Raw genomic sequence first — 80,911 nt, 5'->3', positions numbered from 1 at the left:
GCGGCGCATTGGCGTATGGGCGAGCCAGGTGCTGACGATGTCGTTCGATGGGGCGGGTCGCAGGCAGAGCCAGCTCCTACAAAAGCGAGGCGGTGTGCGGTGTCGGAAGCGCGGCGGTGCGCAGGGTGTGGCAGCTTTTCTGTAGGAGCAGGCTCTGCCTGCGATGACCGGGCTGGGCGCGGCTCAGCCGCCCAGCCCACCGTAGATCTTCAGGTCCGCTCTGGTGTCGATCAGGTTGGTGCGGCTCGTTGGCGTATGAGCGAGCCAGGTGCTGATGATGTCGTTCGATGGGGCGGGTCGCAGGCAGAGCCAGCTCCTACAAAAGCGAGGCGGTGTGCGGTGCGGGACGCGCAGGTCGCTTCTTAGTAGGAGCCTGCTCCTACAAAGGCGCAGCGGTGTGCGTAGAAGCGCGGCGGTGCAGGTGTGGCCGCTTTTCTGTAGGAGCAGGCTCTGCCTGCGATGGCGGGGCTGGGCGCGGCTCAGCCGCCCAGCCCGCCGACGATCTTCAGCCCGCTCTGTCCGTTGCCCTGTCGCTGTACCTGGATCTGCACCGGGATGCGCTCGTGCATTTCCGCCACGTGGGAGATCACGGCGACCTTGCGGCCCTGTGCCTGCAGCGAGTCCAGCGCGTCCATGGCGATCTGCAGCGACTCCGGATCAAGGCTGCCGAACCCTTCATCGATGAACAGCGACTCGATCTTCAGCTTGCTCGACGCCATCGAGGCCAGGCCCAACGCCAGCGCCAGAGACACTAGAAAGGTTTCGCCGCCCGACAGCGAATGCACCGAACGCAGCTCGTCGCCCATTTCCGTGTCCATGACCAGCAACCCCAGTGGGCTGCCGCCGCGCTTGAGCCGATAGCGGCGAGCCAGCTGGCGCAACTGCACGTTGGCGTGCTGCACCAGCAGGTCGAGGTTGTAGGCCTGGGCGATCTTGCGGAAGGCGCCGCCGTCGCTGGAGCCGATCAGCGCGGCGATACGGCCCCAGCGCTGATTCTCGGCCGTGGCGTCGGCGATCTGCTCGAGCAGCGCCTGGCTTTGGTTACGACGCCGATCATCGTCGAGCAGCGCGGCGCGGGTTTCGGTGCTGCGCTGTTCGGCGCGCTCGCAACTGGTTTGCTGGCTGCTGAGTTGGGCGTCCAGCGTGGCGGCGTCTGGTGGGGTCGGCTGCCCCGCCTGATGGGTCTTGAGCCGCTGCTCGCAGCCGTCCAGCCGCTCGCGGCCACGGGCAAGCTGTTCGGTATTGGCGCGCAGCCGCTCGCGCGCTTCGGTGAGCAGCGTGTCGTCCAGCTGCAGGAGCTGCTCGAGCGTCGTATCGTCCAGGTCAGGGTGCGCGGCACGCCAGGTCGCGAGTTCCTCGCTGAGCGCACTGCGTTCGGCCAGCAATTCGTCGCGGCGCTGGCTGCAGTTGTGCTGTTCGCCGGAGAGTCGGGTCAGTTCGACCCGTGCCGCGTTCAGCTGCTGGTCGACCTCGGCTTGTCTCTGCCGAGCAGTCTGGATTGCGCTGTCGAGGTGCTGTTGCCAAGCCTGGGCGCTGGGCTGCCCACCTAGACTATCGCTAAGCGCCTGGCGGCAAGCTTGCTCGCGGCTTTGCAGCTCAGCGAGCCGGTCGGCGCAGGCCTTGCATTGCTCCAGGCGATGCTGCTGTTGCAACTGCTCACGCTCCAGTGCGGCCTGGCGCTGCTGCTGCTCCTCGGCCAATGCCGTCTGCTGTTCGACTTGCTGGCGCCGCGCTTCAACCTGGCCGTCCAGCTGCATGAAGGTCTCGGCCGGTTTTTCGCGCCAACGTTCGAGCATGCCCTTGGGCAACAGCCCGGCGAATTCGGCCAGCTCTTCCTCGAGCCGCGCGTCGTCGCGGGCGATGGCGTCGCGCTGTGCCGCGAGCGTTTGCGTGGCTTGGACGCAGGTGTCGCGTGCGCTCTGCCAGGCGCTTTGCAGCGTTTCGGTCTGCTGTTGCAGCGCCAGCAGCTCGCGCTGGCGGCGGTGAGCGCCGGCACTATCGGACCTGAGTGAGGCCAGGCGGCTGTCGAGCCAGCTTTGTCGTTCGGCTTCTGCCTGGTCGAGCAGCTCGGCGTAGCCGGGCAGGTCCGCCAGTTGCGCCTCGAGCTTGGCCAGGTCGTCGGTAATTTCTGCCTGCCGTTGCCCGTTCTGCTTGATGCCGGTGGTTAGCGCGATGTGCTGATCGCGCAGGGCTTGCAGCTTTTCGTCCTGGGCGTTGAGTTGCCGTTGCGCTTGCTCGACCTCACGCTCGTCCTGTTGATCGAGGGCGGCGAGCAGTGCATCGCGATCGTGCCAGGGGTGCTCAGTACTGCCGCAGACGCTACAGGGTTCGCCGGCTACCAGCGCGGCTCTTAGGGCTTCAACGTTGGCGCTACGGGCGAGGCGCTGTCGCTCCAGCAACGCCTGCACCACTTTCAAGGCTTTTTCCGCGTCGTCGCGTTCTGTGCGCGCCAGCTTGCCTGCCTCGGTGAGTTGTTCCAGCTCCTTCTGCTGACGGCTCTGTTCGCTCTGTAGCGCGCGCTGTTGGGCGACCCACTGCAGCTGACGGGACCAGAGTTCGCGCAGGTTTTCGAATGCACGCTCGGCGTCGCGAAGGGCTTCGAGGTTCGTCGTCAGTTGCGCCAGTTGCTCGCCGAGGCTGGTGTCGCCTCCGATATGTTTTTGCAGCGCGTCCAGCGCCGCTTTGGCACTGCTTTGCGCCGTTTCGGCGGTCTTGGCAGCGGCTTCCAGGGCGGGCAGTTCCTGACGGCCTTGCTGCAGACGGGCGGCGATCTGTACGGCCTGTTGCAGGCGCGGGCGGTAGCCGCTCCAGGCTGTGCACAGCGGTTGCAGTTCGGCGCTGGTGGCGAGCTGCTCGGTCAGGCTGGCGAGCTGTTGGGCGGCCCGTTGCTGATGTTGGCGTAGCTGAGTGAGGGTGTGTTCGCCTGTTTTGCGCGCGGTTTCGGTCTGTTCGGCTTGCCCTTGTGCGTCGTGCAGGTCGGTGCGCAGGTGGCTGAGGCGTTCCTCTTCCCGGCGCGCGGCAGCCAGTCGCGGTTCGGCTGCTTTCAGGCCCTGTTCCGCGGTTTTCAGCGCCTCGGTGGCGGTTTGGCAAGCCTGCTCCAGCGTTGCCAGACGTTGCTGGACGGCGGCGTGGTCCTGCGCGTGACGGGCGAGCGTTGCCTCGACCTTTGTCAGCAACGGCGCCAGGTCGCGCTCGCGGATAAATCGATGGCGCTGCGGTGCCAGCTGCTCGAACAGCCCGAGGATGCGTCGGGCGTCGGCCAGATTTTCCTGCTCTTCCTCGGCTTCGGCGAGTTGCCGCTGGGCGGCGTCACGCTCTTGTTGCAGGCGCGCCAGATCCTGCATCCACTGGCGCTGTTGTTTGAGCGCGTCGAGTCCTTGCTGCAGATTTTTCAGCTCGGCTTGTTGTTCCTGAAGCTGTGCTTCAAGCGCCTGGCGCGCCTCGGCGTCCATCGGCTGCACGCCGCCGGCCTGTTGCTGCAAGGTGGCAAGCGCCTCGCGTGCGCGTTTGGCCGCTTCGAACGCGGCCTGGCCCAGGCGGCTGTAGAGGCCGGTGTCGGTGAGCTTTTCCAGCAGGGTGCCGCGGTCGTTGTCGTCGGCCTTGAGAAAGGCGGAAAACTCGCTCTGCGCCAGCAGCACGGCCCGGGTGAACTGCGCCAGGGTAAGGCCGAGCTTGGCTTCGAGCAGCTCCTTGAATTCGCGCTTCTTGCCGCTGGCCAGCAACTGTTCGCGGTCCAGGTCGAGCAGGCTCTGGCTGCTGGCCTGCAATTTGCCGTCGATCTTTTCCCGGGCGCGCTTGACCTCCCAGCGGGCGCGATAGCGGTGGCCGTCGACGCCGATGAAATCCACTTCGGCATAGCCACTGGCGCAGCCGCGTCGCAGCAGGTTGCGCTCATCGCCGCTGCCGATCTCGTCCTTGCCGTCCGGGACCTTGCTCAGCAGCGAAGCGCCGTCGAGCCGTGGTGTGCTGCCGAACAACGCCAGACACAAGGCATCGAGGATGGTGCTCTTGCCGGCGCCGGTAGGCCCGGTGATGGCGAACAGGCCGGCGCTGGCCAGCGGCTCGGCGGTGAAATCGATGACCTGCTCTCCGGCCAGCGAGGCGAGGTTCTTCAGGCGGATGGCGAGGATCTTCATCGCGCGTCTCCTTCGCCAGCGAGCTCGACGCCGCGCAGCAGGCTGGCGAAGTCGTCCAGCGCCCGGTCGTCGGGCGGGTTGCCGAACTGTTCTTCCCAGGCACGGGCGAAGAGCTCTTGCGGGCTGATCTGGTCGAGGCCGAGCAACACTTCGGAGTCGGCCTCGCCACGACGGCCGGTATATTCGCTGGCGATGCGTACCAGCCGGCAGGCCTTGCCGGCGAGGGCCGTTTCGATGCGCTGACGCAGGTCGGGCAGCGGCTCCTCGAGCTGCACCCGTACTTCCAGCCACGGCAGGTTCTCGGCGAACAGACCCAGCGGCGGCAAGGCTTCAAGCTGGCTCATCACCTCGGCCAGCGGCGCGCGGCCGATACGGATCATCTCCACCGCGCGAGGCACGGGCAGCGGCTCGACGCTGGCGAGCTGGTCGCCGTCGAAATCCACCAGCAGGACCTGATGCGGGTAATTGATCTCGCCAAAGGACAGCGGCAGCGGTGAGCCGCTGTAACGGATGCGCGCCTGCCCGGCGACTTTCTGCGGCTTGTGCAGGTGGCCGAGGGCAACGTAGGCGATGGGCTCCGGGAACAGACTGGCCGGCAGCGCCTCGGCATCGCCGATGACGATGTTGCGCTCCGAGTCTTCCGATACCGCACCGCCAGCCATATGCGCGTGGCTCATGGCGACCAATGCCTGGCCGGGCTGGCGCTGGGCTTCGGCAGCGGCGATCAGGTGCTGGTGAACGTGGCGGATGCCGAGCATGTAGTCATCTCCGGCCTCACCGCCGGTGACTTCCGCCGGGCGCAGGAAGGGTAGGGCGAGGCACCATCCCGCGACGTGGCCCTTGGCGTCGTGCAGCGGCACCAATAGGCGGTCATGGTCGAGCTGGTTCTCGGCGATCCAGCTGATGCGGCCGATGGCATGGGCATTGAGGCGCCGCATCAGCGGCCCGGGCAATTCGATGCGCCCGCCGGAATCGTGGTTGCCGGCGATCATCACGATGTCCAGCTGCGGCAGTTTTTCGTGGGCGTGGACGATGAAATCGTAGAGCCGCTCCTGGGCTTTCAGGGGCGGATTGACGGTGTCGAAGATGTCGCCGGCGATGAGCAGGGCGTCGGGCTGGTGCTGGACGAGCTGGTCAAGCAGCCAGGCGAGGAACTGGGCGTGTTCGTAGTCGCGGTCCTGGCCGTGGAGGGTCTGGCCGAGGTGCCAGTCGGAGGTGTGGATCAGGCGCATACGCACGGCCTTTTTACGGTGGATTGGCGGTTAAGCGCGATTGGAGTCAGCCGTCCAGACGCAACGGTCTCGCAAAGCTCCTGGGTGGTTTTTTGTAGGAGCGAGCTTGCTCGCGAAGGCGTTTGGCATGGGACGCGTGGGGTACGGCCTGTTGCTGAGGTTTGCTGTTGCATTGGTTTCGCCCTGCTGGGCGAGTCCCTTTTGGCAGTCGCCGGATGGCCGGCCCCGCCCAAAGGAACCAAAAGGTCTTGCCCCTGCATTCGGGTCTCGCTGCGCTCGACTTCCCTCGTTCCATCGCTGCTCCGAGGGTCGCCGCGTAAGGGCCATCCATGGCCCTTCACGGCTCTCGCGGCATCCATGCCGCTCGCCCCTCTGCGCATCGATTCCATTCGGCCTTCTGAAAGGGGCGGTTCGGTGGTGTCTGATGGGCCGTGCAGCGAAGCGGTTGTGCGAGTTTCGGGCGATCGTAGGGTGGGTAACGCGAAGCTTACCCACCGATTTTCGAAGGCTAGGTTCGAGACCAATCGCGGCGTCGATTGCGGTGGAAAATGCTTCGCAGTTTTCCACCCTACGAAGCCTGTCGAAGATTGAAGCGCTTTGTTGCTGTCGCTGTTTAAAAACTCCCAGACGACTCGGTCCCGAGTCCCCTTCAGGAGGCCGAGCGTAGGCGTTGCGTAGGGGGTCGCGAGGCATGGATGCCGAGCGAGGAGCGATGGGACATGGATGTCCCTTCGCGACGACCCCCGGAGCAGCGCCGGAGGGAGGGAAGTTTTGCGCAGCAAAACCCGGATGTAGGGGTGGCCTTCTTTTTGGTTACTTTTTCTTGGCCACACAAGAAAAAGTGACGCGCCGTGCAAGGCGCAACCTGCCGCCCGGGCTGAGGAAAGCGCAGCGTCGCACGCACAGGTCTGCGCCTGCACCTGATCGCGAACAAGTTCGCTCCCACGAAAAGCGATACGAGTCGCCACCCCCATCAATACAACCACCCCTTCAATCCCTGCAGATTCCTCACCTGAATCTGCTGCGCCGCCGCATTCGCCAGCACCGTATTCGGATCGATCTGATACCGCTGCAACACGTACTGCACCAGGGCGCCACGGGTCGCGATGCGCAGCTCGCCATCCTGCATCCCGTAATCGGTTGCGATGATCGCCTTCTGCTCGGCGTTCAAGCGCACATCCGGCTCGATCACCACCTCCACCGGCGTGTTCCAGGCCTCGTCCTGTTCGGCCCGGTTCTCGCTTTCATCCATCAGGTCCGGCTCGCCGCGAAAGCGGCTCAGTACGAAGTCGCGGTAACCGCGGTTCTTCTCGCAATAGGCACGCACGTGCCAGCGTGTGCCGGTGAAGACCAGCGTGTGCGGCGCCATCACCCGGATCTCGACGTCAGGATGGGCGAGGGAGACGTACTCGGTTTCCAGCCGCAATCCCTCTCGACAGGCTTTCAGAATCGGCCGCAACACCTCGGGGCGGATGCTGCGGTCGGGCATGTGCAGCACTTCGGTGTGCGCATAGGCCAGCGCCAGCCCTTCGATGTGCGGGGCGCGGTCGCGGTTCTGGTCCAGCAGGTGCAGGTAAGCGCTGGCACTGCCATCGATGAACAGCGGCTCGAAGTCCTTGCTCGGCTTGTAACCCTTCAAATGACGGTCATATGTAAGGTTATTCGGCGCGTGCTCGTTCAGGTAGGTGTTGATGTCCTTCGACGCCTGCTGGCGGCTGATGCCGAAACTCTGCATCAAATGGCCAGTGGTCAGGCGGCCTTCCCACCAGGCGATCGTCTCGATCAGGCGGTAGCGCAGGGCCAGATCCCAGCGAATCTGACTGATCGATTGTGTGCGTTTCATGCGCGCCTCATGTGCTGGAAAACTTTACACGCCACTATCGGCTAGCTCGACGTGTCGTGCAAAGCTACATATATTCCAGGTGTGCATCAAGCGAGCCGAACGAGGACGATGAGACCATGAGCCTGTTATCGAACGTGCTGCTGTTTTCCGCCACCGCCGTTGCCGGCATGGGTGTGCTGGCCTGGCTGGCCTACGGCGCCAACGACCGGGAGTGATTGGGGCGGGGCGTTGCGCTTTACAGTTTTTTGTCGATGGGCGGTCATCCGATGAGTGGTTCGGAATCTCCGAGTGCCTAGCCGGGTCTTTGTTGCAGACTCAGTGCATGAGGCGTTCATGAAAACCTTGTCCCGTTACCTGGCCGAGAACTTCCCGGCAGATTACAAAACTCGCGTAGAGCCCCAGGACGATGGCTACCTGGTGGTCCGCGTCGGCTATCCCATCAACGGTACCGAAGCCATTCGAACCGTCTCCGGACGGCAGGTGCAGAATGGCTTGCTGGTGGAAACCATGCTGGACGACATGCGCAGAGAACTGGCGCGCCCGCAATAGATTGCGCCATCGCTGCTTTTCCGATTCGCTCGATCATCACCCACGACGCGTGGGCGCAGGCAAATGAACGCTTGCCCGTAGACCGCCGAGCGGACTTTGTTCAAGTGTCAGCCGGCCATTCCAGGCGGCGAGGATATCCCGCACGATGCCAAGCCCCAGGCCGTGCCCGTCGGCGCGTTCGTCGAGGCGGATGCCCCGCGCCAACACAGCTTCGCGTTGATCTTCCGGTATGCCCGGTCCGTCGTCTTCAACCTGAATAAGATAGCCGCCGGGCGTCGGTTCGATACGCAACAGCACCTCTGAGCGGGCGAACTTGCAGGCGTTGTCCAGCAGATTGCCGAGCAGCTCGAGCATGTCTTCTCGATCCCAGGGGAGGCGGCACTGCTCATGAGCATGCCAATGCAGCTTCAGGCCGCGACGGTGGATCATGTGCAGCGTCTCGAACAACGGCGCGAGTTCTTCGGCGCAGTCGAAATAGGCGCCGGGCAACACGTCGCCGGCCAACCGTGCGCGCCCCAGTTCACGGGCGACGCGTTGCTGGATCTGCTCCAGCTGCTCTGCAAGCCCCGCCTGCAACTGTGGATGAGCCTGCAGCTCTTGGTGACGGATGAGGCTGCCGAGCACCGCCAGCGGTGTCTTCAGCGCATGTCCGAGATTGCCCAGCGCATGGCGCGAGCGCTTGAGGGTGTCATCGGTGTGGGCCAACAGGTGGTTGATCTGCTCGACCAGGGGTTGCAGCTCGAGTGGTGCCTGGATATCCAGTTGCTGGCGCTCGCCCTGCTGCAGTTGCGCGATCTGCTGGCGCGCGCGCTCCAGAGGGCGCATAGCGAGCTTGACGGCATAGCGTTGCAACAACAGCCCTATTGCGAGGGCCGCGCCCACCAGGCCCAGGCCGCCCAGGCGAACCTGGGCGAAGCTGTCAAGAATGGGCGTGTAATCGCGCGCCACGCTGATGACGATCAGCTGCCCATCGCGATGGTATTCGGCGCGATAGATCAACAGTCGCTGCCCCTGTGGCCCATCTACCAGATCGTTCGCCAGGCCGTTGACGTTCGGCCACGTGGGTTCTGCGTCCCAGAGCGAGCGCGAGCGCCAGCTGCGCGTCGGTAGTTCGATGCGGAAATAATGGCCGGAGAAGGCGCGCTGGTAACGCGGGTTGAGCCGGGTCGAATCGAGCTTGAAGCCCTCCGTGCCCCGCACCATGGCGATTAGCAGGCCTTCGGTTTCTTCCCGCAGGTCCTCGGCCAGGTTGCGGCGCAGCCCGGTCTCGAACAGCCACAGGCTGGTCTGCACCAGCAGCAAGCCGATCAACAGCAGGGCGGAAACCAGTCCGACGCTGAGGCTGCGCTGGATCGACTTCAAAGGGCGCCGCCGAAGCGGTAGCCCTGGCCGCGGCGGGTTTCGATCAGCTCGCGGCCGAGCTTGCCGCGCAGGCGATTGACGTGCACTTCGATGACGTTCGAATCGCGCTCGGTTTCGCCGTCGTAGAGATGTTCGGTCAGCTGCGTCTTCGACAGGAATTGCCCGGGATGCAACATGAAGTAGCGCAGCAGCCGGAATTCGCCGGCGGTCAGCTCGATGTCCTGGCCGTCCTTGCGGCACCGCTGGCAGGCTTCGTCCAGCGCCACCCCGCCGGCTTCCAGCAACGGCTGGTTGGCGATGCCGTGGGCGCGGCGCAGCAAGGCCTGGATTCGCAAAAGCAGCTCTTCCGGGTGGAAGGGTTTGGTCAGGTAATCATCAGCGCCGGCTTTCAGGCCTTCGATTCGCTCCGCCCAGGAGTCGCGGGCCGTGAGGATCAGCACCGGTGTCGCGACGCCACGCGCGCGCCAGGCCTGCAACACCTCCAGCCCCGGCTTGCCTGGCAGGCCGAGGTCGAGAACGATCAGGTCATAAGGCTCGCTACCGCCCTGGTAGTCGGCATCGCGGCCATCGGCCAGCCAGTCGACGGCATAGCCCTGGCGGGTCAGGCTGTCGGTCAGTTCGTCAGCCAGCGGGACGTTATCTTCGACCAGTAGCAGGCGCATCAGTCTTCTTCGTCTTTTAGGATGCGACCGTCGCGCGCGTCCAGTTCCAGTTCGCGCGCAACGCCGTCGGCGGTGAGCAGTTCGATTTCATAGATGTAGCGGTCATCCTCTTCTTCCAGCTCCGCTTCCAGCAGCCGTGCGCCGGGATGGCGTTCGAGCGCCTCGTGCAGCAGGGTTTCCAGCGGCCGGATCAGACCGTCGCGGCGCAAGCGCAGGGCCTCGTCCTGATCCAGGTCGCGGCTCGCCGCCGGCATGGCAGCGAGCAGCAGGGCCAATGGAAGGGTGAAAAGAATGGCGGGTCGCATCAATCGTCCTGGTGGTCCTTGAGCACTTCGCCGGTCTTGGCGTCGAGCTCCATGTCCCATTGCACACCTTTGTCGTCGCGCAATTCAACCTGATAGATGTGGCGGCCGTATTCCTCTTCCAGTTCGGTCTCTTCGACCTTGGCACCGGGATGCTTGGCCAGCGCGGCCTCGTTCAGCTTCTCGAACGATTGGATTGTGCCTGCGTCGCGCAGTTTCAAGGCTTCGTCCGGGCCAAGGTCGCGGGCCATGGCGAGGTTCGCACCCAGGGTCAGGGTGGCGGCGGTGATCAGGGTAGTCAGGGTTTTCATAGTGATTTCCTCAGTGGGTTTCGACGATTCACAGGCTACCGATCCTGGCTTACACGAAACTGAACCTGGCGCGTCGGCCTGCCGGCAGCAAAGGTCGCAGTCGCGTTGTCCAATACAGCGCACGTCCACCTGCTGCCAGGAGGTCCGTCATGAAAACCCAACACCGTCTCGCGCTCGGCCTGTTGCTCTGTGCCCAACTTGCAACAGCGCAGGATCTGCTCAAGCCGACGGCGCCGGCTGATGCACCGGATATCGACGGGGGGCCTGCTACGGAGCTGGTGTCCGAACCCGTCATGCGTGCCGAGGGCAGGATCGAAGCGCTGGACCGCGAACAGGGCGTGGTGACCATCGCCCACGGGCCGGTCCCTGCGCTGAAGTGGCCGGCCTCGAGCATGGATTTCCAGGCCCGGCGCGAGCAGCTCGAAGGCCTGGCGGTAGGGGATGAGGTGCGGATCGGCTTTCAGAGCGAAGGCGACAAGGCGGCGCTCGTGTCGATCGACAAGCGCTGAGTCGGTTTCGCTACAGCTCCCCTCGTCCCGCCAGAATCCGTATGCGATCGGCCGTGCGGCAGGCGATCGCCTGGATGGTCAGCGAGGGGTTGACCCCGCCGGAGGTGGGGAACACCGAACCGTCGCAGATCCACAGGTTGGGGATGTCCCAACTGCGGCAATCGGCATCGACCACGCTGGTCGCCGGGTCGCTGCCCATGCGGGCTGTGCCCATCAGATGCGCGGTGCCGTCGGTTTCGTTCCAGATGTTGCGCGCGCCCATGCCGTCGAGGCCGCGGCGCATGAAGTCGATGGCGTGGTCGACCAGGCGCTGGTCGTTGTCGCACAGCGACCAGGTCACGCGGGCGATCGGCAGGCCGTATTGATCCTTTTCCTCAGCCAGGGTGACGCGATTGCAAGATTGCGGCTGGGTTTCGCCGACGATCTTCAGGCCCACCTGGTGGTTGTACTTCTGCATCTCGTCGATCAGCGCCTGGCCCCACAACCCATGATTACCGGTCTGGGTCGCGGCCCAGGCTGCCGGTAACGGGCCCTGGCTCATGAAGGCGTAGCCGCCGTGGAAATCCTTGCCGCGGTCCTCGTAGTTCCAGTGCTCGCACACCGCCAGCGACGGCGGGCCCTTGTACCAGCGGATCTCCTCGTCGACCTCGCCCCAGACCGCCTGATTGGTGTGCGCCATCAGGTGCGTGCCGACCAGCCCGGAGCTGTTGGCGAGCCCGTCCGGGTAGCGGGCGCTGGCCGAATTGAGCAACAAGCGCGGCGTTTCGATGGCGTAACCGGCGACCACCACATGGCGTGCGCGCTGGAAGCGCCACCCGCCGTCGCGGTGATAGTGCACACCGGTCGCGAGACCGTCGTCGCCCGTTTCGATGCGGCCGACCATGGCCAGATCACGAATCTCCGCGCCGGCGGCCAGCGCCCGCGGGATCCAGGTGTTGAGCACGCTCTGCTTGGCGTTGGTCGAGCAACCGGTGACGCAGAAGCCGCGGTAGACGCAGGGTGGTGCGTTATCCCGCGGTGCCGAAAGGGTGGCCAGCGGCGTTGGCGACCAGGCCACGCCCATGGCTTCGCAGGCCTTGGCCAGCGCCAGGCCGGAGGCGTTCACCTCGTGCTGTCGATAGGGGTAGCGGGGGCGATTCGGCCCCCAGGGGTAGCGCACCGGGCCGGATATCTTCAGCGCGTGCTCGACTTCCTCGTAATAGCGCCACATCTCCTGCCAGTCGAGCGGCCAGTCGAAGCCGTAACCCAGCAGCGAGCGCGCCCTGAACCACTCTGGGCGCATGCGCAGCGAGACCATGGCGAAGTGCACCGTGCTGCCACCGACCGCCTTGCCGCTGTTGTTGGTGCCGAGCTTGAGCGGGTTGTTGCCGTCGCACAGGCGCTCGTCGGTCCAGAAGAGTTTTTCCTGGTGCGCTTCGTCCGAAGCGAACTCCTCCAGCGGTCGCCACCAGGCACCGGCGTCGAAGGCGACCACCGAGAAGCCGGCTTCGGCCAGCTTGCAGGCCAGCGTCCCGCCGCCGGCACCGGTGCCGACGATGGCGAAATCCACCGGTTCGTTTTCCGGGTACTCGCGCATCGGTACCCAGCCGCCGCGGTGGAACACGTCCGGCGCACGGCCGTTGACCCCGCGCGGGTGGTGCAGCGCGTCGAGCAGGCGATCAGCGGACATGGCGGTTCAGCTCCCGGGCACGGGCTTCGTTGCCGGCATGGGCTTCGGCGGCTTCCCAGCTGTCGCGGCTGTCTTCGGCCAGGCGCACATAGCCGCGCGGGCTGGCCGGGCCACCGAAGCCGAGTTCGTTCCACGCCGTCGGATGGCTGTAATAGGCCGTGCTGATGTCATGTACCAGACGGTGGCTGAAGAAGGCCGCGGCGGGCATGTCCTGCCAGGCGTCGCTCTTCAGCTCGCCGCGCTGCATGGCACTGATCAGCGCGTCCTGCGCCTGCGGCGGCAGGTCGGCGAAGGGGCGCCGATGGCGTTGGTGCGCTTCGCTGTCGAGCGCGTCCAGGCCGAGAGTCCAGGCCTGCTGCAACGGTGGCAGCCGGGCGTCGCGGTAGCCGTCACCACGGTTGTCGCCGACTTTCATCTGCACCAGCGCAGCGACCGGTACGGGTGGTCGATCGGTCGGTTGCGGCACGATGCGCGCGCATAGCGCCTGCAAGGTGCGCAGTTGGGTTGGGCTGAAGAATGCGGCCTCGCGCGGCACGGCCAGCCGACGGTCCACGACCTGCCGGCTCGGTTCGTTCCACGAAGGCCCCTGGCGTTTGCGCAGCACGTCGTAGTCGGGGTAACGCTTGCTCATCATTTCCACCATCGGTATTGCGCCAGTTCTTTTTCCTCATCCAGTAGCGAATGGGCCGCCAGCCCGGCCAGCGCCAGGCCGGTGAAACTCGGCGGGGCGGGCAGCGGCGGGCCGGCCTGCAGGTTCTGGCGCCAGTTGCGCCAGCCGCCGTTGTTGCGGGCGATACCCAGGGCATGGAAGCCCGCGCCGGCGAACCCCATGAACGCGGTGAAGCGCAGCACCAGGCGCGACAGCCAGCGCAGCCGTTGGCGCCGTGGGCTGGCCAGCGCGCTGGCCGCCAGCAGGCCGGCGGCGAGCGGTGGCGCGGTGACGGGCAGGTACATGGCCGGGTTCTGGAAGGAGCCACGAAAGTGCAGCAGGCCAGCCTCGGCGCTGGTGCCCAGTAGCCCGCCGGCGGCCATCAGCGCGACCGACCGGTCTGCCGGCAGGCCGAACACACGTGGCTCGCGATCGCCGCTGGCGTTGCGCAGGCGTTCGGCGTAATAGCCGAGCAGGCCGGACAGCACCAGCGCCGACGGCGCGCCGAGCGGTGCGGCGTAGAACAGGTTGCTCCAGCCCAGGCCGCCAGGCCGCTTGCTGACGTTGTAGAGGTGAAACCCGGTGCCCACCAGGCCCGTCAGCCCGGCGATCAGGTAGATCGGATCACGTACCTTGTGCGCTACGGCCTTGCGGTCCTGCTGGCCGTGCCCGCTGGCCAGCAATGACAGCGTCGAGACGACCAGCGGCGTGTACATGGCGCGGTTCTGGAAGTCGCCGCGGTAGTGCTCCAGCGCGCTGTCCAGCGCCACCGAGGTGGCCAGCAGGCCGGCGCCACGGTTCAGCGAGCGCGCCGCATCGACCATGGTGCCGGCGCTGGGGCTGAACAGCAGGCCGCGGCCGCGCTTTTCGTGGCGTTGCCAGGTCAGGGCGGCGAGGCCGAGCGCAGTCGTCGTGCCGGCGGCCAATAGCCTGAGCTGGATGCGTGAAACCATAGGTCCTCCGTTAACAGGCCATGAACTCCACCTGCGTTGGCAATCGCTCGTTGAGGCCAGGTTCGCCGCGCCTGCCTCGCTTGCGGTGCGCGACAGCCTGTCAGATCGCGTAGCGGCGGGCGTCCGCCTCGCGCAGCCGCAGGCCATGCCCAGCGCGCGTGAGGTCCGGCGTCACCGCGCCGTTTTTCAACTGCGGCGCGCCGTCGAACAGTAGGGCCTCCAACCGAACGTGATCGTGAAACCATTCCTGATGGCGAAAACGCGGCGCCGCACAGCAGGCGTGCAGGTGCAGGGCCGGTGCGCAGTGCGCCGAAAGATCAAGGTGAAACGCCTCGCACAGCGCCGCAGCCTGGAGGAAGCCGGTCACACCGCCACAACGGGTGAGATCGGCCTGCAACACGTCTACCGCGCGGTGCTCGACGAACCGGCGAAAGTCATCCGGCGTATAGGCGTATTCGCCCGCGGCCACGTCCATCGGCTGACCGCTGGCGCCGATGGCATCGCGTACCTGACGCAACCCCGGCAGATCGTCGGAACTGACCGGTTCTTCGAACCAGCCCACGCGCTGCTCGGCAATCTGGTGGGCAAAGGCGATGGCGCTGCGTGGCGTGTGCGCGCCGTTGGCGTCGATGAACAGCCCGGCCGCCTCTCCGATGGCGTCACGGGCGGCCCGCACCCGTTCGGCATCGCGCGGCGCATCGGCGCCGACCTTCATCTTCACCCAGCGGCAACCGTCTTCCTGGACCCAGCGGCCGAGCTGTTCGCGCAGGCGCGCATCGTCATAGCTGGTGAAGCCGCCACTGCCGTAGACGGCGACAGGCTCGCGATGCATGCCGAGCAGCTGCGCCAACGGCAGGCCGAGCAAGCGCGCCTTGAGGTCCCAGAGGGCGCAATCAACGGCCGAAATCGCACAGGCCGCCAGCCCCGAGCGGCCGAGATTGCGCACGCTGGCCCAGAGCCGCGCGTTGGTTTGGCCGATGGCGAACGCGTCCGCCTCGATGAGCAGATCGCGAAAATGCTCCTCGATCAGCCGCACCAGCGAGGCGTCGGCATAGGTGTAGCCGAGGCCCGTCTGGTCGCCGGCATCCAGCTCGACGACGACCAGCGTGGTGGCCTCCCAGGCAAAGGTGCCGTCCGCTTCGGGCGCATCGGTCGGGACGCGATAGGCCGCCACCCGCAGCGCCCGGATGGCGGCATCGGGACGATTGCTCATTCCTTGTCTTTGCCCTTGTGCCCCGGCAGGACCTTGCTCAGCACCTGCTTGGCCGATTGCTTGATGATCCCGCCCTGGTCCGGGTCGCCATGCAGCAGGGCCGACGCGTAGGCCTTGGCCTGTTCCAGCTTGATGTGCGGCGGCAGCGGTGGAACGTCGGGGTCGGTCTTGAACTCGAGCACCACCGGTCGGCCCGCGGCGAAGGCCTCGTCCCAGGCGGCCGCGACCTTATCTTCACGGTCGACGTAAATGCCCTTCAGCCCGATGGATTCGGCAAAGCGGTGATAGGGCACGTTGGGAATATCCTGCGAGGCCGCGAACTTCGGATCGCCCTCCATCACCCGCTGTTCCCAGGTGACCTGGTTGAGGTCCTCGTTGTTGAAGACGCAGCAGATCCACTGCGGGTTCTGCCACTCCTGCCAGTACTTGGCGACGGTGATCAGCTCGGCCATGTTGTTCATCTGCATGGCGCCATCGCCCACCAGCGCCACGACCGGGCGATCCGGGTGGGAGAACTTGGCGGCGATGGCGTAGGGCACAGCGGCGCCCATCGAGGCCAGCCCACCGGACAGCGAGCCCATCATGCCGCGGCGCATCTTCACGTCGCGGGCGTACCAGTTGGCGCAGGAGCCGGAGTCGCTGGTGACGATGGTGTTCTCCGGCAGGCGGGGCGACAGCTCGAACGCCACACGCTGCGGGTTGATCGGATGGGCCTCGACCATGGCGCGCTTTTCCAGCACCTGCTCCCAGTCCATGCGCCACTCTTCGATCTGCCGGCGCCATTTGCGCTCGGTTTTTTCCTGCAGCAGGGGCAGCAGCGCGCGCAGGGTTTCGGCTGAGTCGCCCTGCAGGTTCACCTCCATTGGGTAGCGGATGCTGAGCATGTCGGCCTTGAGGTCGATCTGCACGCCGCGCGCCTGGCCTTCTTCGGGGAGGAATTCGGAGTAGGGGAAGCCCGATCCAATCATCAGCAGCGTGTCGCACTCGGTCATCAGCTTGTAGCTCGGCTCGGTGCCGAGCAGGCCGATGGAGCCGGTGACCCAGGGCAGGTCGTCCGGCACCGCGGCCTTGCCGAGCAGCGCCTTGGCGACGCCGGCGCCGAGTTTCTCGGCCACGGCGATCACTTCATCGGTGGCATTCAGCGCGCCGGCGCCCACCAGGATGGCGACCTTCTTGCCGGCGTTGAGTACCTCGGCAGCGCGTTGCAGGTCCGCTTCGTAGGGCATCACCTTCGGCCGCGTGTAGCCGATGCCGGAGTGCACCGCGCCGTGCGAGCGCGGCGGCTCGCTGTATTCGGCTTCCTGGATGTCGCTGGGCAGGATCAGCGTTGCCACTTTGCGTTCGCCCACCGCGGTGCGGATCGCCCGGTCGATCAGATGACGGACCTGCGCCGGCGCGCTGGCCTGCTCGACGAAGGCGCCGGACACGTCCTTGTACAGCGCCGGCAGGTCGATCTCCTGCTGATAGTGGCTGCCCAATGCGGTCCGCGATTTCTGCCCGGTGATGGCGAGCACCGGCATGTGGTCCAGGCGCGCGTCGTAGAGGCCGGTGATCAGGTGCGCCGCACCAGGCCCCGACGTGGCGATACAGACGCCGAGGCCGCCGCTGAATTTGGCGTCGGCCGAGGCCATGAACGCGGCCATTTCCTCGTGCCGGGCCTGGATGAAGCGGATCTTCTCGTTGGCGCGGTTGAGCGCACCGAATACCCCGTTGATGCCATCACCGGGATAGCCGTAGATGCGGCGCACGCCCCATTGGTAGAGGCGTTCGATTACGTAGTCACCCACTGTCATAGCCATGGAAACCTCGCTTGACCTGATGGACCATTCAGGCAGAGGGAGGGCTCGGAGACGTTCGCACGCAACGCTGACTTCACGCGCAATGCAAGCGGCCTTCGCGCAGCCCCGCAATGCCTGCTCTTCTGGTCTGGACCGGATGAGGGGGGCGAGGGTTTCTGAGTTATTACAAAAAGTGACGAGCGTAGAGGAGGCCGGATCGCGCTTCGCCTGTCCGGGCGCGGGGCGAGCCCGGCGACGCGCTCGGGTATCATGGGCGGCCCGTTCCACCAGTGCGATGCCCCGATGAGCCTTCCCGATGCCCGCAGTACGCTGCACCTGCCCCCAGGCGACTGGTCGACCGTGCTGGATTGTCTCTGCGCGCACTTCCCGGCCATTGATCGCGCCACCTGGCTGGACCGCTTCGCCCGGGGCCGCGTATTGAACGCCGAAGGCTTGCCGCTTGCGGCCGATCACCCTTACCAGGCCGGCTTGAAGGTGCACTACTTTCGCGAGGTCCCGGCGGAGAAGCCGATTCCGTTCGACGCGCAGGTACTGCACCTCGACGAGCACCTGCTGGTGGCGGACAAGCCGCACTTTCTGCCCGTGATGCCGGCTGGCGAGTACGTCAACGAGACCCTCCTGGCGCGCCTGAGCAAGCAGGTGGGCAATCCCGATCTGGTGCCGATTCACCGCATCGACCGGCTCACCGCCGGGCTGGTGCTGTTCTCCACCACACCCGCGAGCCGCGGCCGTTATCAGGCGCTGTTCCGCGAGCGCCGCATCGACAAGGTCTACGAGGCGATCTGCCCCGCATTGCCCGATCTGCCATTCCCGCGCACCGAGCGGCTGCACATGATCGACGGCGAGCCGTTCTTCCTCATGAAGCAGGGTGACGGCGAACCCAACAGCGAGACCCGCATCGAGGTGCTCGAACGCCGCGGCGAGCTCTGGCGCTATGCGCTCTATCCGGTCACCGGGCGCAAGCATCAACTGCGCCTGCAGATGGCCACGCTTGGCGCGGGGATCTGCAACGACCCCTTCTACCCCGAGCTGATCGAGCGGGCACGGCGTGACCAGGACGACTACGCCAAGCCCCTCAAGCTGCTGGCGCGCGCCCTGCAATTCGACGACCCGCTGACCGGCGAGCGGCGGCGTTTCGAAAGCCGGCTGCAGCTGGATTGGTAGGGCGGTACGAATAGTCTTGGGGCTTCGGTCAGTCGAGCCCACCATCATCCACGTTGGCGCCCCGCTGACCGGCACCAGCGGCGTTTCGAAAGTCGTTTACAGCTGGCTTGGTGACGCGGCCGTCCCGACCACAGTGGCTCGTCGCCGGGGAGCGGGTTCAGAGGTCTACCACGCCCACTGTCATGCCGCCGCAGACGTACAGCGTCTGGCCGGTGACGAAACCGCTGCGTTCGTCGAGCAGGTAGGCGACGGCATGGGCGACGTCGTCGGCGGTTCCGATACGTTTGACGGGCACCGAGTCGATGATTTTCTGGGTGCGGGGCGCGCCGGGTGGGTTGGCGCGGTCGAACAGTTCCGTGCGGATCGGGCCGGGGCCGACCGCGTTGGCGGTGATGCCATGGGCGCCCAGTTCCAGCGCCCAGACGCGGGTCATGCCGATCAGGGCGGCCTTGCTGGCCGCATAGGCGGTGCGCAGTTCCTTGCCCAGTGCGGCCCGCGAGGCCATGTTGACGATGCGACCGAAGCCGACTGCCTGCATGCCGGGGAGCAGCGCCTGCATGCACTGCATGGCGCAGCGCAGATTGAGCGCCATGACCCGGTCGAGTTCGGCGAGCGTCTGCGCCTCGGCCGTGGCCGGGCAGACCATGCCGACATTGTTGACCAGACGGGTGATCGGGCCACCCGCCAAGGCTTCGCGCAGCGCCTCGGCGGTGGCCTCCGGGTCGGACAGGTCGGCGTGAATGCCACTGCCTTCACGGTCGATGACGATGGGGTCGTAACCCTCTTCGCGGCAGCGTTCGACGGTGGCGGCACCAATGCCGGCGGCACCGCCCGTGATCAGGACTCTAGGTAGGCTCATAACGATCTCGCAGGGGTCAGACAGTCGCCACAGGCGTCAGGGGTGAACCGACAGCGCCGGGCAGCCGCAGCGGCGGGGCGGTGAGGAAGAAGCGATAGCGGTCCTGGCGACGCAGATAAGCCGCCAGCGGGCCGAGGTGCCAGAGCTCACCCAGGTGAACGCCGAGCTTGAACAGGCAATGCTGGTGCAGCGGCAAGGCGGCGCAACAGGCGTTGCCGCCTGCGGCCGGATAAGCCTCGACGGCATAGTTGTCCGCCGCAATGGCCGCCAGTTCGCTGTCGGTGATCCACTGCAGCAGCTTGTCGTCACGCCCGTCGAGCACTGCGCAGCTGTCGGTCAGGGTCTCAGGATCGGGCTGGCCGGCCATGGCCAGCACCGCGTCGGCGAAGCCGGTATGAAGGCAGACGATGTCGCCGCGTTCGATCTCGACCCGGTCGGCTTCGAGTATGCGCATCAAGGTGTCATAACCCACCAGTGTGCGTGCATCTCCCAGGTGGGCATGCAGATCGATCAGCGCGGCGCGGCCCTGCACGCCGGTTGCAGCCATCCGCTCGATGCCCAGCGCGCCGGCCTGGGATGTGCTCTCGGTGCGCATGTGCTCCTGCACGCCGGCATCGTCCGGGTGCTTCGGACCGCGGATGTGCTCGTCGGCGGCGTAGCCGTTGTAGTACACCGGCTTGGGCACGCCGTTGCCATCCACGTCGAACAGCGCACCCACATGCGCCAGGCTGTCCCACTGGGTCGAGTACTGCAGATGCAGGATCGCCAGGTCGTCGCACAGGACGTCCGGCCGCCCGGCCTGCAGGTTGGCCATGTGGAAATTGAAGTTGACCCCGCCCTGACGCAGCGTGGGTCGCAGCACCGGTGGATGACGATTGGGGTTGAGGGCGCAGCCGCCGGGAAGGTCCAGTGGCAGGCTGAGGCAGAAGGTCTTGCCGTCGCGCACTTCGGCGATGCCCTGGAGCACTTTCTCCGCGGTGATCAGATTCAGCCTGCCGAGCTGGTCATCTTTGCCGTAGTCGCCCCAGTTCGAGCCCTCCGGACGATGCTTCCAGCGTTGGTTGCTCATATACGGCTCCCAGGCGGTCGTGGTTCAGAGAAAGCACTGGCCGGCGAGATAGGCCTTGCGCCAGCGGGTGATGGTGACGCGCTCGAAGAGCTCGACGCGGCTGAACGGGTCGTCGGCGATAAAGCGCTTGGCTTCATCGCGTGTGTCGAGGTCGACCACATACAGGCCGCCGCCCAGGTCACTACCGTCATCGGCGAGCTTGGCGCCGCAGGCGAGCAGCAGTGCCTTGTTCGCCTCGAGAAAGCGCAGGTGCTCATCGCGCGTATCGCGCCGCAGCTGTTGCTGGCCAGGCTTGTCGAAGGTTTCGATCAGGTAGGGCATGCAGACCTCAGTTCTGAGCCAGTGCAGACGGATGCTGGGCCAGCGGGGTGACCTCCAGCGTCATGTAGGGATACAGCGGCAACGCGCTGAGCATCTGATGCAGTTCGTCGTTACTGGCCACATCGAACACGCTGTAGTTGGCGTACTGCCCCACCACGCGCCAGAGATGGCGCCAGGTGCCGTTGCGCTGCAGTTCCTGCGAATAGGCCTTTTCCTTGGCGATAAGCGCGGCGGCGTCGGCGGGGGCGAGGTCGTGGGGGATGTTCACTTGCATATGCACGAGGAAAAGCATTTGGACGGCTCCGGCCGTTGAGCGCCATTCGCTGGCGGGCTTTAGACCGTACGGGGCGCACGCTCGGCTACGCAATCCTCAGGCCTGTGGAGATGTGCGGTAATCGAACGCTTTATCCCCAGCGAGCGGTCGGCGGTCGTTTGATGCACATGCCTCGAGCCCGCACGGCACCGGTCGAGCCATTGACTTATTGTTCGATAATCGAACGATAAGTCGATTATCGAATTGCTAGCATGGGTGCCGTCCGCCTACCGTTGGGCTCCAACTAAAAAGAAGACGGCACCCGGGGGACCACGATGAATGCGTTAGCCAATTTTTTCACGCGCTTAGTCAATCGCTATATGCCTGATCCATTGGTGATCGCCATTGGCCTGACCCTGCTTACGCTGATCCTGGCCGTGCTGGTGGAGGGCGCAAGCCCGCTCGACGCGACCCGCTACTGGGGCGACGGCTTCTGGAACCTGCTGGCGTTCAGCATGCAGATGACGGTCATCTTGTTGGCCGGCTACATCCTGGCCCGTTCCCCCTTTGTCGATGGCCTGCTCGACCGCATCGCCAGCACCGTGCACACGCCGTTCGCCGCCATCGTGGTCGCTACGCTGGTCGGCACCCTCGGCAGTTGGCTGAACTGGGGGTTCGGCCTGGTGATTGGCAGCATCGTGGCGCAAAAGCTGGCGCTCAAGGTGCGGGGCCTGCACTACCCGCTGGTCATCGCCGCCGCGTTTTCCGGTTTCTCGGTCTATGGCATCGGATTGTCCGGCAGTGTGCCCTTGCTCATCGCTACGGAAGGGCATTTTTTGCAGGACCGTATGGGGTTGGTGCCTTTGTCGGAGACCATCTTCAGTGCGCCCTTGCTGATCGCCACCGCGCTGGTGGTGCTGACCCTGCCCCTGTTCAACGCCTGGCTGCACCCGAAGGACGCGAAGAACGTCGTCGAAATCGATCCGGCCACCGTCGCCGTCCCGTTCGAACCGAGCCTGGAGGGCCGGCAAGACGTCTCGCTGGCCGACCGGATGAATCACAGCAAGGTGGTCGGCATCGTCATCGGCTTGCTCGGGATGGTCTACGTTGGGTTGCACTTCGCCGACGGTGGCTCGCTGGATCTGAACACGGTCAACTTCATCTTCCTGTTTCTCGGGATCCTGCTGTTCGCATCGCCGGCGCGCTACCTCGCGGCGCTGGGCGAGGGCGTCAAGATCGTCTCGGGAATCATCGTCCAGTATCCGTTCTACGCCGGGATCATGGGCATCCTGGTCGGGTCTGGGCTGGTCGTCTCCTTCGCGGAGCTGTTCGTGCGGATTTCCACAGCCGAGACCTTGCCGATCTGGTCGTTCGTCAGTGGCGGCCTGATCAACATCCTCGCGCCGTCGGGCGGTGGCCAATGGGCGGTACAAGGGCCGGTCGTCATCGAGGCGGCGCGAGAGCTGAACGCGTCTTTCGCAGCCACGGCGCTGGGCGTGCAGGTCGGCGACCAATGGACCAACATGATCCAGCCGTTCTGGGTGTTGCCGGTCCTTGCCATCTCCAAACTCAAGCTGCGCGACATCATGGGCTACATGGTGCTGATTCTGGGTTATCTGGGGATCATCTTCGGCGGCACCATCTGGGTCTGGGGGTACCTCTCGGCCTGAGGGTCGCCCCTCTCGCCGGCCGCGCATGCGGCCGAGCGGGGGAAGTGTCTGCTGGTTTCTGATCTCGGCTCGACACAGCCATACACCGCACCTTTGCGTCAGGCTCCAGTCGATATCGTTAACGCCCCCAGCCGAAGCGATATCGCCATGCCTGAAGGTCCATCGATCGTCATTCTTCGCGAACAGGCCGACGTCTTTACCGGTCAGGTCATCGAACGTGCCGAAGGCAACTCCAAGCTCGACAAGGCACGATTAGTCGGTCAGTCGGTGCGATCGTTTCGCAGCTGGGGCAAGCACTTCCTGATCGAGCTGGATGACGTCTCCCTGCGCATCCACCTGCTCTTGTTCGGTAGTTACCGGATCAACGAGCGCAAGGAGTCGGCGCCGCGCCTGAGCCTCGGGTTCGCCAATGGCGAGCTGAATTTCTATGGGTGCTCGGTGCAGCCTATCGAAGGGCCGTTGGATGAGGCCTACGACTGGAGCGCGGATGTCATGAGCGATGCCTGGGATAACCGGGCGGCCTTGAAAAAACTACGTGCCCGGCCGCGGCTGCTGGCCTGCGATGCGCTGCTCGACCAGACGCTGTTTTCCGGCTCGGGCAACATCATCAAAAACGAGGTGCTGTTTCGTACGCGCATCCATCCGCTGTCGTTGATTGGCGATTTGCCGGCAGCCAAGCTTCGCGAGCTGACGCGGGAGGTACGCACCTACAGCTTCGAATTTCTCCAGTGGAAGCGCGAGGGCACGCTGAAAGCGCATTGGCTGGCCCACACGAAGACGACATGCCCGCGCTGCAAGGTTCCCTTGGTCAAAGCCAAGTCACTCGGGCGCAGCAAGCGCCGTAGCTTCTATTGCGAGCGCTGCCAGAAGCGCTATGGCGAAAGCGAAAAGGTGACGCTCGAGGCGCCGCTGGACGAGGCGTAGCGGGCGCGGCTTGGTATGCTGCGCCTCAACCGTCCCCTTCGAGCATTGCCCATGCGTACCGCTTTGCTGCTGTCTCTCGCTGGTCTCAGCTGCCTGGCCTTCGCCGGCGAGCCGCTGCTCGAACTGCGGGTCGGTGGTTCCGCGTTGCGCGCCGAATACGCCCGTACTCCCGCCGAGCGCGAGCGCGGCCTGATGGAGCGCACCGAACTGGCGGCCGACCGTGGCATGCTGTTTCGCTTCGACGAAGTGCGCCGCCATTGCCTGTGGATGAAGGACACACCGCTGCCGCTGTCGGCAGCCTTCATGGACGAGCAGGGGCGCATCGTCGACATGATCGATCTGCAGCCGCTGGACCGCACGATCCGCTGTTCGAGCGAACCTGCACGCTATGCCCTCGAAGTGAATCAGGGCTGGTTTCGCCAGCGCGCCTTGAGCGTTGGTGCGCAGGTAACCGGCATCCCGGAGCAGGAATGAACAGCGATCAAACGGCCGTGCGGCCGATCCTTATAGGTGGCAGAGGTAGCCGATGACGGGGCACTTGTTCTATCTCATGGGCCCGTCTGGCGCCGGCAAGGACAGCCTGCTGCTGGCCGCCCGCGAGCCGCTGCAGGCCCGCGGTTGCCGGATCGCGCGGCGCGTCATCACCCGTTCCGCCGAGGCGACCGGCGAGGACGCCCAGCCGGTGAGCACGGCCGAGTTCGAGGAACTACGGCGCAGTGGCGCCTTCGCCCTGGACTGGCAGGCCAACGGGCTGCGTTATGGAATCCCTCGGCAGATCGATGACTGGCTGGCGGCCGGTGAGGATGTGCTGGTCAACGGTTCGCGGGGTTATCTGAGCGAAGCGCGTAAACGCTATCCGCAGCTACAGGCCGTGTTGCTCACGGTGGCGCTGCCGGTGCTGCGCGAGCGCTTGCTGGCGCGCGGGCGCGAGCCGCTGGCCGAGATCGAGGCACGCCTGGCGCGCAACGAGCAGTTTCGCTCGGCGGCGGCGCAGGAGGAGGCGTTGTTGCTGGACAACTCCGGGGCGTTGGAGCACACCGTGCAACGTCTGTTGCAGCTGATCGACGAGGTCCGTGCGCGCGCCTGACCGTCGCCGTTCACGCCAGCATCCATTGCGCTGCCGCTAGTCCAGCGGCAGCTCGGTGGTGCGCTTCACTTCACTCATCGCGATGTGCGAATGCGCTTCCTGCACATGGGGACGTTGCAACAGCTGATCGCGCAGAAAGCGTTCGTAGCTGTCGATGTCCTTGGCCACCACCTTGAGCAGGTAGTCCGATTCGCCGGCCATGGTGTGGCATTCCAGCACTTCGGGATAACCCACCACGGCGCGCTCGAATTCGTCCAGGTTGCTGCGCCCGTGGGCGGACAGCTTGATATTGACGAACACCGTCATGTTCAGCCCGAGCTTCTTGGGATTGAGCAGGGCGACCTTGCGCTCGATCAGCCCCTCTTCCTGCATGCGGTGGATGCGTCGCCAGCACGGCGACTGCGACAGCTCCACCCGCTCTGCCACCTCGGCGGCAGAGAGATCGGCGTTGTGTTGCAGCAGCAGCAAAATCTTGCGATCGATGCTGCTCAGCGGAGTCTGCATGGTTGTTCCTGTTTTGTTGTTGTTTGTGGATGGATCATGCACGCGATGGCGCTTACACCGCAAAAGTAGAAAGAAAATCTCTCTCCGTCACGGCCAGACTCTTATCAACGCGCAACGGTGGGGTGATCCCCCGCCGGTCGCTGGCGTGGGCCGGCTTACCGTGCAGCTGCGCACGACTTTTTAGGCGGGATGTGAAAACCCACATCCCAGACTCCGATAAAAACAAACAGGAGCGCCACATGTCACTGGCCGAGATCCGCCTGGATGACAAGTACCGGCTCGCAACCGGACATCTGTACCTCACCGGCACCCAGGCGCTGACCCGCCTGCCGATGCTGCAGCATCAGCGCGACCAGGCTCAGAACCTGAACACCGGTTGCTTCATCTCCGGCTACCGCGGCTCGCCGCTGGGCATGCTGGACAAGAGCCTCTGGGAAGCGCGCGAGTTCCTCAAGCAGAACGCCATCCATTTCCAGCCGGGCCTCAACGAGGAACTGGCGGCAACGGCGGTCTGGGGCAGCCAGCAGACCAACCTGTTTCCCGGCGCCAAATACGACGGCGTTTTCGCCATGTGGTACGGCAAGGGGCCGGGCGTCGACCGCTCCGGTGACGTCTTCAAACATGGCAACGCGGCCGGCGTTTCGCCCCACGGCGGCGTGCTGCTGCTGGCCGGTGACGACCACGGCTGCAAGTCCTCGACGTTGCCGCACCAGAGCGAGCACGCCTTCATTGCCGCCTCGATCCCGGTACTGAACCCGTCCAACGTCCAGGAAATTCTCGACTACGGCATCATCGGCTGGGAGCTGTCGCGCTATTCCGGCTGCTGGGTGGCGCTCAAGACCATCGCCGAAAACGTCGATTCCTCCGCCGTGGTGGAAGTCGATCCGCTACGCGTCAAGACGCGCATCCCGGAAGACTTTGAACTGCCCGAAGACGGCGTGCACATCCGCTGGCCGGACCCGCCGCTGGCGCAGGAAAAACGCCTCAACCTCTACAAGATCTACGCCGCGCGCGCCTTTGCCCGGGCCAACAACCTCAACCAGGTGATGCTCGACTCGCCGAACCCGCGGCTGGGCATCATCACCACCGGCAAATCCTATCTCGACGTGCGCCAGGCGCTCGATGACCTCGGCCTGGACGAAGCACTGTGCGCCTCGGTCGGCCTGCGGGTGCTCAAGGTCGGCATGAGTTGGCCGCTGGAGCCGGTCTCGGTGCACGAGTTTGCCCAGGGGCTGGACGAGATTCTGGTGGTCGAGGAGAAGCGCAGCATTCTCGAAGACCAGCTCACCGGGCAGCTGTACAACTGGCCGGTCAGCAAGCGGCCACGGGTGGTCGGCGAGTTCGACGAGCATGGCAGCTCCCTGCTACCCAACCTCAGCGAACTGACCCCGGCAATGATCGCCCGCGTCATCGCCAAGCGCCTCGCGCCGATCTACACCAGCGACAGCATCCAGGCGCGCCTGGCCTTCCTGTCCGCGAAGGAAAAGGCCCTGGCCGCGCGCAACTACGACACCGTGCGCACCCCGCACTACTGCTCCGGCTGCCCGCACAACACCTCGACCAAGGTCCCCGAAGGCAGCCGCGCGGCCGCCGGCATCGGCTGTCACTACATGGTGCAGTGGATGGATCGGCGCACCGAGACCTTCACCCAGATGGGCGGGGAGGGCGTGAACTGGATCGGCCAGGCGCCGTTCACCGACACGCCACACATGTTCCAGAACCTCGGCGACGGCACCTATTTCCACTCCGGCAGCCTGGCCGTGCGCGCCGCGGTGGCCGCTGGCGTCAACATCACCTTCAAGATTCTCTACAACGATGCCGTGGCCATGACCGGTGGTCAGCCCATCGATGGCGAGCTGCGCGTCGATCAGCTCAGCCGGCAGATCGCCGACGAAGGCGTCAAGCGCATCGCCCTGGTCAGCGACGAGCCGGACAAGTACCCGACCCGCGACACCTTCGCGCCGATCACCAGCTTCCACCATCGCCGCGACCTGGACGCCGTGCAGCGCGAACTGCGCGAATTCAAGGGCGTGTCGGTGATCATCTACGATCAGACCTGCGCCACCGAGAAGCGCCGTCGGCGCAAGCGCGGCAAGCTGGAAGATCCGGCCAAGCGTGCCTTCATCAACCCGGCGGTGTGCGAGGGTTGCGGCGACTGTGGCGAGAAATCCAACTGCCTGGCCGTGATGCCGCTGGAAACCGAACTGGGGCGCAAGCGCGAGATCGATCAGAACGCCTGCAACAAGGATTTCTCCTGCGTCGAAGGCTTCTGCCCGAGCTTCGTCACCGTACATGGCGGTGGGCTGCGCAAGCCGGAAGCGGTGGGCGCCAGCCTTGATCCGGCGCAGCTGCCAGAGCCGCAGCACCCGACCCTCGAACGCCCGTGGAACGTGCTGATCCCGGGTGTCGGCGGCAGCGGTGTGACCACCCTCGGTGCGCTGCTGGGCATGGCCGCGCACCTGGAAGGCAAGGGCTGCACGGTGCTCGATCAGGCGGGGCTGGCGCAGAAGTTCGGCCCGGTGGTGACGCACATCCGCATCGCCGCCAAGCAGGACGATATCTATGCCGTGCGCATTGCCGCCGGTGAAACTGATCTGCTGCTCGGCTGCGATCTGGTGGTCGCCGCCGGTGACGATTCGCTGACTCGCCTCAATGACCAGATCAGCCATGCGGTGATCAACAGCCACGAATCGGCAACTGCCGAATTCACCCGTAACCCCGATGCCCAGGTGCCGGGCAAGGCCATGCGCGAAGCGCTGGTCGATGCGGTGGGCGCCGAGAAGACCCACTTCATCGACGCCACGCGCCTGGCGACCCGACTGCTGGGCGACAGCATCGCCACCAACCTCTTCCTGCTCGGCTTTGCCTATCAGCAGGGGCTGCTGCCGCTGTCGGCCGAGGCCATCGAGAAGGCCATCACCATCAACGGCGTCTCCACCGAGCTGAATCTGCAGGCCTTCCGCTGGGGCCGCCGTGCGGTACTCGAGCGCGAGGCGGTGGAGAAGCTGGCGCGCCCGGCGGAAATGGCCGAGCCCATCTGCCAGACCCTGGAAGAAATCGTCGACTGGCGTGTGGACTTCCTTACCAAGTACCAGAACGCGGCCTATGCCAAGCGCTACCGCGCCATGGTTGAGCGGGTGCGTGAGGTGGATACGGCCGACGACCTGGCGCTGTCCAAAGCCGTGGCGCGTTACTACTTCAAGCTGCTCGCCTACAAGGACGAGTACGAGGTGGCGCGGCTGTACAGCGAGCCGGAATTCCGCCAGCAGCTCGAAGCGCAGTTCGAAGGTGACTACAAGCTGCAGTTCCACCTGGCCCCGGCCTGGCTGGCCAAGCGCGACAGCGCCACCGGCGAGCCGCGCAAGCGTGAGCTGGGGCCTTGGGTGCTGAACGTCTTCAACGTGCTGGCCAAGCTGAAGTTCCTGCGCGGAACGCCGTTGGACGTGTTCGGCTACGGCCATGACCGGCGCGTCGAGCGCGAATTGATCAGCGAGTACGAGCGCAACCTCGACGAGCTCCTGGCGCAGCTCAAACCGACCAATTACCGCACTGCTGTGGCCATCGCCGCGCTGCCGGAACTGATCCGTGGCTACGGCCCGGTGAAGGAGCGCTCGATCGTCAAGGCGCGCCAGCAGGAGAAGCTGCTCAAAGAGCAGCTCAACCGCGGCGACGAAGTGCAGACCGTGCGGCTGTTCGAGCCGGCGGCGTAGGGCCGGCACGAGCGAGGTAGGAGCAGGCTCTGCCTGCGACCAGGGTGGCGCTGACGCGGTCGCGGGCAGAGCCCGCTCCTACAGCGACTCAGGGTGGACCGGGCGGCGTTTCGCTTCAGCCCACCAGCGAAGTACCAGGGTTTTGGTGGGCTGAAGCCCACCCTACAAATTTGGCCCGCCTGCAAAGGCGCGGCGTCGCCGTAGGGTGGGCTTTAGCCCACCAGACCAGACCCACCAAACAGACACGGGGGCCGGCGGGGCCGGTTCCCGAACCAAACAACAAGAGGAATCCGCAATGTCCGTTTTCACCCATCCTGATTTTGACGGCCACGAACAGGTCGTCTTCTGCCATGACAAGGCATCGGGGCTGCGCGCCATCATCGCCATCCACGACACCACGCTCGGCCCGGCGCTGGGCGGCTGCCGGATGTTCCCTTACGCCAGCGACGACGATGCCGTACGTGACGTGCTGCGTCTGTCGCGCGGTATGACGCTGAAGTCCTCGCTGGCCGGCCTCAAGCTTGGTGGCGGCAAGGCGGTGATCATCGGTGATCCGCACACCGGCAAGAGCCAGGCACTGCTGCACGCCATGGGCGATTTCGTCGACAGCCTTGGCGGGCGCTACATCACGGCGGCGGATTCGGGCACCGGCGAGCCGGAAATGCAAGCCTTCGCCCAGCGCACCCGGCACGTCATCGGCGCCACGCCACGCACCACCCTGGATGGCAGCATCGCCAGCGGCGACCCGTCGCCGTCCACCGCGCTCGGCGTCTTCGTCGGTCTGCGCGAAGCCGTGCGCCAGCGCCTCGGTCGAGATGATCTGACCGGCCTGAAGGTCGCCATCCAGGGCGTCGGCCATGTCGGCATGGGGCTGGCCCGCCACCTCAAGGCGGCCGGTGCCGAGCTGTGGGTCTGCGATATCTTCGATGCCAATGTGCAACAAGCGGTGACTGAGCTTGATGCACACGCGGTGCGCCCGCACGACATCGTCGGCCTGGACGTGGACGTCTTCGCCCCCTGCGCCATGGGCGGCATTCTCAATGCCGAGACCCTGCAGAGCCTGCGGGCGCCGGTAATCGCCGGGGCGGCGAATAACCAGCTGGCGAGCCCGGAGATCGGCGTCGAGCTGCAGCGGCGCAATCACCTCTACGCGCCGGACTACGCGATCAATGCCGGCGGCATCATCGACGTCTACTACCAGCGCATCGGCGGCAGCGCGGCGCAGATCGACGCCCATGTCAAAGGCATCGGCGACACCCTGCGCGAGATCTTCAATCGCGCCGCCGCAAGTGGCGAGCCGACTTCGATCATCGCTGACCGCTTGGCGCTCGAGCGCCTGCGCGCCGGCGAGCACGCTGCACAGCCTAGCCAGCAGCGCCTGCACGCCTAGCGAATTCCCGGGCGGCCTCGTGCCGCCCGGTTTCTATCGGCAGCCAGCCGTACTGCCGAGCCATTGATGGAAGCGACAAGCCAAGCAGCCTGGCATCGCGAACAGGCAGTCGCGCGCTTGCCCTGCGTGCGGTCCCGGTTCCCCAGTGGCGTTTCCGTTGTACAGCCCTGACAAAAACAACAAGCAGGAATCCGCAATGACTGAAAAAAGCAGCCTCGCCGCCGGTACGCTCGGTGGTGCCTCCGTTCGTACTCAGCAAAGCGCGGCGCGTGGCCTCTGGTCCTCGCGCTGGGTGTTCTTTCTCGCCGCCACCGGCTCGGCGGTCGGCCTGGGCAATATCTGGAAATTCCCGTACATCACCGGGCAGAACGGGGGTGGCGCCTTCGTACTGGTCTACCTCGCCTGCATTGTGGCGATCGGCATTCCCTTGCTGATGGCCGAGGTGATGATAGGTCGGCGCGGTCGGCGGAACCCCGACGGCGCGGTCGCACGTCTTGCCCGCGAAGCCGGCGCCAGCAGCCGCTGGCGGGTTGCCGGCTGGTTGGGCGGGCTGACCGGCTTTCTGATTCTGAGCTTCTACCTGGTCGTGGCCGGATGGGCGCTGGCCTACGTACCGGCCAGTTTCGTCGGCAACTTCAACGGTGTCAGCGGCGATGCCAGCGGTGCGATGTTCAGCGTGCTCCTGGCCGATCCGCTGCGGCTGGTCGTCTGTGGCAGCCTGGTCCTGGCAGCCACGATGCTGATCGTCGGCTTCGGGGTACGCGGCGGGCTGGAGCGCTCGCTGCGCTTTCTGATGCCCGGTCTGTTCCTGCTGTTGCTGATACTGGTCGGCTACGCTGCGCTCAACGGCGAATTCGCCCGTGGGGTGGAATTTCTCTTCGTGCCGGACTTCTCCAAGCTGACCGCCACCAGCGTCCTGATCGCGCTGGGCCATGCCTTCTTCACCCTCAGCCTCGGCTGCGGCGCGATGATGGTCTATGGCTCCTACCTGCCCGAAGGCACCTCGATTGCCAAGACGTCGATCCTGGTGGCGCTGGCCGACACGGCGGTGGCACTGCTGGCCGGCTTGGCGATTTTCCCGCTGGTGTTCGGTAATGGGCTGGAGCCCGGTGCGGGACCGGGGCTGATCTTCGTCACCCTGCCGATCGCCTTCGGTCAGATGCCGCTGGGCCAGGTGGTGGGTGGGCTGTTCTTCATCATGCTGGTGATCGCCGCCCTGACTTCGGCGATTTCGCTGAGTGAGCCGAGCATCGCCTGGATGACCGAGCGCTTCGGCATGAGCCGGCTCAAGGCGGTGCTGGTCAGCGGTGCCGTGCTCTGGTTGCTGAGCCTGGGCAGCGTCTTTTCGTTCAATCACTGGTCCGACTACCAGCTGTTCGGCAAGACCTTCTTCGACAGCCTCGACTACCTCACCACCAACTGGCTGATGCCGCTGGGCGGGCTCGCCACGGTGCTGTTCACCGGCTGGGTGATGAAGCGAGAGGCGGTACGCGAAGCGATCGGCATCCACCAGCCGGGGCTGTTCCGTGCGTGGTGGCTGCTGCTGCGGTTTGGTACACCGCTGGCCATCGTGCTGGTGTTTCTCAACCTGAGCGGGGTGATCTGAGCCGAATCGAGGCGCGCTGCGGCAGCTTGCCGCAGTGGCCTGTCAGGTTTCCGTTACACCGTGGTGGCAAAGGGCGGCGAGCGTGCTCGGTTTGGCGGCCTGTAAAGAAAAGCTTCCAGGGCAGGCGGGCCGGGCGGCTCGAGGTTCGTCGAATCCCGCTTGTCGCCGCCGTCCGGCTGGTTTGAGATGGTGCCGCCGGCCCGCGACAGGTAGGGTGCGGCCGACCCTCGTGCAGGTCACTGCATCATCACAGGTCAGAGCAGGGAGTTTCATGAACGACACCGAGATCCAGGCAGCTTCAAGCTCGCCAACGCTCAAGCTCTATGGCTACTGGCGCTCCAGCGCCGCCTACCGGGTGCGCATCGCGCTGAACCTCAAGGGCCTCGCCTTCGAGAATTTGCCGGTGCATCTGGTCAAGGATGGCGGCCAGCAGCATTCGGTCGTTTACAAGACACTCAACCCGCAAGAGCTGGTGCCACTGCTGATCGACGGTCAGGAGCGCATCAGCCAGTCGTTGGCCATCCTCGAATACCTGGAAGAAGTCTTCCCGCTGCCAGCGCTGCTGCCGGACGATCCGGCCGACCGGGCACGGGTGCGATCACTGGCGATGCACATCGCCTGCGATCTCCATCCGCTGAATAACCTGCGGGTCCTGCAGTACCTCAGCGGCCCGCTGGGCGTCGAGGACGAGGCCAAGCAGCAATGGATACAGCACTGGATTGCCACCGGGCTGACCGGTGTCGAGCAGGGGCTGGCCGCGTTCGACGGCAAGCTGTCACTCGGCAGACGGCCGGGGTATCTAGAGGCATGCCTGATCCCGCAGGTATACAATGCGCGCCGTTTTTCCTGTGACCTCAGTGCGTACCCACGCATTTTGCAGATGACCGAGCAGTGCGAAACCCTCGACGCTTTTGCCAAAGCAGCTCCGGAGGTGCAGCCCGACGCTCAATAAAGGTTGATCCGCCTTGCCACTCCGTCGCGTCACGAGCGCGATGGGTTCGATTTCCGTCACAGATAACAACAAACAGGTGACGCATGACCCGTGAAACACCCAAGAACCTCTGGCTTTCCCGCTGGGGCTTTATCCTCGCCGCGACCGGTTCGGCCGTCGGCCTTGGCAATATCTGGAAATTTCCCTACATCACCGGGCAGTATGGCGGTGGTGCCTTCGTGCTGATGTATTTGGCGTGCATCCTGGCCATCGGCATTCCGGTGATGATGACCGAGATCGCCATCGGCCGCCGCGGGCGTGGCAGCCCCATCGATGCCATCGGCCGCGCCGTGCGCGAGAACGGCAGCAGTCCGCTGTGGAAGGGCGTCGGCGCCATGGCCATGGCGGCTGGCTTCCTGATCCTCTGCTTCTACGTGGTGGTGGCCGGTTGGGCCTTCGCCTACACGGTCAAGATGCTCGACGGCTCGCTCGCGGCCAGTTCCGTGGACAGCCTGGCCCAGGTGTTCGAGGCGCACAACGCCAATCCCTGGCAGCTCGGCGGCTGGAGCGTGCTGGTGGCGTTGCTGACCCTGTGGATCGTCGCCAAGGGCGTGCAGCAGGGCATCGAAAGTGCGGTGCGCTGGATGATGCCAGGGCTGGCGGTGATGCTGCTGATCCTGGTCGGTTACGCCTTCACCAGTGGCGGCTTCGACGAGGGCTTCGCCTTCCTGTTCAGCTTCGACACCTCCAAGCTCACCGGTGAAGCCTTGCTGGCCGCGCTCGGCCATGCCTTCTTCACCCTCAGCCTGGCCTCCGGTGCGATTCTCACCTACGGCTCCTACATCCCGGACGGGCAGTCCATCACCCGCACCACCTTCATGGTCGCCATTGCCGACACCGCGGTGGCGCTGCTGGCGGGCCTGGCGATCTTCCCGATCATCTTCGCCAACGGCATGGACCCGACCGCCGGCCCGGGCCTGATCTTCATGAGCCTGCCGCTGGCCTTCCAGCAGATGCCGTTCGGCACGCTGTTCGGTGTGCTGTTCTTCGCCATGGTGTCGATCGCCGCGTTGACCTCGGCCATCTCGATGATCGAGGCGACCGTGGCCTATCTGAACGAAAAGCACGGCATCAGCCGTCTCAAGGCAGCTATCGGCGCCGGTGCGGTACTGCTGGTGATCAGCCTGCTGGCGATGCTCTCGTTCAACCTGATGGCCGGCTGGACGCCGCTGGGCAAGAACTTCTTCGACTGGCTGGATTACCTGACCTCGCGTTGGATGATGCCGCTGGGCGGGATCTTCATCGTCGTGTTCGCCGGCTACGTGCTGCGCAGCGACATCATGCGCGATGAGCTGGGTCTGCCACCGCTGGGCTATGCGCTGTGGCTGTTCATGGTGCGCTACGTCTGCCCGGTGCTGATCACCATGGTCTTCCTGCACGCCCTTGGCTGGCTGGGCTTCGACCCACTGGTGCGCTGGTACTGGATCGCCGGCGCCATCGGCGCGCTGACCATCCTCGGCGAGGGCTTGCGGCCGCGGGTCTGGCCGGCACTGGTGGGCCGCAGCGCCTGAGCGACAACGCCCCACCGGCAGTAACTGACAGAACGGCATTCCAGCAATGGAGTGCCGTTTTTATATGCGCAGGCCGCAGCCGGCTCTTTTCCCGCGAATACATTTTGTTCGGCCGACCGGTGGCTATCTCAAGGTCTATCGCGGCAGGCCGATACAGCGATCAGCACAAGGACGTTCAGCCAGGAAAAGGATCTTCGATTTGACCCAGATCAATACGGACACGCCCATGCCTAGCCGTCTCAAGTTCAGCCATAAGATCCTGCTGGCCGCGTCACTCGTAGTGATCGCGACCTTCGCCCTATTCACGCTCTACAACGATTACCTGCAGCGCAATGCCATCCAGGCCAAGCTCGAGAGCTACCTGGACGAGATGGGTAAAGTCACGGCGCATAACATTCAGAACTGGTTGTCCGGCCGCCTCGTGTTGCTGGAAAACACCGCGCAGACCATCGCGCGTGACAGCTCCGGCGAGGCGGTCGAAGCCTTGGTCAAGCAGCCGGCGCTCAGCTCGACCTTCGCCTTTACCTACCTGGGTCGTAACGATGGCGAGTTCATCGTCTATCCACGCTTCGAACTGCCGGCTGGTTACGATCCGCGTCAGCGCCCCTGGTACAAGGACGCGATTAATGCGGGCAAGACCACGCTGACCGAGCCCTATCAGGATGCGGCCACCAACGAGCTGATCATCACCGCCGCGACCCCGGCCAAGGCCGGCAGCCAGAACCTGGGCGTGGTCGGTGGCGACCTCAGCCTCAAGGTGCTGGTGGACATCATCAATGCGCTGAACTTCGACGGCATGGGCTATGCCTTTCTTGTCAGCGGCGACGGCAAGGTGCTGGTCCATCCGGATCAGAACAAGGTGATGAAAACCCTCGCCGAGCTCTATCCGAAGAACACCCCAGCGTTGACCAGTGGCTTCACCGAGGCCGAGCTCGACGGCCAGCAACGCATCCTCAGCTTCAGCCCGGTTGCCGGCCTGCCGTCGGTGACCTGGTACGTCGGTATCTCAGTTGACAAGGAAAAGGCCTACGCCGCGCTGTCCAGCTTCCGCACCTCGGCCCTGGTGGCTGCGGTGATCGCCGTGGTGTTCATCATGGTGCTGTTGGGCATGCTGATCCGTGTGCTGATGCGTCCGCTGACCGACATGGGCCGCGCCATGGCCAACATCGCCGAAGGCGAGGGCGACCTGACGCGCCGCCTGTCCGTGCAATCGCAGGACGAGTTCGGCGAGCTGGCGAAGGCCTTCAACCGCTTCGTCGAGCGTATCCACGGCTCGATCCGCGAGGTGTCTTCGGCGACCCAGCAGGTCAACGAAGTGGCGCAGCGCGTGGTGGCGGCTTCCAACTCGTCGATGCTCAACTCCGACGAGCAAGCCAGCCGCACCAACAGCGTCGCGGCAGCGATCAACCAGCTCGGCGCCGCTGCCCAGGAAATCGCCCGCAACGCGGCCGATGCCTCGCAGCAAGCCAGCGGTGCCAGCCATCAGGCCGAAGACGGGCGCAAGGTGGTCGAGCAGAACATCCAGGCGATGAAGCAGCTGTCGAGCAACATCAGTGCGTCCTGCCAGCAGATCGAGGCGCTGAACAACCAGACCGTCGGCATCGGCCAGATCCTCGACGTGATCAAGGGCATCTCCGAGCAGACCAACCTGCTGGCGCTCAACGCCGCCATCGAAGCGGCCCGTGCCGGCGAAGCCGGGCGTGGGTTTGCCGTGGTGGCGGACGAAGTGCGTAGCCTGGCGCATCGCACCCAGACCTCGGCGCAGGAAATTCACGGCATGATCGAGAAGCTGCAGGTCGGTGCTCGTGACTCGGTGAGCACCATGACCGAGAGCCAGCGCCAAAGCGAGGCCAGCGTGGGCATCGCCAACCAGGCCGGTGAACGTCTGGGCAGCGTGACCCTGAGCATCGGCGAGATCGACGCGATGAACCAGTCGGTGGCCACCGCTACCGAGGAGCAGACCTCGGTGATCGAGTCGCTGAATATGGACATCATCGAGATCAACACGCTGAACCAGGAGGGCGTCGAGAACCTGCAGTCCACGTTGCGGGCGTGTGGCGATCTGGAGCAGCAGGCGGCGCGGTTGAAGCAGTTGGTGGGGAGTTTTCGGATCTGATCCGGGGTTGATGAAAGAAGGGCGCTTCGGCGCCCTTTTTTATTTTTGACGAGTTTGCATTGCCGTAAGCGTTGGGGACGCTGAGTCCCTGGTGCGAATTTTTGTGCTGCGGGCCCGCGTGGTTAGCCGATTGGTCGGGTTGTTATAGGCATTGGTTTCGCCCTGCTGGGCGAGTCACTTTTTCCAGACGCCGGATGGCCGGCCCCAAAAAAAGTAAGCAAAAACGCTTGCCCCTGCATCCGGCCCCGGCTGCGCCGGGGTTCCCTCGTTCCGGTGACGTTCCAGGGGCCCGCCGCGAAGGGCCATCCCTGGCCCTTCGCGGCTCTCGCGGCATCCATGCCGCTCAACCCCTTCCACGCCACCTGCGCTCGGCCTCCTGAAAGGGGCGATTCGGTGGTGTCTGATGGGCCGTGCAATGACGCGCTTGCAGAGGCCCTCTGTAGGGTGGGTAACGCGAAGCTTACCCACCGAGTTTCTTGCGCGGAGTTCGAGACCAATCGCGGCCTCGATTGCGGTGGAAAATGCTTCGCAGTTTTCCACCCTACGAATCTGTTCAAGAACGTCCAGACGACTCGGTCCCGAGTCCCCTTCAGGAGGCCGAGCGTAGGTGCTGCGCAGGGGGACGCGAGGCATGGATGCCGAGCGAGGAGCGATGGGCCAGGGATGGCCCTTCGCGACGACCCCCGGAGCAGCGCCGGAGGGAGGGAAGTTTTGCGAAGCAAAACCCGGATGCAGGGGTGGCCTTCTTTTTGGTTACTTTTTCTTGGCCACTCAAGAAAAAGTGACTCGCCCAGCAGGGCGAAACCAATGCTCAACTCCACTCGAAAAATGGCTCGGCCATCAAATTTCGAAGACGCCGGCCCCCGGGAGCGCGGATCGAATGGGGGCCACTTAGTAATCGCCTGGGCATCAAGCGTGGCAACCGGCTCCACGGCTTTGACCGCCGCCAATGCCAATTGACCGATTCCCCCCTCCCATGGTCCAGATAAACCAAGGCCCCGCCAATCCCGGGCCACCCGACCACAGGAGACCTTCATGAAAATCCTCATCGTGCTCACCTCCCACGAGAAGCTGGGTGACACCGGCAAACCCACCGGCTTCTGGCTCGAAGAGTTCGCCGCGCCTTACTACGTGTTCAAGGATGCCGGCGCCGAGATCGTCCTGGCTTCGCCCAAGGGTGGGCAGCCGCCGCTGGATCCGAAAAGCGATGCGCCGGATGCCCAGACCGAGATGACCAAACGCTTCAAGAACGATGCCGAGTCCCAGGCCCTGCTGGCCAATACCCGCAAGCTGGATGGGGTATCGGCGGCGGACTTCGATGCGGTGTTCTACCCCGGCGGCCATGGCCCGCTGTGGGACCTGACCGGTAACGCGACGTCCATAGCCCTGATCGAAGCTTTCATCCAGGCGCGCAAGCCGGTAGCGGCGGTATGCCACGCGCCGGCTGCGTTGGTACAGGTGCGCGGCGTGGACGGCGAGTATCTGGTCAAAGGCAAACGCGTCACCGGGTTTACCAACACCGAGGAGGAGGGCGTGCAGCTCACCGAGGTGGTGCCCTTCCTGCTGGAAGACAAGCTCAAGGAGATCGGAGGCGACTACAGCAAGGGGCCGGACTGGGCGTCCTATGTGCAGGTCGATGGCCTGCTGGTCACAGGCCAGAACCCGGCGTCCTCAGAAGAGGCCGCGCGCGAGCTGCTCAAACTGCTGAAAACCGGCTGAGCCTCGCTCAGCTCGCCGGCTCGTTCGGCCATGCCAGGGAACCGGCGTGGCTGCAGGTTTCGAACAGCGGTTTGCTGAACAGATAACCCTGCATCAGGCTGATGCCCAGGTCGCGCAAGGCCTTGCATTCATCCGGCGTTTCGACGCCCTCGGCAATCACCTGAATGCCCAGCTCCGCGCACATACCCACCGTGCCGCGGACAATGGCTTGGCGCGCGTGGCTTTGATCAATGCCGCGAATCAGGTCCATGTCCAATTTGATGAGATCCGGCTGGAAGTCGGCGAGCAGGTTGAGCCCGGCGAAACCGGCACCAAAATCGTCGATGGCGGTGAGAAAGCCGATGCGCTGGTATTCGCGGAACACTTCGGTCAGCCATTTCGCATCGCTGATGCGCTCGCCTTCAACGGTTTCGAAGATGATCTGTTCGACCGGGAAGCCGTGGGCATGCGCAGCTTCCAGCGTCGAGCGGATACACAGCTCCGGACGGTAGATGGCGTTGGGCATGAAGTTGATCGACAACTTGCTCTGCATCTCGAGCTTGGCGGCGGTCTTGATGGCCTTGACCCGGCATGCCTGATCGAAGCGGAAGCGATTGTCTTCGGTTACCTGCGCCAGCACGCTGGGGGCGGGTTCGCCGTTTACACCGCGTACCAGGGCCTCATGGGCAAAGATTTCGCGGTTGGCGATATCCACGATCGGTTGATAGGCGTAGCTGAAGCGAAAGCCGAGGCGCTCGCCACTGGCGCAGCTGGGACAGGCGCCGTGCTCACTGGCCGAATGGCAGGCGTACTGGTGCGGAGCAGGGTTACCGTCGGTGTTGCTATGGGTCATTGGCGCGCTCGTTCGAAACCTGTTGCTGAAAGATAGCGGCTGTCCCGGCTGGCGCTAGAGTCCGTTCGTCACCGGACCCGCAACCACACCGGACAACAAGCGTAATGGTAGGCGAGAAAGCATTTGCGCGTGATGGCTAAATGCTACGACACAGGAGTCGCCCATGGGTTCCGTCATGCCTGGCGTAAAAGCGTGATGCTGCCATGGGGGCGCCCTCAGCGAAGCGTCCGGGCACCGAGCTGATGCCGTTCGCCGCAGGGCGCGTCACCCCAACCTCGGTGCTCGAAGGCGCTGCGTTTGTGGAGGCCCCCGCCCCCGCACTGGAGCTTTTGGCACTGAGCTGATGCCGTCGCCGCGGCTCGCGCCACCGCAACCTCGATGCTCGAATGCACTGCGTTTGTGGGAGGCCCGCCCTCGGGCCGAAGCTCTTTAGGCACGAATTGATGCCGTTCGCTTCCGGTGGACGCTATACGCAAAGGCCGGCCACAGCGGCCGGCCTTTGGGTTTCTAGCGGGTTGAGGATGATCAGCTCGTCACGCGGGCGATGGCGGCCGCCAGTTGATCGAGCCGCGCCGCATCCAGCCCGGCAATGTTGGCCCTACCGCTTTCGACCAGATACACCGAATCCTCACGGCGCAGTCTCAGCACCTGCTCGGCGGTGAGACCGGTGTAGGAAAACATCCCGCGCTGCTGCGCTATATGAGCGAAGCGTTCAGCCAGACCGTGCGGAGCGAGGGCTTCCACCAGCCCCTTGCGCAAACCGGCGATGCGCTCGCGCTTGGCGGCGACTTCCCGCTGCCAGAGCTGGCGCAGCTCGGGGTTGGCCAGAATCGTCGCGACCACCGCAGCACCATGCGAGGGCGGTGTCGACCAGAGGTTGCGCGCCACCGAGGCGAACTGGCTGCGCACGTCGACCAGCGACTCCCCATCGGCGGCGACGACGATCAGCGCACCGGTCCGCTCGCGGTACAGGCCGAAGTTCTTCGAGCAGGAGCTGGTAATCAGCACCTCGGGCAAGGCTTCGACGAACAGGCGCACCGCCCAGGCGTCTTCGTCCAACCCGTCGCCGAAGCCCTGGTAGGCGAAATCGAACAGCGGCAGCAGCTCGCGGCGGCGCACGATGTCCAGCACCTGCCGCCAGTCATCCCGGCTCAGGTCGTAGCCGGTGGGGTTGTGGCAGCAGGCGTGCAGCAACACCACGTCGCCGCTGGGAATCTGCTCCAGCGTGGCAAGCATCGCCGGCACATCCAGCCGGTTCTGCGCATCGACGTAAGGGTAATGCTCGACCTTCAGGCGCGCCGCGGCGAACAGGGTTTCGTGGATCGGCCAGGTCGGGTCGCTGAGCCAGAGGCTGCGACCGGGCAGGCATTTGGCGATGAAGTCGCCTACCAACCGCAGCGCGCCGGTGCCACCGGGTGTCTGGGTGCAGCCGGCGCGGTTGCCAACCAGTGCGGGCGAGCTTTCGCCAAGCACCAATTTCAACAGCTGCTCACCGAACAGCGGATCACCATGGCCGCCGATGTAGCTCTTGGTCTGTTCGCTGTCAATCAGCCGCCGCTCGGCCTGCTTCACCGCCTTGGGGATCGGCGTCAGGCCCAGGGCGTCCTTGTAGACGCCGACCCCCAGGTCCAGCTTGGCCGGGTTCGGGTCAGCGCGATAGGCGTCCAGCAGCCCGAGGATCGGGTCGCCCGGGACGCGTTCCACCTGTGCGAAATGCTTCACTTGCGGCCCTCGGCAGTCTTGGCCACCTCGTCGGTACGCGCAGCCATGATGAAGTCGTTGCGGTGCAGCCCTTTGATCGAGTGGCTCCACCAGGTCACGGTGACCTTGCCCCACTCGGTGAGCAGGCCGGGGTGATGACCTTCGGCTTCGGCGATCTCGCCGACGGCATTGGTAAAGGCCAGGGCATGTTTGAAGTTCTTGAACAGGAAAACCTTTTCCAGCTCCATGTGGCCGTCACGGGTTTCGATGTTCCAGTCCGGAATCTGCCGGATCAGCTCGGCCAGTTCGTCATCGGACACCTTGGGTGCGTCGGCGCGGCAGGCTTCGCAGTGGGCTTGGGTCAGGGCGGTCATGGTCTGGTCCTTGTGGTTAGGGTCATAAGAGTTAAGCAGCGTAGGGTGGACAACGCCGCAGGCTTGTCCACGCGTGAGGCCTGGTCCGCCACGTTGTAAAGAGGCCTCGTCGTGGTCGGTGGTTGAGCCTTCGGCGCGTTCTTCCCGTCAAGTTGGCGGCCGAAACGGACGCGTGGAAAAGGCTTCGCCGTTTTCCACCCTACGCGGCTTTCGGCGGGAACTTCGGCTGGTGTAGGCCCAGCTGCATGGCGGTGCGGACGTGGGCCATGATGTCTTCATGGGCCACGTCGAACAGCCGCTTGAGCTCCGGCAGGACGAAGTACACCGGCTGCAGGATGTCGATGCGATAGGGCGTGCGCATCGCCTCCACCACGTCGAATGCCTGGTGCTCGGGCTCGTCGGACAGGCTGTAGAGCGTTTCCTTGGGCGAGGAGAGGATGCCGCCACCGTAGATGCGCCGTCCGGCGGAGGTTTCCACCAGGCCGAACTCGATGGTCATCCAATACAGCCGCGCCAGGTAGACGCGTTCTTCCTTGGTCGCCTTGAGGCCGAGCTGGCCGTAGGTGTGGGTGAATTCGGCAAACCAGGGGTTGGTCAGCAGCGGGCAGTGGCCGAAGATCTCGTGGAAGATGTCGGGTTCCTGCAGGTAATCCAGCTCTTGCGGCGTACGGATAAAAGTAGCGACCGGAAAGCGCTTGCTGGCCAGCAGTTCGAAAAAGGTCTGAAACGGAATCAGCGCAGGCACCCGGGCGACTTGCCAGCCCGTGGTTGCTTGCAGCACGCGGTTGATCTCGTCCAGCTGGGGGATGCGGTCGTAGGGCAGGTCGAGTTGTTCGATGCCATCCAGGTATTCCTGGCAGGCACGGCCGTCGAGCAGCTTCAGCTGACGTGCGATCAAGGTCTGCCAGACCGCATGTTCTGCGTCCGTGTAGTGGATGTGACCTTGCGCATCCGGCTCGCGGGCAACGTACTGAGTGGTTTTCATCTGACCTCCTGAGCGGGGCGGCCGCCTGAGTCTTTGTTGTTATGGGATGCCTCATCTGAACGCGCGCAGCACGCGCTGGCTAGCGCCTGGGGCCTGCGCAAACGCCGATGGCGCGGCCGAGTTGTAACGAATCCATTACGGTAGCGTCGCTTTGCGAGATATTCGCCTTGCTTGGAGATGTGGCTGTCAAATAATCTTGACGATAATCAACGTCGAACGGCAAAAAATCGGCTCCGCGACGTGGCTCCACCCTAACGAATGGCCTGAAGGCACCTTGCATGCGTATCAAGATTCTCTGCCAGAACCGCGTTGGCATCCTCCGTGACATGCTCGAGCTGCTGGTCGACTACGGCATCAACGTCGCCCGCGGCGAAGTGGGCGGCGAGCACGGCAACGCGGTCTACCTGCATTGCCCGAACCTGATGAACCTGCAGCTGCAGGCGCTGCGGCCGAAGATTGAGGCGCTGCAAGGCGTCTTCGAGGTACGCAAGGTCGGCCTGATGCCCAGCGAGCGGCATTCGCTGGAGCTCAATGCGCTGCTCGGCGCGCTGGAGTTTCCGGTGCTGTCCATCGACATGGCCGGCGCCATCGTGGCGGCCAACCGCGCTGCGGCGCAGCTGCTCGGGGTTCGGGTGGACGAGGTGCCCGGGATGAGCCTGTCGCGCTACGCCGAGGATTTCGACCTGCCGGAGCTGGTGCGAGCGAACAAGGCGCGCATCAATGGCCTGCGCGTCACCATCAAGGGCGATGTATTCCTCGCCGACATCGCCCCATTGCAATCGGAACATGATGACAGCGAGGCCCTGGCCGGTGCCGTGCTCACACTGCACCGTGCCGATCGCGTCGGTGAGCGCATCTACAACGTGCGCAAGCAGGAGCTGCGCGGCTTCGACAGTATTTTCCAGAGCTCCAAAGTGATGGCCGCCGTGGTCCGCGAAGCGCGGCGCATGGCGCCGCTGGATGCGCCGCTGCTGATCGAGGGCGAAACCGGCACCGGCAAGGAGCTGCTGGCGCGCGCCTGTCATCTGTCCAGTCCGCGTGGGCAATCGCCGTTCATGGCGCTCAATTGCGCTGGGCTACCGGAATCCATGGCCGAGACCGAGCTGTTCGGCTACGGCCCTGGTGCCTTTGAAGGGGCACGCCCGGAAGGCAAGCTCGGTCTCCTGGAGCTGACCACCGGTGGCACCCTGTTTCTCGATGGGGTCGGCGAGATGAGCACCCGCTTGCAGGCCAAGCTCGTGCGCTTCCTGCAGGACGGCTGCTTCCGCCGGGTCGGCAGTGACGAGGAGGTGTACCTCGATGTGCGGGTGATCTGCGCCACGCAGCTGGACCTGTCGGAACTCTGCGCCAAGGGCGAGTTTCGCCAGGACCTGTATCACCGCCTCAATGTGCTGTCGTTGCACATCCCACCCTTGCGCGAATGCCTGGACGGGTTGGAGCCGCTGGCGCTGCATTTCGTCGACCAGGCCAGCCGTCAGATCGGTTGCCCGCTGCCGAGCCTGTCCGAGCAGGCGCTGGAGCGGCTGGCGGGCTACCACTGGCCGGGCAACGTGCGGCAGTTGGAAAACACGCTGTTTCAGGCGGTCTCGCTGTGCGATGGCAAGCTGATCAAGCCCGAGCACGTGCGCTTGCCGGACTACGGCACGCCGCGGCCGCTGGGTGATTTTTCGCTGGAGGGCGACCTCGACGAGATCGTTGGCCGCTTCGAAAAAGCGGTGCTCCAGGAACTCTATCAACGCCATCCCAGCAGCCGCCTGCTGGGCAAGCGACTCGGCGTGTCCCATACCACCGTGGCCAATAAGCTGCGGGAGTACGGAATCGGCCGGGACGCGTGAGCAGTGCGCGGCGCGGAAAGCTTCGCGCCGGGGTCGGTGCTCCCACAGGGGGAGCGTGCGATTGCTGGGGGCTGTGTGAGAGCCGCGACCTCGCGGCGAATTGGGGTTGCGAGCTGCGGATGGCGGCGGCCAGAAGTGTCAGTTCGGAATAACCGCTTCGCGCCGGGGTCGGCGCTCCCACAGGGGGAGCGTGCGATTGCTGGGGGCTGTGTGGGAGCCGCGACCTCGCGGCGAATTGGGGTTGCGAGCTGCGGATGGCGGCGGCCAGAAGTGTTGGTTCGGAATAACCGCTTCGCGCCGGGGTCGGCGCTCCCACAGGGGGCGGCGTGCCGGTGCTGGGGTTTGTGTGGGAGCCGCGACCTCGCGGCGAATGGCGGCCTGGTCTGCTGAGAACACTCAGGACACGGCTTGTAACACGGCGTCGATCAGTGCCTGCAGGTCGATGGGCTTGCGCAGATGCAGGGTGAAGCCGGCGTTCTTGGCCTTCTCTACATCGCGCAAGGTGCCGTAGCCGGTCAGGGCGATGCTGGGCGTGTCGGTGTTGGTGGTGCCGCGGCGTATCTCGCTCATCATCGCGTGCCCGTCGACGTCCGGCATGCCGACGTCGGAGACGATGACGTCGAAGCGCATCTGTTCGGCGAGTTCGATACCCCGGGTGCCGCTGTCGGCGATGGTCACCGTGGCGCCCTCGCTCTCGAGTAGTTCGCACAGGGTGTCGAGAATCTCCGGCGAGTCATCGACCAGCAGGATGCGGATGCCCGCCAGGCCGCCCACGTCACTGGCCCTGGCGCTCTCGTTGAGCTCCATTTCGGTCTGCAGATGCATCGGTAGCCAGACACTGAACCGCGCGCCACGGCTGAGCCCCTCAGAGAAGGCTTCGATGCGCCCGCCGTGGGCTTCGACCAACTGCTTGACCAGCGCCAGACCGATACCCAGACCGTGCTTGGAGCGCTGGGCATGCTGCATCTCGGCCTGGCCGAACATGTCGAACACCTTGGGCAGGAAGTCCGCGGAGATTCCTTCCCCGGTGTCGATCACGTCCAGGCGTGCCTGGTCGCCGTCGCGCTCGAGCTGCATACAGATGCGCTCGCCACCTTTGGTGAACTTCCACGCGTTGTTCAGCAGGTTCCAGATGATCTGTTCCAGCCGCGTCGGGTCGGCGTGGACAAAGACCGGCAAGTCCGGCTTGTAGGTGTCGAAGGTCACGCCCTCGGTCTGGGCCAGCGGGCCGAACACCGCTTCGATGCCTTTGAGGACGTCCTGGTAATTGAGCGTGACGAAGTTGAGCTTGAGCTTGCCGGTCCGGATCCGCGACACGTCCATCAGGTCGTCGATGATCCGTGACTGGCTGCGCACCGCGTTCTGGATCGCCTGGGTGGCCTTGTGCAGGCTCGGCGTGTTCTTGGCGGACTGCGAACGGGCGATCAGGTCGGTGTTCAGCTGGATCAGGTTCAGCGGATGCTTGAGCTCGTGCGAGAGCACGGCGAAGAACTGATCCTTCTGCTGGTTGGCCGCCTGGATGCTCTCCAGCTCGCTCTGCTGATCGTTGCTCCGCTGACGGTCCTCGGTGATGTCCCGAGCGATCTTGGCGAACCCGGTGATCCGGCCGTTATTGTCCACCAGCGGGTTGACCAGGCCGCTGAAGAAGCACTGCGTGCCGTCGCGGCGCACATGCCAGCGTTCGTCGGCGGCCTGGCCCTGGTCCAGGGCGCGTTTGCGTTCGGCTTCCGGTACCCCGAGCTGGCGGTCCGCTTCGGTGTAGATCATGCGAATGTCCTGGCCAATCGCTTCGTTTTCGGCATAACCGAAAATGTACTCGGCGCCGCGGTTCCAGGTGGTGATGAAGCCGTCGCAATCCAGCGTGATGATGGCGTAGCCCTTGGTGCTCTGGGCCAACTGCTTCATATGGGCTTGGCCGGCACGCACCTGCTCTTCGGCCCGACGACGGGCGGTGATGTCGATGAAGGTCAGCACGGCCCCCTGGATGCGGTCGTCCAGGGTGCGATAAGGCAGGAAGCGCGCCAGGTACCAGCGGTCGCCGTCGAGGTTGCTGATCTCGCGCTCGACCAGGTTGAGCGCCTCGAACGCCAAGGTGGCGTCCTTGTGCAGCTGCGGGTAGTCGAGGCGGTGGGTGATGTCCGACAGCGCGCGCCCGGCGTCGTTGCCGATCACGTTGAAGATGTCCTGCGCGCGCGGCGTGAACCATTTGATCCGCATGTTCCGATCGACGAACAGGGTGGCGATGTCGGTCGAGGCGATCAGGTTCTGCAGATCGTCATTAATCTTGCTGGTCTCGTCGACCTTGGTCTTGAGCTCGAAGTTGACCGTGGTGAGCTCTTCGTTGATCGACTGCAGTTCTTCCTTGCTGGTTTCCAGCTCCTCGGTGGCCGAGCGCAGCTCTTCGTTGATCGCCTGCAACTCCTCGTTCGAGGCGCGTAGTTCCTCGGTCGAGGTCTCCGAGTGCTCCATCGTGACCTGTAGCCGCTCCTTGGCCTGCTGCAGCTCGGCTTCCAGCTGGGTAAGCACGCTGTCCTTGGTTTTGGCGTGGTCCAGCGCGCTGCTTTCCATGCAGTCTTCGACTTCATCGAAAATCACCAGGATGAATTCACTGCCGGCTTCGTTATCACGGAACGGTCGGACCACCATGTTCACGTAGGCGCTGCGACCGTCACGCTCCAGGCGGACCCGTCGGGCTTCGACGCTCTTGCCAGTGTGGGCCGCCTGGTACAGGGCGGTGCGCAACTCGAGTCGCAACTGCGGATGGACCAGGGCGGTCAGGTTGAGGGAGGGCTCGCCACCGACATAGCGCAGGAAATTTCCGGCTTTGTCGGACATGTGCACGATTTCCGCTTCGTGATTGACGATCACGCTGGGCGGGGCGTACTGCTCGAGCGCACGCTGATGCACCTCGGCGAAGGAGAACTTCCGGTTACGCCTGGGCGGTTGGCCGAGCGGCGCGCGGCTCAGCGCACCGCCGGCCGTCAGCGTCTGGAAGGGACCAGGGGGCGTACGACGCAGGCCAGAGCCCACGCTCTTGGCGCGGTAGATGCGGTTCTTCTTGTCCACCGGTTCGAACAGCTGGCTGCACGCGTCGGCGGTTTCCGAGCTGCCGAGGAACAGGTAGCCGCCGGTTTTGAGCGCGAAGTGGAACATGCGCAGCACTTCGATCTGGATATCCCGGTCGAGGTAGATCATCAGGTTGCGGCAGGAAATCAGGTCGAGCCGGGAAAACGGCGGGTCGCGCAGGATGTCGTGGCGCGCGAAGAGAATACGTTCGCGCAGCTCCTTGTGCAGGCGGAAGTGGTTCTGCTCCCTGACGAAATGCTGGCGCAGACGACCCGGCGGGACGTCGGTGACGATCGCCTCGGGATACAGGCCGGCACGAGCGGTTTCCAGGGCGCGATCGTCGATATCGGTGGCAAACAGCTGCAGATTCGGCTCGGCGGAGGGATCGCACAGGCGGGCATGATCGACCAGCAGCATGGCCAGCGAATAGGCTTCCTCGCCTGTCGAACAAGCGGCGGACCAGACCCGCAGCGACTTGTCCTGCGCCTCGGCCTTCTGTTCGAACAGCGCCGGGATGACGTGGCACTCCAGCGCTTCGAACGCTTCCCGGTCGCGGAAGAAATTGGTCACGCCGATCAGCATGTCCGCCAGCAGTTCCGGTGTTTCTTCGGGGTGTGCCTGCAGATGCTTGACGTAGCTGGGCATGTCGCGGAGCGCATTGACCTGCATGCGCCGCTCGATGCGGCGCAGCACGGTGGCCTGCTTGTAGTGACGGAAATCGTGGCCGGTGCGGCTGCGCAGCGCCGCGAGTATTTCGCGCAATGCCCGCTCGTTGGATTTGGACGGGATGTGAGCCTGCTCGTCGTCCGCTCGGGTCTGATCCGTATCGTCCTGCTCGGTTTGTCCGGGCGGCGGTAGGGGCTCGCGCCGAGCCAGCAGCGCTTCCAGGTTGCGTCCCAGCGCCACCAGGCGACGCGGCATTTGCGCGACCGGTAGCACGATATCGACCATGCCGGTTTCGATGGCGCTGAGCGGCATCGAGTCGTGCTCGGCGTCCTCCGGGCTCTGCGCCAGGGTCACGCCGCCTTGTTCCTTGATGCGCGACAGCCCGACCGAACCATCGGCGCCACTGCCCGACAGCACGATGCCGATGGCGTGGGTATGGTGAACGTCGGCCAAGGTCCGGAAGAACAGGTCGATCGCCACGTGGGCGCCACGCTCGCGTTCGGGCGGCTGCAGGCGCAGGAAGCCGTCGTTCATCGACAGGTCCATCGCCGGCGGAATCACATAGACGTGGTTGCGCTCGATGGGAACAGACTCGGTGACCTGCTGCACCGGCATGCGGGTGACGGCCTGGATGATCCTGTCGACCTTGCTTTCATGCGTGGGCGACAAATGCATGATCACCACGAACGCCATGCCGCAGTCGCTCGGCATGTGCTCGAACAGGGTCCGCAGCGCCTGGATGCCGCCCGCCGAGGCACCGATGCCGACCACGGGAAATTGCAGCGTGCTGCGGGTCAGTGGCAGGTTCTTGGGCGTGGACGGCTCGGCGCTGTTGCTCATCGATTCCTCGTTGTTCTAGGACGTTCCTGCTGATCAGGACGGCAGGCAGCAGCCCAGGCGAGGCCTTTCAACCGTCGAGCCGTGGCACCGGCGCACGGATGATAAAGCTTCGCCGTGGCAATTACTGCGTAAAGCAACAATGGCGGGTCGTCGTGCTCGGGATGTTCAACACTCGATGATGTTGACCGCCAGCCCGCCGCGCGCCGTTTCCTTGTATTTACTCTTCATGTCGGCGCCGGTCTGGCGCATGGTGCGGATCACCTTGTCCAGCGAAATGAAGTGGCTGCCGTCGCCCCGCAGCGCCATTCGTGCCGCGTTGATCGCTTTGACCGCGCCCATCGCATTACGCTCGATGCAGGGCACCTGTACCAGTCCGCCAACCGGGTCGCAGGTCAGTCCCAGGTTGTGTTCCATGCCGATCTCCGCGGCATTCTCGACCTGTTGTGGGGTGCCGCCCAGCACCTCGCAGAGCGCACCCGCGCCCATCGAGCACGCCACGCCAACCTCGCCTTGGCACCCGACCTCGGCGCCGGAGATCGAAGCGTTCTCTTTGTAGAGGATGCCAATCGCCGCGGCCGTGAGCAGAAAGCGCACGACGCCGTCTTCGTTGGCGCCGCGGATGAAGCGAACGTAGTAATGAAGCAGCGCGGGGATGATGCCCGCCGCGCCATTGGTCGGTGCCGTGACCACGCGACCACCGGCGGCATTCTCCTCGTTGACCGCCAAGGCATACAGGTCGACCCAGTCGAGGACGCTGAGCGAGTCGCGCAGGCTGGCTTCGGGGTGCTCGCTGAGCTGACGGTACAGCCCCGCCGCGCGTCGTTGCACTTTGAGCCCACCGGGCATTACGCCTTCGGTGCGGCAACCGGCCTTGACGCACTCCTGCATCACTTGCCAGATCTTCAGCAGGCCGGCGCGGGTCTCGGCGTCAGGGCGCCATACCGCCTCGTTGGCCAGCATCAGTTCGCTGATTGACAGTCCATGCTCGCTGCACAGGGTCAGCAGTTCGCTGGCGCTGCGGAACGGGTAGGGCAGGGGCGTGCGATCCTCGACGATGCGATCACTGCCGGCGGCCTGCTCGTCGACGACGAAACCACCGCCTACCGAATAGTACTCACGGCTGCGCAGTTGCAAGCCGGCAGCGTCGAAGGCACGCAGGATCATGCCGTTGGGGTGGTACGCCAGCGGTTTGCGGATGAACTGCAGGTCGTTGCTGACTTCGAATCGGATGAGCTTTTCGCCCAGCAGACGCAGTTCGTGCGAGGCGCGAATCGCGGCCATGCGCTGGGGAATGCTGCTGGTATCGACTTCCTCCGGCAGCTCGCCTTCGAGTCCGAGGATCACTGCCTTGTCGCTGCCGTGGCCCTTGCCGGTCGCCCCGAGCGAACCATAGAGCTCGACTCTGACGCGCTCGGTAGTCGCGAGCAGCTCGTCATCGCGCAGGCCCTCGGCAAATCGCAGTGCTGCGCGCATCGGCCCCACCGTGTGCGAACTGGACGGCCCGATGCCGATCTTGAACAGGTCGAAAACGCTGAGTGACATGGTGATGCTCCACAATGGTTGGGCTTCTCTAGAGCCTAGACCCGTGCACGCATGTCGGTGCGAATGCGCCTGCCGGCCCCGCGGTCAGCGATTGCGCGCCGAGCCGCCCCAAGGCTTGGCTTCCAGGCTGTTGTGCACCGCGGTGGCGGCCTGGGCGGCCTGGCCGATGGCGACGCTGATCTGCTTCAGGCCAAGGGTCACGTCACCGATCGCATAGACGCCGCGTACCGAGGTCTGCAAGTGATCGTCTACCGGCACGCCGCCACACTCGTCGCAGGGCACACCGAGCTGAACCGCGAGATCGGAGCGAAAGCGTGCGCCGAGGTTGGGGTAGATGATGTCGAAGTGGTGCCGATCGCCGCTGCAGGTCAGCAGCTCGATGCCGGTCTCGCAAGGGTGCAACGATTCGACACGGTCACCGATGAGCTGGATGCCGTAGTGCTCGGCCAGCGCGATGGCCTGGTCACAGGCATCCGGCTCGCCGTGCACCACCACCGTCACGCGATCGCTGAAGGTACGCAGGAACACCGCATGGCCGATGGCGTTTTCCGCTTCGCCATACACCGCGACGTTATCGCCATCGACCTCGTAGCCGTCGCAGATCGCACACAAGCGTACCTTGCCCTCGCTGATCGCCTGCTCGACATCCGGCATGTCCGGCAAGGTGTCCTCGATGCCGGTGGCGAGGATGATGCGGCGGGCGATGCAGGTTCGCTCGCCATAGCGCACGCTGAACCCCTCGGCATGTGGCTCGATCTGCTCCACCCGACCTTGCTCGAGCCGGGCGCCATAGCCGCTGGCCTGGTCGCGCAACCGGGCCAGCAGGTCGTTGCCGTTGATGCCGGGTGGAAACCCCGGATAGTTACGCGAGCGCGGTATCCATGAGGCGCGGCTGCAACCGGCGTCGACTACCAGGCAGCTGCGATGGAAGCGGCCAAGATAAAGCGCAGCGGTCAGGCCGGCGGGGCCGCCGCCGACGATCAGGCAGTCGACCGGAACGGAATGCGCAGATGACGGGTGAGAATTCATGGCATCGGTCAGTGGTGTGTGTTGCCAATAGAAATGGCGCGCCGCGTGAAGTTCTATTCGTCCGATCAACGCGGTGTGCCGTTTTTGCGAGCTGGTTGGACTTCTCGCGCTTGTGTCGGCTGCGCTGATGACGAAGACTTCCCGCCTCGTGCGGTACCGCCCCTGCGGCGGTATCTCACGTGCCGCATTCCAATAAAGGCCAGCCGCCGGCGCTCCGTCGCCGTGATGAGCGGGCTACTCCTGTTCGACCTTATCCGCCGCGCGGTCGCGCGAGTCGAACCAATCGCAATCGATAAACCACTCGAACGGTGCTCATAAGGCGCCGGGTCCGAGCTTTTCCCGTTGGGGGGTCAGATGTTCAAGTCTTGTGTTGCCGTGCTGGTCGCGGCGCTGTGTGGGTTGACTGCTCCGGCTAACGCAGCCGAAGGCGAGCCCTTCGTCATCAAGTTCGCGCACGTGGTGGCGGACGACACACCCAAGGGCAAGGGCGCCCTGCTGTTCCAGAAACTGGTCCATGAACGCCTGGCCGGCAAGGTCAAGGTCGAGGTCTATCCGAACTCGACACTGGTCGGCGATGCCGATGAAATGCAGGCGCTGCTCGATGGTCGGGTGCAGATGCTGGCGCCTTCGTTGTCCAAGTTCGGCAAGTACACCCGCAAGCTGCAAGTCTTCGATCTGCCATTCCTGTTCGACGACCAGGACGCCGTGCAGCGCTTCCAGAAACGCGAGATGAGCCGCGAGCTGCTGCGCTCCATGGCCGACTCCGGCATCTATGGCCTGGACTACTGGAACAATGGCCTGAAGCAGCTCTCGGCTACCCAGGCGCTGCGGACGCCGGACGACGCCGCCGGGTTGGCCTTCCGCATCCAGCCCTCGGCGGTGCTCGAAGCGCAGTTCGAGGCGGTGGGGGCCAAGCCGGTGGTGCTGCCGTTCGCCGAGGTCTATAGCGCACTGAAGAAAGGCGAGGTGCAGGGCGCCGAGAACCCCTGGTCGAACATTGCCAGCCAAAACATGCATACGGTTCAGCCGTTCATCACCGAAAGCAATCACGGCGTGCTCAACTACATGCTGGTGACCAGCTCGAAGTTCTGGATGAGCATGCCCTTCGCGGTGCGCTCGGAACTCGAAGGCATCGTGCTCGAGGTGACCCAGGCGGTGAACAAGGAAGCCGCGGCGCTCAACCAGCGCGACCGCGATCGCATCCTCGCCAGCGGCAGCAGCAAGCTGATTACCCTGACGCCGGAACAGCGCCAGGCCTGGCGCGAAAAGATGATGCCGGTCTGGCAACGCTACGAAGCCGATATCGGCGCAGACGTGATTCGCGCGGCGTTGACGGTCAACCGCAAGCACTGATCCAGAAATCCCCTCGCCGACCTCGCGCCTCGGCGAGCGGGCTCACCGCTGCGCGCCCATTCCTCTCCCGTCACGCCGTCTTGCGCTCGCGTGATTCTGCTGCTCGTCGCACACCTTCGCGGCGCTTCGCCTCGCCGGTTGGCCGAAGGTCACGTCGCGGCATTTAAGTGGCGCCAAGCGAAAAACGCTGCTACATGAACTGGTAGCGCAACGGCAAGACCCGCACCACGCAAATGACGGTTCTGACAATGTCGATGCCGGTCTTGGTCGCTAGGCTCAGGGGTCATGGCTGCTAGGATTTTCCGACAGGCGTATTCGACCTGGCCGCAGCAAAGGGGCGCGTGCCTCCCTGTGCTTGCGTTTCAACATGCCAACCAAGAACAAGGAGAACAGCAGGTGGCGACTAATCCTGGGAAAAACACGGCACCCGCCGTGGAGGCCATCCCCGCCCCGACCGGGGCGGCCAACCTGATCGATACCGACTACGTCATCGGTCAGGACAACATCACACGGAAGTTCTTCGACGTACACGGCAAGGTGTTCATCATCTCCGCATTGACCATCGTGCTCTTCGTGGTCGTGACATTGGCGATGCGCGCCGATGTCGAGCCGATGTTCACCGCGCTTCGCGACTGGCTGACCAGCCATCTGGCCTGGTTCTTTCTCGGCTCGGCGAATATTTTCGTCCTGCTGTGCCTGGGTCTGATCATCTCGCCCCTGGGCAGGGTGCGCCTGGGGGGTAGAGAGGCGACCCCGGATTACTCCTACGCGGGCTGGTTCTCCATGCTGTTCGCCGCCGGCATGGGCATCGGTCTGATGTTCTACGGGGTAGCCGAGCCCATGTCCCACTTCTCCACGGCACTGGGGGGAACCACGGTGGAGAATGGCGTGCGCACCGACTGGGCACCATTGGGCGCCGCTGCCGGTGATGCCAAGGCCGCCGCCAGCCTGAGCATGGCCGCGACGATCTTCCACTGGGGCCTGCACCCCTGGGCGGTCTACGCGATCGTGGCGCTGGCGCTGGCGCTGTTCTCCTTCAACAAAGGCTTGCCGCTGAGCATCCGCTCGATCTTCTATCCGCTGCTCGGCGAGCGGGTGTGGGGATGGCCTGGGCATATCGTCGATATCCTGGCCGTGTTCGCGACGCTGTTCGGTCTGGCGACCTCGTTGGGCCTGGGCGCCCAGCAAGCGGCGGCCGGTCTCGAATTCCTCTTCAACATGCCCAATACCGACACCAGCAAGGTCCTTCTGGTCATCGGTATTACGGTGATCGCGCTGATGTCCGTGCTGGCGGGCCTGGACAAGGGGGTCAAGCGCCTGTCCGAGTTCAACATGGTGCTGGCGCTGCTGCTGCTGTTGTTCATCATCATCGCTGGGCCGACGCTGGCCATCGTCACCGGTTTCTTCAGCAACCTGGGCAGTTACCTGGCCTACCTGCCGGCGCTGTCGAACCCGGTCGGTCGTGCCGATGTGAACTTCAGCCAAGGCTGGACGGCGTTCTACTGGGCCTGGTGGATCAGCTGGTCGCCCTTCGTCGGTATGTTCATCGCCCGCGTCAGCCGCGGCCGTTCCGTGCGTGAGTTCCTGACGGCAGTGCTGCTGGTGCCGTCGCTGGTCTCGGTGCTGTGGATGACTGCGTTCGGCGGCACCGCCCTCGGCCAGTTCGTTACCGATGGCTTCACCGGGGTGCAGGATGCGGCGCTGGAGTTGAAGCTGTTCGCCATGCTCGGCCAGTTGCCCTGGACTGAAATCAGCTCCTTTATCGGCATCGTGCTGGTGGTGGTGTTCTTCGTCACCTCGTCGGACTCCGGCTCTCTGGTCATCGACACCATCACCGCTGGCGGCAAGGTCAACGCGCCGGTGCCTCAGCGGGCCTTCTGGGCCATTCTGCAGGGCGCTGTGGCCATTTCCCTGCTGCTCGGGGGCGGTCTGGTGGCGTTGCAGGCCATGGCGGTCTCGACCGGGCTGCCGTTCACCGTCGTGCTGCTGGTCGGCTGCGTGTCGATCGTCAAAGGCTTGATGAGTGAGCCGCGCTAGCTAGCGCGTGACCCGGTTGCAGGCCGCTCAGGCGTGTAACCGGGTAGTAGATCGGAAAGAAAAAAGCGCGGCCCTGGTGGTCGCGCTTTTTTTTTTAGTTCCAGAGCTCGCCAACCGGCGTCGTCGGGGGATAGTGCGAGGCGGCCTGTGCCTGCAACAGCTCGGCGGTGGCCAGGGCGTCGGCCAGCGCATGGTGGGCCTGGTACAGCGGCAAGCCGTAGCGCAGGCGGCTGTCGGCCAGGCGGATCGATACCGGCCGCTGTTTACCGAGTAGGTGGCGCAGCCAGCCAGGGCGGCGTCGGCGCGGATGCAGGCGGGCTTCCAGCTGCATGGTGTCGATCACCGGGAACTGCAGTCCTTCCCCCAGGAGATGACGCATCGCCTGGTCGAGAAACCCGCGCTCGATGTTGCGGTAGTGCACCACCATGATCTTGCCCGCCATGAGGGTGAGCAATTCGTCGAGCACCGAGGCCAGTCTTGGCGCATCGCTGATATCCGAGTGAGTGATGTGGTGAAAGGTGACCGACTGGCTGCTCAGTTCGCAGATGGGTTTGACCACCCAGTAGCTGGCCTCGCGGCAGCGGATACGATTCAGATCGAAGGGCACCAGACCGAGGCTGACGATCGAGTCGCGCTGGCTGTCCAGGCCGGTGGTTTCGACGTCCAGGGCCAGCAGCGGCGCCTGCTCCAGCGGGGTGTCGGCGCTCACCGTGCCGGCCTGATAGAAGCGCGCCAGGCGCGGGTCGCGGGTCGTCTGCGCCAGCTGGGCGAACAGGTTGGGCCAGTCGGGGGCTGGCGTGCGTCCGTTGCGCTTCATAAGGGCCGGCTTTGCAGCTGGCCCGGGTAGCGGAAGCGCAGGAATTGCTGCGCGTTGCTCAGTACCTGGAAGGCTGATTTGAGGTTATGCCGCTCGCTGGCCGAGACCTTTTCCGGCTCGATGTAATTGTCCGGCTCACGTCCTTCGAGCAGGTCCATGGCCTGATGGCGGATGCGCACGATGGAGAGGAATTCCAGGGCGTTGCGCAGCTGGGTGATGGCGTCCTCGGTCAGCAGCTTGGTGGCCGCGATCGCGTCCAGGCGGTCCAGCGAGTTCTGCGCCTTGGAGCCGCAGGCCAGGGCATGCACGCGTATCAGGTCGGTCAGCGGAGCGGTTCCGCGACCCTTGAGGTTGATGATGTTGTTCTGCTGGCCATCCTTTTCCATCACGAAGGTGCGGAAGAAGCCCAGTGGTGGCGTGCGGTTCAGTGCGTTGCGGGCCATGCTGGCGAGAAACAGCGGGCTGTTGCTGGCCTTGTGGGCGATCAGGTCCTTGAGGCTTTCCACCAGGCTGGCCTCTCCGTAGGCGCTGCTGAGGTCGAAGAAAATGGAGCTGTTGAGCAGGGTTTCCGGGTTCGGCTGCTCGATCCATTGGGTGAAATAACTCCGCCAGACCCGCAACGGCTGGCGCCACCGAGGGTTGCTGGCCATGATGCCGCCTTTGCAGTAGCTGTAGCCGCAGGCCGCCAGGCCGTCGCTGACGAAGGTCGCCAGTTGCAGGAAGTATTCATCGTGGATGCGCGGGTCGAAGCGGTTGTCGATCACCAGCGCGTTGTCCTGGTCGGTGACGATCAGCTGCTCGTCACGTGCCATCGAGCCCAGGACCATGTAGCAGTAGGGCACCGGCGGCGGTCCCAGCCGCTGCTCGGCCAGCTCCAACAGGCGATGGGTCAGGCTGCGGCCGATGCCTGACATGGCGCTGCCGATCATGTGCGCCGTGGCCTCTTCGTTGACCATGCGCAGAAAGGTGGCGCGCAGGTCGGGCACCAGGGCCTGCAGTTCGGTGACCGACTGCTTGTTGAAGATGCTGTTGACCAGGTACAGGCTGCTCTGCGACTCGTACTTGATGATGTCCGACAGGTTGATCACCCCGACCGGGCGCTGGCGATACATCACCGGCAGGTGGTGGATGTTGTTGCGCAGCATGCTGAGCATCGCCTCGAACACCGAGTCGTCGGCCTGGATCGTGATCGGGTTGGGCGACATCACCTGATCGACGGGGGTGTCCAGCGGCAGGCCTTCGGCCAATACGCGCGTGCGCAGGTCGCGGTCGGTGGTGATGCCGGTCATGACCTGGAGGCCCGACGTTTCGGCACCTGCCGGCGGCGGGCCGAGAATCACCAGCGACGAGACGCCGTGCTCGGTCATCACCTGCGCGGCCGCTTGCACGCTGGTGCCCAGCGGGACGCTGACGGTGCGCCGGGTGACCAGCTTGCGCACCTTGATCTTCATCAGCTCGCTAGCCTTGCCCTGGGGTTCGTCTACCTTCAGGCGCGACTGGCCTTCCGCTTCGACGAAATCGGCGAAGGCGTCGTTGGCCTCGCACAGCTGCTCGAACAACTGGCCGGGGATGAAGTAGATCAGGCTGTCTTCGATCGCTCGCGCCGGCAGGCGCACCTTGTGACCGCGCAACAGGCCGAACTGGCCGAACACTTCGCCTTCGGACAAGCGGTTATAGAGTTCGCCGTTGCGCCGGTAGATTTCCACCGCGCCGCTGCGGATGTAATGCAGCTCCTGGATCGGCTCGCCATAGCGAAGTATCTCGCTGCCGGCTTTGAAATAGCCGACCTCGACCTGTCGGGCGATTTCGTCGAGGGTGTCGTCCGGCAGCCCGTCGAAGGGTGCGAAGCGACTCAAATGGTCGCGTATTTCGAGCAGCTCGACCTGCATTCGGGCCTCCTGACGGCACTCTGACAGTGCATTGAAGCATAGCCGTGGTGCCCGGCGGAGGGGCGTCGCAACGCGAGTCGCTGGCAGGCAGCCGCGTGTCGTTCGCTGCATCGACAAGCGGCGTCGCGCGAGCTGTCAGGCGCGCGAGGGGTCTCACGCCATGCGCTGGCCGGCATAACAGGTGGGCGAGCTGGGCTCGCTGCGCCGCTCCAGCTCCTCTTCCAGCCACTCGGCCAACACCTGCGCGTTGTTCTGCCGTTCGTCTCGCGCGGCGTAGATCAAGGTCAGCGGGCCCTGAGCCGCGATGTCCAGCAGTGGCCACCAATGTTCCGGGTGGCCCGCCAATTCATGCCGATAGCCGTCGCGAAAGCTCTCGAAGCTCTTCTTGCCCGTCTTGAAGGCGCGCCGCAGCTCGGTCGAGGGCGCGAGCTCCTTGCGCCAGTCGTCCAGCGCCAACGCGTCCTTGCGCAGGTTGCGCGGCCAGAGCCGGTCGACCAGTACGCGATGGCCATCGTCGGGTCCGGGCGGGTCGTAGGCACGTTTGCAGTGAATCATCGAATCGAGCTCATGGAGGCGGTGGGCGGTGTCTGTGGCTGTGGTAAAAAATACTTGTGGCTTGGTAGTAAAGACCAATAACGGTGGGTAAAAAATACATATGCATCTATAACGTGCTGAAAATAAAGAACTTTAAAAGCGGCATGCTTTGTGACTAACAGTCAGTACACGACACAACGCTTGAAGGAGCATCGCATGAAAAATCTAGTCGCTATGGTGAGCTGTGCAACCCTGTTGGCCAGCTCGCTGGCCGTTGCCGATCAGGTGGTCTCGGCGCGTGCGGATCGCGTCGTCGGCGGCGGTTTCGGTGGGCTCAGCGGCTTCATGCTCGGCGCGGCGGCCGGCGGGCCAATCGGTGCGCTGGTCGGCGGTGGGTTGGGCTATCTGGCCGGGCAGGGCGTGCAGCAAGCGGCCGGACTGGACCAGACGCTGTATGTGATCGAGGCGGACGACGGCAGCCGGTCGCGGTTGCGTAGCTCGCGCAACGACCTGGCGGCCGGCCAGCAGGTGCAGCGCGACGGCTCCCGCCTGACGGCACGGACCCGCTAGGCTGTTCGGCCGGGCCATCCGCTCTGCTAGGCTGGCTGGCCTCTCACACCAAGGAGCCGAGATGAGCTACTCCCTGTTGCATGTCACGCATCTGCTGGCGGCGATCTTTTTCATTGGCACGCTGTTCGTCGAGGTGGCGGTGCTCGGGCGGGTGCGCCAGCAGATCGAGCCCACGACCATGCAGGCGGTAGACAAGGCCATCGGCGCCCGCCTGCGAGTGGTGCTGCACGGGGTGGTGGTGTTCGTCTACGGCGCCGGTATCGGCCTGGCCTGGCAGCATCGCCAGGCGCTCGCCCATCCGTTTTCCAGCAGCTTCGCGACGCTGCTGTCGCTGAAGATCCTGCTGGCGATCGGCGTGTTCTTCACCTTCGGGCTGGTGGCCATGTTGTTGCGCAGCGGGCGCATGACGCCGTCGCGCTACCGGCTGATCCACTGGGCGATCTTCGCGCAGATGGTCGGCATCGTGCTGCTGGCCAAGGGCATGTTCTACCTGCACTGGTAGGCTGGCGCACGTCGTGTTCGGCGCTGCCCTCTAGTGCATCGGCGCGCGAAGGACGATGACCTCGGTCAATCCCGATGCGCTATCAGCCACCCTGATTGACGGCAGATTCAGCCGCTTTAGGCTCGTTCTTTTTCGACCGAGCCGCGCCTATGGTGCATGCATCCTGACCCGCCAGATTGCCGAGGTATCCGATGCATTTCGCCTACAGCCCACGTGTCGAGGCGCTGCGCCAGCAGCTCATCGCGTTCATGGACCAATACATCGTGCCGCGTGTCGGCGCCTGGCAGATGGAGGTCGCCGCCGGCGCCTACCCGGTGTCGTTCATGGAGGATCTCAAGGCGCTGGCGCGTTCGGAAGGGCTGTGGAACCTGTTCCTGCCCTCGCTCGGCGAGGACGAGCCGGGCACGGGCCTGAGCAACCTTGAATACGCGCCGCTGGCCGAGATCATGGGGCGCGTGCAGTGGGCGTCCGAAGTGTTCAACTGCAACGCGCCGGACACCGGCAACATGGAGCTGCTGCACCTGTTCGCCTCCCCCGAGCAGCGCGAGCGCTGGTTGAAACCGCTGCTCGAAGGCGAGATCCGTTCGGCCTTCGCCATGACCGAGCCGGATGTTCCGTCCTCCGATGCCACCAATATCCAGACGCTGATCCGCCGCGATGGCGACGATTACGTGATCAACGGACGCAAGTGGTTCATCACCAACGCCTCGCATCCCAACTGCAAGCTGCTGATCGTGATGGGCAAGACCGACCCGGACGCCGAGACCCACCAGCAGCAGAGCATGATCCTGGTGCCCTTCGACACGCCCGGCGTCGAGCGGGTGCGCAATATTCCGGTGATGAATCACCTGGCGCCGGAAGGCCACTGCGAGCTGCTGCTGCGTAACGTGCGGGTACCGGTCGCCAATCTGCTCGGCCAGGAAGGGCAGGGCTTCATGATGGCCCAGGCGCGACTCGGCCCGGGGCGTATCCACCATTGCATGCGGGCGATCGGCATGGCCGAGCTGGCGCTGGAGCTGATGGTCGAGCGCTGCCAGGAGCGCAAGGCGTTTGGCAGGTATCTGCAGCAGTATTCCAACGTCGCCGACTGGATCGCCGAGTCGCGCATCGAGATCGAGCAGGCGCGCCTGCTGGTGCTCAAGACCGCCTGGATGATCGACGAAGTCGGCGCCAAGGCGGCGCGCAAGGAGATCGCCATGATCAAGGCACTGGTGCCACGGATGCAGACCCGGGTCGTCGATCGGGCCATGCAGGTCTACGGCGCCATGGGCCTGACGCCGGATACGCCGCTGGCCGACATGTGGACCGGCGGACGCGCGCTGCGCTTCGCCGATGGTCCGGACCAGGTGCACCTGCGCAGCATCGCGAAGATGGAGATCAAGGCCAGCGAAGCCACCCGCGGCGCCACCGCTGCCTACCTGACCCCGCCCGGGCGGCACTGAGCGGGTCGGCGCCTGGCTCCGGCCATGCGGCCAGGACAGCTTCGCCTCTGAAGACGTAGCGGTCGCCACCGGCGCGCTTGGCTCGGTACATGGCCTGGTTGGCCTTCTCGATCAGCGCTTCGCCTGTCTCGCCGCGCAAAGGGGCAAGCGCGACGATGTCTTCACCTGCCAGTTCTCCAGCCCATCCGCCGCCAGCCCTGCCAGCAAACCGAATCTTCTGGGCTCCATGGTGCAGCAAACCTCCAGAGCTTTAATTAACGCCACTGAGTTTGAGCAGACCAATCGACAGGAACAGCCAGGCCATGCCGACAAATCCCAGCCAGGTAGACACGGTCATTAGACGCCGCAGGGAGGGGGGGAAATTTTTGACATCACCAGCATCGAGCACCCCTTTGCGAACAAGGTACTGTGGAAAGAGCAAGGCCCCGCTGAGCGTACCAACCAGATAGAAACGTGAAGCCGGGCTTGTTGTTCCCAAAATGTCCTGCTGCTTGGCCCAGGCGCTGTTTGAAAACGACGAAAGCATGGTGTCGAAGTGGCGGCTACAGGCGATATAGACACCTATCGCCACACCAGACAGACCGATTACGAAGGGGGCCAAAAGAAAAGCGAATGCCAGTCCTGGGTGCCATGTGTCGATATCGAAGCTCATGGCCGTGTCCACTCATATAATCTTTCTGCCGCTTTTTCTCCGGTTCCGTCGCCAATTGCCCCACCCGCAACTGAAGCGCTGCCGACCACGACCATGCCGCAAACAATGCCGCCAATACCGCCGGAGCCGAGACCGATGGCTGTACATATATAGGGAGCAACACCGGTCCCAATCCAAACCCCTGCTGACCCTCCACCTATCCCACCGGCAAAGCCGCCCGTCTCGGTGAAGCGGATTTTCTGGCAGGCCTGGGTTTTCCCTGCCCGGCACACCTCTTGAACCTTCAACATAGAAGCCGTACCGCCGAGGGCGATGCCAATATGACCACCGTACTTGAGGTATTTGGCTGCCTTGGCGATTTCGTCCATATGGGTGGCGTAGCCGGGTATTTGGCCGGGGCCGCCGCCTTGGCTCCAGTGATGCAACAGGCCGCGAGTGGAGATGCCGAGATCGCGGCGTAGTGTCGAGTAGTTGCCCAGCCCCAGCTGCTTGCCGAGGAAGGTCGCTTTCAACTGGGCGTCGAGCTGACGGTACAGTTGCTGGCGGGAGGCGAAGAACTGTGGGCTGTGCAGGTGGCCATGCGTGGCGAACTCACGTTGATGCAGATATTCGAGGTTGTGCAGGGTACCTGTGATCTGCTTCAGGCCCGTTTTCAGGAGATCCTTGCCTATTCCCAGCGATTGGCTGGCGCCGTCCACCATCAAGGCGATTTCGGCCTGATGCTCTGCCATGAAGTCGGCCTCGCTTTCGCTTAGTGGCTTCAAGGCGGTGCGCACCTTCGTGGCCGCGGCCATCAGCTCGGCTTCTTCGCGCAGGCAGGCAGTGGGATTGAGCAGGTTGCCCAAAACGACCATTTCCCCCGCCTTGAAACCCTGGGGGAAGGTGGGATTCAGTGCCCTGATACGGTTGATCAGGTGTGAGTGAGGTTGGTCGGCGAACAGCCTGGCGAGCACTTGTTCGCCGGACATGCTGCGCGGTACGAGGTAGAAGCCAGGCGGCAGGGGCTCGGGGAGCTTGAGCATGTCGGGTGGCGGCCAGTCCGTCGGCTCGGGCATGACCCCTGGCTTCTTCTCCCAGGCGGCGAAGGAGGCACCGCCGTTACCGGCCTTGATCTTCGGGTGCTCGGCCTGCCGGCCCCAACCCCGATCAACCTCCCAGCCGGGGTCCCGGTAGCCGGTGCTGTCTACCTTCCAGTCGGTATCCAGGTCCCAGCTCCTGGCGAACGGGTAGGTTGGGTCTTTAAGGTTATCCGTCCCCACGAGCACTTCCCTATGTTGTCAAGTCCGGGCAGGAGTGTACTGTTTCAAGGGCACGATCAACTGGCCTCTGTTCACGTAACTTGTGCTAGAGCAGCAGTGGCACGTCGCGCGCATGAAGGAAGCCTGTGTGCTGCTCGCAGGGACCAGCCTGGAGGCTCAGGCTATCGGTCAGGAGGTGGGGGGGGCACCAGCGGGGCCAACTTCGCCGCCACGTTCAAGGAGCGCTTGGTTGTCACCGAGCCAGTTTCGGTAGGCCTGCCTGGCGAGGGATATCGGCGACCCGCATAAGGTGGCATCGGCACGGGGCTGGCCGTGTGGCGCTTGTCCTCACGAGCCGCCCCAGGTGGTGACGCTCCCGTTTGCGTCACGATGGCCTCTCATTCATGCCACGGCGCACCGGTTTGGGGCGTTTCGTTGATCTGGAACAACGAAGCGGCGGCGGAGGACACGGCCTGGCCGGTCCTTGATTGCAGTCAAGGGGAGACGCCGCGGCGCTCTCTACCATGCGAGCCACTTTGGAGTTGGTTGCAGGTGAGGCGATGGTGCCCCGTAAGTTCTTGTCCTTGGCCGGTACGTCGGGTACTTGGGTCAAGGGTCTTGTCTTTCTTCTGAGTCTGGTCTTTGGCGCGCTGCCGCTGCAGGCCAAGGATTACGAAGCCGAGCAACAGCGCATCGAGCAGTTCTTCCCTGGCGCAAGCGTCTCGGCTGCCGAGGGCGAGTACCAGGTGCGCACCCTGCGCAAGGGCGACGAGGTGCTGGGCTACGCCTTCCAGAGCATCAACGTGGTGGACATCCCGGCGTATTCCGGCAAGCCGATCAATATCCAGGTGCTGCTCGATCCCCAGGGTGTGTTCGTCGATGCCTACGTCCTTGAGCACCACGAGCCGATCCTGCTGGTGGGCATTCCGGTGGAGAAACTCCACGCCTTCACCGCCAAGTACCAGGGCATCAAGGTCGATCAGCGGGTGGTGGTCGGTCATTCCAGCGACGAGAGCGCCGTCACCATCGATGCCGTCACCGGTGCCACCGTGACCGTCATGGTGGTCAACGAGATCGTCATGCGCGCCGCACACGATGTCGCGGTGTCCCTCGGGCTGGTCGAAGACAAGGCCGGTACCGCGCAGAAGCCGGCCACGATTCGCCTGGATGACTACCAGCCGGCCAGCTGGAGCGAGCTCACCGGCAATGGCGCGATTCGCCGCCTGCACCTGACCCGTGGCGACATCGACCAGGCCTTCAAGGGCACCGAGGCCGAGGGTATCGACGAAGCCGCCGCGAATGCCGCCAGCGAAACCTTCATCGACCTCTACGCCGCCGAGGTCAACCCGCCGACCATCGGCCGCAACCTGCTCGGCGAGAGCCAGTACCAGTCACTGATGGACGGCCTGAAGCCGGGTGAACACGCGGTGGCGGTCATGGCCAGCGGCGACTACTCCTTCAAGGGCTCGGGCTACGTACGTGGCGGCATCTTCGATCGCGTGCAGCTGCGCCAGTTCGGCAATGTCATCAGCTTCCACGACCGCGATTTCCAGCGCCTCGACGACGTCTACGCCGAGGGCATCCCGGACTTCAGCGAAATGGCGATCTTCATCGTCCGCGAGCACGTCGCCTTCGATCCGGGCTCGCCCTGGACGCTGGAATTGCTGGTGCGGCGCCAGACCGGGCCGGTCAGCGGTGTGTTCACCAGCTTCGAGCTGCCCTACCAGATGCCCGAGGCCTACCTCGACCGCCCGCAGCCGAGCGCCGAGGAACTGGCGGCGGCCGAAGAGGCCAGCCGGCCGATGTGGGTCAACATCTGGTACCAGAAGAGCTTCCAGATCGGCGTGATCCTGGTCGCCCTGGCGTTGCTGACCGTGATCCTGTTCCTGCAGGACACCTTCACCCGCCGCCCGCATTTCCTGCACTGGCTGCGCCGCGGCTACCTGGTGTTCACCGTGGTGTTCATTGGCTGGTACGCCCTCGGGCAGCTGTCGGTGGTCAACGCGCTGACCTTCGTCCACGCGCTGTTCCAGGACTTCCGTTGGGAGCTGTTCCTCACCGACCCGGTGATCTTCATCCTCTGGGTGTTCACCGCCGCGAGCATCCTGCTCTGGGGCCGCGGCGTGTTCTGCGGCTGGCTGTGCCCCTTCGGCGCGCTGCAGGAGCTGATCAACGAGGCCGCGCGCAAGCTGAAGGTCCCGCAATACGAGCTGCCGTTCGCCGTGCATGAGCGGCTCTGGGCGATCAAGTACATCGTGCTGCTGGTGCTGTTCGGCATCTCGCTGGAGTCGATGATGATGGCCGAGAAGGCTGCCGAGGTGGAGCCGTTCAAGACCGCCATCACCCTGCATTTCGATCGCCAATGGTGGTTCGTCGCCTACGCGGTGCTGCTGCTGGTCATCAACCTGTTCACCCGCAAGGTGTACTGCCGCTACATCTGCCCGCTGGGCGCGGCGCTGTCGATCAGCAGCAAGGTCCGCCTGTTCGACTGGCTCAAGCGCCGTCCGGAATGCGGCAGCCCCTGCCAGCTGTGCGCCAAGGAGTGCGAGATCCAGGCGATTCATCCCGATGGGCACATCAACCACAACGAGTGCCATTACTGCCTCGATTGCCAGATGACCTATCACAACGAAAACAAGTGCCCGCCGCTGATCCTGAAGAACAAGCGCGCCAAGCGCGGCAAGAAGGCTCCGGCTGGCCCGACGCTGATTCCCGTAGTGCAAGTGATGGACCCACAGAGCGAGGCGCCTGCGCAGTAGCTCGCAACCGATCGTTTGACCTCAAGTTGTCCCAAAGGAGCATTCACATGAGCGACAAAGAAACCAAGAACCCCCAAGCATTGGAGAAGACCGGCCTCAGTCGCCGCGGCTTCCTCGGGGCCAGCGCCATGACCGGCGCGGCAGTCGCTGCCACGGCACTGGCCGGTGGCGTGATGACGCGCGAATCCTGGGCGGCTGCGGTCAAGGAGTCCAAGTCCAAGATCCACGTCGCCCCCGGCGAGCTGGACGACTACTACGGCTTCTGGAGCGGCGGCCACCAGGGCGAGGTGCGCGTATTGGGCGTGCCCTCGATGCGCGAGCTGATGCGCATCCCGGTGTTCAACGTCGACTCGGCCACCGGTTGGGGCCTGACCAACGAAAGCCGCGAGATCATGGGCGAGAGCGCCAAGTACCTCAACGGCGACTGCCACCACCCGCACATCTCCATGACCGACGGCAAGTACGACGGCAAGTACCTGTTCATCAACGACAAGGCCAACAGCCGCGTTGCGCGTATCCGTCTGGACATCATGAAGTGCGACAAGATGCTCACCGTGCCGAACGTCCAGGCCATCCACGGCCTGCGTCTGCAGAAGGTGCCGCACACCAAGTACGTGTTCGCCAACGCCGAGTTCGTCATTCCGCACCCCAATGACGGCACCAATTTCGACCTGCAGGCCGATAGCGCCTACACCATGTTCAACGTCATCGACGCCGAGAAGATGGAGATGGCCTTCCAGGTCATCGTCGACGGCAACCTGGACAACACCGACGCCGACTACACCGGCAAGTACGCGGCATCCACCTGCTACAACTCGGAGAAGGCCACCGACCTGGGCGGCATGATGCGCAACGAGCGCGACTGGGTCGTGGTGTACCACATCCCGCGCATCGAAGCGGCGATCAAAGCCGGCAAGTTCACTACCCTCGGCGACTCCAAGGTGCCAGTGGTCGATGGCCGCGCCGGTTCCGAATTCACCCGCTACATCCCGGTGCCGAAGAACCCGCACGGCTGCAACACCTCGTCCGACGGCAAGTACTTCATCGCCAACGGCAAGCTGTCGCCCACCGTGACCATGATCGAGATCGCCAAGCTCGATGACCTGTTCGACAACAAGCTCAAGGACCCGCGCGACACGGTCGCTGCCGAACCCGAGCTGGGCCTGGGCCCGCTGCACACCACCTTCGACGGTCGCGGCAACGCCTATACCACGCTGTTCATCGACAGCCAGGTGGTCAAGTGGAACATGGCCGACGCGATCCGTGCCTACAAGGGCGAGAAGGTCAACTACATCAAGCAGAAGCTCGATGTGCAGTACCAGCCGGGCCACCTGCATGCCTCGCTGACCGAAACCAGCGAAGCCGATGGTCAATGGTTGGTGGCGCTGTGCAAGTTCTCCAAGGACCGCTTCCTGTCGACCGGCCCGCTGCACCCGGAAAACGACCAGCTGATCGACATCTCCGGCGACGAGATGAAGCTGGTGCACGACGGCCCGACCTACGCCGAGCCGCACGACTGCATCCTGGCCCGTCGCGACCAGATCAAGCCGAAGAAGATCTGGGACCGCAAGGATCCCTACTTCGCCGCCGCGGTCGAGCGCGCCAAGAAGGACGGCATCACCCTGGAGACCGACAACAAGGTCATCCGTGACGGCAACAAGGTGCGCGTCTACATGACCTCGTCGGCGCCGACCTACGGTGTCGGCGAGTTCACCGTCAAGCAGGGCGACGAAGTGACCGTGATCATCACCAACATCGACGAGATCGAGGACGTGACCCACGGCTTCTGCATGACCAACCACGGTGTGAGCATGGAGATCAGCCCGCAGCAGACCTCCTCGATCACCTTCATTGCCGACAAGCCCGGGCTGCACTGGTACTACTGCAACTGGTTCTGCCACGCGCTGCACATGGAAATGGTCGGCCGCATGCTGGTCGAACCGGCGTAACGCGACCGGGCGGGAGTGCTGCACCGGCTCCCGCCCATCCCCCTGCCTGGAAGCTGAAAAGGAACAACGCAGTGCTCAGATCTCAGGCGTTATCCACGTTACAACCGCTGGCAGCGCTGCTGCTGGCCCTTTTCTGTGGCGTGGCCGAGGCCGCGCCGCAACCCATCACCGCGCTGCCGCTTGCAGCGGACGGTGAGCACCGCTGGCTGTTGCCGGCGGGCGAATACCTGGGCTCGTTCAGCATCGACGAGCCGCTGCAACTGCGTTGCGCGCCCGGTGCGATCATCGATGCGCAGGGCGAGGGCAATGCCCTGACCATCACCGCCGCAGATGTTCGTATCCAGGGCTGCACCCTGCGCAACTGGGGGCGCAACCTGACCGACCTCAATTCCGCCGTGTTCGTCGGGCCGAAGGCGCAGGGCGCAGTGATCGAGGACAACCGCATGCAGGGCCCGGGCTCGGGCGTCTGGGTCGACTCCACCCACGACGTCAGCGTGCTCGGCAACGATATTCAGGGTGATCCGACGACCCGTTCGCAGGACCGCGGTAACGGCATCCACCTCTACGCCGTCAAAGGCGCCCGGGTGATCGGCAACCGGGTCCGCGAGACGCGTGACGGCATCTACATCGACACCTCCAACGGCAACCTGCTGCAGGACAACGTGCTCGAAGACCTGCGCTACGGCGTGCATTACATGTTCTCCAACGACAACCGGGTGATCGGCAACGTCACGCGGCGCACCCGCACCGGCTACGCGCTGATGCAGAGCCGCAAGCTGACGGTGATTGGCAACCGTTCCGAGCAGGACCAGAACTACGGCATGCTGATGAACTACATCACCTACTCGACTATTCGCGACAACGTCGTCCGCAATGTCCAGTCCGGTGATACCGGTGGCGACAGCATGATTTCGGGTGGCGAAGGCAAGGCGCTGTTCATCTACAACTCGCTGTTCAACAGCATCGAGAACAACCACTTCGAGAACAGCGCGCTGGGTATCCACCTGACCGCGGGCTCGGAGGACAACCGCATCGCCGGCAATGCCTTCGTCGGCAACCAACAGCAGGTCAAATACGTCGCCACCCGCACCCAGGAATGGTCGGTGGACGGCCGTGGCAACTACTGGAGCGACTACCTGGGCTGGGACCGCAACAACGACGGGCTGGGCGATGTGGCCTACGAGCCCAACGACAACGTCGACCGCCTGCTGTGGCTGTATCCGCAGGTGCGGTTGCTGATGAACAGCCCGAGCATCGAAGTGTTGCGCTGGGTCCAGCGCGCCTTTCCGGTGGTCAAGTCTCCCGGCGTGCAGGACAGCCATCCGCTGATGAAGCCGCCAATCGAACCCTTTTCAAGCAAAGCGCAGGAGCCAACGCCATGAGCGCTGTCGAGATCCAGGGCGTGAACCAGCGTTACGGCAGCATGACCGTGCTGCATGATCTGAACCTGACCCTCGCCGAGGGCGAGGTGCTGGGCCTGTTCGGCCATAACGGCGCCGGCAAGACCACCAGCATGAAACTCATCCTCGGCCTGCTGTCGCCCAGCGAAGGGCAGGTGCGGGTGCTGGGCCGCGCGCCGGCCGATCCGGCGGTGCGCCGCGAGCTCGGTTACCTGCCGGAAAACGTGACCTTCTACCCGCAGCTCAGCGGCCGCGAGACGCTGCGCCACTTCGCCCGACTCAAGGGGGCGCCACTGACGCAGGTCGATGAGCTGCTCGAACAGGTGGGCCTGGCCCATGCCGCCGAGCGCCGGGTCAAGACCTATTCCAAGGGCATGCGCCAACGCCTCGGCCTGGCTCAGGCGCTGCTCGGCGAACCGCGCCTGCTGCTGCTCGACGAGCCGACGGTGGGGCTGGATCCGATTGCCACCGGCGATCTCTATCAGCTGATCGACCGGCTGCGCCAGCGTGGCACCAGCGTCATCCTCTGTTCCCATGTGCTGCCTGGCGTCGAGGCGCATATCAATCGCGCGGCGATCCTGGCCAAGGGCCGCTTGCAGGCAGTCGGCAGCCTGGCGCAATTGCGGGTCGAGGCGGGGCTGCCGACCCGCATCCGCGCCAGTGGCGTCGATAACGGCGCCGCCTGGCTGCAGCGCTGGGATGCGGCGGGGCACTCGGCGCGTTCGCTGGGCGAGCGCAGCGTCGAGGTCAGCGCCATCAACGGCCACAAGTTGCCGCTGCTGCGCGAGCTGCTCGGCGAAGGCGAGCCGGACGACATCGAGATCCACCAGCCCTCGCTGGAAGATCTGTACCGCTACTACATGCAGCGCGCCGGCGACGTGCGCACGGCGGAGGGCACGCTATGAACCCGGTCTGGAACATCGCCCGCAAGGAGCTCAGCGACGGCCTGCGCAACCGCTGGTTGCTGGCTATCAGCCTGCTGTTCGCAGTGCTGGCGGTGGGCATCGCCTGGCTCGGCGCCGCGGCGTCCGGTCAGCTCGGCTTCACCTCGATCCCCGCCACGGTGGCGAGCCTCGCCAGCCTGGCGACTTTCCTGATGCCGCTGATCGCGCTGCTGCTGGCCTACGACGCCATCGTCGGCGAGGACGAGGGCGGCACCCTGATGTTGCTGCTGACCTACCCACTGGGCCGCGGGCAGATCCTGCTCGGCAAGTTCGTCGGCCACGGGCTGATCCTGGCGCTGGCCGTGCTGATCGGCTTTGGCTGCGCGATGCTGGCCATTGCGGTGTTGGTCGACGATATCGAGATCGGCACGCTGCTCTGGGCGTTCGGCCGCTTCATGGTCTCCTCGACCCTGCTCGGCTGGGTGTTCCTGGCGATGGCCTACGTGCTGAGCAGCAAGGTGAGCGAGAAGTCCAGCGCGGCTGGGCTGGCGCTCGGCGTGTGGTTCGTCTTCGTGCTGGTCTTCGACCTGGTGCTGCTGGCACTGCTGGTGCTCAGCGAAGGCAAGTTCAGCCCCGAAGCGCTGCCCTGGTTGCTGCTGCTCAACCCGACCGATATCTATCGACTGATCAACCTGTCCGGCTTCGACGGTGGCACTGCCATGGGCGTGCTGTCGCTGGGCAGCGATCTGCCGGTGCCGGCGGCCGTCCTCTGGCTGTGCCTGCTGCTCTGGGTGGGCGCGTCGCTGCTGCTGGCCTACGGCGTGTTCCGTCGCCGTCTGGCATGACTTTGAAAAGGAAACTGTAACCATGAATGCGCTATATATCCGCCCGCCACGTCTGTTGCTCGCCGCGGCGCTGCTGTTCGGCCTGGCGGCCTGCAACGAGCCCGAGCAGAACGCGAAGGGGCTTGATCCGGTGGCTTTCCATGCGTCGGATGAGTGCCACGTCTGCGGCATGGCAATCAGCGATTTCCCCGGCCCCAAAGGCCAGGCAGTGGGGAAGGGTGGGGTGAAGAAATTCTGCTCCACGGCGGAGCTGCTCGGCTGGTGGCTGCAACCGGAGAACCGCGTGCTCGACGTGAAACTCTACGTGCACGACATGGGGCGCAGCACCTGGGAACAACCCGATGACCATTACCTGATCGATGCGACCAGCGCCTACTATGTCGCCGGTACGCATTTGAAAGGAGCGATGGGCGCGGTGCTGGCGACCTTCGCCAAGGAAGAGGATGCCAAGCGCCTGGCGGCCGAGCAGGGCGGTCGGGTGCTGCGCTTCGACGAGATCGACCAGGCCGTGCTGCAACCGGCAACGGCCATGCACGACATGGGCGGCCATCAACAGGCGCATGCGGGCCATTGACCGGCAGCGGGTGGCAAACGAGCCACCCGCGCCATCTACAACTCAACGAGGTAACCGAAATGATGGGTATCAGTATCTGGCAACTCCTGATCGTGCTGCTGATCGTGGTCATGCTGTTCGGCACCAAGCGCTTGCGCGGCCTGGGCTCCGACCTGGGCGGCGCGATCAGTGGCTTCCGCAAATCCATGAGCGACGGTGAAAACACCGCGGCCGATGCGGTCAAGCACGAGCCGAAATAGCGTCGCAACCGACTGTCTTTGCGCTTTTCCTGTAGGAACCGCCTTCGGGGCGAGGCTTTTCGGCACCGAGTTGCGCCATTCGCCGCGGGTCGCGGCTCCCACAGAAAATCAAGCCACCTGCATAAGTCGGCGCCACGCACGGGCTCGATTTGTGGGAGCCCCGACCCGGGGCGAAGCTTTTCGGCGCTGACTTGGCGCCATTCGCCGCGGGTCGCGGCTCCCACAGAAAAACAAGCCACCTGCATAAGTCGGCGCCACGCACGGGCTTGATTAGTGGGAGCCCCGACCCGGGGCGAAGCTTTTCCGGCACCGAGTTGCGCCATTCGCCGCGGGTCGCGGCTCCCACAGAAAAACAAGCCACCTGCATAAGTCGGCGCCACGCACGGGCTCGATTTGTGGGAGCCCCGACCCGGGGCGAAGCTTTTCCGGCACCGAGTTGCGCCATTCGCCGCGGGTCGCGGCTCCCACAGAAAAAGCGTGCGACCTGCACAACGCAGCGTCACGCACAGGCTCGATTTGTGGGAGCCCCGACCCGGGGCGAAGCTTTTCCGGCACCGAGTTGCGCCATTCGCCGCGGGTCGCGGCTCCCACAGAAAAAGCGTGCGACCTGCATAAGTCGGCGCCACGCACGGGCTCGATTTGTGGGAGCCCCGACCCGGGGCGAAGCTTTTCGGCGCTGACTTGGCGCCATTCGCCGCGGGTCGCGGCTCCCACAGAAAAACAAGCCACCTGCATAAGTCGGCGCCACGCACGGGCTTGATTAGTGGGAGCCCCGACCCGGGGCGAAGCTTTTCCGGCACCGAGTTGCGCCATTCGCCGCGGGTCGCGGCTCCCACAGAAAAAGCGTGCGACCTGCACAGCGCAGCGTCACGCACGGGCTCGATTTGTGGGAGCCCCGACCCGGGGCGAAGCTTTTCCGGCACCGAGTTGCGCCAATCGCCGCGGGTCGCGGCTCCCACAGAAAAAGCGTGCGACCTGCACAACGCAGCGTCACGCACGGGCTCGATTTGTGGGAGCCCCGACCCGGGGCGAAGCTTTTCCGGCACCGAGTTGCGCCATTCGCCGCGGGTCGCGGCTCCCACAGAAAAAGCGTGCGACCTGCACAGCGCAGCGTCACGCACGGGCTCGATTTGTGGGAGCCCCGACTCGGGGCGAAGCTTTTCCGGCACCGAGTTGCGCCAATTGCCGCGGGTCGCGGCTCCCACAGAAAAAGCGTGCGATCTGCACAACGCAGCGTCACGCACGGGCTCGATTTGTGGGAGCCCCGACCCGGGGCGAAGCTTTTCCGGCACCGAGTTGCGCCAATCGCCGCGGGTCGCGGCTCCCACAGAAAAACAAGCCACCTGCATAAGTCGGCGCCACGCACGGGCTCTCATGAAGAGCTACGTAGGTTGATGTCACCTTTTACATCCACCGTGGCTCGGCAGTCGGCGGCTCGACGAGGCGTGGCGCCGCTTGACGGATGCCGGCTGCAACCCTGCCACGGCCCGCCTACCGGCCCCTCGGCAAAAGCTGATTGCAATCAAGTCTGGGAATGCCTCCTACCCTGTACAACGTAATCCTGGCTCCGGAAATCTCGGTGCCCTGGTTCCTCGGTCCGGCGACTGATTGCCTTGCCGGCCGTTGCAGAAAAAAGTGTCAGGAGGCCCCGTGCACGTCATCGATCGGCGAAAAGCCCTCAGTATCCCGCCCCTCTGGCGGCTCGCGTTTCGGCCATTCTTTCTCGCCGGCAGCCTCTTCGCGATGCTGGCGATTCCCCTGTGGATCGGCGCCTGGACCGGGTTGTGGTCGGGCTTGCACCCCACCGGCGGCTGGCTCGCCTGGCACCGCCACGAGATGCTGTTCGGTTTCGCCATGGCGATCGTCGCCGGCTTCCTGCTGACGGCGGGGCAGACCTGGACCGGCCAGCCCGGCGTCTCCGGCAACCGGCTGGCGGCGCTGGCAGGCGTCTGGCTGCTGGCGCGCCTGGGCTGGCTACTGGGCGCGCCGATCGGCCTGCTGATCGTGACGGATCTGCTGTTCCTGCTCGGTGTGGCCGGTCTGATGGCACGCATGCTCTGGGTGGTCCGGCAGAAGCGCAACTACCCGATCATCGCCGTACTTACCTTGATGACTGGCGCCGATGTGCTGGTGCTCTGCGGGGTCGCGCTGGGCGACGACGGGCTGCAACGCCAGGGCGTGCTCGCCGGGCTGTGGCTGGTGGCGGCCCTGATGGCCATCATCGGCGGCCGGGTAATCCCCTTCTTTACCCAACGTGGCCTGGGCCGCAGCGAAGCCGTGAAGCCCTGGGTCTGGCTGGACGTGGCGCTGCTGGTCGGCACCGGCCTGATTGCCGCGTGCTACGCCGCCGGTGTCGCACTGGTACCGAACGTACTGCTCGGCCTGCTGTTCGTGGCGATCGCCGCGGGTCACCTGCTGCGCCTGGCGCGCTGGTACGACGCCGGTATATGGCGCGTACCGCTGTTGTGGTCGCTGCACCTGGCCATGCTCTGGCTGGTGATCGCCGCGGCCGGTCTGGCGCTGTGGAACTTCGGCCTGCTGGCCAATTCCAGCGCCGCGCTGCACGCCCTCTCGGTGGGCTCGATGAGCGGCCTGATCCTGGCCATGATCGCGCGCGTCACGCTCGGTCACACCGGCCGGCCGTTGCAATTACCGTCGGGCATCGTCGCGGCGTTCGTGCTGTTCAATGTCGGCGCGGCCGCGCGGGTATTCATTGCCAGCGAGTGGCCGGTGCCCGGGCTGTGGCTCGCGGCCAGCTGCTGGGCCATCGCCTTTGCGCTGTACGCCTGGCGCTATGCGCCGATGCTGGTGAGCGCACGGGTCGATGGCCATCCCGGCTGACGGCCAGCCAACGCTCGTCATCCCGTAATCCCTAACGAATAGCTGCTGCCCGCCCATCCTGGGTCGGGCCGCTTGTGGCTCGGCGACCGCCGGCATCGGAGTAGATATGAAGAATGAATTCAAAGACCGCCTGGCTGTTGTCACGGGTGCCAGTTCCGGAATCGGCCTCGCGCTCTGTGCTGCGCTGTTGCAGCGTGGCGCGCGGGTGCTGGCCATGGCGCGCAGCGTCGGAGGCCTGGGCCAGCTGCTGGAGAGCTATCCCGAGCAACTGGAATGGGTGGACGGCGATGTCACCGTCGCCGACGACCTGCAGCGGCTGGCGCGTCGCGCCGCGGCGCTCGGCCCGGTGGACTACCTGGTGCCCAACGCCGGGATTGCCGAGCTTGGCGACAGCCTCGACGTCAGTTGCTTCGATCGTCAGTGGGCGGTCAACGGTGCCGGCGCGCTGAACACCTTGGCCGCGCTGCGCACCGAGTTGGCCAAACCGGCCTCGGTGGTCTTCGTCGGCACCTTCCTGACCCGTAGCACCTTTCCCGGCCTGGCCGCGTACATCGCCAGCAAGGCGGCGTTGGTGGCCCACGCGCGGACATTGGCGGTGGAGTTCGCCTCGCTGGACGTACGCATCAACACGGTGTCGCCGGGGCCGACCGCTACCGCGATCTGGGGCACCCTGGGCCTGGCTGACGAGCAGCTGGAGCAGGTTGCGGACAACGTGACCAAGCGCTTGCTGCCCGGGCATTTCCTCGAGTCGGCGGCGGTCGCCAATGTCATCCTGTTCCAGCTGTCGCAAGGCGCTCGTGGGGTTTACGGACAGGACTGGGTGGTCGACAACGGCTACACGCTGAACTGAGCGGGCGAGGCTGACGATGATCTTCGGTTCCCGGCGGGCCGCCCGCCAAGTGCGCGACGAGCGCGATCGGCTGCAGCAGACCTGTGACGACCAGGCCGCGCGCATCTCGGCACTTGAACAGTCGCTCGCCGTGACGCAGGCGGCGCGCCAAGAGGAGCAACGCCAGCTCGATTACTACCGCGGCGTGGCCAGTAACCTGGTCCGCTTCAGTGCATCGGTGGCGCATCTGGGCGATTCCTTCGAGTACCTCACCGGGCAACTGGGCGAGAACCGCCTGCGCGCCGAGCAAGTCGACGAGGCGGCGCTGGGCAACCAGCAACGCTTCGGCGAGTTGCAGGGCAAGGCGATCGACATGGAAAGCGGCCTCGATCAGGCCTCGCACAAGGTCGAGGCTCTGGCGACGCATTCCCAGGAGATCAACGGCATCGTCGACCTCATCAGCGGCATCGCCAGCCAGACCAATCTGCTCGCGCTCAACGCCGCCATCGAGGCGGCGCGGGCGGGGGAGGCCGGGCGCGGTTTCGCGGTGGTCGCCGGGGAGATTCGTACCCTGGCGGAGCGAACCGCACTGGCCACCGCCGATATCGTGCGCAAGATCACCGAGGTGCAGGCCGAGATCGCCCACGTGCATCAGTACATCCAGCAGCAGGGCAACCTGGCGCAGGGATTCAGCCAGACGACCGCCACCGCTGTCGCGGCCATGCAGCACCTTCATCAACTGGCTGGAAGCATGCGCGACGGTATCGAGCGCTCCTCGTTCCGTGCGGGCATCGAGCTGGCCAATCTGGACGAGCTGTCGCTGAAGTTCGTCGTCTACAACCAGGTGCTGGGCGCCGGCGAGCGCAGCGTGCCGGCCTTGCCCAGCGAGCGTGAATGTCGGTTCGGGCGCTGGTACTACGCCGAAGGCAGTCGGCGCATGCAGGGTCTGGAGCACTTCCGGCAGATCGAGCGGCCGCATACCGCCGTGCATCGCCAGGGGCAGCAAGCGCTCGAGGCCTTCGCGCGACGGGCACTGGAGGACACCCTGGAGCACCTCGGTGAGATGGAGGCGGCCAATCTGGAGGTGATGCGCATCGTCGCGGCGCTGATTGCCGAGTACGAAGCCAGCGCCCGACCGTCTCACGCATCGGTGTGACGGTGCTGCGCGGCGTTGCTAGCAAAAATATTGCTTTGAAGGATCAAGAGGATTCATTGGCAGCCTAAGGCGGGCGCACCGACAATGTGCGGCCCGGCTGGCGAGCGCCCTCTTTTCGTGCGTGTACGAGTCGCCTGTTCCGGTATCTTGCCTTCCGTACCGCCTCCTTCGTTCAAGCAGGTCGCATGCAACAACGTTTTATCGACTGGTGCCGCTCCTTCGCCCCGGCACCGCTCTCGGCGCGCCCGGCCGAATGGCTGCGCGCGGCCATTGGTATCGGTCTGGTCATGCTGGTGGTCATCCCGGCCAGTATGTGGGTGTTCGGCAGCAGCCTGTCGCTGCCCCTGATGGCGCCGGCTGCCGCTTCGGCGATGCTGCTGTTCGCCGCCTCCTCGAGCCCCTTCGCGCAACCCTGGGCGGTGATTGGCGGCAACCTGCTGGCCACCGCCATCGGCGTGACGCTGGGGGCAAGCGATTGGCCTGTGGCGGTCGCGGCCGGTAGCGCCGGGATGCTGGCGCTGCTGTGCCTGTTCATCCTGCGCTGCCTGCATCCGCCCGCCGCCGCGCTGGCGCTGGTGGCGGTGATCGGCACCCCGCAGCTACACGCCTACGGTTACCAATTGCTCTATCCGGTGGCCTTCAATTCGCTGCTGCTGGTGTTGGTTGCGCTGGTGTACAACAACCTCAGCGGGCACGCCTATCCCAAGCCGCGCCCGCAGAAGGGCAATCCGCATCACACCCACGATCCGTTGCCCAGTGAGCGCATGAGCTTCAGTGAAGACGACGTCGAGCAGGCACTGGCGGACTTTGGCGAATACGTCGACGTCACCCGGGACGATCTCGCCCAGCTGATCAAGCAGACCGAGAAGCACGCCTTGCGGCGCACCATGGGCGAGATCACCGCCGCCGACATCATGTCCCGCGATCTTTATTGGGGCACGCCGGACTGTTCGATACAGCGGGCCTGGCAGACCTTGCGCGAGCACCGTCTGCATTCCTTCCCGGTGCTCGAGCCCGACAGCCATCGGCTGGTGGGCATCGTGACCCTGGTCGATCTGCTCAAACACTTCCAGCCGGCGTCGGTACGGATCAAGTTCGGCCAGCTCAAGTTCCTTCGCGGCGTCCAGCTACGCACGATCATGAGCACGCCGGTGGTCTCGGTCACCGAGGACTGCCATATGGTCGACCTGGTATTCCTGCTGTCCGACCGCGGCCTGCATTGCCTGCCGGTGATCGACGACCAGCAGCGGCTGGTCGGCATGATCACCCAGACCGACCTGATTGCTGCGCTCTACCGGAACTGGCTCAAGCATCTGCCCGACTGAGCGGGCCATGCGACACCTCGCAGGGGCGGGAACCTGGCGGCTGGTACAGTGCCTGACAAGCCACCCCCTCTGAACAAGCTGAGCCCATGCAAGAGCGCCTGAGGCACTGGTTGCGGTCCTTCTTCCCGGCCCCCCAGAGTGTGTCCCACAAGCATTGGATCCGTGCCGTAATCGGCGTGGGGCTGGTGGTGTTGCCGATGGTGGCAGTCGGGTTGCTCGTGTTCGGCGGCCCGGTGACCCTGCATATCGTCGCGCCCGCCGGCGCCTCCGCGGTGATATTGTTCAGCGCCTCGTCCAGCCCGTTCGCCCAGCCCTGGTCGGTGATCGGCGGCAACCTCATTGCTGTGGCGATCGGCGTGACGCTCGGCCTCTGCGGCCTGACGGCGGTCACCGCTGCGGTGACCGCCGTCTGTCTGGCGATCGCCTGCCTGTTCCTGCTGCGTTGCATGCATCCGCCGAGCTGCGCGCTGGCGATGGTCGCGGCCATTGGCGGACCGGGGATCACGGATCTGGGTTATGGTTTGCTGTACCCGGTGGCGTTCAATTCGCTGCTGCTGGTGCTGTTCGCCCTGCTGTACAACAACCTCACCGGGCATCCCTATCCAAAACCGCGAACCCAGGCCAGCGGCGTCCAGGCCGGCAGCGTGCCGCTGGGCGAAGAGCACTTGTCATTCACCGATGACGACGTCGACCGCGCGCTGGAGGAGTTCGGCGAATACGTCGACGTCACCCGGGATGACCTGCTTGAACTGATGCAGCGCACCGAGAAACATGCCATCCGCCGCAGCATGGGCGATGTCAGTGCCGCCGACATCATGTGCCGTGAGCTGCACACCTGCGCGCCCCACGACAGCCTGCATCAGGTCCGTGCGCGGGTGCGCCGGCACCGGCTGCATGCGCTGGCGGTGGTCGATCCGGACAGCCGGGCGCTGATCGGCATCGTCACCCAGACCGACCTGCTGCAGCACCTCGAGCCGCATCCTTCGCGCTTCAGCCTGCGCCGCCTGTCCCTGCGCCGCGAAGTGCGCGTCAGCGACGTCATGAGTGCCCCGGTGGTCTCGGTGCGCGAGGATGCGCAGCTGCCGGACCTGGTCTACCTGCTGGCCGATCGCGGTATGTCCTGTCTGCCGGTGGTCGATCCGGCGCAGCGGCTGGTGGGCATCATCACCCAGAGCGACTTGATCAGCGGCCTGTACCGAAGCTGGATGACGCGCCTCGGCAGCTGAGGCTCAGATGGCGTAGTTCCAGCTCGACCAGTCGTAGTCGTCCCGCGCCACCTCGCGTAGCAGTTCGAGCGCCTTGAACAGGGCCGGCGACTGGGCTGCGCGGGAGTGGACCAGGTAAACCGGATAGCTGAATTCCGGCGCCTGCTCGACGCGTTTGAGGATGCCTTCGTCGAGATAGCGCTGCACCACCCGCGTGCGGAAATAACCGCGCCCGCCGCATTGCACCAGGTATTGCAGCGCCAGCGGCCCGAGGCTGAAGGAGAGCGCGGCGCGCATGTGGCCCGGCAGCGCGAGGTCGTGCTGCTGACGAAACGCCGGGCCCCAGTCGATATAGACGTAGGGATCCGGAACGGTCGCATGGACCACCTGGATGAGCTTTTCCTCGAGCAGCTGCTCGACCTGCAAGCCCGGCCAATACTCGGGGCGGTGCACCAGCGCCGCATCCAATGCGCCGAGGTCAAGTTGCTTTTGCAGCTCATCGCCACTGGCCACCTCGTTGCGCAACGCGTGGTCAGGCATCGCCTGACGCAACCGCTGGACCCAGGCGAGCATCAGCGGGTTGCACAGGCTCACCTCGGCACCGAGCGACAGCAGCTTGTCATAGCCGCGCGGCAGCGGCAGGTCGCGACGTGCCGTTTCCCAGGTCTGCACCAGCTGCGTGGCATAGGCGACGAAACGCTCGCCATCGGCCGTCAGCCGCGCACCGGCGCGGTTGCGCACGAACAATCGGCAACCGAGCCGAGTCTCCAGGCTACGAACCCGCGCGGTGACCGCCGTCTGGGTGATATGCAGGCGCTCGGCGGTGGCGATGAAACTGCCAGTGCGAATGATCTCGAGAAAAGTGCGGGCGAGATCGATGTCCATAAGCGCTGCTCATATCAAAAGGGGTGATATGAAAGCAGGTTGAGAACACTGATGAAAGCAGGCCAGGGCCTTGAAGCGCTAAAGACACCGAAAAGCTTGCAATCGAGACCGCTCCCACAAGCCCGTGCACACTGTGGGAGCGGTCTTGACCGCGAAGCGCTTGATCCAAACGCACGACGTAGCACCGGTTAGAACTGGGACGGTTCGGGGTGTCTTTGGCGCCGAAAAGCTCGCAATCGAGACCGCTCCCACCAGTTCGAGCCCACTGGTGGGAGCGGTACCATCGGCGGCTGGTGGATCAGTGCGAAGTCCCTTCGGCGAACTCGATCTTGTTGCCGACGTTGTACTTGCCGGACGGCTTGTTCATCGGGATGCGCTTGATCTCCTCGAGGGTCTTGGCGTCGTAGACGATCACTGCGCCGTCGGTGTCCCAGACGCTGAGCAAGGCGTAGCGGCCGTTGTTGGTGAATTCGACGTGGGCGGCGTTCTTGCCCGGCATCGGGCGCAGGGTGTGGGCGACCTCCAGGGTCTGCTTGTCGATCAGGTGCACGGCGTCGTTGTTGGGGCCGAAGAACACGTCGGTCCAGGCATATTTGGAGTTCAGGTGGCTGCGCATGAAGAAGCCCGGGCCTTCGGTGGGGATCTCCTTGATCAGTTTCCAGGTCTCGAGATCGAGCATCGAAATCAGCCCCTTGCTGACGTTGGGCGTGGCGAACACCCATTTGCCATTGCGCTTCCAATAGATGCCCGAACCCAGGTGCGGCATGCCCGGCAACGGGATGTCGGTGACTGCTTTGCCGGTGTCCAGGTCGATGACCTGACCGCCAAGGGCCTTGCGCGAGGTGGCCAGCAGGTAGCGGTAGTCCGGGGTGAAAGAGAAGTCGTCGAGGAAGTCGGCGGCTTCGATGCGGCGCGGCTTGAAGGTCGGCTCACCGGCATAGGAAATTTCCCAGGCTTCCTTCACGTCTTTCAGTGCTACCACGAAGCTGTCACGCGGCGGGGCGGTGTAGACGGCGCTGACCCGTGACGGCGTGCCGTCCGCGGTGACCGCCGGGATGTGCTTGACCAGCGACAGGTCGCGGGCGTCGAGCAGCACCAGGTTGCCGGGCAGGTAGTTGCCCACCAGCACCCAGCGGCCGTCGTTGCTGACGGCCAGGTTGCGGGTGTTCAGGCCGGCGCGGACCTCGGCAATCATGGTCAGGTTGTTGAGGTCGTAGACGCTGACCCAGCCGTCGCGCGAGGCGAAGTAGACGAAGCGCCCGTCCGGGGAAAACTTCGGCCCGCCATGCAGCGCGTAGTGCGAAGGGAAGTTCGCCAGCTCGGTGAAACGGTCGCCGTCGAGCACGCGCACATGATGGTTGCCGGCCTCGACCACGACGAACAGGTTGAGCGGGTCGGCACCGTGCTGCGGTGTGCTCGGCAGCTTGGCGACGTCAGCCAGGATGCGGTGGCTGGCGCGGATGTCAGCGTCGCTCCAGGTCGGTGGGGTAGCCGGCGGCTGATAGAGATAGCTCACCAGCCCGTCGATCTGCGCATCGCTCAGGCGATCGCCGAACGCCGCCATCTGGGTGGCCGGCCGGCCGTTGTGGATGACCTCGCGGGCCTCGTCGGGCTTCAGCCGGCTGAGGCTCTCGGGCAGCAGCGCGGGTCCGGCGCCGCCCAGGCGATCGACACCGTGGCAGCTCTGGCAATGCTGCTCGTAGAGGGCGCCGGCCTGTTGCAGCGAGACCGCGTCGACGGCAGCGTGAGTCGGCCCGGCGAGCAACAGCAGGGCGAATGGCATCAGTCGCATAAGGCCTCCACCTCGGAGGGGCTGGCACGATGATCTGCGCGCAGGCGGGCGGGAAATTCCAGCGCCCGGTCGGCGAACAGCCCGACCACTTCTCCGATCACCGTCAGGGTCGGGGGTTTCAATTGGGCTTGCTCGGCCATCGACGGCAGCTGCTTGAGCGTGCAGCGCACCACGCGCTGATCGGCGCGAGTACCGTTGCCGATCAGCGCCGCCGGCGTGTCTACGGGTAGGCCGGCGGCGA

The 80,911-nt window shown here is 64.8% G+C and carries 64 protein-coding genes (1 of these 64 cut by a window edge); 32 read left to right on the top strand and 32 right to left on the bottom strand.

The window, feature by feature from the left end; all coding sequences use genetic code 11:
- Positions 1-479 precede the first annotated feature (479 nt).
- From KVO92_RS09705 to KVO92_RS09695, 3 genes are all read right to left on the bottom strand, one after another.
- Positions 480-4,136, bottom strand: a complete 3,657-nt coding sequence (locus KVO92_RS09705; protein ID WP_217475371.1) for an AAA family ATPase — start codon at positions 4,134-4,136, stop codon at positions 480-482.
- Positions 4,133-5,368: an exonuclease SbcCD subunit D C-terminal domain-containing protein gene (locus tag KVO92_RS09700; RefSeq protein WP_217475370.1), complete on the bottom strand. Its 1,236-nt coding sequence runs from the start codon at positions 5,366-5,368 to the stop codon at positions 4,133-4,135. The genes KVO92_RS09705 and KVO92_RS09700 overlap by 4 nt, the downstream gene beginning before the upstream one ends.
- Before the next feature lie 973 nt (positions 5,369-6,341).
- Positions 6,342-7,211 carry a helix-turn-helix transcriptional regulator gene (locus KVO92_RS09695; RefSeq protein ID WP_217475369.1) on the bottom strand — a complete coding sequence of 290 codons (870 nt, stop codon included), beginning with the start codon at positions 7,209-7,211 and terminating at the stop codon, positions 6,342-6,344.
- A gap of 333 nt (positions 7,212-7,544) precedes the next feature.
- Between KVO92_RS09695 and KVO92_RS09690 the strand changes: the two genes are divergently transcribed.
- Complete coding sequence (locus tag KVO92_RS09690) at positions 7,545-7,760, top strand: hypothetical protein (protein WP_021207532.1); 216 nt, start codon at positions 7,545-7,547, stop codon at positions 7,758-7,760.
- Positions 7,761-7,796: 36 nt separating this feature from the next.
- Here KVO92_RS09690 and KVO92_RS09685 read toward each other — a convergent pair whose 3' ends face one another.
- The 4 genes from KVO92_RS09685 to KVO92_RS09670 are packed head-to-tail and all read right to left on the bottom strand — an operon-like array spanning position 7,797 to position 10,397.
- A complete protein-coding gene (locus KVO92_RS09685) occupies positions 7,797-9,122 on the bottom strand; it encodes a sensor histidine kinase (RefSeq protein WP_217475368.1) in 1,326 nt (441 codons plus the stop codon).
- Positions 9,119-9,784, bottom strand: coding sequence for a response regulator transcription factor (locus tag KVO92_RS09680; protein WP_217475367.1), 666 nt, complete (start codon positions 9,782-9,784; stop codon positions 9,119-9,121). Before KVO92_RS09680 ends, KVO92_RS09685 begins: the two co-directional genes overlap by 4 nt.
- A complete protein-coding gene (locus KVO92_RS09675; protein ID WP_217475366.1) occupies positions 9,784-10,089 on the bottom strand; it encodes a PepSY domain-containing protein in 306 nt (101 codons plus the stop codon). Before KVO92_RS09675 ends, KVO92_RS09680 begins: the two co-directional genes overlap by 1 nt.
- Positions 10,089-10,397, bottom strand: a complete 309-nt coding sequence (locus KVO92_RS09670; protein ID WP_021207528.1) for a PepSY domain-containing protein — start codon at positions 10,395-10,397, stop codon at positions 10,089-10,091. The genes KVO92_RS09675 and KVO92_RS09670 overlap by 1 nt, the downstream gene beginning before the upstream one ends.
- Positions 10,398-10,546: 149 nt before the next feature.
- Here KVO92_RS09670 and KVO92_RS09665 point away from each other — a divergent pair, with 149 nt between their 5' ends.
- Positions 10,547-10,906 (top strand): copper-binding protein, encoded by a 360-nt coding sequence (locus tag KVO92_RS09665; protein ID WP_217475365.1) that lies wholly within the window; start codon positions 10,547-10,549, stop codon positions 10,904-10,906.
- Between the two features lie 10 nt (positions 10,907-10,916).
- On the opposite strand, the gene KVO92_RS09660 is transcribed toward KVO92_RS09665, so the two are convergent.
- The 5 genes from KVO92_RS09660 to KVO92_RS09640 all read right to left on the bottom strand — a co-directional run bounded on the left by KVO92_RS09660 (position 10,917) and on the right by KVO92_RS09640 (position 17,189).
- On the bottom strand, positions 10,917-12,575 hold the full coding sequence (locus tag KVO92_RS09660; protein WP_217475364.1) for a GMC family oxidoreductase: 1,659 nt from the start codon (positions 12,573-12,575) through the stop codon (positions 10,917-10,919).
- Entirely contained in the window at positions 12,565-13,206 is a 642-nt protein-coding gene (locus tag KVO92_RS09655; protein ID WP_217475363.1) for a gluconate 2-dehydrogenase subunit 3 family protein, read from the bottom strand. Before KVO92_RS09655 ends, KVO92_RS09660 begins: the two co-directional genes overlap by 11 nt.
- The gene (locus KVO92_RS09650) at positions 13,206-14,177 is read right to left on the bottom strand and encodes a hypothetical protein (protein WP_217475362.1); all 972 of its coding nucleotides are present in this window, start codon (positions 14,175-14,177) and stop codon (positions 13,206-13,208) included. The genes KVO92_RS09655 and KVO92_RS09650 overlap by 1 nt, the downstream gene beginning before the upstream one ends.
- Before the next feature lie 100 nt (positions 14,178-14,277).
- Positions 14,278-15,390 (bottom strand): enolase C-terminal domain-like protein, encoded by a 1,113-nt coding sequence (locus tag KVO92_RS09645; RefSeq protein WP_217475361.1) that lies wholly within the window; start codon positions 15,388-15,390, stop codon positions 14,278-14,280.
- Positions 15,387-17,189, bottom strand: coding sequence for a thiamine pyrophosphate-requiring protein (locus KVO92_RS09640; protein WP_217475360.1), 1,803 nt, complete (start codon positions 17,187-17,189; stop codon positions 15,387-15,389). Before KVO92_RS09640 ends, KVO92_RS09645 begins: the two co-directional genes overlap by 4 nt.
- A gap of 282 nt (positions 17,190-17,471) precedes the next feature.
- Between KVO92_RS09640 and KVO92_RS09635 the strand changes: the two genes are divergently transcribed.
- Complete coding sequence (locus tag KVO92_RS09635) at positions 17,472-18,353, top strand: pseudouridine synthase (protein ID WP_217475359.1); 882 nt, start codon at positions 17,472-17,474, stop codon at positions 18,351-18,353.
- A gap of 157 nt (positions 18,354-18,510) precedes the next feature.
- Here the strand turns inward: KVO92_RS09635 and KVO92_RS09630 are convergent, their stop codons facing one another.
- Genes KVO92_RS09630 through catC form a run of 4 tightly spaced genes read right to left on the bottom strand, consistent with a single transcriptional unit; the run spans position 18,511 to position 20,894 of the window.
- A complete protein-coding gene (locus KVO92_RS09630; RefSeq protein WP_217475358.1) occupies positions 18,511-19,212 on the bottom strand; it encodes an SDR family oxidoreductase in 702 nt (233 codons plus the stop codon).
- Between the two features lie 16 nt (positions 19,213-19,228).
- A complete protein-coding gene (locus tag KVO92_RS09625; RefSeq protein ID WP_217475357.1) occupies positions 19,229-20,281 on the bottom strand; it encodes a cyclase family protein in 1,053 nt (350 codons plus the stop codon).
- Between the two features lie 24 nt (positions 20,282-20,305).
- On the bottom strand, positions 20,306-20,602 hold the full coding sequence (locus tag KVO92_RS09620; RefSeq protein ID WP_217475356.1) for a YciI family protein: 297 nt from the start codon (positions 20,600-20,602) through the stop codon (positions 20,306-20,308).
- 7 nt (positions 20,603-20,609) lie between these two features.
- Entirely contained in the window at positions 20,610-20,894 is a 285-nt protein-coding gene (gene catC, locus KVO92_RS09615; protein WP_217475355.1) for a muconolactone Delta-isomerase, read from the bottom strand.
- A 296-nt stretch (positions 20,895-21,190) separates the two neighbouring features.
- Here catC and KVO92_RS09610 point away from each other — a divergent pair, with 296 nt between their 5' ends.
- The 4 genes from KVO92_RS09610 (at position 21,191) to phnN (ending at position 24,536) form a co-directional block, all read left to right on the top strand.
- Entirely contained in the window at positions 21,191-22,525 is a 1,335-nt protein-coding gene (locus KVO92_RS09610; RefSeq protein ID WP_217475354.1) for a short-chain fatty acid transporter, read from the top strand.
- Positions 22,526-22,672: 147 nt separating this feature from the next.
- On the top strand, positions 22,673-23,449 hold the full coding sequence (locus KVO92_RS09605) for a DNA-formamidopyrimidine glycosylase family protein (RefSeq protein WP_217475353.1): 777 nt from the start codon (positions 22,673-22,675) through the stop codon (positions 23,447-23,449).
- A 51-nt stretch (positions 23,450-23,500) separates the two neighbouring features.
- Complete coding sequence (locus tag KVO92_RS09600) at positions 23,501-23,923, top strand: DUF192 domain-containing protein (RefSeq protein WP_217475352.1); 423 nt, start codon at positions 23,501-23,503, stop codon at positions 23,921-23,923.
- Positions 23,924-23,975: 52 nt separating this feature from the next.
- Positions 23,976-24,536 (top strand): phosphonate metabolism protein/1,5-bisphosphokinase (PRPP-forming) PhnN, encoded by a 561-nt coding sequence (phnN, locus tag KVO92_RS09595; RefSeq protein WP_217475351.1) that lies wholly within the window; start codon positions 23,976-23,978, stop codon positions 24,534-24,536.
- 36 nt (positions 24,537-24,572) lie between these two features.
- Here phnN and KVO92_RS09590 read toward each other — a convergent pair whose 3' ends face one another.
- Positions 24,573-25,040, bottom strand: coding sequence for an Lrp/AsnC family transcriptional regulator (locus KVO92_RS09590; RefSeq protein ID WP_217475350.1), 468 nt, complete (start codon positions 25,038-25,040; stop codon positions 24,573-24,575).
- 239 nt (positions 25,041-25,279) lie between these two features.
- On the opposite strand from KVO92_RS09590, the gene KVO92_RS09585 reads away from it, so the two are divergent.
- The 7 genes from KVO92_RS09585 (at position 25,280) to KVO92_RS09555 (ending at position 38,083) form a co-directional block, all read left to right on the top strand.
- Positions 25,280-28,750, top strand: a complete 3,471-nt coding sequence (locus KVO92_RS09585) for an indolepyruvate ferredoxin oxidoreductase family protein (protein ID WP_217475349.1) — start codon at positions 25,280-25,282, stop codon at positions 28,748-28,750.
- Positions 28,751-29,045: 295 nt separating this feature from the next.
- Entirely contained in the window at positions 29,046-30,140 is a 1,095-nt protein-coding gene (locus tag KVO92_RS09580; RefSeq protein WP_217475348.1) for a Glu/Leu/Phe/Val dehydrogenase dimerization domain-containing protein, read from the top strand.
- Positions 30,141-30,336: 196 nt separating this feature from the next.
- Complete coding sequence (locus KVO92_RS09575; RefSeq protein ID WP_217475347.1) at positions 30,337-31,746, top strand: sodium-dependent transporter; 1,410 nt, start codon at positions 30,337-30,339, stop codon at positions 31,744-31,746.
- Positions 31,747-32,017: 271 nt separating this feature from the next.
- Positions 32,018-32,698 carry a maleylacetoacetate isomerase gene (gene maiA, locus KVO92_RS09570; protein WP_217475346.1) on the top strand — a complete coding sequence of 227 codons (681 nt, stop codon included), beginning with the start codon at positions 32,018-32,020 and terminating at the stop codon, positions 32,696-32,698.
- An 83-nt stretch (positions 32,699-32,781) separates the two neighbouring features.
- On the top strand, positions 32,782-34,248 hold the full coding sequence (locus KVO92_RS09565) for a sodium-dependent transporter (protein ID WP_217475345.1): 1,467 nt from the start codon (positions 32,782-32,784) through the stop codon (positions 34,246-34,248).
- A 226-nt stretch (positions 34,249-34,474) separates the two neighbouring features.
- Entirely contained in the window at positions 34,475-36,364 is a 1,890-nt protein-coding gene (locus KVO92_RS09560; RefSeq protein WP_217475344.1) for a methyl-accepting chemotaxis protein, read from the top strand.
- Between the two features lie 1,035 nt (positions 36,365-37,399).
- Entirely contained in the window at positions 37,400-38,083 is a 684-nt protein-coding gene (locus KVO92_RS09555; RefSeq protein ID WP_217475343.1) for a type 1 glutamine amidotransferase domain-containing protein, read from the top strand.
- A 7-nt stretch (positions 38,084-38,090) separates the two neighbouring features.
- On the opposite strand, the gene KVO92_RS09550 is transcribed toward KVO92_RS09555, so the two are convergent.
- The 4 genes from KVO92_RS09550 to phhA form a co-directional block, all read right to left on the bottom strand.
- A complete protein-coding gene (locus tag KVO92_RS09550; protein WP_217475342.1) occupies positions 38,091-38,915 on the bottom strand; it encodes an EAL domain-containing protein in 825 nt (274 codons plus the stop codon).
- Positions 38,916-39,440: 525 nt separating this feature from the next.
- Positions 39,441-40,637: an amino acid aminotransferase gene (locus KVO92_RS09545; RefSeq protein WP_217475341.1), complete on the bottom strand. Its 1,197-nt coding sequence runs from the start codon at positions 40,635-40,637 to the stop codon at positions 39,441-39,443.
- Positions 40,634-40,990, bottom strand: coding sequence for a 4a-hydroxytetrahydrobiopterin dehydratase (locus KVO92_RS09540; protein ID WP_217475340.1), 357 nt, complete (start codon positions 40,988-40,990; stop codon positions 40,634-40,636). The genes KVO92_RS09545 and KVO92_RS09540 overlap by 4 nt, the downstream gene beginning before the upstream one ends.
- 199 nt (positions 40,991-41,189) lie before the next feature.
- The gene (phhA, locus tag KVO92_RS09535; RefSeq protein WP_217475339.1) at positions 41,190-41,975 is read right to left on the bottom strand and encodes a phenylalanine 4-monooxygenase; all 786 of its coding nucleotides are present in this window, start codon (positions 41,973-41,975) and stop codon (positions 41,190-41,192) included.
- Between the two features lie 278 nt (positions 41,976-42,253).
- On the opposite strand from phhA, the gene KVO92_RS09530 reads away from it, so the two are divergent.
- Entirely contained in the window at positions 42,254-43,810 is a 1,557-nt protein-coding gene (locus KVO92_RS09530; protein ID WP_217475338.1) for a sigma-54-dependent transcriptional regulator, read from the top strand.
- A 396-nt stretch (positions 43,811-44,206) separates the two neighbouring features.
- Here KVO92_RS09530 and KVO92_RS09525 read toward each other — a convergent pair whose 3' ends face one another.
- From KVO92_RS09525 to KVO92_RS09515, 3 genes are all read right to left on the bottom strand, one after another.
- Positions 44,207-48,382, bottom strand: a complete 4,176-nt coding sequence (locus tag KVO92_RS09525) for a CheR family methyltransferase (RefSeq protein WP_217475337.1) — start codon at positions 48,380-48,382, stop codon at positions 44,207-44,209.
- A gap of 165 nt (positions 48,383-48,547) precedes the next feature.
- On the bottom strand, positions 48,548-49,924 hold the full coding sequence (locus KVO92_RS09520) for an L-serine ammonia-lyase (RefSeq protein ID WP_217475336.1): 1,377 nt from the start codon (positions 49,922-49,924) through the stop codon (positions 48,548-48,550).
- 84 nt (positions 49,925-50,008) lie between these two features.
- Positions 50,009-50,953, bottom strand: a complete 945-nt coding sequence (locus tag KVO92_RS09515) for an NAD(P)/FAD-dependent oxidoreductase (RefSeq protein WP_217475335.1) — start codon at positions 50,951-50,953, stop codon at positions 50,009-50,011.
- 354 nt (positions 50,954-51,307) lie between these two features.
- On the opposite strand from KVO92_RS09515, the gene KVO92_RS09510 reads away from it, so the two are divergent.
- Positions 51,308-52,306, top strand: coding sequence for a TRAP transporter substrate-binding protein (locus tag KVO92_RS09510; RefSeq protein ID WP_217475334.1), 999 nt, complete (start codon positions 51,308-51,310; stop codon positions 52,304-52,306).
- A gap of 396 nt (positions 52,307-52,702) precedes the next feature.
- On the top strand, positions 52,703-54,343 hold the full coding sequence (locus KVO92_RS09505; RefSeq protein ID WP_336512616.1) for a BCCT family transporter: 1,641 nt from the start codon (positions 52,703-52,705) through the stop codon (positions 54,341-54,343).
- 94 nt (positions 54,344-54,437) lie between these two features.
- Here KVO92_RS09505 and KVO92_RS09500 read toward each other — a convergent pair whose 3' ends face one another.
- From KVO92_RS09500 to KVO92_RS09490, 3 genes are all read right to left on the bottom strand, one after another.
- Positions 54,438-55,160, bottom strand: coding sequence for a 3'-5' exonuclease (locus tag KVO92_RS09500; RefSeq protein ID WP_217475332.1), 723 nt, complete (start codon positions 55,158-55,160; stop codon positions 54,438-54,440).
- On the bottom strand, positions 55,157-57,049 hold the full coding sequence (locus KVO92_RS09495) for a DUF294 nucleotidyltransferase-like domain-containing protein (RefSeq protein WP_217475331.1): 1,893 nt from the start codon (positions 57,047-57,049) through the stop codon (positions 55,157-55,159). Before KVO92_RS09495 ends, KVO92_RS09500 begins: the two co-directional genes overlap by 4 nt.
- Before the next feature lie 153 nt (positions 57,050-57,202).
- Complete coding sequence (locus KVO92_RS09490) at positions 57,203-57,604, bottom strand: DUF488 domain-containing protein (RefSeq protein WP_217475330.1); 402 nt, start codon at positions 57,602-57,604, stop codon at positions 57,203-57,205.
- 195 nt (positions 57,605-57,799) lie between these two features.
- Between KVO92_RS09490 and KVO92_RS09485 the strand changes: the two genes are divergently transcribed.
- The 3 genes from KVO92_RS09485 to KVO92_RS09475 all read left to right on the top strand — a co-directional run bounded on the left by KVO92_RS09485 (position 57,800) and on the right by KVO92_RS09475 (position 60,097).
- The gene (locus tag KVO92_RS09485; RefSeq protein WP_217475329.1) at positions 57,800-58,153 is read left to right on the top strand and encodes a hypothetical protein; all 354 of its coding nucleotides are present in this window, start codon (positions 57,800-57,802) and stop codon (positions 58,151-58,153) included.
- Positions 58,154-58,214: 61 nt separating this feature from the next.
- On the top strand, positions 58,215-58,655 hold the full coding sequence (locus tag KVO92_RS09480; RefSeq protein ID WP_217475328.1) for a CopD family copper resistance protein: 441 nt from the start codon (positions 58,215-58,217) through the stop codon (positions 58,653-58,655).
- A 191-nt stretch (positions 58,656-58,846) separates the two neighbouring features.
- A complete protein-coding gene (locus KVO92_RS09475; RefSeq protein ID WP_217475327.1) occupies positions 58,847-60,097 on the top strand; it encodes an acyl-CoA dehydrogenase family protein in 1,251 nt (416 codons plus the stop codon).
- A gap of 250 nt (positions 60,098-60,347) precedes the next feature.
- Here KVO92_RS09475 and KVO92_RS09470 read toward each other — a convergent pair whose 3' ends face one another.
- Together KVO92_RS09470 and KVO92_RS09465 are read right to left on the bottom strand one after the other, a co-directional pair.
- The gene (locus KVO92_RS09470) at positions 60,348-60,749 is read right to left on the bottom strand and encodes a hypothetical protein (protein ID WP_217475326.1); all 402 of its coding nucleotides are present in this window, start codon (positions 60,747-60,749) and stop codon (positions 60,348-60,350) included.
- Positions 60,746-61,804, bottom strand: a complete 1,059-nt coding sequence (locus KVO92_RS09465) for a hypothetical protein (RefSeq protein WP_254621321.1) — start codon at positions 61,802-61,804, stop codon at positions 60,746-60,748. Before KVO92_RS09465 ends, KVO92_RS09470 begins: the two co-directional genes overlap by 4 nt.
- 743 nt (positions 61,805-62,547) lie before the next feature.
- Here KVO92_RS09465 and nosR point away from each other — a divergent pair.
- From nosR to KVO92_RS09405, 12 genes are all read left to right on the top strand, one after another.
- Complete coding sequence (gene nosR, locus KVO92_RS09460) at positions 62,548-64,746, top strand: transcriptional regulator NosR (protein WP_217475458.1); 2,199 nt, start codon at positions 62,548-62,550, stop codon at positions 64,744-64,746.
- Positions 64,747-64,793: 47 nt separating this feature from the next.
- Positions 64,794-66,695, top strand: a complete 1,902-nt coding sequence (gene nosZ, locus KVO92_RS09455; protein WP_217475324.1) for a TAT-dependent nitrous-oxide reductase — start codon at positions 64,794-64,796, stop codon at positions 66,693-66,695.
- A 71-nt stretch (positions 66,696-66,766) separates the two neighbouring features.
- Positions 66,767-68,077, top strand: a complete 1,311-nt coding sequence (locus KVO92_RS09450; RefSeq protein WP_217475323.1) for a nitrous oxide reductase family maturation protein NosD — start codon at positions 66,767-66,769, stop codon at positions 68,075-68,077.
- Positions 68,074-69,000: an ABC transporter ATP-binding protein gene (locus KVO92_RS09445; RefSeq protein ID WP_217475322.1), complete on the top strand. Its 927-nt coding sequence runs from the start codon at positions 68,074-68,076 to the stop codon at positions 68,998-69,000. The genes KVO92_RS09450 and KVO92_RS09445 overlap by 4 nt, the downstream gene beginning before the upstream one ends.
- Complete coding sequence (locus KVO92_RS09440) at positions 68,997-69,824, top strand: ABC transporter permease (protein WP_217475321.1); 828 nt, start codon at positions 68,997-68,999, stop codon at positions 69,822-69,824. Before KVO92_RS09445 ends, KVO92_RS09440 begins: the two co-directional genes overlap by 4 nt.
- Positions 69,825-69,846: 22 nt before the next feature.
- On the top strand, positions 69,847-70,398 hold the full coding sequence (locus tag KVO92_RS09435) for a nitrous oxide reductase accessory protein NosL (RefSeq protein ID WP_217475320.1): 552 nt from the start codon (positions 69,847-69,849) through the stop codon (positions 70,396-70,398).
- A gap of 62 nt (positions 70,399-70,460) precedes the next feature.
- Positions 70,461-70,637, top strand: a complete 177-nt coding sequence (gene tatA / locus KVO92_RS09430; protein WP_254621399.1) for a twin-arginine translocase TatA/TatE family subunit — start codon at positions 70,461-70,463, stop codon at positions 70,635-70,637.
- 1,650 nt (positions 70,638-72,287) lie between these two features.
- Positions 72,288-73,478, top strand: coding sequence for an NnrS family protein (locus KVO92_RS09425; RefSeq protein ID WP_217475318.1), 1,191 nt, complete (start codon positions 72,288-72,290; stop codon positions 73,476-73,478).
- A gap of 106 nt (positions 73,479-73,584) precedes the next feature.
- Entirely contained in the window at positions 73,585-74,328 is a 744-nt protein-coding gene (locus tag KVO92_RS09420) for an SDR family NAD(P)-dependent oxidoreductase (protein WP_217475317.1), read from the top strand.
- A gap of 16 nt (positions 74,329-74,344) precedes the next feature.
- Positions 74,345-75,463, top strand: coding sequence for a methyl-accepting chemotaxis protein (locus tag KVO92_RS09415; RefSeq protein ID WP_217475316.1), 1,119 nt, complete (start codon positions 74,345-74,347; stop codon positions 75,461-75,463).
- A gap of 185 nt (positions 75,464-75,648) precedes the next feature.
- Entirely contained in the window at positions 75,649-76,788 is a 1,140-nt protein-coding gene (locus tag KVO92_RS09410; protein WP_217475315.1) for an HPP family protein, read from the top strand.
- An 86-nt stretch (positions 76,789-76,874) separates the two neighbouring features.
- On the top strand, positions 76,875-78,014 hold the full coding sequence (locus tag KVO92_RS09405) for an HPP family protein (protein ID WP_217475314.1): 1,140 nt from the start codon (positions 76,875-76,877) through the stop codon (positions 78,012-78,014).
- A 3-nt stretch (positions 78,015-78,017) separates the two neighbouring features.
- On the opposite strand, the gene KVO92_RS09400 is transcribed toward KVO92_RS09405, so the two are convergent.
- From KVO92_RS09400 to cobA, 3 genes are all read right to left on the bottom strand, one after another.
- Positions 78,018-78,878: a LysR family transcriptional regulator gene (locus tag KVO92_RS09400; protein WP_217475313.1), complete on the bottom strand. Its 861-nt coding sequence runs from the start codon at positions 78,876-78,878 to the stop codon at positions 78,018-78,020.
- Between the two features lie 298 nt (positions 78,879-79,176).
- Positions 79,177-80,670: a nitrite reductase gene (locus KVO92_RS09395; protein ID WP_217475312.1), complete on the bottom strand. Its 1,494-nt coding sequence runs from the start codon at positions 80,668-80,670 to the stop codon at positions 79,177-79,179.
- Positions 80,661-80,911, bottom strand: the 3' end of a protein-coding gene (cobA, locus tag KVO92_RS09390; protein ID WP_217475311.1) for a uroporphyrinogen-III C-methyltransferase. 595 nt of this gene lie beyond the right edge of the window; only the last 251 of its 846 coding nucleotides appear in the window; its start codon lies beyond the right edge, outside the window; its stop codon occupies positions 80,661-80,663. Before cobA ends, KVO92_RS09395 begins: the two co-directional genes overlap by 10 nt.

It is taken from the genome of Stutzerimonas stutzeri (assembly GCF_019090095.1).
Lineage (GTDB): Bacteria > Pseudomonadota > Gammaproteobacteria > Pseudomonadales > Pseudomonadaceae > Stutzerimonas > Stutzerimonas stutzeri_AN.
This window is presented reverse-complemented; position numbering and strand designations above follow the sequence as displayed.

What these genes read in the sequence shown, in the direction of transcription:
- KVO92_RS09705 (WP_217475371.1), bottom strand. Translation starts at nt 4,136, where the DNA reads ATGAAGATCCTCGCCATCCGCCTGAAGAACCTCGCCTCGCTGGCCGGA.
- KVO92_RS09700 (WP_217475370.1), bottom strand. Translation starts at nt 5,368, where the DNA reads ATGCGCCTGATCCACACCTCCGACTGGCACCTCGGCCAGACCCTCCAC.
- KVO92_RS09695 (WP_217475369.1), bottom strand. Translation starts at nt 7,211, where the DNA reads ATGAAACGCACACAATCGATCAGTCAGATTCGCTGGGATCTGGCCCTG.
- KVO92_RS09690 (WP_021207532.1), top strand. Translation starts at nt 7,545, where the DNA reads ATGAAAACCTTGTCCCGTTACCTGGCCGAGAACTTCCCGGCAGATTAC.
- KVO92_RS09680 (WP_217475367.1), bottom strand. Translation starts at nt 9,784, where the DNA reads ATGCGCCTGCTACTGGTCGAAGATAACGTCCCGCTGGCTGACGAACTG.
- KVO92_RS09675 (WP_217475366.1), bottom strand. Translation starts at nt 10,089, where the DNA reads ATGCGACCCGCCATTCTTTTCACCCTTCCATTGGCCCTGCTGCTCGCT.
- KVO92_RS09670 (WP_021207528.1), bottom strand. Translation starts at nt 10,397, where the DNA reads ATGAAAACCCTGACTACCCTGATCACCGCCGCCACCCTGACCCTGGGT.
- KVO92_RS09665 (WP_217475365.1), top strand. Translation starts at nt 10,547, where the DNA reads ATGAAAACCCAACACCGTCTCGCGCTCGGCCTGTTGCTCTGTGCCCAA.
- KVO92_RS09660 (WP_217475364.1), bottom strand. Translation starts at nt 12,575, where the DNA reads ATGTCCGCTGATCGCCTGCTCGACGCGCTGCACCACCCGCGCGGGGTC.
- KVO92_RS09655 (WP_217475363.1), bottom strand. Translation starts at nt 13,206, where the DNA reads ATGAGCAAGCGTTACCCCGACTACGACGTGCTGCGCAAACGCCAGGGG.
- KVO92_RS09650 (WP_217475362.1), bottom strand. Translation starts at nt 14,177, where the DNA reads ATGGTTTCACGCATCCAGCTCAGGCTATTGGCCGCCGGCACGACGACT.
- KVO92_RS09645 (WP_217475361.1), bottom strand. Translation starts at nt 15,390, where the DNA reads ATGAGCAATCGTCCCGATGCCGCCATCCGGGCGCTGCGGGTGGCGGCC.
- KVO92_RS09640 (WP_217475360.1), bottom strand. Translation starts at nt 17,189, where the DNA reads ATGGCTATGACAGTGGGTGACTACGTAATCGAACGCCTCTACCAATGG.
- KVO92_RS09635 (WP_217475359.1), top strand. Translation starts at nt 17,472, where the DNA reads ATGAGCCTTCCCGATGCCCGCAGTACGCTGCACCTGCCCCCAGGCGAC.
- KVO92_RS09630 (WP_217475358.1), bottom strand. Translation starts at nt 19,212, where the DNA reads ATGAGCCTACCTAGAGTCCTGATCACGGGCGGTGCCGCCGGCATTGGT.
- KVO92_RS09625 (WP_217475357.1), bottom strand. Translation starts at nt 20,281, where the DNA reads ATGAGCAACCAACGCTGGAAGCATCGTCCGGAGGGCTCGAACTGGGGC.
- KVO92_RS09620 (WP_217475356.1), bottom strand. Translation starts at nt 20,602, where the DNA reads ATGCCCTACCTGATCGAAACCTTCGACAAGCCTGGCCAGCAACAGCTG.
- catC (WP_217475355.1), bottom strand. Translation starts at nt 20,894, where the DNA reads ATGCTTTTCCTCGTGCATATGCAAGTGAACATCCCCCACGACCTCGCC.
- KVO92_RS09610 (WP_217475354.1), top strand. Translation starts at nt 21,191, where the DNA reads ATGAATGCGTTAGCCAATTTTTTCACGCGCTTAGTCAATCGCTATATG.
- KVO92_RS09605 (WP_217475353.1), top strand. Translation starts at nt 22,673, where the DNA reads ATGCCTGAAGGTCCATCGATCGTCATTCTTCGCGAACAGGCCGACGTC.
- KVO92_RS09600 (WP_217475352.1), top strand. Translation starts at nt 23,501, where the DNA reads ATGCGTACCGCTTTGCTGCTGTCTCTCGCTGGTCTCAGCTGCCTGGCC.
- phnN (WP_217475351.1), top strand. Translation starts at nt 23,976, where the DNA reads ATGACGGGGCACTTGTTCTATCTCATGGGCCCGTCTGGCGCCGGCAAG.
- KVO92_RS09590 (WP_217475350.1), bottom strand. Translation starts at nt 25,040, where the DNA reads ATGCAGACTCCGCTGAGCAGCATCGATCGCAAGATTTTGCTGCTGCTG.
- KVO92_RS09585 (WP_217475349.1), top strand. Translation starts at nt 25,280, where the DNA reads ATGTCACTGGCCGAGATCCGCCTGGATGACAAGTACCGGCTCGCAACC.
- KVO92_RS09580 (WP_217475348.1), top strand. Translation starts at nt 29,046, where the DNA reads ATGTCCGTTTTCACCCATCCTGATTTTGACGGCCACGAACAGGTCGTC.
- KVO92_RS09575 (WP_217475347.1), top strand. Translation starts at nt 30,337, where the DNA reads ATGACTGAAAAAAGCAGCCTCGCCGCCGGTACGCTCGGTGGTGCCTCC.
- maiA (WP_217475346.1), top strand. Translation starts at nt 32,018, where the DNA reads ATGAACGACACCGAGATCCAGGCAGCTTCAAGCTCGCCAACGCTCAAG.
- KVO92_RS09565 (WP_217475345.1), top strand. Translation starts at nt 32,782, where the DNA reads ATGACCCGTGAAACACCCAAGAACCTCTGGCTTTCCCGCTGGGGCTTT.
- KVO92_RS09560 (WP_217475344.1), top strand. Translation starts at nt 34,475, where the DNA reads ATGCCTAGCCGTCTCAAGTTCAGCCATAAGATCCTGCTGGCCGCGTCA.
- KVO92_RS09555 (WP_217475343.1), top strand. Translation starts at nt 37,400, where the DNA reads ATGAAAATCCTCATCGTGCTCACCTCCCACGAGAAGCTGGGTGACACC.
- KVO92_RS09550 (WP_217475342.1), bottom strand. Translation starts at nt 38,915, where the DNA reads ATGACCCATAGCAACACCGACGGTAACCCTGCTCCGCACCAGTACGCC.
- KVO92_RS09540 (WP_217475340.1), bottom strand. Translation starts at nt 40,990, where the DNA reads ATGACCGCCCTGACCCAAGCCCACTGCGAAGCCTGCCGCGCCGACGCA.
- phhA (WP_217475339.1), bottom strand. Translation starts at nt 41,975, where the DNA reads ATGAAAACCACTCAGTACGTTGCCCGCGAGCCGGATGCGCAAGGTCAC.
- KVO92_RS09530 (WP_217475338.1), top strand. Translation starts at nt 42,254, where the DNA reads ATGCGTATCAAGATTCTCTGCCAGAACCGCGTTGGCATCCTCCGTGAC.
- KVO92_RS09525 (WP_217475337.1), bottom strand. Translation starts at nt 48,382, where the DNA reads ATGAGCAACAGCGCCGAGCCGTCCACGCCCAAGAACCTGCCACTGACC.
- KVO92_RS09520 (WP_217475336.1), bottom strand. Translation starts at nt 49,924, where the DNA reads ATGTCACTCAGCGTTTTCGACCTGTTCAAGATCGGCATCGGGCCGTCC.
- KVO92_RS09515 (WP_217475335.1), bottom strand. Translation starts at nt 50,953, where the DNA reads ATGAATTCTCACCCGTCATCTGCGCATTCCGTTCCGGTCGACTGCCTG.
- KVO92_RS09510 (WP_217475334.1), top strand. Translation starts at nt 51,308, where the DNA reads ATGTTCAAGTCTTGTGTTGCCGTGCTGGTCGCGGCGCTGTGTGGGTTG.
- KVO92_RS09500 (WP_217475332.1), bottom strand. Translation starts at nt 55,160, where the DNA reads ATGAAGCGCAACGGACGCACGCCAGCCCCCGACTGGCCCAACCTGTTC.
- KVO92_RS09495 (WP_217475331.1), bottom strand. Translation starts at nt 57,049, where the DNA reads ATGCAGGTCGAGCTGCTCGAAATACGCGACCATTTGAGTCGCTTCGCA.
- KVO92_RS09490 (WP_217475330.1), bottom strand. Translation starts at nt 57,604, where the DNA reads ATGATTCACTGCAAACGTGCCTACGACCCGCCCGGACCCGACGATGGC.
- KVO92_RS09485 (WP_217475329.1), top strand. Translation starts at nt 57,800, where the DNA reads ATGAAAAATCTAGTCGCTATGGTGAGCTGTGCAACCCTGTTGGCCAGC.
- KVO92_RS09480 (WP_217475328.1), top strand. Translation starts at nt 58,215, where the DNA reads ATGAGCTACTCCCTGTTGCATGTCACGCATCTGCTGGCGGCGATCTTT.
- KVO92_RS09475 (WP_217475327.1), top strand. Translation starts at nt 58,847, where the DNA reads ATGCATTTCGCCTACAGCCCACGTGTCGAGGCGCTGCGCCAGCAGCTC.
- KVO92_RS09470 (WP_217475326.1), bottom strand. Translation starts at nt 60,749, where the DNA reads ATGAGCTTCGATATCGACACATGGCACCCAGGACTGGCATTCGCTTTT.
- KVO92_RS09465 (WP_254621321.1), bottom strand. Translation starts at nt 61,804, where the DNA reads ATGCCCGAGCCGACGGACTGGCCGCCACCCGACATGCTCAAGCTCCCC.
- nosR (WP_217475458.1), top strand. Translation starts at nt 62,548, where the DNA reads ATGGTGCCCCGTAAGTTCTTGTCCTTGGCCGGTACGTCGGGTACTTGG.
- nosZ (WP_217475324.1), top strand. Translation starts at nt 64,794, where the DNA reads ATGAGCGACAAAGAAACCAAGAACCCCCAAGCATTGGAGAAGACCGGC.
- KVO92_RS09445 (WP_217475322.1), top strand. Translation starts at nt 68,074, where the DNA reads ATGAGCGCTGTCGAGATCCAGGGCGTGAACCAGCGTTACGGCAGCATG.
- KVO92_RS09440 (WP_217475321.1), top strand. Translation starts at nt 68,997, where the DNA reads ATGAACCCGGTCTGGAACATCGCCCGCAAGGAGCTCAGCGACGGCCTG.
- KVO92_RS09435 (WP_217475320.1), top strand. Translation starts at nt 69,847, where the DNA reads ATGAATGCGCTATATATCCGCCCGCCACGTCTGTTGCTCGCCGCGGCG.
- tatA (WP_254621399.1), top strand. Translation starts at nt 70,461, where the DNA reads ATGGGTATCAGTATCTGGCAACTCCTGATCGTGCTGCTGATCGTGGTC.
- KVO92_RS09420 (WP_217475317.1), top strand. Translation starts at nt 73,585, where the DNA reads ATGAAGAATGAATTCAAAGACCGCCTGGCTGTTGTCACGGGTGCCAGT.
- KVO92_RS09415 (WP_217475316.1), top strand. Translation starts at nt 74,345, where the DNA reads ATGATCTTCGGTTCCCGGCGGGCCGCCCGCCAAGTGCGCGACGAGCGC.
- KVO92_RS09410 (WP_217475315.1), top strand. Translation starts at nt 75,649, where the DNA reads ATGCAACAACGTTTTATCGACTGGTGCCGCTCCTTCGCCCCGGCACCG.
- KVO92_RS09405 (WP_217475314.1), top strand. Translation starts at nt 76,875, where the DNA reads ATGCAAGAGCGCCTGAGGCACTGGTTGCGGTCCTTCTTCCCGGCCCCC.
- KVO92_RS09400 (WP_217475313.1), bottom strand. Translation starts at nt 78,878, where the DNA reads ATGGACATCGATCTCGCCCGCACTTTTCTCGAGATCATTCGCACTGGC.
- KVO92_RS09395 (WP_217475312.1), bottom strand. Translation starts at nt 80,670, where the DNA reads ATGCGACTGATGCCATTCGCCCTGCTGTTGCTCGCCGGGCCGACTCAC.